78 protein-coding genes and 1 tRNA gene are annotated in these 81,506 nt (G+C 65.3%); 41 read left to right on the top strand and 38 right to left on the bottom strand.

The genetic code is table 11. The annotated features are described in order from the left end of the window. Nucleotides 1-59 precede the first annotated feature (59 nt). Nucleotides 60-710 carry a DUF3106 domain-containing protein gene (locus J7J50_RS06580; protein WP_215056102.1) on the top strand — a complete coding sequence of 217 codons (651 nt, stop codon included), beginning with the start codon at nucleotides 60-62 and terminating at the stop codon, nucleotides 708-710. A gap of 1,155 nt (nucleotides 711-1,865) precedes the next feature. Here the strand turns inward: J7J50_RS06580 and J7J50_RS06575 are convergent. After that, complete coding sequence (locus tag J7J50_RS06575; RefSeq protein WP_215056103.1) at nucleotides 1,866-2,192, bottom strand: DUF4286 family protein; 327 nt, start codon at nucleotides 2,190-2,192, stop codon at nucleotides 1,866-1,868. A gap of 5 nt (nucleotides 2,193-2,197) precedes the next feature. Continuing rightward, the gene (locus J7J50_RS06570; RefSeq protein ID WP_215056104.1) at nucleotides 2,198-3,703 is read right to left on the bottom strand and encodes a DUF3667 domain-containing protein; all 1,506 of its coding nucleotides are present in this window, start codon (nucleotides 3,701-3,703) and stop codon (nucleotides 2,198-2,200) included. Between the two features lie 124 nt (nucleotides 3,704-3,827). Here J7J50_RS06570 and J7J50_RS06565 point away from each other — a divergent pair, with 124 nt between their 5' ends. Then, on the top strand, nucleotides 3,828-5,249 hold the full coding sequence (locus J7J50_RS06565) for an MATE family efflux transporter (RefSeq protein WP_215056105.1): 1,422 nt from the start codon (nucleotides 3,828-3,830) through the stop codon (nucleotides 5,247-5,249). A gap of 185 nt (nucleotides 5,250-5,434) precedes the next feature. Further along, nucleotides 5,435-7,321, top strand: coding sequence for a signal peptide peptidase SppA (sppA, locus tag J7J50_RS06560; RefSeq protein WP_215056106.1), 1,887 nt, complete (start codon nucleotides 5,435-5,437; stop codon nucleotides 7,319-7,321). Between the two features lie 399 nt (nucleotides 7,322-7,720). On the opposite strand, the gene J7J50_RS06555 is transcribed toward sppA, so the two are convergent. Continuing rightward, nucleotides 7,721-7,948 carry a hypothetical protein gene (locus J7J50_RS06555; protein ID WP_215056107.1) on the bottom strand — a complete coding sequence of 76 codons (228 nt, stop codon included), beginning with the start codon at nucleotides 7,946-7,948 and terminating at the stop codon, nucleotides 7,721-7,723. Nucleotides 7,949-8,042: 94 nt separating this feature from the next. Between J7J50_RS06555 and J7J50_RS06550 the strand changes: the two genes are divergently transcribed. Further along, entirely contained in the window at nucleotides 8,043-8,819 is a 777-nt protein-coding gene (locus J7J50_RS06550) for an SDR family oxidoreductase (RefSeq protein ID WP_057944813.1), read from the top strand. Nucleotides 8,820-8,994: 175 nt separating this feature from the next. Here J7J50_RS06550 and J7J50_RS06545 read toward each other — a convergent pair whose 3' ends face one another. The 11 genes from J7J50_RS06545 to J7J50_RS06495 all read right to left on the bottom strand — a co-directional run bounded on the left by J7J50_RS06545 (nucleotide 8,995) and on the right by J7J50_RS06495 (nucleotide 21,564). Further along, complete coding sequence (locus J7J50_RS06545) at nucleotides 8,995-9,666, bottom strand: DUF4124 domain-containing protein (RefSeq protein ID WP_215056108.1); 672 nt, start codon at nucleotides 9,664-9,666, stop codon at nucleotides 8,995-8,997. Next, the gene (locus J7J50_RS06540; protein WP_215056109.1) at nucleotides 9,666-10,448 is read right to left on the bottom strand and encodes a DUF4124 domain-containing protein; all 783 of its coding nucleotides are present in this window, start codon (nucleotides 10,446-10,448) and stop codon (nucleotides 9,666-9,668) included. The genes J7J50_RS06545 and J7J50_RS06540 overlap by 1 nt, the downstream gene beginning before the upstream one ends. 73 nt (nucleotides 10,449-10,521) lie before the next feature. After that, nucleotides 10,522-10,956: an EamA family transporter gene (locus J7J50_RS06535; protein ID WP_215056110.1), complete on the bottom strand. Its 435-nt coding sequence runs from the start codon at nucleotides 10,954-10,956 to the stop codon at nucleotides 10,522-10,524. Between the two features lie 108 nt (nucleotides 10,957-11,064). Next, the gene (locus tag J7J50_RS06530; protein WP_215056111.1) at nucleotides 11,065-11,625 is read right to left on the bottom strand and encodes a Sua5/YciO/YrdC/YwlC family protein; all 561 of its coding nucleotides are present in this window, start codon (nucleotides 11,623-11,625) and stop codon (nucleotides 11,065-11,067) included. Between the two features lie 260 nt (nucleotides 11,626-11,885). Continuing rightward, nucleotides 11,886-12,881, bottom strand: a complete 996-nt coding sequence (locus J7J50_RS06525; RefSeq protein WP_215056112.1) for a lytic polysaccharide monooxygenase — start codon at nucleotides 12,879-12,881, stop codon at nucleotides 11,886-11,888. Nucleotides 12,882-13,375: 494 nt separating this feature from the next. Next, complete coding sequence (locus tag J7J50_RS06520; RefSeq protein ID WP_215056113.1) at nucleotides 13,376-15,892, bottom strand: DNA topoisomerase I; 2,517 nt, start codon at nucleotides 15,890-15,892, stop codon at nucleotides 13,376-13,378. Between the two features lie 286 nt (nucleotides 15,893-16,178). Then, nucleotides 16,179-17,327, bottom strand: a complete 1,149-nt coding sequence (locus J7J50_RS06515) for an RDD family protein (protein ID WP_215056114.1) — start codon at nucleotides 17,325-17,327, stop codon at nucleotides 16,179-16,181. Nucleotides 17,328-17,428: 101 nt separating this feature from the next. Continuing rightward, nucleotides 17,429-18,232, bottom strand: coding sequence for a pilin (locus J7J50_RS25100; RefSeq protein ID WP_215056115.1), 804 nt, complete (start codon nucleotides 18,230-18,232; stop codon nucleotides 17,429-17,431). A gap of 300 nt (nucleotides 18,233-18,532) precedes the next feature. Next, nucleotides 18,533-19,021 carry a DUF494 family protein gene (locus J7J50_RS06505; RefSeq protein WP_057944804.1) on the bottom strand — a complete coding sequence of 163 codons (489 nt, stop codon included), beginning with the start codon at nucleotides 19,019-19,021 and terminating at the stop codon, nucleotides 18,533-18,535. Between the two features lie 89 nt (nucleotides 19,022-19,110). Continuing rightward, the gene (gene dprA, locus J7J50_RS06500) at nucleotides 19,111-20,322 is read right to left on the bottom strand and encodes a DNA-processing protein DprA (RefSeq protein ID WP_215056116.1); all 1,212 of its coding nucleotides are present in this window, start codon (nucleotides 20,320-20,322) and stop codon (nucleotides 19,111-19,113) included. 87 nt (nucleotides 20,323-20,409) lie between these two features. Further along, nucleotides 20,410-21,564, bottom strand: coding sequence for a LysM peptidoglycan-binding domain-containing protein (locus J7J50_RS06495; protein WP_215056175.1), 1,155 nt, complete (start codon nucleotides 21,562-21,564; stop codon nucleotides 20,410-20,412). Nucleotides 21,565-21,724: 160 nt separating this feature from the next. Between J7J50_RS06495 and def the strand changes: the two genes are divergently transcribed. The 5 genes from def (at nucleotide 21,725) to J7J50_RS06470 (ending at nucleotide 28,459) form a co-directional block, all read left to right on the top strand. After that, on the top strand, nucleotides 21,725-22,237 hold the full coding sequence (def, locus tag J7J50_RS06490; protein ID WP_215056117.1) for a peptide deformylase: 513 nt from the start codon (nucleotides 21,725-21,727) through the stop codon (nucleotides 22,235-22,237). Between the two features lie 166 nt (nucleotides 22,238-22,403). After that, the gene (gene fmt, locus J7J50_RS06485) at nucleotides 22,404-23,327 is read left to right on the top strand and encodes a methionyl-tRNA formyltransferase (RefSeq protein WP_215056118.1); all 924 of its coding nucleotides are present in this window, start codon (nucleotides 22,404-22,406) and stop codon (nucleotides 23,325-23,327) included. Between the two features lie 568 nt (nucleotides 23,328-23,895). After that, nucleotides 23,896-25,218 (top strand): 16S rRNA (cytosine(967)-C(5))-methyltransferase RsmB, encoded by a 1,323-nt coding sequence (rsmB, locus tag J7J50_RS06480; protein WP_251044698.1) that lies wholly within the window; start codon nucleotides 23,896-23,898, stop codon nucleotides 25,216-25,218. A 163-nt stretch (nucleotides 25,219-25,381) separates the two neighbouring features. Beyond that, nucleotides 25,382-27,151, top strand: coding sequence for a glycosyltransferase family 39 protein (locus tag J7J50_RS06475; RefSeq protein WP_215056120.1), 1,770 nt, complete (start codon nucleotides 25,382-25,384; stop codon nucleotides 27,149-27,151). Nucleotides 27,152-27,154: 3 nt separating this feature from the next. Continuing rightward, nucleotides 27,155-28,459 (top strand): O-antigen ligase family protein, encoded by a 1,305-nt coding sequence (locus tag J7J50_RS06470; protein ID WP_215056121.1) that lies wholly within the window; start codon nucleotides 27,155-27,157, stop codon nucleotides 28,457-28,459. Nucleotides 28,460-28,468: 9 nt separating this feature from the next. Here the strand turns inward: J7J50_RS06470 and J7J50_RS06465 are convergent, their stop codons facing one another. Beyond that, nucleotides 28,469-29,287: a glycosyltransferase family 2 protein gene (locus tag J7J50_RS06465; RefSeq protein ID WP_215056122.1), complete on the bottom strand. Its 819-nt coding sequence runs from the start codon at nucleotides 29,285-29,287 to the stop codon at nucleotides 28,469-28,471. Nucleotides 29,288-29,512: 225 nt separating this feature from the next. On the opposite strand from J7J50_RS06465, the gene J7J50_RS06460 reads away from it, so the two are divergent. Then, nucleotides 29,513-30,583: a CDP-glycerol glycerophosphotransferase family protein gene (locus J7J50_RS06460; RefSeq protein ID WP_215056123.1), complete on the top strand. Its 1,071-nt coding sequence runs from the start codon at nucleotides 29,513-29,515 to the stop codon at nucleotides 30,581-30,583. Between the two features lie 19 nt (nucleotides 30,584-30,602). Here J7J50_RS06460 and J7J50_RS06455 read toward each other — a convergent pair whose 3' ends face one another. From J7J50_RS06455 to J7J50_RS06440, 4 genes are all read right to left on the bottom strand, one after another. Next, nucleotides 30,603-32,042, bottom strand: coding sequence for a PH domain-containing protein (locus tag J7J50_RS06455; RefSeq protein ID WP_251044700.1), 1,440 nt, complete (start codon nucleotides 32,040-32,042; stop codon nucleotides 30,603-30,605). Nucleotides 32,043-32,161: 119 nt separating this feature from the next. Further along, the gene (locus J7J50_RS06450; RefSeq protein ID WP_215056125.1) at nucleotides 32,162-32,860 is read right to left on the bottom strand and encodes a PH domain-containing protein; all 699 of its coding nucleotides are present in this window, start codon (nucleotides 32,858-32,860) and stop codon (nucleotides 32,162-32,164) included. Further along, on the bottom strand, nucleotides 32,857-34,380 hold the full coding sequence (locus J7J50_RS06445) for a hypothetical protein (RefSeq protein WP_215056126.1): 1,524 nt from the start codon (nucleotides 34,378-34,380) through the stop codon (nucleotides 32,857-32,859). Before J7J50_RS06445 ends, J7J50_RS06450 begins: the two co-directional genes overlap by 4 nt. 29 nt (nucleotides 34,381-34,409) lie before the next feature. Then, nucleotides 34,410-35,330: a lauroyl acyltransferase gene (locus J7J50_RS06440; protein WP_215056127.1), complete on the bottom strand. Its 921-nt coding sequence runs from the start codon at nucleotides 35,328-35,330 to the stop codon at nucleotides 34,410-34,412. A gap of 132 nt (nucleotides 35,331-35,462) precedes the next feature. On the opposite strand from J7J50_RS06440, the gene dtd reads away from it, so the two are divergent. The 5 genes from dtd (at nucleotide 35,463) to J7J50_RS06415 (ending at nucleotide 39,898) form a co-directional block, all read left to right on the top strand. Next, nucleotides 35,463-35,903 (top strand): D-aminoacyl-tRNA deacylase, encoded by a 441-nt coding sequence (dtd, locus tag J7J50_RS06435; RefSeq protein ID WP_215056128.1) that lies wholly within the window; start codon nucleotides 35,463-35,465, stop codon nucleotides 35,901-35,903. A gap of 94 nt (nucleotides 35,904-35,997) precedes the next feature. Further along, nucleotides 35,998-37,863, top strand: a complete 1,866-nt coding sequence (rpoD, locus tag J7J50_RS06430) for an RNA polymerase sigma factor RpoD (protein ID WP_215056129.1) — start codon at nucleotides 35,998-36,000, stop codon at nucleotides 37,861-37,863. 198 nt (nucleotides 37,864-38,061) lie between these two features. Next, complete coding sequence (locus J7J50_RS06425) at nucleotides 38,062-38,577, top strand: hypothetical protein (protein WP_215056130.1); 516 nt, start codon at nucleotides 38,062-38,064, stop codon at nucleotides 38,575-38,577. Nucleotides 38,578-38,697: 120 nt separating this feature from the next. Continuing rightward, nucleotides 38,698-39,171 carry a hypothetical protein gene (locus J7J50_RS06420; protein ID WP_215056131.1) on the top strand — a complete coding sequence of 158 codons (474 nt, stop codon included), beginning with the start codon at nucleotides 38,698-38,700 and terminating at the stop codon, nucleotides 39,169-39,171. Nucleotides 39,172-39,406: 235 nt separating this feature from the next. After that, nucleotides 39,407-39,898 (top strand): hypothetical protein, encoded by a 492-nt coding sequence (locus tag J7J50_RS06415; protein WP_215056132.1) that lies wholly within the window; start codon nucleotides 39,407-39,409, stop codon nucleotides 39,896-39,898. Between the two features lie 183 nt (nucleotides 39,899-40,081). Here the strand turns inward: J7J50_RS06415 and J7J50_RS06410 are convergent, their stop codons facing one another. The 5 genes from J7J50_RS06410 to J7J50_RS06390 form a co-directional block, all read right to left on the bottom strand. Continuing rightward, complete coding sequence (locus tag J7J50_RS06410) at nucleotides 40,082-40,447, bottom strand: nuclear transport factor 2 family protein (protein WP_215056133.1); 366 nt, start codon at nucleotides 40,445-40,447, stop codon at nucleotides 40,082-40,084. 166 nt (nucleotides 40,448-40,613) lie between these two features. Beyond that, complete coding sequence (locus tag J7J50_RS06405; RefSeq protein ID WP_215056176.1) at nucleotides 40,614-41,831, bottom strand: AGE family epimerase/isomerase; 1,218 nt, start codon at nucleotides 41,829-41,831, stop codon at nucleotides 40,614-40,616. Beyond that, nucleotides 41,825-42,847, bottom strand: coding sequence for a carbohydrate kinase (locus J7J50_RS06400; protein WP_215056134.1), 1,023 nt, complete (start codon nucleotides 42,845-42,847; stop codon nucleotides 41,825-41,827). The genes J7J50_RS06405 and J7J50_RS06400 overlap by 7 nt, the downstream gene beginning before the upstream one ends. Then, nucleotides 42,847-44,145: a sugar MFS transporter gene (locus tag J7J50_RS06395; RefSeq protein WP_215056135.1), complete on the bottom strand. Its 1,299-nt coding sequence runs from the start codon at nucleotides 44,143-44,145 to the stop codon at nucleotides 42,847-42,849. Before J7J50_RS06395 ends, J7J50_RS06400 begins: the two co-directional genes overlap by 1 nt. Further along, complete coding sequence (locus tag J7J50_RS06390) at nucleotides 44,142-45,194, bottom strand: LacI family DNA-binding transcriptional regulator (RefSeq protein ID WP_215056136.1); 1,053 nt, start codon at nucleotides 45,192-45,194, stop codon at nucleotides 44,142-44,144. The genes J7J50_RS06395 and J7J50_RS06390 overlap by 4 nt, the downstream gene beginning before the upstream one ends. Before the next feature lie 264 nt (nucleotides 45,195-45,458). On the opposite strand from J7J50_RS06390, the gene J7J50_RS06385 reads away from it, so the two are divergent. From J7J50_RS06385 to J7J50_RS06360, 6 genes are all read left to right on the top strand, one after another. After that, on the top strand, nucleotides 45,459-47,858 hold the full coding sequence (locus J7J50_RS06385; RefSeq protein WP_215056137.1) for a GH92 family glycosyl hydrolase: 2,400 nt from the start codon (nucleotides 45,459-45,461) through the stop codon (nucleotides 47,856-47,858). Nucleotides 47,859-48,078: 220 nt separating this feature from the next. Further along, a tRNA-Ile gene (locus J7J50_RS06380) sits at nucleotides 48,079-48,154 on the top strand. Nucleotides 48,155-48,995: 841 nt separating this feature from the next. Continuing rightward, a complete protein-coding gene (locus J7J50_RS06375; protein ID WP_215056138.1) occupies nucleotides 48,996-49,991 on the top strand; it encodes a hypothetical protein in 996 nt (331 codons plus the stop codon). Further along, nucleotides 49,984-51,111, top strand: a complete 1,128-nt coding sequence (locus J7J50_RS06370; protein ID WP_215056139.1) for a hypothetical protein — start codon at nucleotides 49,984-49,986, stop codon at nucleotides 51,109-51,111. The genes J7J50_RS06375 and J7J50_RS06370 overlap by 8 nt, the downstream gene beginning before the upstream one ends. Next, nucleotides 51,108-51,785 (top strand): hypothetical protein, encoded by a 678-nt coding sequence (locus J7J50_RS06365; protein WP_215056140.1) that lies wholly within the window; start codon nucleotides 51,108-51,110, stop codon nucleotides 51,783-51,785. Before J7J50_RS06370 ends, J7J50_RS06365 begins: the two co-directional genes overlap by 4 nt. A 319-nt stretch (nucleotides 51,786-52,104) precedes the next feature. Next, nucleotides 52,105-52,554, top strand: a complete 450-nt coding sequence (locus tag J7J50_RS06360) for a hypothetical protein (protein WP_215056141.1) — start codon at nucleotides 52,105-52,107, stop codon at nucleotides 52,552-52,554. Between the two features lie 187 nt (nucleotides 52,555-52,741). On the opposite strand, the gene J7J50_RS24710 is transcribed toward J7J50_RS06360, so the two are convergent. Continuing rightward, nucleotides 52,742-52,867 (bottom strand): H-NS histone family protein, encoded by a 126-nt coding sequence (locus J7J50_RS24710; protein ID WP_251044695.1) that lies wholly within the window; start codon nucleotides 52,865-52,867, stop codon nucleotides 52,742-52,744. Nucleotides 52,868-53,278: 411 nt separating this feature from the next. On the opposite strand from J7J50_RS24710, the gene J7J50_RS06350 reads away from it, so the two are divergent. The 7 genes from J7J50_RS06350 (at nucleotide 53,279) to J7J50_RS06315 (ending at nucleotide 61,443) form a co-directional block, all read left to right on the top strand. Beyond that, entirely contained in the window at nucleotides 53,279-54,025 is a 747-nt protein-coding gene (locus J7J50_RS06350) for a hypothetical protein (protein WP_215056142.1), read from the top strand. A gap of 539 nt (nucleotides 54,026-54,564) precedes the next feature. Further along, complete coding sequence (locus J7J50_RS06340) at nucleotides 54,565-55,167, top strand: hypothetical protein (protein ID WP_215056144.1); 603 nt, start codon at nucleotides 54,565-54,567, stop codon at nucleotides 55,165-55,167. A gap of 334 nt (nucleotides 55,168-55,501) precedes the next feature. Then, nucleotides 55,502-56,947: a urate hydroxylase PuuD gene (locus J7J50_RS06335; RefSeq protein WP_343222443.1), complete on the top strand. Its 1,446-nt coding sequence runs from the start codon at nucleotides 55,502-55,504 to the stop codon at nucleotides 56,945-56,947. Continuing rightward, nucleotides 56,937-57,896: an aromatic ring-hydroxylating dioxygenase subunit alpha gene (locus J7J50_RS06330; protein ID WP_215056146.1), complete on the top strand. Its 960-nt coding sequence runs from the start codon at nucleotides 56,937-56,939 to the stop codon at nucleotides 57,894-57,896. Before J7J50_RS06335 ends, J7J50_RS06330 begins: the two co-directional genes overlap by 11 nt. A 107-nt stretch (nucleotides 57,897-58,003) precedes the next feature. Further along, nucleotides 58,004-59,005: a urate hydroxylase PuuD gene (locus J7J50_RS06325; RefSeq protein ID WP_215056147.1), complete on the top strand. Its 1,002-nt coding sequence runs from the start codon at nucleotides 58,004-58,006 to the stop codon at nucleotides 59,003-59,005. A 59-nt stretch (nucleotides 59,006-59,064) separates the two neighbouring features. Continuing rightward, nucleotides 59,065-60,369 (top strand): MFS transporter, encoded by a 1,305-nt coding sequence (locus tag J7J50_RS06320; RefSeq protein ID WP_215056148.1) that lies wholly within the window; start codon nucleotides 59,065-59,067, stop codon nucleotides 60,367-60,369. Between the two features lie 93 nt (nucleotides 60,370-60,462). Continuing rightward, nucleotides 60,463-61,443 carry a Rieske 2Fe-2S domain-containing protein gene (locus tag J7J50_RS06315; RefSeq protein WP_215056149.1) on the top strand — a complete coding sequence of 327 codons (981 nt, stop codon included), beginning with the start codon at nucleotides 60,463-60,465 and terminating at the stop codon, nucleotides 61,441-61,443. A 210-nt stretch (nucleotides 61,444-61,653) separates the two neighbouring features. Here J7J50_RS06315 and J7J50_RS06310 read toward each other — a convergent pair whose 3' ends face one another. From J7J50_RS06310 to J7J50_RS06275, 8 genes are read right to left on the bottom strand one after another with little or no spacing between them, the layout of a single operon-like run. Beyond that, on the bottom strand, nucleotides 61,654-62,280 hold the full coding sequence (locus J7J50_RS06310; protein WP_215056150.1) for a helix-turn-helix transcriptional regulator: 627 nt from the start codon (nucleotides 62,278-62,280) through the stop codon (nucleotides 61,654-61,656). Nucleotides 62,281-62,319: 39 nt separating this feature from the next. Beyond that, complete coding sequence (locus J7J50_RS06305) at nucleotides 62,320-62,772, bottom strand: LacI family transcriptional regulator (protein WP_215056151.1); 453 nt, start codon at nucleotides 62,770-62,772, stop codon at nucleotides 62,320-62,322. Beyond that, on the bottom strand, nucleotides 62,769-64,097 hold the full coding sequence (locus J7J50_RS06300; RefSeq protein ID WP_215056152.1) for a recombinase family protein: 1,329 nt from the start codon (nucleotides 64,095-64,097) through the stop codon (nucleotides 62,769-62,771). The genes J7J50_RS06305 and J7J50_RS06300 overlap by 4 nt, the downstream gene beginning before the upstream one ends. Continuing rightward, the gene (locus J7J50_RS06295; RefSeq protein WP_215056153.1) at nucleotides 64,094-64,456 is read right to left on the bottom strand and encodes a recombinase family protein; all 363 of its coding nucleotides are present in this window, start codon (nucleotides 64,454-64,456) and stop codon (nucleotides 64,094-64,096) included. The genes J7J50_RS06300 and J7J50_RS06295 overlap by 4 nt, the downstream gene beginning before the upstream one ends. 2 nt (nucleotides 64,457-64,458) lie before the next feature. Beyond that, the gene (locus J7J50_RS06290) at nucleotides 64,459-64,866 is read right to left on the bottom strand and encodes a recombinase family protein (RefSeq protein ID WP_215056154.1); all 408 of its coding nucleotides are present in this window, start codon (nucleotides 64,864-64,866) and stop codon (nucleotides 64,459-64,461) included. Next, nucleotides 64,863-65,336, bottom strand: a complete 474-nt coding sequence (locus J7J50_RS06285) for a DUF2924 domain-containing protein (RefSeq protein WP_215056155.1) — start codon at nucleotides 65,334-65,336, stop codon at nucleotides 64,863-64,865. The genes J7J50_RS06290 and J7J50_RS06285 overlap by 4 nt, the downstream gene beginning before the upstream one ends. Next, entirely contained in the window at nucleotides 65,323-65,529 is a 207-nt protein-coding gene (locus J7J50_RS06280) for a hypothetical protein (RefSeq protein WP_215056156.1), read from the bottom strand. Before J7J50_RS06280 ends, J7J50_RS06285 begins: the two co-directional genes overlap by 14 nt. Then, complete coding sequence (locus tag J7J50_RS06275) at nucleotides 65,526-66,440, bottom strand: hypothetical protein (RefSeq protein ID WP_215056157.1); 915 nt, start codon at nucleotides 66,438-66,440, stop codon at nucleotides 65,526-65,528. Before J7J50_RS06275 ends, J7J50_RS06280 begins: the two co-directional genes overlap by 4 nt. An 821-nt stretch (nucleotides 66,441-67,261) precedes the next feature. On the opposite strand from J7J50_RS06275, the gene J7J50_RS06270 reads away from it, so the two are divergent. The 10 genes from J7J50_RS06270 to J7J50_RS06225 all read left to right on the top strand — a co-directional run bounded on the left by J7J50_RS06270 (nucleotide 67,262) and on the right by J7J50_RS06225 (nucleotide 74,433). Then, nucleotides 67,262-67,528, top strand: a complete 267-nt coding sequence (locus J7J50_RS06270) for a helix-turn-helix domain-containing protein (RefSeq protein ID WP_215056158.1) — start codon at nucleotides 67,262-67,264, stop codon at nucleotides 67,526-67,528. Next, the gene (locus J7J50_RS06265; RefSeq protein ID WP_215056159.1) at nucleotides 67,525-67,995 is read left to right on the top strand and encodes a DUF2489 domain-containing protein; all 471 of its coding nucleotides are present in this window, start codon (nucleotides 67,525-67,527) and stop codon (nucleotides 67,993-67,995) included. Before J7J50_RS06270 ends, J7J50_RS06265 begins: the two co-directional genes overlap by 4 nt. A 70-nt stretch (nucleotides 67,996-68,065) precedes the next feature. After that, a complete protein-coding gene (locus J7J50_RS06260; protein WP_251044696.1) occupies nucleotides 68,066-68,893 on the top strand; it encodes an ATP-binding protein in 828 nt (275 codons plus the stop codon). 15 nt (nucleotides 68,894-68,908) lie between these two features. Next, the gene (locus tag J7J50_RS06255; RefSeq protein WP_215056160.1) at nucleotides 68,909-69,520 is read left to right on the top strand and encodes a hypothetical protein; all 612 of its coding nucleotides are present in this window, start codon (nucleotides 68,909-68,911) and stop codon (nucleotides 69,518-69,520) included. A gap of 209 nt (nucleotides 69,521-69,729) precedes the next feature. Beyond that, nucleotides 69,730-70,161, top strand: coding sequence for a DUF6511 domain-containing protein (locus J7J50_RS06250; RefSeq protein ID WP_215056161.1), 432 nt, complete (start codon nucleotides 69,730-69,732; stop codon nucleotides 70,159-70,161). 27 nt (nucleotides 70,162-70,188) lie between these two features. Further along, on the top strand, nucleotides 70,189-70,962 hold the full coding sequence (locus J7J50_RS06245; RefSeq protein ID WP_251044697.1) for a hypothetical protein: 774 nt from the start codon (nucleotides 70,189-70,191) through the stop codon (nucleotides 70,960-70,962). 13 nt (nucleotides 70,963-70,975) lie between these two features. After that, entirely contained in the window at nucleotides 70,976-71,131 is a 156-nt protein-coding gene (locus J7J50_RS06240; RefSeq protein ID WP_215056162.1) for a hypothetical protein, read from the top strand. Beyond that, nucleotides 71,128-73,404, top strand: coding sequence for a phage/plasmid primase, P4 family (locus J7J50_RS06235; RefSeq protein ID WP_215056163.1), 2,277 nt, complete (start codon nucleotides 71,128-71,130; stop codon nucleotides 73,402-73,404). The genes J7J50_RS06240 and J7J50_RS06235 overlap by 4 nt, the downstream gene beginning before the upstream one ends. A gap of 139 nt (nucleotides 73,405-73,543) precedes the next feature. Beyond that, a complete protein-coding gene (locus J7J50_RS06230) occupies nucleotides 73,544-74,008 on the top strand; it encodes a hypothetical protein (RefSeq protein ID WP_215056164.1) in 465 nt (154 codons plus the stop codon). Continuing rightward, nucleotides 74,005-74,433 carry a DUF6362 family protein gene (locus J7J50_RS06225; RefSeq protein WP_215056165.1) on the top strand — a complete coding sequence of 143 codons (429 nt, stop codon included), beginning with the start codon at nucleotides 74,005-74,007 and terminating at the stop codon, nucleotides 74,431-74,433. The genes J7J50_RS06230 and J7J50_RS06225 overlap by 4 nt, the downstream gene beginning before the upstream one ends. 937 nt (nucleotides 74,434-75,370) lie before the next feature. On the opposite strand, the gene J7J50_RS06220 is transcribed toward J7J50_RS06225, so the two are convergent. Beyond that, nucleotides 75,371-75,679 carry a hypothetical protein gene (locus J7J50_RS06220; RefSeq protein WP_215056166.1) on the bottom strand — a complete coding sequence of 103 codons (309 nt, stop codon included), beginning with the start codon at nucleotides 75,677-75,679 and terminating at the stop codon, nucleotides 75,371-75,373. 341 nt (nucleotides 75,680-76,020) lie between these two features. On the opposite strand from J7J50_RS06220, the gene J7J50_RS06215 reads away from it, so the two are divergent. The 3 genes from J7J50_RS06215 to J7J50_RS06205 are packed head-to-tail and all read left to right on the top strand — an operon-like array spanning nucleotide 76,021 to nucleotide 78,430. Then, nucleotides 76,021-77,277 carry a site-specific DNA-methyltransferase gene (locus J7J50_RS06215; protein WP_215056167.1) on the top strand — a complete coding sequence of 419 codons (1,257 nt, stop codon included), beginning with the start codon at nucleotides 76,021-76,023 and terminating at the stop codon, nucleotides 77,275-77,277. Continuing rightward, the gene (locus J7J50_RS06210) at nucleotides 77,274-78,197 is read left to right on the top strand and encodes a DNA cytosine methyltransferase (protein WP_215056168.1); all 924 of its coding nucleotides are present in this window, start codon (nucleotides 77,274-77,276) and stop codon (nucleotides 78,195-78,197) included. The genes J7J50_RS06215 and J7J50_RS06210 overlap by 4 nt, the downstream gene beginning before the upstream one ends. 44 nt (nucleotides 78,198-78,241) lie before the next feature. After that, entirely contained in the window at nucleotides 78,242-78,430 is a 189-nt protein-coding gene (locus tag J7J50_RS06205; protein WP_215056169.1) for a hypothetical protein, read from the top strand. A gap of 267 nt (nucleotides 78,431-78,697) precedes the next feature. Here J7J50_RS06205 and J7J50_RS06200 read toward each other — a convergent pair whose 3' ends face one another. The 4 genes from J7J50_RS06200 to J7J50_RS06185 form a co-directional block, all read right to left on the bottom strand. Continuing rightward, on the bottom strand, nucleotides 78,698-79,579 hold the full coding sequence (locus J7J50_RS06200) for a hypothetical protein (protein WP_215056170.1): 882 nt from the start codon (nucleotides 79,577-79,579) through the stop codon (nucleotides 78,698-78,700). 233 nt (nucleotides 79,580-79,812) lie between these two features. Next, nucleotides 79,813-80,130 carry a hypothetical protein gene (locus J7J50_RS06195; protein WP_215056171.1) on the bottom strand — a complete coding sequence of 106 codons (318 nt, stop codon included), beginning with the start codon at nucleotides 80,128-80,130 and terminating at the stop codon, nucleotides 79,813-79,815. A gap of 216 nt (nucleotides 80,131-80,346) precedes the next feature. Further along, nucleotides 80,347-80,958: a DUF3489 domain-containing protein gene (locus J7J50_RS06190; RefSeq protein ID WP_215056172.1), complete on the bottom strand. Its 612-nt coding sequence runs from the start codon at nucleotides 80,956-80,958 to the stop codon at nucleotides 80,347-80,349. A gap of 67 nt (nucleotides 80,959-81,025) precedes the next feature. Then, nucleotides 81,026-81,256 (bottom strand): hypothetical protein, encoded by a 231-nt coding sequence (locus J7J50_RS06185; protein ID WP_215056173.1) that lies wholly within the window; start codon nucleotides 81,254-81,256, stop codon nucleotides 81,026-81,028. Nucleotides 81,257-81,506 lie beyond the last annotated feature (250 nt).

Raw genomic sequence — 81,506 nt, 5'->3', positions numbered from 1 at the left:
ACGGCGCCGGCCGGCGCCGTGCCGCAGGGCTCGGAAACCGATACTCAGGAGGGCGAGTGATGCCCCGCATCCATTCCGCCCGCTCGCTGCGAGCGCTCGCCGCCACGGCGGCGGTCGCCGTCGCCGCCCTGCTGCCGGCGCAGGCGCTGCCGCCGGAGTTGAGCGAAACCCTGGCCCGCCTGCCGCCCGCCGCGCAGGCGCGGTTGCAGGCGAACGGCCAGCGCTGGGATGCGTGGAACGAAGACCAGCGCCGCGAGTTCGGCCAGCGCGCCGCGCAATGGGGCGAGCTGAGCGCGCAGCAGCGCGGCGAGCGTCGCGAGCGGTATCTGGCCTGGCAGGCCCTGAGCGCCGACGAGCGCGCCCAGGTGCAGGCCGCGGCCGCGCGGTTCGCCGCGTTGCCGGCCGATCAGCAGCAGGCGTTGCGCGCGCAGTTCGAGGCGATCGATCGCAGCGAACGCCGCGGCTGGCTGCTCGGCCCCGCGCTCGGCGCCGATTACCCGGCGCTGCAGCCCTTGCTAGCGCAGCTGCCCGAAGCCCAGCACGCGGCGATGCTGGCGGCGTTGCGCGGGCTCACCCCGGCGCAGCGCAAGGATCTGGCCGTGCTGGCGCAGCGCACCCAGCCGCAGGATCGCGAGCGGCTGCGCGCCGGCCTGCTCGCCGCGCCACCCGCGCAACGCGCGGCATGGCTGAGCGATGCCTTGACGCGCTGATCGCGCGGCGGTGATCGCGGTGCGGTTGCACGCACCGGCGCTTTTGTGGGAGGGGCTTCAGCCCCGATGCTCTTGGCTCAATTCGCGATGCGCTTGCCAGTGGAGCGTTGCCCGGCACTGGCCGAAAAGCATCGGGGCTGAAGCCCCTCCTACAAAAGACCTCGCCAAATCGCGGTTAAGCCGCAGGATTACTCAGGCGCGAATGCGTTTCACGATTTACCGCGTCGCCTCAATCCGCCATCGCCCGTAGCACCTGGTGTGGCCGGGGTCGGCCGCCGGTTCGTCCACCGCGTGCGGGCGGGCGTCGATGCCTTGACGCGTTGATCGCGCGGCGGCGACCGCGCTGCGGTTGCACGCACCGGCGCTTTTGTAGGAGGGGCTTCAGCCCCGATGCTCTTGGCTCAATTCGCGATGCGCTTGCCAGTGGGGCGCTGCCCGGCACTGGCCGAAAAGCATCGGGGCTGAAGCCCCTCCTACAAAAGACCTCGCCAAATCGCGGTTAAGCCGCAGGATTACTCACAGGCGCGAACGCGTTTCACGGTTGACCGCGTCGCCTCAGTCCGCCATCGCCCGCAGCACCTGGCGCGGCGGGGTCGGCCGCCGGTTCGTCCACCGCGTGCAGGCGGGCGTCGATGCCTTGACGCGTTGATCGCGCGGCGGCGACCGCGCTGCGGTTGTACGCATCGGCGCTTTTGTAGGAGGGGCTTCAGCCCCGATGCTCTTGGCTCAATTCGCGATGCGCTTGCCAGTGGGGCGCTGCCGGCACTGGCCGAAAAGCATCGGGGCTGAAGCCCCTCCTACAAAAGACCTCGCCAAATCGCGGTTAAGCCGCAGGATTACTCACAGGCGCGAACGCGTTTCACGATTTATCGCGTCGCCTCAGTCCGCCATCGCCCGCAGCACTCGGCGCGGCCAGGGTCGGCCGCCGGTTCGTCCACCGCGTGCGGGCGGGCGTCGATGCCTTGACGCGTTGATCGCGCGGCGGCGATTGCGGTGCGGTTGTACGTACCGGCGCTTTTGTAGGAGGGGCTTCAGCCCCGATGCTCTTGGCTCAATTCGCGATGCGCTTGCCAGTGGGGCGCTGCCCGGCACTGGCCGAAAAGCATCGGGGCTGAAGCCCCTCCTACAAAAGACTTCGCCGATTACCGCGTCGCCTCAGCCCGCCATCGCCCGCAGCACCCGGCGCGAGGCGTTGAAGCGGCCGCCGAAACGCGCCATGCCGTCGGCGCGCAGGCGCGGGGCGTGGTCGCGCAGGTAGTCGTCGAGCGCGGCCTGATCGCGCAGGCGGTAGTGCACGCACCACGCGGCGCGGTCGGGGTCGGCCGCCGGTTCGTCCACCGCGTGCAGGCGGGCGTCGATGAAGCCCGGCAGCGCGCACAGCTCGCGCATGTGCGGACGCAACCAGGCCAGATAGTCGTCGGCGATGGCGGCGTCGAGGTCGAGATTGACCTCGTAGATCAGCCCGCCGCCCAGGGCGTCCACGCCGCTCACATCCGCACGATCGCGCTGATCGCCAGGAACACCGCGACCGTGCACATCAGCACGAAGTACAGCGAACCCACCACGGTGTAGCGAATCAGGGTCAGCGGCCAGCCGTTGCCGTATACGCGCTTTTGCATGATCAGCAGATAAAGCGGCATCCACGTCCATATCAGGCCGATGCCCAGGCCATTGATCCAGCCGAAGCTGCTCCAGTGCGGCGTGATCGCGCCGCCCAGCAGCATCAGCACGAACATCGCCAGCAGCAGCAGGCACAGGTAGACGTGGCTGTACAACGCGATCGCCAGATGCTCCAGATAACCGCGGCCCGAGCCCAGGTAGGCCAGCTTCAGCAGCAGCGCGAACAGCGGCACCATCAGGAACAGCGCGGTCGGGACGGCGCTGATCAGGGCGTGCACGTAGCGCCAGGGCTCCTTCGTCAGCCGCTTGATGTTGGCCTCGCCGCGGCCGACCTGCTTGTTGAGCCAGTCGTTGGCGAACTTCGGCCACCAGCTGACGATGAGCGGATTGCTGGTCGCGTTCCAGGGCTTGCCGTTGAACGACAGCGGATCGCCGATGTCGTCGCAATCGGCCTCGCCGTAGCGGTCGAAATCGGACTTGCGCGCGCTCGCGCCTTCGCTGGCCTGCGCGTGTTCGCGCTGCAACTGGGCGATGCGGCAACCGGCTTCGGCGTTGATGGTGCGGATCTTGTTGCCGCGCGCGATCGCCATGTCCGACTGCGGCTCCCGCTTCGCCGGATCGTTTTGCATCGTCTGGGCGATGCGGGTGTCGCGCGCGCTTTCCACTTCGGCCAGGGTCTTGGCCTGGAGGACGCTGTCGCTGTCCGAGGTGGCCGCCGCGCGCTGGCCCTGGGCTTTGAGCGCGGCGACCTGCGCGCCGTCGAGCTGCCTTTCCACGCGCAGCGTGTCGATGCGCTTGTCGGCCTGGCGATTGAGCGCCTGGATCGACTTGTCGATGGCGTTGCGCGCCTCGGCCGGCACCTGAGCGCTGGCGGCCTGCAGGCCCTTGAGGGCGCGCGTGCGTACTTCCTCGACCTCGGCGATGCTGTCGGATCGTTTGATCAGACTCTTGGAATTGCCCAGGCGGACCGTGCCGTCCTGCAGATTGGTGATGTTGATGAACTGGTTGGCTTCGTCGATATGGATCGCGAACTGGGCGACGAAGAAGGTCAGCACCGAAACGATCACGAACAACCGCAGCGGCGCGACATAGCGCACGCGATGGCCGGCGATGTAGTTCAGGGCGACCCGGCCCGGCGAGAGCAGATCGCGCAAGGTGCGGAAAATGCGGCCGTCCAGGTGCCAGAACGACTCGAACACTTCCTCCAGCGCGTGGCCGACGTGGCGGATCGGATTGACCACCGACTGGCCGCACTCGTAGCAGTAATGCCCGTGCAGCTGAGTCTTGCAGTTTTCGCAGTGGGTCAGGTCGTGCTGGCCGTGGGCGGCAGGGCCGTCGGCGTGGCTGGAGTCTGAAGAAGAAGTTGCGCTCATTGGCGGTCGAGTTAGAGGCTCCCCGGCCTTCACTTTCGAGCGGGTAAGATAGCCGTCCGCCGCGACCCGGCGCCAGCGCCCTAGACCGGATGCGCGGCCGCAGTCGTGCCGTTGGTCCCACACAATGTCCGCGTCATCCTCCTCCCTCTCCCGCGCCGGCCTGGCCGGCGAGATCCGCACGACCCTGGTCCTGGCCGCGCCGCTGGTCGCCGGCCACGTCTCCACCGGCCTGATCGGCTTCGTCGATAACACCCTGGCCGGCCACCACAGCACCACCACGCTGGCCTCGGTGACGATCGGCACCGCGTTGTGGTGGCTGCCGATGATGGTCCCGATCGGCACCTTGCTGTCGGTGCCGCCGTCGGTGTCGCAACTCGAAGGCGCCGGCCGGCGCGGCGAGATCGGCGCGCTGTTCCGTCAGGCGCTGTGGATGGCGGTGCTGCTGAGCGTGTTTTTGTTTGCGTTTCTGACTTTCATCCCGCATGCGCTGGCGGCGATGGGCATCGCCGCGGAGATCATTCCCGGCGCGCGCGACTTCCTCCACGGCATCCGTTGGGGCGTGCCGGCGCTGACGCTGTTCTTCTGCATGCGCTATCTCAGCGAAGGCCTGCACTGGACCTTGCCGACCATGCTGCTCAGCGCCGGCGGCCTGCTGGTGCTGCTGCCGCTGGGCTATGTGCTGACCTTCGGCAAGTTCGGCCTGCCGGAAATGGGCGCGGGCGGGCTCGGCATCGCCTCGGCGGTGATGCTGTGGGTGCAGGCGATCGGTTTCTTCCTGGTGCTGCGCAGCGCCCGGCGCTTCGCCGACCTGCGCTTGTTCGAGCGCTTCGACAAACCGCATTGGCCGACCATCCGCGGCCTGCTCGCGACCGGCCTGCCGATCGGCGTGACCGTGCTGATGGAAGGCAGTCTGTTCATCGTCACCGCGCTGCTGATCGGGCGCCTGGGCGAGGTGCCGGCGTCGGCGCATCAGATCGCGATCAACCTGTCCGCGCTGTGCTTCATGGTGCCGATGGGGCTGGCCGAGGCGACCACGGTGCGGGTCGGCCACGCGCTGGGCCGGCGCGACTACGCCGGCGTGCGCTACGCCGGGCTGGCCGGGTACGCGATCGTGATCGGCACCCAACTGGTGTCGGGCATCTTGCTGCTGACCGCGAACGATCTGCTGGTGAGCTTCTACACCGCCGACGCCGCGGTCGCGACCCTGGCCGCGTCCTTGCTGCTGTATTCGGCGATGTTCCAGTTCCCCGACGGCATTCAGGTGCTTTCCGCCGGCGCCCTGCGCGGGCTCAAGGACACCCGGGTGCCGATGGTCCTGGCGGCGCTGGCCTACTGGGGCGTGGGCATGCCGGTGGGCGCCTTCCTCGGCCTGGGCCTCAACTGGGGCCCGAAGGGCATGTGGATCGGCCTGATCGCCGGCCTGACCGTGGCCTCGGTGCTGCTGTGCGCGCGGTTCATCCGCTCCAGCCAGCCCGACCGGCTGGCCGCGCGGATGGCCAGCGAGTACCCGCACGAGGTCGATCCGCACGAAACCGGGTGCACCTGAGGGCGGGAATGGGAGTCGGGAGTCGGGAATCGGGAAAGGCAGAAGCGCGGAATCCCGGCTTTCGCCCTTGATCTTCCGATTCCCCATTCCCGATTCCCGATTCCCAGCCTTCACAGTTACGAATGGCGGGTGAAACCCCGCCCCGTGCCGGGTTAGTCTGAGCCGTACACATGGAGCCTGTGCCAATGAACGATACCTCCCCACGTCGCGGGCCTTTGGCCCGTTTCTTCATCGGCGTCTGGGACACGATGAACTTCACCCGCCGGTTGGTCTTCAACCTGCTGTTCTTCGGTTTCCTGCTGTTTTTCCTGGCCGCGCTGAGCCTCGGCGGGGGCGTCAAGCCGTTGCTGGAACGCACCACCCTGGTGATCGCCCCGGAAGGCGCGCTGGTGGAGCAGTACAGCAGCGACCCGGCCTCGCGCGCGCTCAGCCGCGCCTTCGGCGACAAGACCCCGGAAGTGCAGCTGCGCGACGTGATCCGCGCGCTGGACGCGGCCAAGGACGACAAGCGCATCGAGCGCGTCGTGCTGCGCCTGGACAAGCTGCAGGGCACCGGCATGGCCTCGCTGCGCGATGTCGCCGCCGCGGTGGCGCGGGTGCGGGCGAGCAAGAAGGAAGTCATCGCCTTCGCCGAGACCATGGACCAGAAGCAGTACCTGATCGCCGCGCAGGCCAACGAAGTGTTCCTCGACCCGATGGGCGGGATGATGCTCGAGGGCCTGGGCCGCTATCGCCAGTACTACCGCGAAGGCCTGCAGGACAAGCTCGGCGTGGACGTGCACCTGTTCCGCGTCGGCGAGTACAAGTCCGCCGCCGAGCCGTACATCCTCGATGCCGCTTCGGAAGACTCCAAGACCGCCGATCTGTTCTGGATGAACGACCTGTGGACGCGGTATCTCGACGACGTGGCCAAGGCGCGCAAGCTCAAGCCGGCCGACCTCATCGCCTCGATCGACGAACTGCCGCAGCGGCTGGACGCGGTCAAGGGCGACATGGGCAAGTACGCGCTGGGCCTGAAGCTGATCGACGGGCTCAAGACCCGCGAAGAAGTCGATGAGATGCTGACCAAGCGCGGCGTCGCCGACGAAGACGCCGAAGGCGGCTTCCGTCAGATCGCCATGGACGCCTACGTCGCCGGCCTGGACCGCACGCTCAATCCGGCCGACCAGCGTCCGCAGGTCGCCATCGTCGTGGCCGCGGGCGAAATCAGCGGTGGCGAGCAGCCGCCCGGCTCGATCGGCGGCGTGTCCACCGCGGCGTTGCTGCGCGATGCGCGCGACGACGAGAACGTGAAGGCGCTGGTGCTGCGGGTGGATTCGCCCGGCGGCGAGGTGTTCGCTTCCGAGCAGATCCGCCGCGAGATCGTCGCGCTCAAGGCCGCCGGCAAGCCGGTGGTGGTGTCGATGGGCGATCTGGCCGCTTCGGGCGGTTACTGGATCTCGATGAACGCCGACAAGATCTACGCCGATCCGTCGACCATCACCGGTTCGATCGGCATCTTCGGCATGATCCCGACCGTGCCGCGCGCGCTGGAGAAGATCGGCGTGCATACCGACGGCGTCGGCACCACGCGCTTCGCCGGTTCCTTCGACATTACCCGGCCGCTGGCGCCGGAAGTCGGCCAGGTGATCCAGACCATCATCAACAAGGGCTACGCCGACTTCACCGGTCGCGTCGCCGCCGCGCGCAAGAAGCCGGTGGAAGAGATCGACGCGATCGCCCGCGGCCGCGTGTGGAGCGGCGCGCAGGCGAAGGAACGCGGACTGGTCGATGACCTGGGCGGACTGCAGAACGCGATCGACGACGTCGCCGCGCGCGCCAAGCTCGGCAAGGCCGGCGATTACCGCGTGCGTTACGTGGAGAAGATGCCGTCGCCGTTCGAGCGCTTCTTCGCCGGCTTCGCTTCCAGCAATGCCGGCAGCGCGCTGCTGGGGCGTTCGGACCTCGCCCGCAGCCTGCTGGCCAAGGCGTTGCCGCAGACCGCGTCCGACCTGCGTTTCGTCGAAAGCGCGATCAAGCCCACCAGCGGCGTGCCGGTGAAGGCGCTGGCGTATTGCTTCTGCGAGCTGTGAGGTTTGCGTCCCTCTCCCGCGCAGCGGGGTGAGGGGGCGCGCTTGCGAACTGTTGGCTCGTGCGGCGCGGAACGCCCGAACGCGATGCGTTCGGGCGGGGCTGGGGCTGGGCAGAGCTAGGATGAGGGCGGTGTGCCCGGGCTTCGCGGCGAACTGAGCCGAAAGCATCGGGGCTGAAGCCCCTCCCACAAAAGATTCCGGAAATCAGTTGAGTTTCCAAGCGCGATTTGGGCTCCCTCTCCCGCTGTGCGGGAGAGGGTTGGGGTGAGGGCCGCGCGCCCGGCCGCAACGGCGAGCTGAGCCGAAAGCATCGGGGCTGAAGCCCCTCCTACAAAAGCTCTCAAGCGAATTCAGCCAGCGGCCCGCCTATCGCGGCCGCCCGGCGTTCGCACAGCCGACTCAACCGCCGGCGGCGTCGATCGCGTCGCGGGTGTGTTGCGCGCCCTCATCGACCGCGCCTTCCACCGCCTTGGCCTTCTGGATCGGCTGCTGGATCGCATCGCGCATCTGCGTGGCCTGCGGATCGACCGGGCGCTCTTTCTCCGGCGGCTGCGGCTTGGAGCACGCGCCCAGCGCGCAGCACAGCGCGGCGCAGGCCAGGGTGGATACGATCCGGCTGGGGTTCATCGCGGCATCCTCGGGACGGTCCGGCCGTTATGCTACGCCGGTCGCGCGCGTCGCGCGTCGAACCACGGCACGGTCACTGCACACGGAGAACCCCATGGACCCCAAGCGTTGGCGATTGGACGGGCAACTCGCGCTGGTCACCGGCGGCAGCGCCGGCATCGGCCGGGCGATCGCGCGCGAACTGCTGGGCTTCGGCGCCGACGTGCTGCTGGCCGCGCGCGACGCGACCGCGCTGGAATCGGCGCGGGCCGAATTGCTGGAGGACTTTCCCGAGCGCGAGGTGCAGGGCTTCGTCGCCGACGTCGCCGACGACGAACAGCGGCGCGAATTGCTGGACTGGGTCGAGGACTTCGGCGAAGGCCTGCACATCCTGGTCAACAACGCCGGCGGCAACCTCAGCAAGGCCACCACCGACTACACCGAGGACGAGTGGCGGCAGATCTTCGAGATCAACCTGTTCTCGGCCTTCGAACTGTCGCGCTACGCCTACGCGCTGCTGACCCGCCACGCCGCGTCGAGCATCGTCAACGTCGGCAGTGTCTCGGGCAACCTGCACGTGCGCACCGGCGCGCCCTACGGCATGAGCAAGGCGGCGATGCACCAGATGACCCGCAACCTCGCGGTGGAATGGGCCGAGGACGGCGTGCGCGTCAACGCGGTGGCGCCGTGGTACATCCGCACCCGCCGCACCTCCGACAAACTGGCCGACCCGGACTATCTCGACGAAGTGCTGCTGCGCACGCCGCTGGGCCGCATCGGCGAAGCCGAGGAAGTCGCCGCGGCCGTGGCGTTCCTGTGTCTGCCGGCGTCGGGCTACATCACCGGCGAATGCATCGCGGTGGACGGCGGGTTTTCGCGTTACGGGTTCTGAGCGGCGCAGACCGGCGACGCGTGATGCCGAAGCTGCGAATCGCAGTGTCGCAGTGCAATGTGCCAGGGACGATCAGCACGACCGCGGACGGATGTGTAAGGCAGACTCGCCGCTGTTTGCGCCACGAGTGCAGACACAGCCCGACGACTGCGCCAATGCGAACGCCGCGAGCGGCTTACTTGCCGCAGGTACTCTCAGTCACGATCCGCTGAATCCGCGCGACCTCCGCCGCCGATGCGTCGCGGCTGTCGCCGCGGCCGAAGCGCAGCGCCGACTGGGCTTCGCGCAGGCGCTGTTTCCAGTTCTCGCACAAGTGATCGTCGGCGATGCGCTGGCATTGGTCATCGACCATCTGGCAGGCCACGCCGGTGCCGCTGCCGACACTGCCAAGGCCGGTGGTCTGCAACTGCGCGCAGCGCTGCGGCGGCGTGCCGTCGTCGTTGAGGTAGCGGCTGCCGTCGTAGGTGCGGCATTCGAACAATACCGGCGGCGGCAGGCGGTCGGCGTCGGCGATGGCCGGGCCGGCCGGCGCTTTCGGCGCCGCCGGCCTGGCGGCGGGCTTGGTCGTGCCCACCGACGGCAACTGCGAGGACACCGGCGGATGCGGCGGCGGCGCGTTGGCCGGCGCGTAGGGCGCGACCGGCGAGGTGATGAAGGTCGGCGGCGCCGACGACACCGGCGCGTCTTCGATCACGCGCTTTTCCTGCTGGCTGCCCTTCGGGCACGGCGTGTTGTTCTGCACCGTCAACTGGCCCAGCGCGTCGGTGCAGCGATAGATGACGACCTTGCCTTGTGCGTGGGCGCCGGCGCTGGCCAGCAACAGCAGGGACATGAACCACACGCGCATCAGTAAGCTCCGCAATCGGCGTTCAATTGCGCGTCGATGACGCGCTGGTCCTGGGTGATCCGGGCGCGCTCGCTCTGCAGCGCGCTGTTGTAGCGGCGGTCGCCCTCGTAGCGCTGGTCGCGCAGGCGCGAGCACACTTCCTGCTGCGGCAGTTGCCGGCATTCGTCGCGCACCAGCTGGCTGCCGTAGTAGACGCCGTAGCCGTAATCGTAGCCGCCGGAATAATAGCCGCCCGAACGCGCGCTGCCGGCGTACTGGACGTTGCCGTGACGGCCGGACACGGCGATGCGCGCGCCCGGATCGCCCAGGCGCGGCTGCGGTGCGCCGATGCGGCTGCCGAGCGAGGTGCCGGTGCTGTAGACCGGCACGCCGTAGCCCAGATCGACGATCGGCATCATCCGCGGATTGCCGTCGCCGTTGCTGCTGGTGTAGCTGCTGCCGTCCGGGCGCACGCAGTCGTACAACGCTTGCGGGGTGCGCATCATCAGCACCTGCGGACGGGAACTGGCCGCGGGGCGGGGCGAGGGCGTGGCCGAGGCTTCGACGACGCGCGGCGGCGGATCGACCGGGCGGGTCATGGTCACCGTCTGCTGGCGCTGGCCGTTGCCGCAGGGCGTGTCGCGCAGGCTCAGCTGGCCGCGATCGTCGGTGCAGCGGTAAATCAACACGTCGGCCGCTCGCGCGTCGCCGGCGCTCGCGCCGCCGAGCAGCGCGCCGGCCAACAACAGTCCGGCCAGGGCGGCCGGTGCGAGTCGGGAGCGGCGGGCACGGGTGGAGTTCATGCGCGCATCTTGCGCCTCCTCCGCGTTAGGGGAAAGTCGAATCGGGTCATGGATTCGCGGATTTACCCGCCGCTCATCGTCGCCACACCAGGACCAGCACACCGCCGCCGACCATCAGCAGCCCGAGCCATTCGCGCGCGCTGGGGCGGTCGCCCAGGAACGCCACCGCGAACAGCGCCGCCAGCACCACGCTGAGCTTGTCCACCGGCACCACCTGCGACACGTCGCCGAGCTTGAGTGCGCGGTAGTAGCACAGCCACGAGGCGCCGGTGGCCAGTCCCGACAGCACCAGGAACAGCAGCGAACGCGCCGGCAGCGTGCGCGGATCGACCCACTGGCCGCTCATCGGCACCAGCAGCGCCAGCACCGCGACGATCACCAGGGTGCGGACCAGGGTCGCGTAGTCGGCGCTCACGCCCTGCACGCCGACTTTGGCCAGCACCGCGGTCAGGGCCGCGAACACCGCCGACAGCAGCGCCCAGACCGACCAGGCGGGCAATGAGTTCATGGCTGCGCTCCGAAGCGGACAGCCCGAGGATAGCGCCGGAGGCGTCGCAGCCAGGTCGGGGCGGCGGCGCGTTCGCAGCGGGGTCGGAGTCGGAGCGGATCGCCGCGCTCAGGCGCGCAGCACCTCGCCGGTCAGGGCCAGGCGGATCGGGGTCGGCGCGGCCAGGCCGCCGGTTTCGCCCGCGCACACGCCGTCGCTGAGCGCGAGCACGGCGCGATCGAGCTGATCGCGCTGGAACGCCGGCGGATGGCCGGCGAGGTTGGCGCTGGTGGAGACGATCGGGCGCCCGTGCGCCTGGCACAGCGCCCGCGCCTGCGGATGCGCGGTGACGCGCACGGCGACGCTGTCGTGATCGCCGCGAATCCAGTGGGGCACCGCGGCGGTCGCCGGAACCGCCCAGGTGTTCGGCCCGGGCCAGCTGGCGCGGACCGCTTCGGCGCGTTCGTCCGCCAGGGCCGGCCAGTCGATCAGGCCGTCGAACTGCTCCATGGATGCGGCGATCAGGATCACGCCCTTGTCCACCGGCCGTTGCTTGATCGCCAGCAGGCGCAGCACCGCGACGCGGTTGTCGGCATCGCAGCCGATGCCCCAGACCGCTTCGGTCGGATAGACGATCACTCCGCCGCGAGCGAGCGCGACGGCGGCCTGTTCGATGCTCAAGTCGGTCATGCGGAGATCAGCGCGGTGGCGACGGGGCAGTGTCGCATGTCGGCGGGGCTGGGTTGGGGCGTCCGGACTTCGCGGCGAGCTGAGCCGAAAGCATCGGGGCTGAAGCCCCTCCTACAAAAACGCCGAAAGTCAGTCGAGATTTCAAGCGTGATTCGGACTCCCTCTCCCGCGGCGCCCCCCGCCCGAACGCAGTGCGTTCGGGCGGGGGGCTAAGGCCGCGTCACCGGCCTCGCCGGCGAATCGTGCACGAACCGCCGATATCAATGATCGTGATGAGCATGCTCATCGGCGAACGGCTTGGCCGATTCCGGCAGCCGCACATCGAAGGCGTAGGAGCGGTTGCCGCTCAGATAGACGCGATTGTTCGCTCCGTCCTTCGCCTGCACCTGTCCGCCGCGCTGCTCGCCGATGCGGGCGAAGCGGGCGCGCGCGTTGACCTGTTCGGCGACCTTGCGCGGCCAATCCATCACCGAGGTTTCGCCCGCGCCGAGCACGGTTTCGATCTTCTCCGCATCGCTGCCGTCGGCGTTGAACACGCGCAACGTCACCGCGGTTCCGGCCGGATAGTCGTTGACGACGTTCAAGTTGCCCGACTCGCGCCACGGCGATTTCGCATCGGCGAGCGAGTTGGTGAAATTGACGTCCATGCAGGTGTAGAACGCCTCGGTGGAATCCGAGCGCTGCCAGGTGTTGTAGATCACGTGGCGGCCGGTGCGCGCGGGCAGGGTGCAGGTGATGTGGTAGTTGTTGCCGGCCGACAGCGGCACCGAGCCGGTCTTGCAGAACTGCTGCAGGTCGCCCCAACGCAGCGTGCTGTTCGGATTCCAGCCTTGCGGCGTCACGTAGAACGTCCAGTCCTTGGTCGCGTGCGGCGCGGTGGCGTAGAAGGTGAAGGTGTAGCTCGAACCCGAACGCACGTTGCTGGTCTGCCAGTCGCTGCGCACCACGTTCAGACCGCGGAAGGTCGAATTGTTGCCGCCGCACAACGTGCCGTCGGGCACCACGGCGCGATGGTTGCTGTTGGCGTTGGCCTGGTTGATGCCGTTCCAGTCGTAGAACAACTGCGGACCAGCGACCGCCCATGCGGCGCGGCAGGCCGGATCGGTCGGGTTTTCCTTATTGCCCAGGTAACACTTGTAGATGCGGCTCTGCGGATGGACGAAGGTGCCGTGCGCGAACGCGGACGACACGGGCCAGGCGGACGCGCACACGGCGACGGCGGCGCAGAGCAGGGAAAAACGTGAGACACGGTTCATGACGACTCCTGTCGATGGGATAGGTGAACAACACCCCCCAGCAGGTTTCGTAATGGCGACCGCTCGCGCGATTGAGATCGCGTCTCGACGGGCTGTGGCCCGCCGGGCCCGCCCTTGTTCGCGGCCGATCCTAGTGGCGGCCGCGCGCCGAATCTGTGCGAGCGGTCGCCTGCGGCGCACGGATCGCCGCGTTGTCGTCGATGGGATGGCGGAAACGGAAGCTGCGTCACGGGTTGGAGGCGTGGCTGCGACAGGGTGTCGCTGGCATTTGTTGCAGCGCGTCGGGCCTGAAGGCCCTCCCACAAGAGACCTCGTGGATGCGCCGGCGCGTGTCGGCGCAGAGTCAGAGAAGCGCCCGGCGTTTTTTGTGCGAGGGCCTTCAGGCCCGATCGCCGAAGCGACGATTCCCAAAATGAAACGGGCGCCAAAACGGCGCCCGTTCACTAGTCGCATCGCCCGTCCGCTGTGGCGGCCGATGCGCGATGTCGCGGCGATTACTTCGCCGCGACTTTCTTGACGACCTTCTTCACCGCTTTCTTGGCCGCGGCTTTCTTCGCGACCTTCTCCGCGGCTTTCTTGGCCGGTGCCTTCTTCGCCGCGGCTTTCTTCACCACCGCCTTCTTGGCCGGCGCCTCGCCATCGACGGTTTTCTTCGCGACCTTCTTCGCCGCCTTCTTGGCCGGTACTTTCTTCGCCGCGGCCTTCTTGCCGAAACGCCCGCGCATCGGCTTGCCGGTGTCTTCCATCAGCTTGACCACTTCTTCCAGGGTCAGCGAAGCGGGTTCGCGATCCTTCGGGATGCGGCCGTTGAGCTTGCCGTCGCTGATGTAGGGGCCGAAGCGGCCGTTGAGCACCTGGATGTCGCTGCCTTCGAATTCCTTGATGATCCGGTTGCGCGCGATCTCTTCCTTTTCCTCGATCAGGAATACCGCGCGCGCCAGATCGATGGTGTACGGATCGTCTTCTTTCTTCAGCGAAGCGTAGACGCTGCCGCGCTTGGCGAACGGGCCGAAACGGCCGACGCCGACGCTGACTTCCTCGTCCTTGTCCAGGCCCAGCTTGCGCGGCAGCTTGAACAGCTCCAGCGATTCCTCGAGCGAAATCGTGTGCATGCTCTGGCCGGGGCGCAGGGAGGCGAAGGTCGGCTTGTCCTCGTCCTCGGCGGTGCCGATCTGCGCGTACGGCCCGTAACGGCCCAGGCGCACGCTGACCGGCTTGCCGCTCTTGGGATCGGTGCCCAACTCGCGCGCGCCGGTGGCCTCGCTGCGATCGACCGATTCCTTTTTGTCTTCGACCAGTTGCTTGAACGGTCCCCAGAACCGCTCCATCAGCGGCACCCATTCCTCTTCGCCGCGCGACACCGCATCGAGCTCGTCTTCGAGCTTGGCGGTGAAGTCGTAGTCGACGTACTGGGTGAAATGCCCGGACAGGAACTTCGATACCGCGCGGCCGACATCGGTCGGGCGGAAGCGGCGGCTGTCGAGTTCGACGTATTTGCGGAACAGCAGCGTCTGGATGATCGAGGCGTAGGTCGAGGGACGGCCGATGCCGTATTCCTCGAGCGTCTTGACCAGCGAGGCTTCCGAGAAGCGCGGCGGCGGCTCGGTGAAGTGCTGGTCGGCGTGGATCTGATCGAGCGGAATGCGGTCGCCGACTTTCATCAGCGGCAGCTTGCGGCCTTCGTCTTCGTCCTCGGCGGCCTTGGCGTCCTTGCCTTCCTCGTACACGGCGAGGAAGCCCGGATCGATCACGGTCGTGCCCGAGGCGCGGAAGCTGTGCTCGGCGCCGGCGGCGAGATCGACGCTGACGGTGTTGAGCGTGGCCGGCACCATCTGCGAAGCGACGGCGCGCTTCCAGATCAGTTCGTACAAACGGCGGCCGTCGTCGTCGAGAAAGCGCGCGACCTGCGCCGGCGTGCGCAGCGCCGCGGTCGGGCGGATCGCTTCGTGCGCTTCCTGCGCGTTCTTCGACTTGGTCTGGTAGGTGTTGGGCTTGTCGGGCAGCGCCTTGGTGCCGAAGTCGCGCGCGATCACGTCGCGGATTTCGGCGACGGCTTCCTGCGACAGGCTCACCGAGTCGGTACGCATGTAACTGATCAGGCCGACGGTGCCTTCGTCGCCCAGCGCCATGCCCTCGTACAGCTTCTGCGCCACGCGCATGGTGCGCGAGGTGGTGAAGCCGAGTTTGCGCGAGGCTTCCTGCTGCAGGGTCGAGGTGGTGAACGGCGCGGCCGGACGGCGCTTGCGTTCCTTGCTGGTGACGTCGGTGACGTGCAGCGCGCCGTTGGCGGCGGCGACGATGCGCTTGCGCGCGTCTTCGGCCGTGGTGCCGTCGGTGATGGTGAACTGCTCGAACTTCTTGCCGTCGAACTTGTTGAGCTTGGCGGTGAAGGCCTGCTGCGGATGCGCGCACTCGGCTTCGATCGACCAGTACTCGCGGGCGACGAAGGCCTCGATCTCTTCCTCGCGCTCCACGATCATGCGCAGCGCCGGCGATTGCACGCGCCCGGCCGACAGGCCGCGCTGCACCTTGCGCCACAGCACCGGCGAGAGATTGAAGCCGACCAGATAATCCAGGGCGCGCCGCGCCTGCTGCGCATCGACCAGATCGCTGGCGATCGCGCGCGGCTGGCTCATCGCTTCCTTGATCGCGCGCGGCGTGATCTCGGTGAACACCACGCGCTGCAGCGGCTTGCCTTCCAGCAGGCCGCGCTCGCGCAGGATCTCGCCGATGTGCCAGCTGATCGCCTCGCCTTCGCGGTCCGGGTCGGTCGCGAGGAACAGGTTGTCGGCGCTCTTGGCGGCCTTGGCGATCGCGTCTACGTGTTTCTCGTTCTTCTCGATGACGGCGTAGTCCATCGCGAAGTGATTGTCTGGATCGACCGCGCCCTCTTTCGGCACCAGGTCGCGGACATGGCCGTAGGAGGCCAGGACGGTGAAGTCCTTGCCGAGGTACTTGTTGATCGTCTTGGCCTTGGCGGGCGACTCGACGATGAGGAGGTTCTTGGCCATTGCTACTCCGCAGGCCCGGGGCGGGGCGCTGCTCGACTGCTTGCTTGTGTTGAGGCGGCTTCGCCGGCCGGGGCCGTGCGAGGCGGGGATTTAAGAAGACGACGCCCGCAGCGTTCGGCCGCGGGCGTTCAGGTTTCCTTTTCTAGTGGAATCATGAGGCGGCCGCGGCTGTCAAGCCCGGCCTCCCCGGAAACCCCAATAAAGTGGCACCGAAACGCTTGAAGATCGCGTGATGGAGTGTGCCCTGTTCAGGTTTCAGCGCGCTGTGACGCCTTCGGCGAGCCGGTCAATGACCGGCCGCCGCGACTATCGCACCGAATACCGCCAGACCCACCACCAGCAACCACATCAAGCCTCCGAGGATCAGCACGACCCAGGCGACCGGGCCGAGAGTGCGCTGCTGCATCTGCGGACGCGCAGTGTAGGCCCAGCGGTCCACGACCTGGGTCTTGGCGACCATGTCGTGCAGGCCGCGCTTGCCGTCGGTGAAGGCGATCAGCAGGAAACCCACGCACAAACTGGCGTAGGACAGCAGGCTGGCGGCCCAGCGGCCGAGCGCGCGCATCCGGGTCAGGCGCCGGCCTTCGCGATCGACGACCTTGACCCCGACCGCCAGCTTGCCCAGCGTGGCCTGCATGGCCGAGGACTCGAAACCGACGTAATAAGCCACGCTGATCAGGCCGATGATCACGTAGACCGCCACCACCAGCATCCAGATCGCCGAGCCGGCGTTTTGGGCCCAGGCGGCGGCGTCGCCGCCGAACAGGCCGGAGGCGAATACGAGCACGAACAGCATCGTGCTGACGGCGTAATAAGTGATGCCGATCAGCAGCGAATCGATGACGTACGCCGCCAATCGCTTCCAGAAGCCGGCATGGACGACTTCCAGCCCCTGCACCACGGTGGTGTCCTCGGCCACGCCGGCGCGCGGCGCGGCGTAGGGCGAATGGACGTCGGCGCCGGCCGGGGCGGAAGCTTCGGAGGGGGGCGCGGCGGCGTCAGCGGAGGTGGCTTGCGCCGGCATCGCCGCGCTCGCCTGCGCGGGCGCCGCGGCGTGGCTTTGCGCGGAATCGGGGCGGGCGGCGCGCGGGTCCTGGCGCTCTTCGGCCTGGACGATAGCGGCAGCGATCGCCGCCGCGGTGCCCGCGCCGACCGCTTCGGCGGTGCCGGGCGCGGGTGCGGAGGCGGTCGCGGAAGCCGGCGGGCCGGCCGGGGCGAAGCCGGGATCGGCGATCAGTTCGACGGCCACTTCCCGCCATGGCCGCCATTGGCTCATGCCGTCGCGCCAGACCAGGATGTCCGCGCCCAGCTCGCCGCGGCGGTGGCGTTCGATCATCGCCTCGCCGTCCAGCGGTCCGTGCCGGTTGCGCTCGCTGTCGCTGTAGTACCACTGGGTCATCGCGAATCGGGCCTGCGTCGCTGCGGTGGCCGCCATGATGCCATCGCGCCGCGGCCAACCGGCGGCGGGCTGGCGCATCGTGAAACATCGCGCCGGCCCTGGCTTGCGCTCGGGCCGGCGTTATCGAGGCGACCGGATCAGCCGCGGCAGTTCGCCGGCAGCGTCGCCTGTTTCTCGATGTCCGAGCCGCAGGTCCAGCTCAGGTTGGCCGGATCGAACGACTGCCAGATCTTCTTGCCGTCGAGTTGCGGGGTGTTGAAGCCGCGCAGTTCGATCTGGATGCCGCACTGGCCGCTGTCCTGCATGCGGCCGAACTCGATCGAGGCGATCTGCGCGGTCGCATAGGCTTCGGCGGGGCGGAAGCCGGGCGAGGCGTTGTTCGGGCAGCCGTCGTGGGCGAGGTAGTGTTCGGCGACCTGGGTCTTGTATGGGCCGGCCGCGGCCAGCGCGGCCGAGACCTTGGCGCGGAAGGTGTAGTCCTGGTACGCCGGCAAGGCGATCGCGACCAGGACGCCGAGCACCGGAATGGCCAGCACCGCGAGCACGATCAGCACGATCATGCAGCCCGACAGGCCGCGCTTGGGCGGCGGCGCGGGCTGGCGGCGGGCGACATGAGCCGGGGCGTAGTCGGCCGGGCTGACGCTGCGCTGGGCGTGGTTCTGCGCCGGCGCGGACGCCGACGCGTCGTTGCCGTCGATGGCGTAGTGGGGCGGTTCGGGCAGCGGCGGCGGCACGACCGGAGGCGGCGGAGGCGACATCAGGTCGTCGTCCAGGCCCAGTTCGGCCGACAGCCGCTCCAGCGGCTGCCATTCGCGCAGGCCTTCGCGCCACAGCAGGGTGTCGCGGCCGATGCGGCCAGCGCGGAAGTGGCCGCGCAAGGTGTCGGCGTCGATCGGGCCGACGCGGCCCTGGGCCGGATCGTGGTAGTACCAGTTCGTCATGTGCTCCCCCTGCGGATCTCGCGATCGTCCTTGTGATGGCATGCGCCGGCGCGGGCAGCGTCGCGGGCGCGCGACTCGCCTGACGGCCAGCATCGCGCAGCACCCTTGGCATGCGCGAGACGCATGAAACTAGCACGGAGTTCGCAAAACGCTATTCGCCCGGCATGGGCGGTGTGTATTGCGCGACGGATGGGCGCGAGGAATATGCCCGTCGTGCAAGCAGAACGGCCGGGTGCAGGGCCGTGGAGTGATTCAAGGACGAAACCCGCCGCCGCGAACCGCTCGCGGCCGCGGCCGGTGTCAGTGCACCGGCTCGGGCTCGTCCTCGAACATCTGCGTTTCCATCCAGGCGTAGGCCGCCTCGGAGCCGGGCTGATTGAACAGCACCATCAGCACGACCCATTTGAGGTCGTCCAGGTCCAGCTCTTCCTGATCCAGCGCCATCGCCCGGTCGAGCACGAGTTCGCGCTGATCGGCGTCGAGGATGCCGTGTTGTTCCAGGAACAGCAGGAAGCCGCGGCATTCGACATCGAGCTTGTCGAGTTCCGGGCCGAAGTAGATCCGGGTCGGGCCGCCCACGCGCGGAGCACTGACGCTGGGCCGTTGCTGGGCCAGCGCATCCAGCCATTCGATGGCTTTGTTGATCTCGGCGGGACTGAAACCGGCCTGGCCCAGTTCATCGAACAGGGGGCCGCTGCGGAGCGAATCGCGGTCGCGGACAAGGTCCGCATCGTCGGTGAAGTAATGCTCGAACAGGTACAGCAGGACGTCCAGGATGCTCTCTTTCATTTCCCTCGGCCTGCGCCGCATGCGGCGCGGTGGGTCAGGAGTTGCTGATTGGCCGGGTGAATCGCCGGTGGGTGGACACCGATTCAGATTCAGCGGTTACGGAAGTAACGGCCGTGCTGCGCCGCGACGCGACCCTCAAGCTCCATGACCAGCAGCATGGAGGACAGTTCCGCAGTCGTCAATCCAGTACGTTCGACGAGTTGATCCATACCGGTAGGGTCGTGGCCCAGCGCGTTCCACAAGTACTGGTAGTCGCGGTCGGCGAAAACTGAAGGCTCGGCAGCTCCTGAGACGGGGCTGGAGCCATCGTGATCGCCGTGTGTGACCAGCGCGTGGCCGAGGTTAATGGGGGCGGCCAGACGGTGACGCAAGCCGTCGGCCAGCTCGGCCGCCATCGGTGCCAGCGCGGCGACGACTTCCGAGGCGCTCTCGACCAGGCCGGCGCCTTCGCGGATCAGCCGGTGGCAGCCGCGCGCCAGCGGGTTGTGGATCGAGCCGGGCACGGCGAACACCTCGCGCCCGCATTCGCTGGCCAGGCGCGCGGTGATCAGCGCGCCGGAGCGCTCGGCCGCTTCGATCACCAGGGTGCCCAGGCTCAGGCCGGCGAGGATGCGGTTGCGGCTGGGGAAGTGCTCCGGCCGGGCCTGGGTGCCGGGCGGGTACTCGCTGACCACGGCGCCGTCGGCGGCGATGCGCTGCAGCAGCTCGGTGTGGCGGCGCGGGTAGGCCACGTCCGGACCGGTGCCGAGGACGGCGACGGTCAGGCCGCCGGCGTCCAGGGCGGCGCGATGGGCGGCGGCATCGATCCCGGCGGCGAGGCCGCTGGCCACCGCCAGGCCCGAGCGCGCCAGCGCGCGGGCGAAGTCGGCGGCGTTGTCCTGGCCGCCCGGCGTCGGCGAGCGGCTGCCGACCACCGCCACCGCCGGATGCCACAGCAATCCCGGCTCGCCGGCCACGAACAGCGCCAGCGGCGGATTGGGCGCGCGCCGCAGTAGAGCTGGGTAGTCGGGACTGGTCCATTCGATCAGGTGGTGATTGGTATCGCCCAGCCACGCCAGCAGCCGTTCGCCGGTGTCGCCGGGCCAGCCGGCCGCGGCCCAGACCGCCGCGTCGGCGGGCGCGCACAGCCGCGCGATCTGCGGCGGCGACAGCTCCGCCGCAGTCCAGGCGCGGGCGCCAGCGGCGAGCGCGGCGGCGGCGCTGCCGTGGCGCTCCAGCAAGCCGCGCCGGGCCGCGCTGGAGCCGCCGGCGGCGAGCAGGAGCAGCGTGGCGATGGGATCGGGGTCGGCGGTCGGGTTCATGCCCCAGCCTAGTCCGCAAACGACGACGGCGCCCGAAGGCGCCGTCGCGTGGTGCTGTAGGAAAAGCCCGCGGGCTGTTCCCTGGACTCAGTACGGCGAGTCCGGATGCTTGAGCTCGTAGCCGACCTTGGTCGGACGCACGCCGTCCATGATCAGGGCGTAGCTGACCTTGTCGAAGGTGCGGAACACCATCGCGTGGCCGGAGAACTCGTCGGGCAGGCGCACGCGCGAGTTCTTGCCGTACAGGTCCTCGGAGCGGTCCGGGCCGATCTTGACCCGGTCCGGCACGCGGCTGCCGACGCGCCAGGTGGAGAACACCGTGCCGTTGTCGATGCCGTCGCGGGCGCCGACCGACAGCGCGATCACGTCGCGCGGACCGCCGTTGCGGACCAGATCGGCGACCGACAGGACCTGGGCGCGACCGTAGTCGAACTGAGCCTTGGGCGGATGCGGGAAGAACTGCAGATCGTAGGGCTGCATCTCCACCGGGATCAGGCGGTCGCCGACGCGGATTTCGCGGCCGGTGTCGTCGATCACGAGGGTGGACGCTTCCATGCCGCCCACGGCGCCGCGGCTCAGGGTGCCGGTGGAAACCTGCATCAGCTCATAGCCGAGCAGCTCGCGGCCCTTGTCCGGCACGACCACGTCGGTCCAGATGGATTCGAAATCGACCGTGCGCTTGCCGCGGAAGTCCAGGTCGGCGGCGCGCATGATGTCGCAGCAGGCCTTGCGGTCCAGGCGGGTGTAGCGCTGGGTCGGGCGGACCACGGCGTAGCGGGTGCCCGGGCTCTGCTCGGGCAGGCCCTTGATGTAGGCGACCTGGCCCTGAGTCACGCGCAGGCGGTCTTCTTCCAGGCCGACCACGTAGGGCAGCTGTTCGAACTGCTCGACCACGCGCAGGTTCTTCAGGAACGGCTCGATCTCGGCCAGCGGCACGCCGGTGATCGGGGCCTCCTGGCGCGGACCGGACTGGACCTGGGCCGCGGCGACGCGGTCGAGGTACGCCAGCGAGATCACGTCGCCGGGATAGATGAGATGCGGATTCTTGATCTGCGGGTTGGCCTGCCAGATTTCCGGCCACAGCCACGGTCGCTTGAGGAAGCGAGCCGAGATATCCCACAAGGTGTCGCCCCGCTTCACCACGTAAGTGTCGGGGTGGTCGCCACGGATTTCCGCCGCGAGGGCGTACGTGGCGACAGTCAGCAACGCGGCGGCGAAAACCGCGCGGATCGGTTTAAACATGGCGGCCATCTACCTGATTCCCCTTCCAGGTTTGCCCTCTGCGGGCACCCGGACTATAGCTCAGAAGGTGCGAACACTAGCAGGCCTTTGCAGCCTATAACGGGGGTACAATGCAACCAAAGCTTGCGTATGTGACCCACGCCCCCATTTTCGGTGCCCTATGGCCGTCTTATCCATTCTCGAATTCCCGGACCCGCGTTTGCGCACGAAAGCGGCGGCGGTCGATCCCGCGCGCGTGACCCAACCCGAGTTCCAGCGCCTGCTCGACGACATGTTCGAGACCATGTACGAATGCCCCGGCATCGGCCTGGCCGCGAGCCAGGTCGATGTCCACCAGCGCTTCATGGTCATCGATGTGTCGGAAGAAAAAAACCAGCCGATGGTGTTCATCAACCCGGAGATCCTCGCCCGCGACGGCGAGCAGGTCTACCAGGAAGGCTGCCTGTCGGTGCCCGGCATCTTCGCCGACGTGACCCGCGCCAACGCGATCACGGTCAAGGCCGTCGGCCGCGACGGCCAGCCCTTCGAGCTGAGCACCGACGGTCTGCTGGCGGTGTGCATCCAGCACGAGATGGATCACCTGGAAGGCAAGTTGTTCGTCGATTACCTCTCGCCGCTCAAGCGCGAGATGGTGCGCAAGAAGCTGGCCAAGCAGCGTCGGCAGTCGGCGTAAGGGCCGGGATTCGCGAATCGGGAATCGGGAATCGGCGTGGCGCCGTGCGGCGCGCGCTGGTTTCCGGGTCCCGTTTTTCGTTTCTGTAGTCTTGAACGCAAGGCGCTCGCGACCGACGCGGTGATCCGCGCCGATTCCCCATTCCCGATTCCCCATTCCCGAGCTTATGCGCCTAGTTTTCGCCGGTACCCCCGACTTCGCCGTTCCCGCCCTGCGGGCCGCCACGCTCAAGGGCGAGGTGGTCGCCGCCTACACCCAGCCCGACCGTCCGGCCGGGCGCGGGCGCGAGATGTCGATTTCGCCGGTCAAGCGCGAGGCGTTGCTGCGCGGCATTCCGGTGCTGCAGCCGGAGAACTTCAAGGCCGCGGTCTCGCGCGAAGCGCTGCGCGCGCTGCAGCCGGACTTGCTGATCGTGGTCGCCTACGGCCTGATCCTGCCGCAGTCGGTGCTGGATATTCCGACCTACAGCTGCTGGAACCTGCACGCCTCGCTGCTGCCGCGCTGGCGCGGCGCCGCGCCGATCCAGCGCGCGATCGAAGCCGGCGACCGCGAAACCGGGGTGTGCCTGATGCAGATGGAGAAAGGCCTGGACACCGGCCCGGTGCTGCTCGCCCACACCACCGAGATCGGCGACAACGAAACCGGCGGCCAGTTGCACGACCGCCTGGCCGAAATCGGCGCGCAGGTGCTCAACGACGGCCTGGGCCTGCTGCGCGCGGACCTGCGTCTGAACCCGTGGGTCCAGCCCGAAGAGGGCGTGACCTACGCGCACAAGCTCGACAAGGCCGAGGCGCGGCTGGACTGGAATCAGCCCGCCACCGCCTTGGCCAACAAGGTGCGCGCGTTCAATCCCTGGCCGATGGCCGATGCGCTGATCGCCGGCGAGCGCGTGCGCGTGCACGGCGCCATCGCCTTGCCGCTGGAGCACGGCGCCGAACCGGGCACGGTGCTGCTGGCCGGCCGCGAAGGCATCGACATCGCCTGCGGCCGCGGCGCGCTGCGCATCCGCGTGCTGCAGCGCGAAGGCGGCAAGGCGATCACCGCCGCCGATTACTTGAACGGCCGCCGCGATCTCGCGGCGGCGCGCTGACATGAGCGCCGGACGGCAACCGCCGAAAGGTCCGCCGCGCGACGGCGACGCACGGCCGGCACGCGGGCGCGTGCGCGCTCCGGGTTCGCTGGATGCGCCGCGCCCGGCCGCGGCGAAAGCCTCCGGCGAGCGCGCGGCGAAAACCACGGGGCCTGAGCGCCGCGCCGCGCAGCGACCGGCCGCGCAGCGATCCGAATCCGCGCGTAGCGATTCCAGCAAGCCGACCGAGGCCAAGCGCCGGGTGCCCGGCCCGCGCGGGGCGGCGCGCGGCGCATCCGATGGCGCGGATCGCGGCAAACGTTCGGCCGGCGCCAAGCCCGGGTCGGCACGACTGGCCTTCGCCAAGCTCGATTTCGAAAAACGCCGCGCCGACCGCCGCGCCGCCGAGAAACGCGGCGCCGCCGAAACCGCCGACACGGGCAGCGACGCAAGCCACGCGTCCACCGAGCGCGCCGCGCAACCCCACAGCGCGAGCCCGCGTCCGCCGCGATCGCGTCTGGCGTCTTCCGCCGCCGGCGCCCGCGATCCCTACGCGCGCAGCCGCGGCGCCGCGACGCGCCCGCCGCCGTTGTCCGACACCGCCCAGCCCGGCGCACAGTCGCGCGCCATCGCCGCGCGCGTGCTCAACGCGGTGCTGCATCGCGGGCGTTCGCTCAAGGCCGAGCTCGCCGTCGCCCTGCCGGCGCTGGCCGATCCGCGCGACCGCGCCCTGGTCGAGGCGATCTGCTTCGCCGTGCTGCGCCAGCCGCTGCGCTACGAGGCCGCGCTGACGGCGTGGATGCCGCGGCCGCTGAGTTCGCGCGACGGAGAACTGCGCGCGCTGCTCTACACCGGACTGGCCCAGCTCGATCCGCTGCAACTGGCCGCGCACGCCGCGCTGGATGCGACGGTCGAGGCCGCGCGCCTGCTCGGCCATCCGCATCAGGCCGCCCTGGTCAACGCGCTGCTGCGCCGCGCCCAGCGCGACGGCCTGCCGGTCACCGACCCGCGCCATTCGCATTGGCCCAGTTGGCTGCGCGGCATGCTGCGCAAGGACTGGCCGGACCACTACGACGCGATCCTCGCCCACAGCGGCACGCCGCCGCCGATGTGGCTGCGGGTCAATCGCGCCCGCGTCACCCGCGAGGACTATCTGGCCGGCTTGACCCAGGCCGGGATCGAAGCGAGCGCGCCCGTCGATCCGGCCGACGCGCTGCGCCTGGACACGCCGCTGCCGGTGGCGGCCCTGCCGGGCTTCGCCGACGGCGAGGTGTCGGTGCAGGACGTGTCCGCGCAGCGGGTCGCCGACGCGCTGGCGCCGGCGCCGGGCGCGCGCGTGCTCGACGCCTGCGCCGCGCCCGGCGGCAAGAGCGCGCATCTGCTCGAACGCGACCCCAGCCTGCGCCTGACCGCGCTCGACATCGACGCCGCCCGCCTGCACAAGGTGCGCGCGACCCTGCAGCGCGCCGGCTTCGACGGCGCCGATGGCGAGCGCATCGAACTGCGCGCCGCCGACGCCGCCGACCTGGACGCCTGGTGGGACGGCACGCCGTTCGACGCGGTGCTGCTCGACGCGCCGTGCTCGGCCACCGGCATCGTGCGCCGGCAGCCGGACGTGGTGCTGCACCGACGCGAGTCCGACATCGCCACGCTTAGCCTGCTGCAGGCGCGGCTGCTCGATGCGCTGTGGCGCACCGTGGCGCCCGGCGGCGTGCTGCTGTACGCGACATGTTCGATCCTGCGCCAGGAAAACGACGCCCAGGTGCGCGCGTTCGTGCAACGCACCGCCGATGCGCGGGTGGAGCCGCTGGACGCGGGCTACGGCCACGACTGCGAAGTCGGCCGCCAGCGCCTGCCCGGCGAGGACGGCGGCGACGGTTTCTTCTACGCGCGCCTGCGCCGGGCCGGTTAGTCCGCGCCGCTGCGCGTTCGCCCGGCGGGTGCCCGCCGGTGTTTTCGTCATGCCGGCCGGCCTGGAGTCGCGGCCGGCATTAGATGAGCCAAAGGTGAGCGGGCGCCCAGATGCCGGCTTTCCCCTCTCCACCCGGCCCAGGTCGCTGCGTATTATTTCGCGCATGTTCAAGAACGCCCTATCCCGCCACGCATGGCTGTTTTGGATCGTTGCCTGGCTGGTCCTCGGGGCCGGCCTGGGGCTGCGCGATCCGTGGCCGGCCGATGAGCCGCGGTTCGCCCTGGTCGCCAAGCAGATGGTCGAGACCGGGCAATGGCTGTTCCCGCACCGCGGGGTCGAGCTGTACTCGGACAAGCCGCCGTTGTTCATGTGGACCGAGGCGGTGGCCTATCTGTTCACTCGCAACTGGCGCGTGGCCTTCCTGCTGCCGTCGCTGTTCGCCGCGCTGGGCACGCTGTGGTGCGTGGTCGATCTGGGCCGGCGCCTGTGGACGCCGCGGATCGGCTACTACGCCGGCTGGGCGCTGCTGCTGACCCTGCACTTCGCCTATCAGTCGAAGAAGGCGCAGATCGATCCGTCGGTGGTGTTCTGGATCACCTTCGCCAATTACGGACTGCTGCGGCATCTGCTGACCGGGCGGGCGTGGCGCTGGTGGGCGCTGGGCTGGTTCGCCGCCGGCATCGGCGTGATCACCAAGGGCGTGGGCGCGATCGCGCTGTTGATGCTGGTGCCGGTGGCGCTGGCGGCGCTGCTGCGGCCGCTGCGCGCGCGCATGGCCGCCGACGGCCCGGGCGCGCGCGCGCTGGCCTGGGTGCGCATGCCGGTGCGCGCCGGGATCGGCAATCCGCGCTTCTGGCTGGGGCCGCTGGCGTTTTTGCTGGCGATCGCGCTGTGGCTGGCGCCGATGGTGCTGGTGGCGACGCACAGCGCCGATCCGAGCTATCAGGCGTATCTCAACGACATCCTGTTCCGCCAGACCGCCGGGCGCTACGCCAAGTCCTGGGATCATCCGCAGCCGGTCTGGTACCACATCGGGGTGATGTTCTCGATGTGGCTGCCGCTGATGCTGGCGCTGCCGTGGGCGCTGCGCGCCTGGGGCCGGCGCCTGGGCCGGCTGGACGCGCGCTACCTGCTGCCGCTGAGCTGGTGGGTGCTGGTGATCGTGTTCTTCTCGATCCCGCACGGTAAGCGCGACGTCTACATCCTGCCGGCGCTGCCGATGGCCTGCCTGATGTTCGCGCCGCTTCTGCCGGGCATCCTGCGCCGGGCCTGGCCGCGCCGCATCGCGCTGGGCTTCGCGCTGATGCTGACGGTGGCGATGCTCGGCGCCGGCCTGTCGATGTGGTTCGGCGATCCCAAGTTCGAAGGCCGCCTGCTCGACGGGCGCGGCTTCACCGACGGCGGGCGCGCGCTGGAAGCGGCGCTGATCGCGATCGGCGCCTGGGGCGCGGCGAGCCTGCTGTGGTTCGGCTACCGTCGGCCGATCCACGTGCTGGCCTCGACGCTGTGCGGGCTGTGGGTGATGTACGGCCTGCTGATCACGCCGGTGCTCAACGATTCCTCGTCGGCGCGCGGGGTGATGACGCTGACCGCGCAGCGCATCGGGCCCGATGCCGAGCTCGGCCTGGTCGCGTGGAAAGAGCAGAACCTGCTCATGAGTCAGTCCAGGACCACCAACTTCGGTTTCCGCATGGGGTGGGCCCGGCAGCTCGAACTCGGCCTGGCCTGGCAGAAGCAGGCGCCGCAGCGGCGCTGGCTGTTCGTGCAGGAGCCGGCGCTGCCGGCGTGCGTGGACCGCCTGCGCGCGGAGATGATCGGCATGTCCAATCGCCGGATGTGGTGGCTGGTGCCGTATGAAGCACGACAGACCTGTCCGGCCGCGCCGCCGCTCGTGCCGAACGACGACGATCATCAGTACGACGACGCGGACTGATCGGTGACCGAATCCCAAGCAGCGGTGCCCGCGTCCGGTCGTGCCCAGGGCGCCGCGGTCGCGTTCGGCGAACCCTCGCGGCGCCAGCGCTGGTCGCGGCGCACGCTGGAGATCGGCCTGTTCTGCCTGCCGGCGCTGCTGATCTCCACGCCGTGGGGGCTGGGGCCGTTCGCGGCCTTGGCGATCGTGGCGTTCGCGCTGTCGCCGGGGGTGATCGTGCAGGGCTGGCGCGAAGTCGGGCGCGAGCTGCGCTGGCTGATCGCGATGGCCGCGGTCGCCGCGGTGGTGGTGCTGTATTCGAAACTGCATTTCGACGTGCGCTGGCGCGAGGCCGACAACCGCCTGCGCCTGCTCACGCTGCCGTTCTTCGCGCTGATGATCTTCGCCTACCGGCCGTCGCGGCGCTGGCTGTGGGCCGGCGCGCTGGTCGGTCTGGCCGGCGCGTTCGGCGTGGCCCTGTTCCAGGTCGGCACCGGCGTGGATCGCGCGCTGGGCTGGACCGCCAACGCGATCGTGTTCGCCGACGCCTTGATCGCGCTGATCGTGGTGGCGGTGTTCACCCGTCCGTCCGGCGAGCTGCTGTGGACCACGTTGGCCTGCGCGCTGGGCGTCGGCGCGGTGGCGCTCAGCGGCAGCCGCGGTGTGTGGCCGGGGCTGGCGATCGTGCTGGTGGTGGGCCTGATCGTCAGCGGCGGGCGCGCGCGCAAGTTGTCGTGGACGGTGCTGGCGGTGCTGGCGCTGGGACTGACGATCAGCTGGTGGGTCGGCGGGCCGCTGGCGCAACAGATGCGCATGCAGGAACTGGTCTCGGACGTGGACCGGGTCAAGCGCGGCAACGATCACGAATCCTCGCTCGGCGCGCGCATGACCTTGCTGGAGTTGGCGCGCGATACCTTCATCGAGCATCCGCTGACCGGCGTGGGCATCGGCAGTTTCGAGAAAGTGGTGCTGGCCACGCCGCAATGCGCGCCGCCGGCGCCGCGGATCGGTTTCTGCAAACTCGGCCATGCCCACAGCGACGCCTTCGAATGGGCGGCGACCATGGGCCTGCCGGGCCTGATCGCGATCTTCGGCATTTATCTGATCCCGCTGACGCTGTTCGCCCGGCGCCTGCGCGCGCAGGCGGCCGGGCGGTCGCGCAGCACCGCGCTGGCGGGGCTGGTGCTGGTGCTGGTCTACATCGCCTGCGGCCTGACCCAGTCGATGTTCGCCCATCAACTGATCGCCTCGTTCTACGCGGTGATGGTGGGCGTGATGTACGGATTCGCCTTGCGCGAATCGCGCGAGAACGCGGCCGCGCGAACCTGACCGCCGCGCTTATCCCGCCGTCGTATCGTCGTCGCGTTTGGGTGTGGTCACCGGCTGCCCGTGCTGCAGCATCCACAGCATGATGGTCTTCTGCCGCACGTAGTTGGCGCGCACATAGGCATAGATCAGGCCGTGCCAGCCGTCGAGAAAGCCGCCGCGCAGCACATAGCCGCGCCAGAACCGCCAGGCCGGCGCCAGCACCAGCTTGGCCAGCGTCGCGCGCTTGCCGCGCGCGTGATCGTGCTCGGCCATCATGCGCGCGTAGCGCTCGGTCTTGGCCAGTTGCTGTTCCAGGGAGCGATACGGGTAGTGGATCAGGTCGCCGCCCAGGGTGACGACCGCGCCGTCGACGCTGGCGGCCTCGTGCACTTCGCGCTTGCCGCGCCAGCCGCCGCGGCGGCGGTCGAACAGGCGCAGCACGCGGTCGGGATAGGCGTTGCCGTGGCGCAGAAAGCGGCCGAAGTAATCCGACAGCCGGGCGAAACGATAGCCGGCCGCGTCGGCGAAGCCGCGATCGCGCGCGGCCAGGATCGACGCGCGCATCGCATCGCTGACGCGTTCGTCGGCGTCCAGGCACAGCACCCAGTCGTGCGCGGCCTGTTCGATCGCGTACTGCTTCTGGCTGCGAAAGCCGTCGAATCGCCGCTGCAGCACATGCGCGCCGGCGGCGTGGGCGATGGCGACGGTGGCGTCGGAGGAATTGGAATCCACCACCACGATTTCGTCGCAGAACGCCAGCGAACTCAGGCAGTCGCCGATCCGGTCGGCCTCGTTGAAGGCGATGATGCAGGCCGATACGCGCACGCGCGCGGGCTCGGTGGCATCCATGGCGGGGCGGGGCGTGTCGATGGCGGCGATCCGGCAGGGCGGGGGGCTTGGCAAGGATAGCGCCGGGTTTGGGGAGTGAGGGGGAGGAATGAGTGCAGAGGAGTGAGGAGTGAGTAAAGGCCGGAGCCTCGAGCTTTGCTTTTACTCACTCCTCACTCCTCTGCACTCGTTCCTACGCCCTTCTACCCGATAATCCCGCGCGCCCCCCACCCAACCGGCCTACCCATGTCCGACTACCTGCTTTTCGCGACCGAACGCTACGCGCTGCCGATCCTGCAGCCGCTGGCGCAGGCGCTGCACGCGGCCGGACACGTCGCCCACGCCTGGTTCGCCGACGGCGCCGCGGCCTCGCAACTGGCCGCGCCGGTGCGCATGCTCGAACCGGGCAAGGCCGGTCTGCGCGCCGCGGTCGCGTTGAAGCCGCGCGCGGTATTCAGCGCCGCCAACTGGGTGCCGCCGTTCGTGGCCGGGGCCAAGGTGCAGTTGTTCCATGGCTTCAACGTCGAAAAACGCGAGGACGCGCGCGGCCATTTCCGCGTGCGCGGCCTGTTCGATCTGTATTGCACGCAAGGCCCGGCCACCACCGCGCCGTTCCGCGCCCTGGCCGCGCAGGCCGGGCATTTCGCCGTGGTCGAAACCGGCTGGCCCAAGCTCGATCCCCTGTTCCGCGACGACGACGGAGGCTCGGCGCGCTGGCGCCGCCTGGCCGGGCGCCGGCCGGTGGTGTTGTTCGCTTCGACCTTCACCGAGCGGCTGAGCGCCGCGCCGCATCTGTTCGAGGCGATCCAGGCCCAGGTCGCCGAGGGCGAGCGCTACTGGCTGTTGACCCTGCATCCCAAGTGCGCGCCGGAGTGGTTCGATCGCTACCGCGCCTTGTCCGGGCCGAACGCGACCTTCGTGGAAACCGAGGACCTGATCGCGGCGCAGCGCGCGGCCGACGTGCTGGTGGCCGATACCACCTCGGTGGTGTCCGAGTTCGTGGTCCAGCGCAAACCGGTGGTCACCTTCCGCAATCGCGCGCCCAAGCCGCACATGCTCGATTTCGACGATCCGGCCCGGCTCGGCGAGCAGCTCGAACACGCCTTCATGCCGAGCCCGGAACTGCAGGCGGCGATCGACGCCTACGCCGACGCCATCCATCCGTATCGCGACGGGCGCTCGTCGGAGCGGGTGATCGCGGCGACCGAGGACTTGCTCGCCGGCAAGCTCGGCGCCTTGCGCGCCAAGCCGCTGTCGTCGTGGCTGCGCGCGCTGCAGATCCGGCGCGAGCTGGGCTATTGGGGATGGGGCGGCTGAGCGCGGCGCGAGACCGCGGTCACCAGCGCAGCGGCCGCTTCGCCAGCGATGCCGACAATCGTTCGTAGATCCGCCGCGCTTCGTCGTCCGGCAGAAAGCGGATGCGCAGCGCCGGGCCCATCGCGGTGGCGCCGGCGGTGTCCAGCCACAGGGTCGCGGTGCCGCAGCGCAGGTCGATCGGCGAGCGGGTGATCTGCAGGGCCTGCAGTTTGTCGAGTTCGGCGAAGCGCCAGTAGCGATGCCACCAGCCCTCGCGCACCGCGATCAGTTCGCCGTTGAGCGCGTAGCCGATCCGGCGCGCGCGCCGCTGCGCCTTGAACGCCGCCCACGGCAGCCACAGCAAGGCGAGCAGGCACCCGCCGCCGACCTGCCAGTACAGCGCGAACGTCGCCAACACAGTCCACGGCACATCGGGCAGGAACATCCGCCACCACACCGCCTTGGGCAGCGGCCGCCATTGCAGCGCGTCCCAGCCCGCGCGCGGCAGCAGGTGGGCGACCAGTGCGGCACAGGCGGCGGGTGTGGCGATCGGCGCCAGCTCCTTGAGCGCGCGCCCTTCTTCGTGCCCGTCCGCGCCGACCGTGTCCACCGCCAGCCGGCGGCGTTTGACCAGCCGGTGCAGCAGGCCTTCCTCCAGTGTCCAGGCCTGGATGCGCCGGCGCGGCACGGTGGTGCGCCAGCGTCCGAGCAGGCCGCGCTCGGCGGTGAGCCGGCGGCCTTGTTCGCTGAGTTCGAAACCGTAGTAACGCAGCAGCGCCAGGGTCACCGACAGCAGCTTCAGCGCGGCGGCGACGAAGGCGATCGCGCCCGCCGCCAGCAGCACGTAGCCGAGCGCGTCGAGTTGATAGCCGCCGAGCTGGCCGAGCAGCCAGTTGGCGCCGCGGCGCAGCACGCGTTCGGGAATGCGGCCGTTGAAATCCGGCAGCATCTGCATCGCCGCGGCCAGGCCGGCGCCGGCCAGCACCAGGCCGCCGTTGGAGACCAGTCCCAGCCGCAGCACTTCCAGCGGCGACAGCCGCAGCAGCGTGTCCACGCGTTCTTCCGCCGCGTCGGCGGGGCTGTCGCCGCGCCGGCGCACCAGCGTTTCCAGCGCCATCGCGTCGGCCAGCTTGAGCACGCGCATCTGCGCTTCGTGTTCCTTGCTGCCGGCCGATTCCAACCGCACCTCGGCCACGCCGAACAGCCGGTGCAGCACGGTCTGATGCACGGCGACGTTCTGGATGCGCACGAACGGAATCACCCGCAGGTTGCGGGTGAACAAGCCGCTGCGCACCACCAGCCCGCTGGCGCCGACGCCGTAGCGATAGGTCGCGTACCGCCACAACGCGGCCAGCACCAGCAGCGCCACGCCGACCAGCGACCACAGCTCGTTGCGGTCGCCGCGGCCGACGAACACCAGCACCAGCAAGGGCACGATGTATTGCTTGAGGTGCTGGATCAGCACGAACAGCCACGACATCGGATGCAGGCGGCGGTCGGCTACCGGTTCGGACGCGCGCCGGTTCGCGTGCGCGCCCGCGGCGGCGACCGGCGGGCGTTGCGGATCGGCGGACGGGCGATCGAGCTCGGACGCGCTCATCAGGCCTCGTCGTCCTCGTGATCGAGCTGGCGGCCCAGGCGTTCGCGCAGGCGTTGGGCGTCGTCGGCGTCGAGGTGATCGATCGCCACCGCGCTGTGGCGGGTGCCGGCGGTGTGCACCACCAGCGTCGCCAGCCCGCGCATGCGCTGCAGCGGGCCGTGCTTGAGGTCCAGGTGCTGCACGCGCGTCAGCGGCACCAGCGTCTCGCGCCGCCAGGCCACGCCGCGGCGCACCGCGAAGCCGTGTTCGTCCAGGCGCCACAAGGTGTTGCGATAGCGGCGGAAGCCGATCCACATGCCGATGCCGGCGCCGAACAGCGCGCCGGTCAGGCCGCTGGCCAGGGCGACGAACTTGCCGATCACCAGCACGCCCAGCACGGTGCCGGCGATGCCGGCCACCAGCGCCAGCGCCAGGCTGATGTCGATCGTGCACAGCGGGATCGCGCGCGCCGGCAGGCGTTGCCAGTCGCTGTTGGGTGACGCGGCGGCGGCCGGCGCGGCATCGCCCGGCTCGCGCTCAGGCGCGTGCTGATCGCCCGACGGCTGCGCGCCGGCGTTCGCATGCGGCGGCGGCCGCGCTTCGACGCCGGCGCTGTCCGCGGCTGCATCGGCGTCGTCGCGAGGCGATGCGGTGGCGTCCGCCGTGGCCGGCGCCGGTACTGCGTGGGTGTCGTCGCGTTGCGGCGGAACAGGTGTCATCGCTCGACCGTGAAAGAGGTTTCCTGGTCAGTGTAGTCGCGTCTTTGCTGATAAAGGCTCAGGCGCGCGTGGATGCGTTCGCGATCGCGCGCGTCGATGTCCGGCTCCAGCCGCTTGATCGCCAGTTGCTGGAAACGCACGGCCTGGGCGAAGTCGCCGTTGGCGGCGTAGACGGCGGCTACCGTGTCCAGGTTGCCGCTGCTGAGCTTGGCGCGCTGCTTGATCATCGGCCGGGCCAGCGCCAGGGCTTGTTTCGGATCGCGCTGACTCGGCTCGGCGCAGGTCGCCAGCACCCAGACCCGATCGTTGCGGGCGAACTCCAGCCCCGCCTCTTCGGCCTTGCGCCGCCAGTCGGCGGACTCGGTGCAGTTGCGCGCCAGTCCGGCCGCGCCGTCCTGCAGCAACTGCGCATAGATCGTCATCGACCACACGTCGCCGGCATCGGCGCCGCTGCGGATGTACGGCAGCGCGCGCCGCAGCGTCGCCGCCGGCACGCTCGAAAACGATTGGTCGGGGCCGGTGTCGAGCATGGTCTGGGCCAGGGCCACCGAGGCATCGACATGGCCGGCGTCGCTGGCGCGCTGCATCATCGCCAGGCCGCGTTCCTGGTCCGGCGCGATCTTGCGCTCGGCATCGCCGGCGTACAGCGCATGGCCGTAGATGAACTGCGCCAGCGGCTCGCCGTCCTCGGCCTTGTGCGCGAGCGCGGCCAGCACCGTCTCGCGGATGGCGGCGTAGTCCGGCCACTGGCCGTCCAAGCGGCCGCGCGCGGCGGCATCGTCGCGCAAGGGTTGTTTCAGCGTGTCCAGCGGCGCGGCGGCGTACTGCGCGCCGAACGAGGTGCCGAGCAGGAACTGCATCATCCCGGTCTCGCCGCCGGCTTGTTCCGACAGCAGGTTCATCAGCTCGGACAACTGCTCGGCGTTGCGTTCCGGGCGGACTTTCCAGCGCCCGTCCTCGCGCGCGAACTCCGGGCCGAAGGCGTAGCGCTTGTCGGTCTGCGGCTTGATTTCGCCGAGCGCGCGGTCGCGGTCGATCATCGCCACGTGGCTCAGCATCGGATAGACGCCGCCGCTGGGCGACAGCGTCATCGGCGCATCGCACAGGTGCAGGCCGATGCATTCGCGATAGGTGCGGCGGCCGTCCCAGGCCGCCAGCGCGTCGGCGTCGTGGCGCGCGCGCAGACCGTAGACGGTCAGGCGGTCGGCCGCGGGCAAACGCTGCAGTTGTTCGGGCGAGGCGTACAGCGCGGCATCGCGCAGGAAGGCGTAGTGGCGCACGGTGGATTCGGCGATCGCGTCGGCGGCGGCCGGGTCGTGGCGTTCCATCTGGCCGGCGTAGCGGGTCCAGACGCCGGCGATCGCATTGACCGCGGACTGCTCCTCGGCCGAAGCGGTGGCGCCGACCGGTTCGGCGGCGGCGGCCGGCGGCGAGGGCAGGCCCAGCAGGGCCGCGGACAGGCCGGCGGCGAGCAGAAAGGGGCGGATCAGTCGTGCGGAAGTGGGCCGGTGCGATCGCATGTGCATCCTTGTCGAAGCCGGCGGGCGCCCTATCCGCTCCGATAAGGATTGTCTTCGCCGTTGCCGGAAGGACGCAGCGTATAGCGTTTGTAGGTCCACTGGTATTGCGCCGGATCACGCCGCGCGATGCGCTCGACCGCGGCGTTGAGCACGTCGCAGGCGTGCTGCGGATCGGTATCGGCGATGCCTTCGGGCGCGGCCTCGATGCGCAGCGCGAAGCCGGGATTGTCCGTGTGGGTGTCGATGCGTTCGCAGTAGGCGAACAGCACCGTCGCGCCGGTGCGTTCGGCGAGGCGGCCGAGCAGGGTCATGGTCAGCGCCGGCACGGCGAAGAACGGCGCGAACTCGCCGTCGCCGGCCTTGGGCTGTTGGTCGGGCAGGATGCCGACCACGCCGCCGGCGCTCAGGCGCTTCCACAGCTGGCGCACCGCGGCGCCTTCGGCGCGCACCTGGGTCACGCGTTGCGCGTCGGTATCGGCGCGGACCAGGTTCAGGAAGGCTTCGCCCACCGCCGATTCCGGCGGCCGGTACAGGATCGCCAGCGGTGTGCGCCAGGCCAGCCACTGGTTCAGCAGTTCCCAGTTGCCGTAGTGCGGCGCGGCCACGATCAGGCCCTTGCCCGAGGCCAGGGCCGCGTCGAACAGCTCGGTGCCGTGCTGCTCGCGCAGCAGACGCAGATTTTCCGCATGCGGCCGGGTCCACAGGCGCAGGGTCTCCACCGCCTGCCGGGCGGTGGTGCGCATGATCGCGCGCTGCCACTGCTCGCGTTCGGCCGCCAGCAGCTCGGGATAGGCCAGCGCCAGATTGACCCGGACCACCCGGCTTTCGCGCGCGTCGCGGCGCTGCCACAGGGCGGCGATGGCGTCCCCCAGCCGCATCTGCCAGGACCAGGGCAGGCGGCCGATCAGACCGGCGAAAAAGTACAGCAGGCGGGCGGCGAATCGGGTCATGCCGCGAGTGTAGCCGCTGCGGTTTGCGCGCCCGCGCCGCCGCTTGAACCGGTTCGCTGACGGTAGAGCGCAGAAGCCGGCGCGATGCAGGCTTTACAATGACGTTCCCCGACACATCGCGATCGCCGCCGCATGCTCAGCCTCATCCAGCGCGTGACCCAGGCCCGCGTGGTGGTCGAAGGCGAAACCGTCGGCGCGATTGGCCCGGGCCTGTTGGCCCTGGTCGGGGTTGAACCGGGCGACGGTGAACCCCAGATCACGCGCATGGCCGAACGGCTGCTCGGATACCGTGTATTTGCCGATGAGGCCGGACGCATGAACCGGGCCCTGGCCGATACCGGCGGGGGGCTGTTGTTGGTCAGCCAGTTCACCCTGGCCGCCGACACCAGCAGCGGGATGCGTCCGGGCTTCAGCACGGCCGCCGCCCCGGGGCTGGCTGAACCGATATTCAACCGTTTAGTCGAAACCTGCCGGCAACGTCACCCCGCGGGGGTGGAAACCGGCCGGTTCGGCGCCCATATGGTCGTCAGCCTGGTCAACGACGGCCCGGTCACCTTTCTCCTCCGGTCCTGATCCGACCGCTGCCCCGCCGCGTAGTCCCGGTCGGGCCGCCCGGACCTGCTATACTGGAGCGTTCCCTACCCTCAATAGCGCGGTGGCGCAGCCCATGGCCAACGAACGTCAGCCCCCTCCGTCCGATATCAAGCTCCTGATCAGCAAGGGCCTGGAGCAGGGCTATTTGACCTATGCCGAGGTCAACGATCACCTGCCCGACGATCTCGTCGACGCGGAGCAGATCGAAGACATCATCGGCATGATCAACGGCATGGGCATCGAGGTGCACGAAGTTGCCCCCGATGCCGAAACGCTGCTGCTCGCCGACGGCAATACCGGTAACCGCGAAGTCGATGACACCGCCGCTGAAGAAGCGGCGGCGGCGTTGACCGCACTCGACGGCGAAGGCGGCCGAACCACCGACCCGGTGCGCATGTACATGCGCGAAATGGGCACGGTGGAGCTGCTGACCCGCGAAGGCGAAATCGCCATCGCCAAGCGCATCGAAGAAGGCCTCAACCAGGTCCAGGCTTCGCTCGCGCTGTTCCCGTCCACCATCCAGCTGATCCTGGAAGACTACGAAACCCACAAGGCCGGCAAGAAGCGCCTGGCCGAGATCGTGGTCGGCTTCAACGATCACCTCGACGAAGAACCCGAACCGCCGGCGCCGCCGGTGGTGGTGGCCGACGTCGATGCCGACGCGGACGACGACGAAGAAGTCGAAGCCGCCGGCGACGACGCCGAGACGGAAGAAACCACCTCGGGCCCGGACCCGGTCGAAGTGGCTTCGCGCATGGAAACCATCGCCGACCTGCACGGCAAGTTCCTCAAGGCCGGCGCCAAGAACGGTGCCGGGCACAAGACCGTCACCAAGCTGCGCGAAGAGATCGCCGCGGTGTTCGTCACCCTGAAGCTGCCGCTCGCCCTGACCGACAGCCTGGTGCGCAACCTGCGCGAAGTGGTCGGCTCGATCAAGGACCACGAGCGCAAGATCCTGGATCTGGCCACCCGCGTCGCCAAGATGCCGCGCAAGGACTTCATCCGCGCCTGGGAAGGCAACCAGACCAATCTGGAATGGGTGGACGAGCTCCTCAAGCGCAAGCAGAAGTGGTCCTCGGGCCTGCGCGACGTCAAGGATCAGATCATCGCCGAACAGCAGGCGACGATCGAAATCGAACAAGCCTCGCTGCTGACCTTGAACGACATCAAGGAAATCAGCCGCGCGATGGCCTACGGCGAAGCCAAGGCGCGCAAGGCCAAGAAGGAAATGGTCGAGGCCAACCTGCGTCTGGTGATCTCGATCGCGAAGAAGTACACCAACCGCGGCCTGCAGTTCCTCGACCTCATCCAGGAAGGCAACATCGGCCTGATGAAGGCGGTGGACAAGTTCGAATTCCGTCGCGGCTTCAAGTTCTCCACCTACGCCACCTGGTGGATCCGTCAGGCCATCACCCGTTCGATCGCCGATCAGGCCCGCACCATCCGTATCCCGGTGCACATGATCGAGACGATCAACAAGCTCAACCGCATCTCGCGCCAGATGCTCCAGCAGTACGGCCGCGAGGCCACGCCGGAAGAGCTTGCGAAAGAAATGGACATGCCCGAGGACAAGATCCGCAAGGTCATGAAGATCGCCAAGGAGCCCATCTCGATGGAAACTCCGATCGGCGACGACGAAGACTCGCACCTGGGCGACTTCATCGAGGACACCAACGTGGAGTCCCCGGTCGAAGCCACCACCAACATCAACCTCTCCGAGACGGTCCGCGACGTGCTCGCCGGCCTGACCCCGCGCGAGGCCAAGGTGTTGCGCATGCGTTTCGGCATCGACATGAATACCGACCACACCCTCGAGGAAGTCGGCAAGCAGTTCGACGTGACCCGCGAGCGTATCCGTCAGATCGAAGCCAAGGCGCTGCGCAAGCTGCGTCATCCGAGCCGCTCGGAACAACTGCGCAGCTTCCTCGATATCGATTGATCCCGCGCGGATAAGCAACAAGCAACAGGCCCCGGAAACGGGGCCTGTTTCGTTTTGGGCGCGCGCCGCCGGAGCGTCGCGTCCCGGCGCTGCCGCGCGTGGGCGGATGCGAGCCGGTCGCCGCCGCGCTAATCTGCTTGCGCGACGCTTGGCGCTCGACCGGCCGTTGCGGCCGGCGATTCTTCAGGAGAAACGCGAATGGACGCCGCTATTCCTCATCGATCCCCCGTCGCCGCCCTCGCCGAGCGGCTGTTCGGCGCGGGCCGGCCGTTGTTCGGCCTGATCGCCATCGGCACCGCTGGCCTGTTCGCGGGGCTGATGGCCAGCGGGCTGATGATCGCGTGCAACTACGCGGCCTTGGGGCGTCGCCGCGCGGCATGGTTGACCGGTGTCGCGTCCGTGCTGGTGATCGCGCCCGGCAGTTTCCTGATCCTGACCATGCTGCTTGTGCTGAACATGTCGTATTTCGGCGGCGATATCGCATGGGTCATGGCCGTTGCGTTGATCGCGCAGCCGTTGATCGCGCTGGCCTGGGCGGCGACGGCGCAAGGCCGTTCGATGAAGGCGCTTGCCTCGGCCGGATATCCCACGCGCCCGGGCTGGCACGCCGCGGCGATGGTGTTGGCGGCATGGCTGTTGTGGGCGCTGGGCTATGTCGTGCTTCGGTTTGGGCTCGATCAGCTGGTTTTTTCCCGCGCTCATAAATGGGCTTGACGTTGCGGAAGCTGGCGACAGCCATGCCCGGCCCGAAGACGCCCGCCGGGCCGACGCGTTAATCTGGACGCGGCTATCTGCCTCGCGCATCGGCGCGAGGTTCTTCTGGAGAAGACACGAATGGACTCAAACAACCCCTACGAAGCCCCCGCCGCCGCCGTGGTGGACGTGGCAGCCGATACCGGCCGTCCCTTGTTCCGCACCAGCGGAATCTATGTCGCGACCTTCCTGGGGTCGGTCCTCGCCGGCGGCTGGGTGCTGGCGATGAATCACGCCGCATTGGGCCAGTTCGATCTGGCGCGCAAGGCGCGCTGGTCCGGGCTGGCGGGCATGATCGTCGTGGTGGTGCTGTCGATGCTGCTGCCCGAGCAGGTGCCCGGCATCGTGTATCTGATTCCGCAAATGCTCGCGGTCGGTTACTGGATGAAGCACACCCAGGGCGATGCGATCGCCGCGCGGGTCTCGGCCGGATTGCCGATGCGTTCCAACTGGGCCGCCGCCGGTGTCGGTGCGCTGGCCGCGCTGGCGCTGTTGACGGTACTGGTGGGCTTGGTCGCCATCGCTATCTACGGATTCGGTTTCGAACTGAGCTGAGTCGGGTCGGTCGCGGAGCCGCGATCAATCGATCTGCTACGTCGAGTCGCACCGCTGCGTCGAAGGCGCGCAGGTGGAACAGGTTCTGCCTCGGGCCAGTTTCGTTTTGCCGGGACGGGTATGCTCGGTGGAGGCAAGCGGTTGCGCATTTCCCCGCGGCGCCCATCGCGTGGCAGTCACGCGTATACGCCGCGCATGCGCAACCCTCGCGTTCGATGGCTGACGGAGATGGCGAATGGATGCACCCAGTCCCTATCGGGCGCCGGACGGAAAAGACGGCGCGACCCCGCCCAGCCGACCCTTGTTCGGCCTGATCGCCATCGCCGTGGCCAGCATGATCGGCAGCGTATTGGCCGGCGTCTGGCTGATGTCGATGAACTACGTGGCGCTGGGACGGCGCGGCACGGCCTGGGTGTTGCGGCTGGTAGTCGTGCCGGTGCTGGCGTTCGCCGCGATCAGCGCGCTCGGCTACGTGTTCAACGCGCAGGGCGCGCAGCGGATCACCGTGGCGCTGAGCTATCTGGTGTTGCTGCCGGCGGCCGCGTACCTGTTCGCCGATTGGGCGCAAGGCGGCGCGATCCGTGCGCAGGCGGCCGCGGGCAGACCTGCGCGGCCGCTGTGGCACGCGGTGCTGGTCGCGCTGGCGTTCGTGCTGTTCGCGGTCATGTTTCCGTTGATCCTGATGCTGATGTTCACCGTGATCGGCTTGGTCGAATCATCGGCATGAGCCGGCCGCTTTTCGTGCAACCGTCGGTTGAGGCCATTGGCCGCGCCGATCACGTCGTCGGATAATGTCGCGTCCGTATCGAGATGGTGCATTGAGCTAGGCCGGCGTGACCTGGATGCGCTGATCGATGCAGGCCACGGGACCAACGAAGCGATCCCGCGGCCCGGCCTTGGGTCGATCGACTCAACCGTAGAAGAACTGCTCGTGCACGATCTTGCCGTCGCGCACCTGATACACCGCGACTTCGGCCATCGGCATGCGGCCCATGCTCTTGTAGGTCGCGTCGATGCTCATCGCGAGGCTGAACCAGTTGCCGCCGACGACCGGATCGCTGCACCAGCTGTCGTGCACTTCGACCACGTCGTCCTGGAACACGCGGCCCTTGGCCAGGATCGCGTCGCGGCCTTTGACATTACCCAGGGGGCCGTCCTGGCGACCGGGGATCTCGACGCTGGAGGCGTCTTCCGCGTAAAGCTCGCGGGTGATCTGTTCGTGCTTGCCTTCGCGACACAAGGCGACGTAACGATCGGCGATCTGCTGAATGTCCATGCCCACGCTCCGGTGAAAGGAGCGGGCAGGATAGGCCTGGGTACGTTAGCGCGCCGCGTACGGGCGTCAGCGGAGCGGCATGACGGGCATCATGCCGCGACCGGCGGCGGATGAATGCGGCGTCGCGCCGCCGGTCGGGAGCGCCGGCAACGGCGACGCGGGCGAATCAGTCCGCCCGCAACAGGCGCATCACCTCAAAGCACGCGCCCATGGTGTGGTAATCGGTCTTGCCGGCCGGGCTCTTCTCGTCGTCGTACTTGCGGTTCTGGCGGTCGAGGATGCGATACCACGCGCCGTAGCGATGATCGACCATGTGCTGCCACGCATACGCCCACAGCTTGTCGTACCACTGCCAGTACAGGTTGTCGCCGGTGCGCGCGCCCAGCAGCGCCGCGGTCGCCAGCGATTCGGCCTGGACCCAGAAGTATTTGTCGTCGTCGCAGACCGAGCCGTCCGGCGCGAAGCCGTAGACCAGCCCGCCGAATTCGTCGTCCCACGAACGCGCGATGGCGACGTCGAACAAATGCCGCGCCGTCGGCACCAGCCATGCCGGCGCGCCGCCGCGCGCGCTCAGGTGGCGATCGAGGATCAGCAGCAGCTTCGCCCATTCGGTCTGATGGCCGGGCTGGAAACCCCAGGGACGGAACAGGTGCTTGGGATCGTCGCGGTGATAATCCCAGTCGATGTTCCAGTCGCGATCGTAGTGTTCCCACACCAGGCCGTCGGCCTTCGCCGCCTGACGCTGGGTCATGTTCTGCGCCAGGGTCAGCGCGCGGTCCAGATAGCGCGCCTGTCCGGAAGCTTCGAACGCCGCCAGCATCGCCTCGCACATGTGCATGTTGGCGTTCTGGCCGCGGTAATCGGTGAAGTTCCAGTCGGCGTCGGCTTCGTCGCGGTACAGGCCGTGCTGCGGTTCCCAGAAGCGCGCTTCCAGCAACTCCCAGGTTTCGTCCATCCACGCCGCCGCTTCATCGATGCCGGCCTTGAGCGCGGTCGAATAAGCCAGCAGCACGAACGCGCCGCCGTAGCAGTGGTTCATGCGGTCTTCCGGCGCGCCGTCGCGGATCGTCCAGGCGTAACCGCCGGTCTGCGCGTTGCGGTGTTTTTCGCGCAGATAACGCAGGCCGTGGCGGGCGCGTTCGCGGTAGTCGTCGCGGCCGAATTCGATCGCCGCCATCGCGTAGTTGAAGACGAAGCGCGTGCTGCTGACGAGGTGTCGGTGCGAGGCCTCGTACACCGTGCCGTCGTCGCGGAAGTAATGGAAGAAGCCGCCTTCCGGATCGAGCGCGACCGGATCGTAGAACGCCATCGTGTCCTGGACGTGCGCGCGCAACACCTTCGCGTCGCGGAAATCGGGCAGCGGGTGCAGCGGAAGATTCATGATTGTTCCTGCATCAGTCGTTCGACATCGGCCGCGCTGGGCATCGCCGCGAACGCGCCGTGGCGGGTCGTGGCGAGCGCGCCGGCCGCGGCGGCATAGCGCAGCGCGTCGACGAAGTCGTCTTCGCGCTGCAGGAAATCGGCGAAATTGGCTGCGCTCACGCCCAGGCTGGCCAGACGCTGCAACAGGCCGCCGACGAAGGCGTCGCCGGCGCCGGTGGTGTCGCTGGGCGCGACCCGGAAGGTCGCCGCTTCGCCGCGGCGGGTGCGGGTGAACCAGCGGATCGGGGTGGCGCCGTCGGTGATCAGCACGCAGGTCGCGTAGCCGTGCCACAGCCGCTGCAGCGCGGCTTCTTCGCCGCCCAGGTGACGGGCGAGGAATTCGAACTCGCTGCCGCACAGCTTGATCAGGTCGGCTTCCAGCAACGCCGCCAGCAATCGCGGCGCGGGGTCCACGTCGGCCGGCCACAGAGACGGCCGCAGATTCATGTCCATGCTCACCAGCGCGCCGGCCATGCGTGCGCGGCGCATGCCCGCCAGCGTGGTCGCGGCGATCGCTTCCTCGGTCAGGCTGTTGGAACACACATGGAACACGCCGGCGCCGTTGAAGCTGTCGGCGCGGAAATCCGAATCGCGGAACAGCAGATCGGCGGCGGGCGGGCGATAGAAACTGAAACTGCGTTCGCCGTCGCCGTCGAGCGAAACGAAGGCCAGCGCGGTCTTGGCTTCGTGGGTGCGCAGGATATGTCGCGTGTCCACGCCGTAGCGGTCGAACTGCTCGGCGAGGAAATCGCCGAACATGTCCTGGCCCAGCATGCCCAGGAAGCGTGCGTTGCCGCCCAGGCGCGCGGCGGCGACGGCGACATTGGCCGGCGCGCCGCCGGCGTATTCGACGAAATGACGCGGCTCGCCCGCGGCGGTGGCCGGGCGCGCCAGAAAATCGATCAACGCCTCGCCGAAGCAGACGATGGCGGCGTGAGTGTGGGCGGCGGCGGGAGCGGCCGGCGGTGCAGCGGACATCAATGCGTCACTCCTGAAGCTTGCGTGCTGGTGTGCTGTCCTTGTCCGGCGCGGATGCGCGAACCGCTCAGGCCGTACCAGACGATGAAGACGTAACACACCAGCGGAATCACGAACGAGTGCTGCACGCCGATGACGTCCGACAGCGCGCCCTGCGCCAGCGGAATCACCGCGCCGCCGACGATGCCCATGATCAGCAGGCTGGAGGCCTTGCTGGTCATCGGGCCCAGGCGCTCGATGGCGATGGTGAAGATGGTCGGGAACATGATCGAGTTGAACAGGCCGATCGACAGCACCGCGTACATCGCGATCGAACCCTTCGTGGACATCGTCACCGCCAGCAGCGCGATCACCGCGACCGCGAACAGGGCCAGCAGCTTGCGCGCATCGGCGACGCGCAACAGCGCCGCGCCGATGAAGCGGCCGACCATCGCGCCGCCCCAGTAATACGCCAGGTACTTGCTGGCGATGGCGTGATCGAGGTTGCCGATTTCGGGCGCGGAGATGTAGTTGATCAGGAAGCTGCCGATCGAAACCTCGGCGCCGACGTAGACGAAGATCGCGATCACCCCGAAGAACAGATGCTTCTGGCTCAGCACCTCGGTGAAGCTGTGGTGCACCGGGTCGGCGCTCTCGGTGGCTTCGACCAGCGACGGGATGCGCATGGTGTAGACGAACACCGCGAGCAGCAGCAGGCAGCCGGCGATGATCATGTACGGCATCTGCACCGACGCGGCTTCGTGCGCGCGGTAGGCGATCTGTTCGGCGACCGGCTTGGCCGCCAGTTCGTCCAGGGTGAGCACGGCGCCGGACAGGATCAGCGGGCCGATCACGTACGGGAACACCGTGGTGCCCAGCGAATTCAGCGCCTGCGCCAGGTTCAGGCGGCTCGGCGCGCCGGCCGGGTCGCCGAGCAGGCTGATGTAGGGATTGGCCGAGACCTGCAGCAGGGTGATGCCGCTGGCGAGCACGAACAGCGCGCCCAGGAACAGCGGATACGAGGGAATGCGCGCGGCCGGAAAGAACATCGCCGCGCCGATGGCGGCGACGATCAGACCGATCACGATGCTGTTCTTGTAGCCGAACTTCGCCACCACCTTGCTGGCCGGCAGCGACATCAGGAAGTAGGCGCCGAAGAAGGTCGATTGGATCAGCATCGACTGCGCGTAGTTCATCTGGAACACGGCTTTGAGATGCGGGATCAGCACGTCGTTGAGACTGGTCAGCCCGCCCCAGGTGAAGAAGATGATGGTCACCACCGCGAGCGCGGCGGTGTAGGACATGTCGCGACGACTCATGCGGACTCTCCGGGCGGCGGAACAAGCACCTCGCTGCTGCTGCGTGCCTGCAGCCGGACGGGGGCAACGGTGTGGGCGTGCGGCAGCTCGGGTTCGCGCAGGCGCTTGAGGATCAACTCGGCGGCCTGGCGGCCGCGCGCGCGCGGATCGACCGCGATCGTGGTCAACGTCGGCGACGCGACGGAGGCTTCGGGAATGTCATCGAATCCGACCACGGCGAAATCGCCGCCAGCGCGGCGTCCGCGCGCGACCAAGCCGGCCATCAACCCAAGCGCGACCGCGTCGTTGTAGCAAACCGCCGCGGTCGGCGCCGGATCGCGCACGAACAGCGCGCCGGTCTGTTGCGCCGCTTCCAGGCGGGTGGGCGCGCATTCGACCAGCCACTGCGGCTCGGGCTCGACGCCGGCTTCGGCCAGCGCTTCGCGATAGCCCTGGCGGCGTTGCCGGCACGAGGACGAATCGCGATGGCCGCCGAAGAAGGCGATGCGGCGATGGCCGCGATCGAGCAGGTGCCGCGTCGCCAGACGCGCGCCGTGGGTGTTGTCCAGGGCGAGGAAGTCCCACGCGGTGCCGTCGAGTTCGCGGTTGAACACCAGCACCGGCGTGCGTTCGCCGATCTGCTGACGCACCCGCGCGCCGTCGCTGCCTTCGGCCGGCGACAGGATGATGCCGGCCGGATCGTGCTCCATCAGCGAGGTCAGCACCGCCTGCTGGCGTTCGACCGACTCGTTGGTGCTGCCGAGCAGAGTGACGAAGCCGGCCGTGGCCAGCCATTCGTCCACGCCGGCGGCGAATTCGGCGAAGAACGGGTTGGACAGGTCGTTGATCACCAGGGCCACGCCGGTGGACACCTTGCGGCGCAGATTGGCGGCGCCTCGGTGATAGACGTAGCCTTGGCGCTTGAGCTCGGCTTCGACCCGGGCGCGGGTGTCGGCGTGGACCAGCGGGCTGCCGCGCAGCACCAGCGAAACCGTCGCGCGCGACAGGCCGCAGGCCCGGGCGATATCGGCCAGGGTGACCCGGCCTCGGGGGGCGGGCGCGTCGTTCATCAATGACACCTCGCAAACAATGGACGGTCGGGACGCATGGCAGGGCGTGGTCGCGTGCTTTTGGATCGTTCTAAATGCCGTCATCCTGCGGCTTAGGCCCCGTCCCTGCATTCTGCAATGCAGCATGAACGCGGCCGGGGCCCGTGTTAGCTTGCCCGTATTTAGAACGATCTAAAAGTGTCGGCCCGCCCAAAACCCAGCGACGGCTGGCCGCTGCCCCTGTTCCCAGCCTTCCCCCGCTTTGTATCAGACGGAGTGCCCTGGATGACCCGGCCGACCCAGCCTTCTATCGCCCCCGACGGCCCGCGCGCGGCGCCCGGCCGACCCTGGTTGTGCCGGATCGGTGCCCTGGCGCTCGGCGCCTGCGTCTGGAGCGCCGTCGCCGCCCCCGCCGGCGACGCCGGCCGGCGCGCCTTCGAAGCGGTCGATCCTTTCATCGGCACCGGCGGCGAAGGCCACACCTTCCCCGGCGCGACCGTGCCCTTCGGCATGATCCAGCTCAGCCCCGACACCGAGATCAAGCCGCGCAAGGACGCCTACGGCTGGGCCGCGGGCTATCGCTACAGCGACAGCAGCATCGTTGGCTTCTCGCACACGCACTTCTCCGGCACCGGCCATTCCGACCTGGGCGACGTGCTGCTGATGCCGATCGCCGGTGAGGTCAAGCTCGAACGCGGCGATTCCAAGGTCGCGCGCAGCGGCTACCGTTCCAGCTTCCGCCACGACGACGAAGTGGCGCAGCCCGGCTATTACGCGGTCACCCTGGACGACTACAAGATCCGCGCCGAACTCACCGCCAGCGAGCGCGTCGGCGTGCATCGCTATCGCTACCCGCAAGGGCAGGCCGCGCATGTGCTGATCGACCTGCGCACGAGCATGTACGACTACCCCGGCAAAGTGCTGTGGTCGCGCCTGCGTCTGCGCGCCGACGGCACCGTCACCGGTTTCCGCGAAACCCGCGGCTGGGCGCCGGGCCGGCAGCTGTATTTCGCGATGCGTTTCTCGCGTCCGGTCAGCGGCCACAGCTTCAACGACACTGAAGCCGATGTCGTCTACAAAGGCTTTCCGCCGCCGGGCGAAAAAGACCCGACCCGGCGCGCGCAGATCGAAGGCCGGCAGATCGTCGGCAGCTTCGATTTCAAGCAGGCCGAAGGCCGGGATTTGATCGTCAAAGTGGCGATTTCGCCGGTCAGCGAAGACAGCGCCATCGCCAATCTGGATGCCGAAGTGCCCGGTTTCGATTTCGACGGCGTGCGCGCCCAGGCGCGCGAGACCTGGTCGCAGGCCTTGTCCGCGATCGACGCCGACGCGCCCGAACCGATGCGCAAGAGCTTCTACACCGCGCTGTATCACACGCTGATGGGCCCGAGTCTGTTCATGGACAGCGACGGCCGTTACCGCGGCCCGGACAACGCCGTGCACGAGGCGAAGGGCTTTCGCTATCACTCCACGTTCTCGCTGTGGGACACCTATCGCGCGCTGCATCCGCTGCTGACCCTGGTGCAGCCGGAGCAACGCAACAACGACTTCGTCAATTCGCTGCTGGCCTCTCGCCGCGACAGCCCCTACGGCATCCTGCCGGTGTGGGCCTTCCACGGCCAGGAAACCTGGTGCATGGTCGGCTACCACGCTGTGCCGGTCATCGCCGACGCCTACATGAAAGGCATCCGCGGCTACGACACGAAGGAAGCGCTCGACGCCATGGTCGCCAGCGCCAGCTACGGCCCGTACGACGGCATCGCCCAGTACATGGAACTGGGCTACGTGCCGATCGACGAAGAAGGCGAGGCCGCGTCGAAGACCTTGGAATACGCCTTCGACGACTGGACGATTTCGCGCGTGGCCGCCGACATGGGCCGCAAGGACATCGCGGCGACGTTCGAAAAGCGCGCCGGCAACTGGAAACACGCCTTCGACGCGAAGACCGGCTTCATGCGCGCGCGCAAGCGCGACGGCAGCTTCCGCGAACCCTTCGACCCCACCGTCAGCGGCTACGGCAGCGATTACACCGAAGGCAACGCCTGGCAATACTCGTGGTACGTGCCGCAGGACGTCGCCGGCCTGACCCGCTCGCTCGGCGGCGACGCCAAGTTGGTGGACAAGCTCGACCAAGTGTTCGACGCCAAGGTCGATCCGAAAATTTTCGAGCACATGGAAGACATCACCGGCCTGATCGGCTGGTACGCCCACGGCAACGAACCCAGCCATCACGTCGCCTATCTGTACGGCTACGCCGGCCAGCCCTGGCGCACCCAGGAACGGCTGAAGCAGATCATGGCGACCCAATACGCCCCGCGCCCCGACGGCCTGGCCGGCAACGACGACCTCGGCCAGATGTCGGCCTGGTACGTATTCACCGCCCTGGGCTTCTACCCGGTGGCCCCGGCCAGCAACGAATACGCCATCGGCCGCCCGTTCCTGCCGCGCGCGACGCTCAACCTGCCCAACGGCAAGCGCTTCAGCGTGATCGCCGAGGGTCTGGACGAAGCGCACACCTATATCGGATCGGCGACGCTCAACGGCCAGCCCTTGAATCGCAGCTTCCTGCGGCACGAGGAAATCGTCGCCGGTGGCGAGTTGCGCTTCACCATGCAGGCGCAGTCGAACAAGCAGTGGGCCAGCGATCCCAAGCTGCGGCCGTATTCGATGAGCGCGGGGCGGTGAGGGTGGGGTGGTAGGGAATCTCGATGAGCGCGGATCGTTGAGTTGAACGATGTAGAGCCGGGTGGTTGCGGTCTTGTCCGGCTGGTCTTTCATTCGGCACGGGCGCGCAAGTGCGTAGATTCGCCGCAGGCCAAGTTCGGGGGCTCGCCCCCGGACTTCGCGTATGCGCGGCTTGCGGCTTACGCCCGCCCCTCGCAACGATTAGAATCTGCGCTCGCGCGGGCCTATAGCTCAACGGTTAGAGCAGAGGACTCATAATCCTTTGGTTCCAGGTTCGAATCCTGGTGGGCCCACCACTGCCTCGCGAACAAACCCGCGCCTCTCCTCTCCACGCCTCACGAAAACGCCCTGTTTTCGGCCTTTTCGGCGACGGCCTTTGGTTTCGCCAAATTCGACGCGCGCGATTTCTGGCGAAAATTTCGCCGAAATTTCTCCGTTTTCTCCGCACCTTTGGACCGCGAACCAAAGGTGCCATTTTTCTGGGTCTTACGAATCAATGGGTTAGCTTTGGACTTATCACGCAAGTTTTTTCGCCATCAACCTGCCAGCCAGAACACTCAACTCGAAACCACGGCCCGAGAGTGTTGAGGCTGAGCGCCGCAGCAGTCGTTTAAAAACTCAATTATTGGTCGGAGGTTCGAATCCCTCTTGGCGAGCCCGCGGCTACGGTTTTCAAACTAGTCTCTTCACGCCTGGGAACAAGCCGGCACACAAACGCACATCCCGTCCATGAGGAGGTTGCCTGTCGCCGACGCAGCCTCTTCCTAAGATCATAACGATGCTTACCGGGCCTCGATCTTCGCTGTATTAACAATCGCTTCCCGTGAGCGGACCGCATGTCCGGCGACTGCAAATGGTTCTGAGCTCCATTGTCAATGCGACTACTACGCCATGTGGACCCGAATGTGCCCTGATCGTGTGGAGCGTGTGGAGCATAGCCAACAGGCGTAACGGCGAGCCACAGGGGGTGCGCGTGTCCGATACGCTCCCCGTTATCCGTTACGCATTGAATCGTGCGGCCGTCCCATTTTGCGAATAGCCGGCAGCGCTACGGTGGGCTCGAATGAGATAGATTGAGGGTGCGGCCGATGGAGGCTGGCCGCACGGGATGTCTATTTCTGATGGAACGGAGGGGGCGTGGCCGAGACCGTACATATCGCACAAATGGCTGAGAAGATCTCAGATGAACTGTTTGCGGAGTTCTTCTGGAAAAAAATTGGGCCGACAAACCAGAACTGGCCCTGCGAAGATCAAGACCACCATAACGTCAAGACGCATCCTTCGGATGTAGTCTTCTTCTACGACGAGCCGTATTCTCAAGCAAGAACGTACGTCAACTGTGATCTAAAGAGCTACGCCAAGGACTCGATATCAACATCGGCGGTTCGAAGCGCCCTTGAGAGCCTAGGAAAGCAGGTGGCATGTGCGGAAAAGAGCGACGAATGGCGGAAGCTGTATATCCACGATGACGTCACGCCACAAATATCTGGTCTGCTATTCGTCTACAACCATGACGGTGAGTACGACAAGAATTTCGACACGGTTATCGTTTCACTCAAAAACGAAGCCCTTGACCTGCCTCGCGGCTCTAAGATTGTCGTTCTAGGGCCGAAGGATATTTTCTGGCTAGATAACGTACGGTATGAAATTCGCCAGATGCGCGGATCGTCAGGCCCAGATCAACTTCCGGCTGCCGATAAGTGTCGTTACTTCTATCCGCAGCTTGTACTAAAGGCCAACGTCCAGCTAGAGAAAGCAAAATCAGCGACCCTGGAAATGCTTACGGCACCTTGGATTGTTTTGGAGTACGAAAGGCCGCAATCACAAGCGCGCGGAATCGTCGTATTTTATCGGCGAGACGGTTCCACGACGCAGGAGTTTATGTACCTGATCGACTACTTGAGGCACTACCAAGTGCTGGAGGAGAGTGCTCGCGTACACGTCAAAGTCCTGGACGTTGTGCCGACGGCTCAAGTCAATTTTCAGAAGGCAGTCCATCAGTATATTGCGGAAGTTGCCAACGGAGACATGGGTAGCAAGTTAGCGCAGTGCGTTGAGGCTATCAAGTTTTCCAGGATCACTCAGGTCCTGACGACCTTCTCCTCTATTGAGCTGGGGATGGGCTATGAATGACAAGCTGCAGCAGTACTGCGCGACAGATAAAGAAATTTATGATCTGTTGATGTCGGGAAAACAGAAGCTTACGGAATCTGTGCTCTTCGAGCTTGCGCGCGACCGCGGAATCTTCTATTCCCCAAAAGCTACGCGTTCAGATCTCGTGGAGGCCATTTCCTCCTTGCCGCACGACTACCTTGACGTGATTGGAATAATTGAGCGGAGGGATCATGCAAAGAGGGGGGAGAAGACGACGTCGGTAACGCTTCCTGTCGATCTAACGATGGACGAAATTAAAAGCGTTGCATTGGCCTATCAGGCCGAGGCAAAGACTAGCGAAAAAGTTCGCGCACAGCAGAAGGGTGCAGATGGGTATTCATTGAATATTGAGTACGACGAGTACGATTACTCTCGAACAAGGCTGATCCAACGGCAGCGAAAAGAAGCGGGGATCGAGTTCGTCAAGAAAGCTGGCGCCACCGTGATCCGAATGCCCGCAACTGATAAGGCTAGGCTGGTGGTAGATAGCTTGGTTCGTAAAGTTGAAGAGATAAGAAAGGCTGAAGTGCCCGCACAGCAGATCACTCTTCAAGGGCTTGACAGCCCAGACGATCGCACATCGTTCTTTACTTCCCTAATATCTGGGATAAAGGGTTACGATCTGGACACTGTCATCAATTTAAAGGTGGCGTCAGGAGGGGGTGATAGCGATGAAGGCGGCGATCTTGACGAAGACGAAGATGAAGACATTAAGCAGGAGATGTTGGCTGTAGTGCATAGCGTGTCAATGCAAGGTTCCAATCTGGTCGCGTCAACACAGTATCAGCAGCTCAAGCAGGGCGGCTTCTACATCACCTCCATTACGTGGCGGGCTAAGGAAAGCGCCAGCCCGTATGACATGATTCAGTTCGACGCTTCTTTTGAGAACGGCGTCGACGGCACGGGTTTTAAATATGGAGTCAAGCGATCAGCGCGATTGAAGAGCGGTGACTACGCAAAGCATTTCCGTCCAGTCGAGGAAGGCGATCGCGCTGAGCTTTTCGAACTGCTTGAGTCTGCGGCTCGGAGTGTGTTGGCAAAGTTGCACGCCAAGGCGGCAGGGGAATCCGGTGTCGATGCTCCGGGGGACGCAGCATGAATCGCTATCGCTGGTTCCGCGCGGAGTGGCCAATTTCAATGCGCCAACTTGCCAAGCGGTTAAAAGCCAAGCAGTTTGCCGATGACTCGACCGATGGCTTTGTGGTGGATCGCGTAAGAGATGATTTCGTCGAGGCGCGCTATATCGAGCGGTTCGAAGTCGAAGAAGTAGTTACAGATCCTTTCGGCAAGGAGTTGACTTTTCAGCGGCTCGAATTCAAGCAGAGCACGATTCGGGCTTCAGGAGGTAAGGTTGGACTAGAGCTGCGAGATGCTCCGCGCAGTACGCATGGATTGGTGAGTCGACTTTCGGAGGCGAACGATTTCTCTTTAGCGATCATCCCAATATCGGTCGATGTTGTGGCTTGGGCTACGTCCTTTCAGCAACTCGCGCGCGCGGAGGTTGTTGTGGATTCTTTGCAGATCGGAGACCTCGAACTAGGGTCGGGCGTGTCGGCAAAAATCGTGGTGAAAGGGGCGAAGGACGTCCGTAACTCCAGTAAGGTCTTAACGAGCGGGCGCCGGCACAAGGTTGAAAAAGTTCAGGTCCGATTCTCTGGGGCGTACGAAGGCAGGGCGATCTTGGCTCATCAAGGCGCAGTCGCGATTGGTGCAAGCCGATCCGACGCTGTTGCGGAGATTCTGCGTGAGTCGCTGGCCGATCTGTTGAAATGATTCACGAGACTCGCGTGGCATGTGCAGCTGGCTCGGCTAGCGGTCGCGCAGTTATATGTTGATGAGAGCCCGCGCGGCCTTTTTCATGTATCAAAGACTCTGCGTTAGCCCTGCTTGACGACTGCCTTTTCGCCTATTGAACCGCTCTTAGGCGCGGTCGGCCTTTCGAGGTCCGGTATTAGGCCGTACTTCTCTCCTGGGTTAGCCATCCCGGCATTCCTTCACGGGCCTGACCGAAGTGCGCTTGCTTGGGCTCTGGTTTGTTTGCGGCGCGGCGGCAGCCGCTGATGTAGGCTGCACCTTGCAGGGAGGATCACCTATGGCCATAGCAGAAATCACAACTGCCCTCGGGGCGATCAAGGCGACCACAGATGCAATCGGAGCGGTGCTGAAGGCCGACAAAGCACTCGGCGAGGCCGAACTCAAGTTCCGTTTGGCGGAGGCGGCGCAGCAACTCCTGGACGCGAAAGTGGCGGTGCTCGACGCGCAGTCGGTCATTGAAAAACGAGACCAGGAGATAAAGCGTCTTGAGGAAGCGCTACAGAACAAGGCTAAGGTGACTAAGGTCGACGAGGGGTATTACGAGATCGATGCAGCTGGCGGCCCGACCGGACCGGCCTACTGCATGCGCTGTTACGAGATTGACCACCGCCTGTTCCACCTCAGCTATCCCAAACGAACCGATGAACCCACGCGATGCGTCGTATGCAAGGCTCAGTACGCCTACCACCGAACGGGCCGAAAAGGGACGAGTCCGGCCAGCGTGTAGCGCGGTATCGAGAGCATGGGTGAGAATGCACTTCAAGACATGCCCGTGAAACGCTATAGCTGTTGAATAACGTAGCCGAAGCCGCTTCGCGGCTCGGCTAGTTGGACTGTGCGTCAGCGCTGCTTAACGACTGTTTTCTTGCCTATTGAGCGGTTCTTGCGCGCGATCGGTCTTGCCAAGCCGGGTATCAGGAAGTCGGTGGCGCTCCGGTGGTACTCGTCTTCTTGGCCAGCCATCGCGGCATCCGCCCCCGTCCTGACAATGTGTTGCGTAGGTTCTCTGGGTCGCGGTACTTGGCAGCAACCTTGCCCATCTTTCGGCGTGACGCACGCTTTTTGCCGGCCGCCTCAGGTAGCGTCTGACCGCCATAAATTCGTTGATCGTATAGTCGTATTTAGCGGCGAGTGCGATCACTTGCCGACGTACTAAGGCGACGGGGGCGACGCGATCAGAAGGGAATTCAGTTCCGGCAGGCTCAGTTTTTGACGTCAAATTTCATGCAGCCAAGGGTCTGGCTATACCATCAACCTGTCAAGAATCCATGTCGATAGCCGTCCTACACGAGCCCCGGATGGCTAGGGTGGTAAGTCCAACTATCCTGAAAGTTGACGTAGGAGCAGCCACATGGCTCGGATCCTTGTCGGAACAGCAAGCTGGGCCGATATGGCTGTGAGCTGTCTACGAGAAACCCTGGACGATTTACTCAGACTGCAGATAAATATCAATGCCACCGATCAGTTCAAGCGAAATAGCTGGCGCATTTTCCTCTCTCGATAAAGCGCTAAAGTCTCGTTGGCACCACTTCGTTGATCTGAGGAAAACAGTTGCCGCTTATAAACCAAAGAATGTTCAAGAGTACGAGCAAGAGTGCATTCAATCAGTTGCAGAGCTTCGAAAGAACGACCCAAGCATTTCCGATGAGTTGGCAGCAACGCGCTTATCGGTTTTATCACAGCGTTACTTGCCACCCGACGTCCAGCGATTTCTCGCACTCCGTGATCCTGTTATGTCTGAGTACGTAATAGTTGCCTTCTTGTCCCATGCACTGTGTGAATCTCAGATCAATGCTTTGCTTGCCGTTGGCTTGGCTAATAAAGACTTAAGCGACCTTTTTTATATTCATGAGCGGGCGGACTTCATGGAAAAGTGGCTTAACGGCCCCAAGTCTTTTGAGCCAGGCTACTGCTTACAGAAGGACGGCGCTCTATATGAAACGCTAAAGCGCCTAAACAGTCAGAGAAATGCGCTCGTGCATCACAAGATCAGCCTGTCTGTTAATGGTGCGCAAGTGCATCCAGGGACTAAAACGGCAAACACGACTATCAACAGCGACCTAGACTGGATCCACCGTTACTTCAGCCTCCCTTACGACCTTGCGCGCCACATTGAGAGATACATTTCAGCAAGCTTTATTACAGTTCTATTCTCTCATGAGCATATTACTCCCGTGCCCACGCATGTTACGAACTAACAATTCATTCAAGCCGAAGCCGCTTCGCGGCTCGGTGTCCGCCAGACGAGTCGTTGTGTTGTACGCAACATCATCCGCGGGCCACGCATGGTCTCGGACAGCAAGGTTTCTATGCCCTCGGTCACGTAAGAACCTGGATGCGCATAGTCTTGTGCCGCAGCTAGGCTTGGTGGCCGTTGGCCGTTGGCCGTAGGACGCGCCGAGCGCCGTTCTCCTGGTAAAACGTGGGGGAACCATCATGGCTGGCAAACCGCGCTTCGAGGTGTATCGGGAAGGCAGGAGGGTGGGCGGGCAGCGCTCATTGTCTAACGCTTTCTTGGCCGGATCTGCGACCGATGGGCAGTGGCGCTGGCGACTGGTCGGCGGAAACGGAGAGCCAATGGCCCACGGGGAGTCCTATCCCGACAAGGGCTCGATGCTGCGGACCATCGACATCATTGCAAACCTGGGTGGCGCTGAGATACGGGAAGTCGACGGCTAAAGAGCAACCAGCCTGTGTTCGATCCGCGTGGCCGGACAGTCTAAGGACAGGACGCTTTATGGGTATTCATGTCAGCTATCACCCATTTTCGCCAGCCGAAGTACACGCCTTGTACTTCGACAGCGTAGGGCGCAGTGCGTGCATCGAGCGCTTGGCCTTGCAACTCGGGTTGGATCCGGATGCCTCAGCCAGGTTGAAAACACTGCTGTCTCATGGCGGCCGCGATCGCCCCAATGGAATGAGTCTCAGCGAAGCTCACGCCTACAACCTGGACAAGGTTTCGAGCCTGTTGCGGGACTGCTGGTATACGAGCGACTGTCGCTTTTCCGCGTTATTGGAGTATCCAGATTTTTGCCAATACGTGATCGATTGGCGAAATCTCATGGCCGAGGACATCGTCCTCGAGCGTTGTCCTCATGAGAGGGGCACGTTCCGCGACGACGGCATCTTCTTCCTGAGTTGCAAAGCATTGAGGCAATTGCGTGCCGAGCATGCCGAACACGGAGTGGTGCGATCACAGTTGGCTCGTGTGTTCTCGCGCGGCTGGCTGCCGATCTTCTGGGCGGCGGCGGACCACGCTGTTACCCGCCAATGTGGGCTGATCGAAGCGGTCAACCTGGTGCGTCCTGACGTCATTACGCCATCGTCGTTAATGGTGTAGTTGCCGGCCAAGCCAAGCTTGGTGAACGTTACTCGGTCTATGGAATAACGGATCAGCTCCACGAGGCCGTGCGCGAGTGAGTAAGAGTGAGCATCCGACGTTGTGAGGATTTGCGCACAGAAGTGGGCCACGGCGTATCTGATAGCGTTGCCTTACAGGCCGCATCCGTAGCGCGGACTGGCAAGGGAACGAACGAAGGGAGAATGGACATCATCGGCGCAGCTGCTGCGAGCGGCTCGAACACGCACATTTTTTTCGAGGAGAAGAAACTATCGCACTGCGGCCCGGCGTGAAGGCCGTGTACCAAATTCACGAGTACACGCAGGCCACGTTAATGCCGCTTGATCAGGCGTCCCGAAGGGGGCTCTATGGCGCCACGGCTCAGTGGGTCCGTTTGCCAGCCACATGGTTGGTAACAAGCCGGCGGTTTAAACGATGTGCCGCCCTCACAAGGATTGGGACACGCGCAGCGAGTTTGTGGCGATCGCGTAATGCATCAGGAGACTTAGCAATGATAGGGACATTGCTGGACTTGGCATCCGATATGACCCGGTGGCTGCATGTCCTCGCTGCGTTCGCATGGCTGGGCGGCGGCATGTGGGTAAGACGCCTGACGCTGCGGGCGAAACCGCTCCTTGATCAGCGGGCCGAACTGGAGGTCTGGGACACGCACAGCCTGTCGTTCTGGCGGAGCTCGAAAGTCTCAGCACCTACCGCAGCGGAGCTGGACGGGCTAGTTTGGTCGTTCAATCAGATTCGCTGGCTGATCGGTACCGGCGTCGTGCTTTTCGGCCTGATCTACTACCGCCAACCTCTGGCGTATTTGGTCGACCCAAGTATCGCGAGGCTGTCTGCCCGCGATGCGATCGAAATTTCGGCCCTCGGCCTGATATGCGCGCCCCTCCTCAACGAGCTCGTCAACCGCATACCACTGCAGCACAAAACCTTGTACATGGCCGCGACCATCACTCACCTCCTCGGCTGGGTGTGGCTGTACGCGAATCTGTTCTCCCAGCACGGCGCCATGATCCAAATCGGCGCGATGCTGGGCGTAGTGATCGCGTCCAACGTCATCTGGTGGCTCTATCCGAGGATGCGCAAAGCCTACGACGCGGTGCTGAAAGGCGAGCAGCCAGACCCCATCGATCGGCTGCTCTGGGATCGAAGGGGTTTACACGCCCACATCACTTTCGCCGTGGTCTTCCTGATGCTTTCCAGCCACATGGGAAGTCTGGTCCGCGCTAACGGCTACCCGTTCCTGACCATTGCCTCCGTAGTGGCTTTGAGCGTGGGGGCTCGATGGGTTTTCAATGCCACCCACCGAAATGGTGGGGTCATGCCGACCCAACAGCGCTGGGTGTCCATGGCTGCTATCTTGGTACTCGGGCTGGGAATGACCTGGATGGCCTTGCCGGAGCTTCCAACCGAACAGGTCGCCGCTCACGCTGATGCATCTGCTGCGGCAGATGCATCAGCGCAGCCGGCCAAGCACTCAAGTCCGACTTCGATCGCGAACTCAGTAGCCAGCGGCAGTGTTTTATTGCGCGCCGACGAGATCGTTCAACGTCGCTGCGCGGTTTGCCATGCCGTGCAACCCAGCTTCCCTGGCATGGCCTCGCCTCCGCGTGGGATCGTCTTCACTTCCGAAACCCTGCCTTTATATGCGGGCCTGATCGCCACTGTCGTGCAGAGCGAGCGCATGCCGCCTGGCAACGCCACGGACATGCAGCCGGATGAACGCAAAGCAGTGACTCAATGGGCGACTGACCATGCACACTGAGCTGCTGCCGTATTGGTATCCGATAGCGCGTAGCGAGGACGTGCACGATCGCGCTGTCTGTGCGTCGCTGTTGGAGAACGATCTCGTGCTGTACCGGGCTCGCCAGCAGATAGTGGTGGCCGCCGATCGTTGCCCGCACCGTGGCACCCGCCTCAGCCTGGGGCAGCATCGGGAGGGCATGTTGATCTGCCCCTACCACGGCCTTGCCTTTGGGCAGGAGGGGCGCTGCACTCACATACCGGCGCATCCACACCTGACGCCATCCCGGCAGTTCCAGCTCTCAACTTATCCCGCGGTGGAGCGTTGCGGGCTGGTCTGGACCTGTCTTGGGGCCTCGCCTCCGCCGTTTCCGGAGCTGAGCCCCGATTGGGACGACCCCGCATTTCGCCAGGTGGCGCCGGACCCGGTGCCGATCGCCGCCAGTGCGGGCCGGCAAGTGGAGGGCTTCATCGACGTGGCGCATTTCGCGCACGTGCATTCCACGACCTTTGCCGATCCCACCAATGCGGCCGTGCCTGCATATTCGGTCCAGGTCGACGAAGGTCGGTTGCGTTTCGATTATTGCAGCACGGTCTCGAATTACGCGGTCGGCAGCGGAATGACTGCGAACGACTTCGTCTGGCGTCGTAGCTTCGACGTCCGCCTTCCCTATCTGGCTCACCTGACGGTGCACTTCCCCGACGGGCGCCTGAACATATTGAACGGCGCCAGCCCGGTGACGAGCGACCGCACCGTGTTGTTCTCTCCGGTGTGTTTCGACCTCGAGCTCGGCACGGACGAGGCGGTCAAGGATTTCAACGCGCGCATCTTCGCGGAAGACCGTCTGATGGTGGAGAACCAGCAGCCACGCCATCTTCCGCTGAAGTCCGGCGAAGCGTCCTTCGCGGCGGATCTCGCATCCGTTCACTACCGGCGCCTGTTGCGAGAAATGGGGCTGGCCACCGCATGAGCAGCCTTCCTAATCGCAGCGAAGCCCCACCGAACTCTCGACGCCGAACCAAGTGGGACGGCAACGGCGCACTGGATGGAACGCTGGCAGATCATCCGGAGTAGATCATGATGATGGATGCCTTGATCGATTTCATGACCGACATCGTGCGTTGGCTGCATGTGATCGCCGCGATCGCTTGGATGGGCTTCGTGCTGTGGCTGCGCAGACTGGCGATCAGAGCCCGCTCAGTGCTCGACTCGTCGGCCGATCTTGAGGTCTGGGACACCCATAGCCTCGGGTTCTGGCAAACCGAAAGGGTCACTCGACCGAAGGCCACCGATCTGGAAGGGCTAGTCTTGTCGTTCAATCTGATTCGTTGGCTGTTCGGTACCGGCCTGCTACTTTTCAGTCTGATCTATTACCGGCAGCCCCAGGTCTACCTGCTCGACCCCGCCGACGCGTCGCTGTCGTCCCGCGCGGCAATCGCCCTGTCGCTGGCCGGGCTGATAGGCGCTCCGCTGATTAATGAAGCGATCAACCGTATCCCGCTGCATCGCACGACCCTCTACTACTTTGCCTGCGCCTTGCATGTTCTGGCCTGGACGTCGTTCTACGCGGACCGGTACTCGCAGCACGGTGCGATGATCCAGATCGGCGCGATGCTCGGAACGACCGTATCGATCAACATACTCGGCAATCTCTATCCGGCGACGCGTGCGGCGATGGCTGCGGTGATGCGCGGCGAGCAGCCCGACCCGATGAGGAAGCAATACTGGGATCGACGCAACCAGCACTCGTTTCTCCTGCCTGCGGTCGTCTTCCTGATGCTTTCCAGTCACATGGGGAGCGCCATCAAGGCCAATGGCCATACATTCGCCACTATCGTCATCGTGCTGGCCGTCAGCGTGGCCTCGCGCCATGTAATCGAAATGGTCCACCGCAACCACGGCATTGTGCCAACGCGATTGCGCTGGGCCGGCGTCGCTGCCGCGTTCGCTCTGGTGCTGGCATTGGCGTGGTTGGTGGTCATCGAACACCAAGCCAATCTTCCAGCCACGGCAGAGGCAACCACTGCGGCCGCCGGCTCGCCGTCCGCAAGGATTATCTCGCGCACACCCGAGCCATGAGTCCCACCCGCATACCGCGACGCGTGTGGTCCATCGGTTTGGTCTCCGGCATGGGCGGGATGCTGGTGATGCTGGACGCGACCCTCGCCGGTCTCGCCCTGATCTCCGTGCAAGCCGACCTCAATGCGCCGCTTGAAGACGCGCAGTGGATTATTTCCAGCTATCTCATTGCCATCGCCGTTTCGCTGCCGACCTCGACGTGGTTCGGCGGCCGGTTCGGGCACGGGCGCGTCTGGGGCGCCGCGTTGGCGACTTTCATTGGGGCGTCGATCGGCTGCGCGTTCGCGACCAGTCTCGACACGCTGATTGCCGCTCGTATCGTCCAAGGGCTGGCTGCCGGCATCCTGCTTCCGACCGGGCACGCCATCCTGATAGGAGGCGTCGAGCGCGATCAGGTGGGCCGCGTCCTCGGAGTCGTCGGCACCCTGATCAGCTTGGCCGCGGCGATCGGGCCGGGCATCGGCGGCTGGTTGGTCGACGTCGCCTCATGGCGGTGGCTGTTCTGGATCAACGTGCCGCTGGGGGCGATCGCTGCGATGTGGGCCGCGAAGGTGATGCCCGGGGGCATCGCCCAGCATGGGCTCAGGCTTCCTCTAGGGCAGCTGGTCCTCATCGTGACCGGGCTGCCATTGGCCCTGTACGGCGCGGCGGAGATCACCTCCCGCCAGACTTCGGGGAACGGTTGGCTGGCCATCGGCGGCAGCGCCGTGCTCCTGGCTCTGTTCGTCGCGGTTGCACGTACGAGCAGGTCTTCGCTCCTGGCGCTTGAGCTGATGGGGAATCGCCAGTTCTGCGCGTCGTCGCTGCTGGGCATGGCAAACAGCGCTAACGTGTTCGGGGGGCTGCTGTTGTTTCCGCTGTACTTCCACGCACGACACGAGATGAGCCACTCGCAGATCGGCGTGATGCTGGTATTCATGGGATCAGGAACGGCCTGCGCACTGTATCTCGCCGGTAACTTGGTGGACCGCTTCGGCCCCCGGCCCGTCGTCCTGGCTGGAGCCGCCATGCTGGCAGTGTCTACGGCGCCCTTTGCCTTGATCGCCGTGCCGTCCGACATCGCCGCGGCGCTCATGTTCGTCCGCGGCATCGGGTCGGCCTGGACGACGAACCCGGCCACCACGGCTGCTTATGCCGCGGTGGATCGAAAGGACATCGGCGGCGCGGCCACGTTGGTCCACATCGTGCAGCGCGTCAGCGGCGCGCTGGGCGCGGTGGCGGTGGTCGCGACCATCGGATGGCTCGGCGGAAGCGGGGGCTACGGCGAAGTGCGTGCGATGGCGCTGATGGTGGTTTTGTCGTTACTACAGGCGTGGTGGGGGACTTATCTGCCCGGATATCGCGCGGTGCGCGAACCAAATTAACCCTTCCCAAAGTTTCGAAGCGTCGGCGGCGGCAGCACGGTGGCGTGACCAAGAGCGCGGCAATGCCATCGACGATCTGCAATCGGAGGACTTATGAGCTACTCAGAGAAACTCGCCGATCATTACTACCCGGTTGCGAGACTGCAGGACCTCGAGGCCGCCACGACTGAAGGCAAGCCCCTGGCTGCCGTGCTGCTCGGCAAGCCACTGGTGATCTACAAAATTCAGGGCGAAGTGGTGGTGGCGGACGACCGCTGCCCGCATCGGGGCGAAATGCTTTCCGCAGGAGCCGTGAGTGAAGCCGGGTTGCAGTGCCCTTATCACGGTCTGCAATTCGCCCATCTGGGGGCCTGTTCCAGAATTCCGGCTCACCCTCAGGTGCAGAACCTGAAGCGGTTCGATCTGTGCTCCTATCCGACCGTCGAATCTCACGGGCTGCTGTGGACCAGTCTCGGAGCAGGAGCTTTCTATGATCTGGGGCCAGGGCGCGAGAGCGAAATCCAGCGGCTGGTGGTGGCGCCGCCGGTAAACGTCAACGCATCCGCCGGGCGCCAAGTCGAAGGCTTCATGGATATCTCACACCTGCCATTCGTGCATCGGGCGACATTCAACGATTGCACCGCCGAGGTCATGCCGACGTACAGGGTCGAGCCGTTAGACGGGGGGTTCAGTTTTGAATACAGCAGCTCGCTGGGGAACTATCCAATCGGCCATTCGTCGCCGGAGGATTTCATCTGGCGCCGCGCCTATCGAATCCACACGCCGTTTATCGCCGTTCTGGACATCTACTTCCCGGATGGGCTGTTTACCATCTTCAACTGCGCCTCTCCCGTAGGCGAGGACCAGTGCGTCTGGTTTTACCCGATCCGATTCGATAACTCGTTGAGGCTCGGCTCGGATGCGGAGGTCAATGCCTTCTCGCAAAAGGTGCAAACCGATGACCTGACTGTCGTGGAAGGGCAACGGCCGAGGTATATCGATCTGACGAGCGACACCGAACAGTCCTTCGGTGCAGATCTGGCATCGGTGGCTTACAGGAAAATATTGCGAGAGCTAGGTTTGGTGAGGGCCTAGCTTCACGAACTCGGCGGACTCGCAACCGCAGTTTCGGACTGAATCGCCCAAGTTGCTTTAGACACCCTTCAGCAGTACTTTGCTGAAGCCGCTTCGCGGCTCGGCTTTACTCTAGGGCTGGGGGTGTCCCTACGCGACGTTAAGTTTGTTGGTGATCGAAAGCGAAAAAGTCCCGCCGGTAGGCGGGACTCTGTGCGTTGGGTGGGCGGCTTACGTGGTTTGGGCTTGCGCTGTCGCCGGCGTTTGAACGCTCCCTTTCGCGGGGCGGCCGCGCCTAGCTGGGGTGGCAGGATTCGCTGCCTTTTTTTGGGCTTTCTTCGCGTAATTCTTAGGCGAAGTTCGCTTCGTCGAAACCTTCTTTGTCAGCCTCTTAGAAGCGGTGGCTTTACGATTGGTCTTCGGGTTGTTCTTTGGCGCGTGCTGTTCAAGCAACTCCTGAACCTTTCGCTTGCTCAAGCCACGTACAATTGTCAACTTCTCTATAAACTCGGCACGGGGGCGATTGACGCCGGTCTCCCAGTTGACGAGTGCCTGAGGGCTTGCACCAAGCAACGGTGCAAATGCTTCGCGCGATAGGCCCAGACGAGTGCGCAACTTCAACAAGCCGCTGGCCGAGAACCGTGCGCGCGTCGCCGGCGCATCGTCAATGTGTTGAACTGAGACCGCTTTTTGGCTCTTTGAGGCGCCTTTCTGGAGCTTTGCAACGTCGGCGCGTAGCGCGGCAATGATCTTGCGTTGTTCGGTCAATTGCTTGCGCAGGGGCTCGACCTGAAGCTTGAGTTCTTTGCGCGTCAGGCGCGCTACCTCGGCCTTGAATATAGTTGCGATGTTTGGCATGTCTTATCCTTCTTATCGTGGCTGTTCGAGAGTAAGCGATTAGGGGTCTTGAACCAAACCGTTCGATGTTCTGCGCAATCGGAACTTGCGCAGTTGTTCATCCCACAGGTCCGGCGGAGCGATAGCGATGTCGGCCAGGGTGAAGTCGGGGAGGGTGTCGTCCAAAATCGACTCGATGATCTCGGGCGTTAGCATCGTCATGTTGATCATTCGCGACACGTAGCTCCGGTCTATGTTCCCGCTGTCGGCGATGTCCTTGGTCGAGGCGACTTCCCCATGGTCGAGCATGTCGCGCCATCGATACCCGCGCGCCAGAGCTGCTTGCAGCGCGGTGAGCTCCGATGAAAGCGCTGCACATTGCACCTTGGCGGGTCGGAGCCGCCGCTTGCCCGAGCGGCGTCGAAGCTGGATCGGAATCCGCACCACGCTATCGCCGTTGCTGATTTGCACGACGCTGGTATCTCCGTCCACACGAATCACCGGCGGACTCATGCGTCCTCCTTGGATAGCTCCTGGACGACCGGCACGTCGCCTAGCGCAAGTAGCCGAATCTCAATGGCGTCGGGCTTCACGACGACGCGCTCGATGAGTTGCCGCACCAACTGCGATTGCTCCTCGGGGAATAGTGAGTCCCAGATTCTGTCAATCTGACGGGTCGCGACGGTGACTCGCGCCTCGTCTAAGCTGGGGTCTTTGGCAATGGCGGCCGCGACCACTTCCTGCAACAAATCCTGCCGCTTGAAGATCGAGCGCAGTTGTTGCAGCACGATGTCCTCCAGTTCTGCAGCCGGCAGGCGTGGCAGCGGCGATTCCGACAGTCGGCCGCGTTCCATCGTCTCTCTGGTCTGGTAATAGCGGTACAGCCGACCATTGCTCTTGGTCGTGTGCCAAGGAATCAAGGCCCGGCCGTTCGGGGCGAAGACCAGCCCCTTCAGCAAGAACGGCACGGAGGCCCGAGTCATGTTGCCTCGTCCGACCGAGTTGTCCGAGAGAATCAGGTGGGCTTCGCGCCAAACGTCGACATCGATGATCGGTGGGTGGGTGTTCTCGAAGTCGATATCTCGGTGTTGCAACAGACCGAGATAGGTCCGGGTATGCAGAATCTTGTGTATCGCGCTCTTACCGAGCACCATCCCGCCAGTTTTTCGCCCCTGTTTGCTGACCCAAACCTTGTTGTTGTGCCCAAGCTTCCTCGCATCCTCCGCCACCTTCTGTATCGAGCGGGTTTCGATGAAGCGGCGGAACGCCCAGCGCACCCGCTTGGCTTCTTCCTCGTTGATCACCAGGCGGCGGTCTTCCACGTCGTAGCCCAGGGGCGGGATGCCGTGCATCCAGAACCCCTTGCGCTTGCTGGCAATGAACTTGTCCCGAATGCGCTCGGAGGTCAATTCGCGTTCGAACTGGGCGAACGTCAGGAGGATATTGAGCAGCATTCGCCCCATCGCATCGGTCGTGTTGAAGTGCTGGGTGACCGAGACGAAGGTGACGCTGTGGGTGTCGAACAGCTTGACCAGCTCGGCGAAGTCGAACAGCGAGCGACTGAGCCGGTCCAGCTTGTAAGCGACGATGATATCGACCTTGCCGTGCTTGATGTCGGCCAGCAACCGCTGCATGGCCGGTCGTTCAAGGGTGCCGCCGGAGAATCCGCCGTCATCATAGTAGTCGCCGACCTGAACCCAGCCTTCGCTGCGCCGGCTTTCGATGTAGGATTCGCCAGCGTCGCGCTGGGCATCAATGGACGTGTAGGCCTGGGATAATCCCTCGTCGGTTGAAACACGGGTGTAGACCGCGCAGCGCTGCCGTTTCGCCTGGGTCATGGCACCCTCACAAACTGCGCGGGTGCCTGCTCGCAGAGCAGGACGGCGACACCGCGGTTATCGAGGAAGCGTTTGAGTGTCCGATAGTCCTCGTCGCGGTCCGCCAGGCGCTCGCGTCCCATGACTGCGATGCAGTCGATTAGTCCGGCATCGACATCGAGTAGCATGGTCTGAAACTGCTCTCGGACCTGCGTGTTCGGGCAGCGGCCATCATCCGCGTACACCCGGATGACGGGCGGAAGGTCGCAACAGTCCCGTAGTGCTTCGGAGATCGTGACGCGCTGGACGGTGATCAGGTCAGGCGACATCCCGAGGGTCTGGCAGTACACCGCGACGCGAAGGTTGCTCTGCGTGGACATGGCTAGTTCCTCTGGGGGAGTTCGTCGTCAAAAAGGTTGGCGATGGATGCGGCAAGACGTACGTTGCCCAGATAGCCGCGCGGCAGAGGCGTCGCCGCGAGCAGCGCCACGCGCGCCTGCTCGAAATGCATCTGCAGGCTCAGCAGATGGGTGTGCACACGGGTCAGTCGGTCGTGCGCCGAGACCACGATGGTGTCCACGCGCCCGGCTTTGACGTCGGCCAGCAGCGACTGCAAGGAGGGGCGTTCCAGCGACACACCGGAATAGCCATCGTCGCAGTAGATCGTGCTGGACGTGACTCCCAACTGGGTTCGGAGAAAGCGATTGGTGAGCCGGATCTGCTGGGCCACGCCCTCGCTGCTGTGAGTGGAGGTCCGAATGTAGGTGGCGATGGTCAGGGGCGGGGTCATCGGGAGGAATCCTTAGAAGCGTTGGTCGGCTTGACGCCGAAGAAAAGCGGACCGGACCAGCGAGTTCCGGTGATTTCGCGGGCGATGGCCGAAAGACTGAGGTACAGCTTTCCGTTGTGTTCGAAGCGGTCTTTGCCGAGGACACGAACGGTGTGCAGTACGCCGTGGTAGTTCTTGGTGATCACCTGGCCCGGCTGCAGTCCCTTCTTGGTCTGCGGCTTCAACGTTCCCGTGGCGAGCAGGTGTCGAACGCGCGCCTCGTTGGTGACCACAACGACGGACTGGGCTTCGCGCGCCGCATCCTCCTGTATTCGATGGGCCAAGCGTCGCTCGACATACCGCCGATTGTTGACGCCGGGCGGGCTACCGAATCGCTCAGTCCACAAGCTCTTGAGATCTATCCATTTCATGTCGTATAGCGACTCGATCTGGGCGATGATGTGCGGCGATGTAGGATTAGTGGATGTCACGACGGTCTCTCCGTGGTGGTTTGAGGTCGGTGACATACACCCTCTCTTCGGACGCGTTATCAAGGTCCACAGGGCCCTTCGCCGCAGCTGTCGCCGCGCGCCGCATTCGAATCAGTCCTGTGGCGAGAATCTCGGCGACCGTTTGCAGACGCGCCATCGCGGCGCTGCGTTCATTGCGGGTATCGATGCTCATCGATTGCTCTGCTTTTGCCGATCTGGACCGGCGCGCGATAGGGGAAGGACCGACTTGCGGATCCACACGTCGTCTTTGGACGTATCGATGAAGCGGAACACAGACGATGGGAACACCTGCGCCAGACTGGTATAGGTGGCGTTGTAACCGGCACGTTGGAGCAGCGCGCGCCAACTCGCCGTCTTTGCGCCTGAAGCGTGGGCCAGCTTCAGCAGGCGCATGAACTCCGGTTGGCGCCGGCGAAGCGAGAGCGTTTCGCTTCCGATCGTCAGTCGGTTGTGTGGAGGCGACAGTTCGAACCACAGCGGTATTTGATCCGTCAGATGCGGCAGCAGGTTTCGGGTGTCTAAGCGAATACCTTCCATTTCCATATGTGCGACTTCATCCAGGGGTAAGAAAGTGAGGGTTGGCGCAGCCACCGGCATCGATCGGAACAGTGATGTCGAGATGACCAAGCGCCGACCGTTCTCGCAGTCGTCATTCAAGGCATCGATGATCGGAGACGGATCCAAGCTGAGTGACGAGCGAAGCAGGTAGACGCTCGGGCTTGAGCTCAATCGTCGAGTCAAGCGCCACAGGCGGCCCGCGATCAGTTCATTCGCCGGTTCCGTCGATCCGTCGATCTGGCGCGCCAGCGAATCGGCCAGCCACGCGGGCCGTGGGCTCACCGAGGTGAACTCAAGCCCGAATTCGACTTCACCCGCGCATCGCTTGCAGCGCACCAGATGCTCGCCCCACGTATAGACCTGTATGGATTCCCTCGCCTTGCACACGCGGCACTCTGCATACCGCGTGCGCTTCGGATCGGTCAGTGCGCCTGCCTGCACGAACGGCCACATGGCGTCGTGGTCGTAGGACAGCAGGGCGCCGACCGGTTCGAGCTCGAACCAGTGGATGACTCTATTGAGCACGTTGTTTCCTTCGGTTTTGCCGGGGCAAAAGCTGCCCGTCAGGCCCTAGCGGTCTGAATCGGGATGGAGCAGAGGCGAAGCGAACTAGCCGATCAGTCGATCGACTGGCGCGCTATCTGATGCGAAGTGAGGATCGATAGGCGTAGGCTTGCGCCCGCGCCGATTCGGTCTCGTACGCAACCGATGTTCGGCGCGCGGTAGCATCGGGGGAGAGTTTTGTCGTGGTTGCGCGAAGCCGCCACGACGATGTGGTGGAACAGTCCATTGCGCATCGGTGATGTCCTTCATTGTGCGGCCCATTTCGAGTGGGCTTTCTTTCTTCTTAACGAAGATAGCGCGGCGCCGAAGCCATGCGCAACATCACTGAACGCCATCCCCCACAAGTCACGAGCGCGAGTTCACGGTTCGTTTGGATTCAGCAGCGCGAGAGCTAGGAATCGGTCCCGATTCCTATGGTTGAGCTAGGAACCGCACTACGAGATACGTCGCTGACGCTCGCGTCCTCGCGATGTACGCGACTCCTTTCAGCATCGCACTGACGTGGTGGCGCATGTGCAATGTGCAGAAATCTGCACTCTGGTGATCAGGTGCCTGCGTCTCGACTCGGCGGTGGCGCGTACGGGAGCAAAAAAAAATCTCGTCGCGCGGCTTGTCGATTCCTAGCTAAAAAAATCCTTGTTTTTAGCTCGACATACGGTTTCAGCTAGGAACGTCTAGAAATCGGCGGACGATTCCTAGCTCGTTCCCCTCTTTCATTCCTAGCTCTGCTTCGCGCAGTCTCTCGCCCCGGCCGCACCACGCCGACGAAGAGGACTTTTCCCATGAGCGACAACTCTCTGACGACCGAACAGCTTGCCGTGCGCTGGGACGTCACCCCTGAAACCCTGGCGCGCTGGCGCGCCGACGCGATCGGTCCGCCGTTCTTCAAGGTCATGGGGCGGCGCGTGAAGTACCGCCTGGAGGACATCGAGCAATACGAGTCCGAGTCCATGCGCACCTCCACCGCTGACACTGCACGCATCCCCAGCAATGACCTGCGCCTGACGGCGCAGCGCGCGAGCGCGGCAGCACAAGGAGTACCGGCATGAACCTGCTCGCACGCTGTATCGATCGTCCGGCGAGCGAACTGGCTGGGTTCGCTCCGGACTTGCTGCTCGACTTGAAGGTCCAGGCTTCCGAGGCCGTCGCCGTAGCACGCGCCCAAGCCGACAAAATCGACCAGGCGCTCGACATCCGTTACGGCAAGCGCGCCGCCGAGCAGCGGTTCGCCGTCGGCAAGGACACCGGCACGGTCACGCTGACCGAGGGCGCGGTACGGATTTCCTGCGAGGTGCCGAAGAAGGTGGAGTGGGATCAGGCCGTGCTCGGAAGGATCGTGGAGCGTATCCGTGCCGCGGGCGAAAACCCGGCCGAGTTCGTGGAGATCAGTTATCGCGTCAGCGAGACCAAGTACACCGCGTGGCCGGTATCGATGCGCGCGTCCTTCGAGCCTGCCCGAACCCTCAAGCCGGGCAAACCGGTATTCCGTCTGTCGCTGACCGAAGGACAAGCGTGATGGTAATTGCAGCTGTAAGTTGGGGGCGCCGGATTCTGATGACCGCAGTCCATGACGGGGGCGCCGTCTGATGGCGCTTCCGATCATTACCGCCGAGCAACGGCTGGCCGAAACCCGGGGCGTCAAGGGCGTCCTCGTCGGCAGTTGGGGGTTGGGCAAGACTTCGCAGCTTTGGACGTTGGATCCGGCCACGACCTTGTTCGTGGACATCGAGGCCGGCGACCTGCCTGTGGCCACGTGGCCGGGCGACAGCATCCGTCCCCGCACCTGGGATGACTGCCGCGATATCGCGGTCCTGCTCGGCGGACCCAATCCCGCCCTGCGCGAAGGCCAACCCTTCAGTCAGTGGCACTTCGAGGCCGCGCGGCTGCGTTACGGCGATCCGGCCGTGTTCGCGAAATACCAGACCCTGTTCGTGGACTCGATCACCGTCGCCGGTCGCCTGTGCCTGCAGTGGTGCAAGGGCCAGCCGCAGGCCTTTTCCGAAAAGACGGGCAAGCCCGATACGCGCGGCGCCTACGGCTTGCTGGGCCAGGAGATGGTCGGCTGGCTGACCCACCTCCAGCACGTTCGCGGCAAGCACGTCTGGTTCGTCGGCATCCTCGAAGAGCGGGTCGATGACTTTAATCGGCGTGTCCATGCCCTGCAGATCGACGGTGCCAAGACCGGTCTGGAACTGCCGGGCATCGTGGACGAGGTGATCACGCTGGCCGAGGTCCCTGCGGCGGAAGGGGCCGCCTATCGCGCCTTCGTTTGCCACACCGCCAACCCTTGGGGTTACCCCGCCAAGGACCGATCCGGCCGGCTCGACATGGTCGAACCCCCGGACCTGGGCCAGCTCATGCGAAAGCTCGGCGCGCCGGAGGCGGCTGCGCCCACTCCCCCCGCGATCCATTGATAAGTAAGGTCAACCATGTCCTCCGCCTGGAACAACTTCAACGACGCCGAAAGCCCGGCGTTCTCCCTCATCCCGAAGGGCACCTTGGTCAAGGTGCGCATGACCCTCAAACCCGGCGGGTACAGCGACGCTGCCAACGGCTGGCTGCACGGCTGGGCCACCCGCGGCGATACCGGCGCGGTCTACCTCAACGCCGAGTTCGTCGTGCTGGAGGGCAAGTACGCGCGCCGCAAGCTGTGGACGCTGATCGGCCTGCATAGCCCGAAGGGACCGACCTGGGGCCAGATGGGGCGAAGCTTCATCAAGGGCGTCCTCAATTCCGCGAACGCACTGCATCCGGACGACATGAGCGCGGCCGCACAACAGGGCCGGTGCATCGAGAGTTTCGGCGATCTGGACGGTACCGAGTTCGTCGGCAAGATCGATTGGGAAAAGGACAGCTATGGCGAGGACAAGGCCGTGATCAAGATGCCGATCATGCCCGACCATCCGCAGTACAAGGAGGTGATGGGCGCGATCCAATCGCTACCAGCACAGGCCGCCGCGATGCCGGCGCACATGGCGCACGCTGCGAATCAGGCGGCAGCGCAGGCGCCTACCGCCGGCCGACCCACGTGGGCGCAGTGATGGGCATACGCCGCCATGCCACGAAATCCGCGCCTCCAGGACCGTTCCCCCAATGGCAACGGCATCTTCACCCCCTTGCGCGAGTTATCCAGCGCCGAGCTTGAAGCGCAGATCCAGCGCCTGCTTGCTCTGGCGCAGCACCACGACGATCACGCGCAAGCCCTGATCGAGTACCGCGACCATGTCTTTGATCGATCGCGGCATGGCCGATGACGCCGTGCTGGGGTTGCGGCCGACCCGCGCGCGGGTTTGGACATCTGGACCTGCGCCGCCGCATCGCTGACCCGCGGCGCACCCCGTATCGCTGGGCGTTCTGCTCGACCACGTGCCAGAACGCTTTTCACCAACTCTACGCGACCCGAGCCCGGACGAATCCGAGCGCGGTGGAGGAGCTTTTGCACGTGCCACACCCCCTTTCCCACGAAGCGCAGCGCGCGTGCCTGTCGGCGCTGGCGCAAGTCGCTGAGCGCGTCGGCTTCCACGTGCCGCTGGCGCAGTACAGCCAAGTGCAGGCCACCGAAGTGATTGAGGCCGTGACGATGGCCTACGAACTGTCGCTGCGCGAGCAGACGGATCCGCGAAGCAAGCCGCTGCCCGCATGGGATTCCGATCGACCCTTCGACGACCCGATTCCCTTCTAAAAAGGGCATGCCAGGAAAATTCTGGCATTGCCCGCCTATTCGAGCGAAGCCATGCTTGATTTCAACTCGCACGATCTATCCGAGCACCTTACGACGCTGGTCGATGCGGCGATGGAGCGGGAGGCGACACAACGGCCCGCCCGCGCCTATTTGGGCGCCTCCAGCTTGGGTGAGGAGTGCAGCCGCCGACTCCAGTTCCAGTTCTTCGACGCGGCCAAGGATTGCGGCCGTCACTTTCCCGGCCGCGTGCTGCGCGTATTCCAGCGCGGCCATCAGATGGAAGACTGGATGGCCGACTGGCTGCGCGTGGCCGGCTTCGATCTGCACACCCACGACGCAAGCGGTCAGCAGTTCGGATTCGAAACGGCTGGCGGCCGCGTCCGCGGCCATGCAGACGGAATCATCGTCGGCGGACCGGACGGGTTTCGGTATCCCATGCTCTGGGAGAACAAGGCGGTCGGCACCAAGTCCTTCCGCGAATTGCAGAAGAAGCGACTCGCCGCCAGCCGGCCGGTCTACGCCACGCAGATCGCGCTGTACCAGGCCTACCTGGGACTGCACGAGCATCCCGCATTGTTCACCGCGATCTGTGCCGACGATATGGCGATCTACGCCGAGCGCGTGGTCTTCGACCGCGGCTTGGCACAGCGCGCGTCAGATCGCGCCGTCGAGATCCTACGCGCCTGTGACGCTGCCGAACTCCTTCCCCGGATCAGCACGACACCCACCCACCAAACATGCCGAGCCTGCGCCTGGCAGGACCGCTGCTGGTCCTGGCCGGCTACCACCACGCTTCACTGACCGCGAGGCTCCAATGAATACCTCCCCCCGCGAAAGCGCCGTCGTCATGCCCAACTTCGTGCCAATCGCCCTGCTCACGTTGCCCGGCAGGCGCTTTCAAGCCGCGTTGCCTTGGTTCAATGCGTTCCGTGATTTGCCTGCGCCGCTGAAAGAAAGGCGTTTGGCATGATGGACTTCAACGACGCCGAGGCTCCGACGGAGTCTCGGCCAGCAGAGCGTTCGTCGCGGGATCCCATTAGGGTGCGGTTACTGCAACGCCTTGAGGGGGTTCTCCAAGAACTGTACCCGCATGGGCGCGTTCGCCGCGGCAAGTTCCACATCGGCGATGTGCGCGGCGAAAAGGGCGACAGCTTAGAGATCGAGTTGTCTGGGCCCAAGGCAGGCCTTTGGACGGACCACGCGACGGGCGAGGGCGGCGATGTCTTCGATCTAATCGCGGCGCAGGCGGGACTTGATGCACAGCGTGACTTCGCCGCAGTGCTGGCGCGGGCGGTCGACTTAGTCGGGCACGTGCCGGCGACGACGCCGAGTTCGGCGCCGAAGCGGCGCCGCGCCGAGCCGGTGTTGGACGAGCTTGGCCCGGCGACCGCGCGTTGGGACTACCACAGCGCCGAAGGCGAGCTGATCGCCTGCGTCTACCGCTACGACCCCCCGACCGGTAAGGAATACCGGCCCTGGGACGCCAAGCGGCGCAAGCACCTCGCGCCGGAACCGCGCCCGCTCTATAACCAGCCCGGTCTTGCCCAGGCGCTCGACATCGTGGTCGTGGAGGGCGAGAAGGCAGCCGATGCCTTGATCGCCCTGGACGTGGCCGCCACGACCGCCATGAACGGTGCGAAGGCGCCGATCGAGAAGACCGATTGGTCGCCGCTGCGCGGCAAGCACGTCCTGATCTGGCCGGACAAGGACAAGCCCGGGTGGGACTACGCCCTAACCGTCGCCCAAGCCGCGCTCGCAGCCGGCGCCATCTCCAGCGCGATCCTCTATCCGCCCGAGGACAAGGAGCAGGGCTGGGATGCGGCCGATGCCGTCGATGAGCACTTCGACGTGATTGGCTTCCTGCGCGCGGGCGAGCGCACGCCGATCACACGACCGGAGCGGACCGAGGCGATCGACTTCGGCGAACTGGGCTGGCACACCGACGACGGCCTGGCCACGGCATTCACCAAGCGATACCACGAAGATTGGCGCTACTGCGCGGCCTGGAGCCAGTGGATGGTCTGGAGCGGACAGCGCTGGAATCCCGACCGCACGTTGACCGTCAACCATCTCGTCCGTGGCGTCTGCCGGGTTGCGGCGACCTACGCCAACTCCGGCAGCCAGCAGTCACGGCTGGCGAGCGCGTCGACGGTGCACGCTGTAGAGCGCATGGCACGCAGCGATCGCTACCATGCCTCCGATGCGGAGGAGTGGGATACGCGGCCCTGGCTGTTGAACTCTCCTGCGGGGACGATCGATCTCAAGACAGGGGCGCTGCGCAGGCATTCGCGTTCAGATCGACTGACCCGTATGGCAACAGCCGGCATGGGCGGCGAGCATTCGCTCTGGCGCCGCTTCCTCGCGGACGTCACCGGCGGCGATGCCGACCTGCAGGCGTATCTGCAGCGCATGGTCGGCTACTGCCTGACTGGCGTCACCACTGAGCATGCGCTGTTTTTCCTCTATGGCACCGGCGCCAACGGCAAGTCGGTGTTCGTCAACACGCTGTCATCGCTCCTGGGCGACTACGCCACCAGCGCGCCGATGGATACGTTCATGGAGAGCCGCGGCGAGCGACATCCGACCGAGTTAGCCGGTCTGCGCGGTGCGCGCTTCGTGGCCGCGGTTGAGACGGAGGAGGGGCGGCGATGGAACGAGTCGAAGTTGAAGGCGATCACCGGCGGCGACAAAATCATGGCGAGGTTTATGCGGCAGGACTTCTTCGAATACACGCCGCAGTTCAAATTGGTTATCGCAGGCAACCATAAGCCGGCCATTCGTAATGTGGATGAGGCGATGAAACGGCGCCTGCATCTAATCCCCTTCACGGTCACCGTGCCGCCGGAACGGCGCGACGGTGATCTATCGCGGAAGCTCCTGGCCGAGCGTGAAGGCGTTCTAGCCTGGGCGGTCGAAGGATGCTTGGAGTGGCAGCGCGTCGGCCTTAAGCCCCCTCAATGCGTGCTCAGCGCCACCGATGAGTATTTCGAGTCCGAGGACGCATTGGGCCGTTGGATCGAAGAGCGATGCCAAGAGCACGCCCAATCGAAGACCTTGATCGCCGATTTGTTCGCGGACTGGAAGGACTGGTGCCTGGCCAATGGTGAATTCGCCGGATCGATCAAGCGCTTTTCGGAACTCTTGGACTCGCGCCGGTACGGACGACATCGAGGCGGTAAGGGCGCGCGTTACGTGATCGGCTTGAGTCTGCGACCTAAAAGCTTTGCTCGTTACGTCAGTTGAAAAATCAGTCACTTACGGCTGCGGGTGACGCCTGTGACATAGCTGCTAGTTACCCCACGCGTGTGCGCGCGCACACGCATACAAGGGATAACCGGCAACCGTGTCACTCGCGTCACCCGCTCAGACTCAAGGACGCACAATGAGCAGCACAACACTGGCACTGGACCTGGGCACGACGATGGGCTGGGCGCTGACACGCGGTGGTCAGATCTCAAGCGGTACGCAAGCGTTCAAGCCAAGTCGGTTTGAAGGCGGTGGCATGCGGTTCCTTCGTTTTGGCCGTTGGCTGGACGAGACCCTGGCCTTTGTTGGCCACGTCGAAGCCATCTACTTCGAGGAAGTGCGACGTCATCTCGGCGTGGACGCCGCGCACGCCTATGGCGGTTTCCTGGCGCAGCTCACCGCGTGGTGCGAGCGCCACGCCATCCCATACCAGGGCGTACCAGTCGGCACGATCAAGAAGTTCGCGACCGGCAAGGGCAATGCGAAGAAGGACGCCATGATCGCCGCGATGGAGCAGCGTGGACATGCGCCGGGGGACGACAACGAGGCAGACGCGCTTGCCTTGCTGCACTGGGCTCTGTCGCAAGGAACCGACGCATGACCATGGACTGGAATATCCAGCGGGTGTCCGACCGATTCCAAGAGGCTGCGGTCACTGCACGCCGGCTGCCGCCGGTCCGGGTGCAGGGCTATGCGTCGTTCTGGCCGGATATCAACCGGCAGTCGTGGGAAGGGTATGCCGATGAGCGCATCGTTCTGCGCTTCGCGGCGTCGCCCGGCGCGATCGACCGCTTCGGCGAGACGGTGCGCTGGCTGAAGTGGTTGGACGAGGATCAGCGCCGCCTGGTCTGGCTGCGGGCGCAGTACGTGCCGTGGCGCGAGATCAGCCACCGCACTGGGCTAATCCGCAAGACGGCTTGGCGACGCTACCAGCATGCGTTGGCGGTGGTGGTCGTGCATCTCAACGACCAACTGCCGCGCTTCGCTGTCGCCGAGCGACCTGCGGTGACGACAAATCTTCACTGAACGGATCCTGCGATATCCACCGTCATCCAGGATCATGATCGCGGCCGTTATGGGGTGTCCCAAAAACCCCGGATTTGCCCTAGCCTAGTCGGCATGCTGATGGTGGTGCGTCGGGGGGATGTGGCAGTCGGCATGGCTCAGCCCGAAGCGTTCAAGTGCTTCGTCAGCATCTTCGGGCTGACCTTCTTCGAACCATCAGAGCGCGGATCAGGAACGAACCAGTCCGAACACTTCCAGGACATCGTCCGACACCGTACCTGGCCCCATTGGCATGCAGATCGCGGTGCGTAGTCGGGAAAAGCACCGCGGACAGAGCGGCGAGTTGCGGTCATTTTCCGCGCAATTTTTCCCGCGCACGGAGTTTCGGCGCATCTGTCCAAACAATGAACTTGTAATCGAGACAGTACAGAAGAAAAGCCAGGGGCACACACAAAAGGAAATACAGATAGCTTTTTGCGTCACCGCTCATGCTCATGAAGTGCGGCAGGAATGGTTTTAAAAGAAGCGGCGTCAACATGAAAGAAATAAGGTAGTACAAGCAGAATATGAGATACCTATACAAATACCGTACGCCCGTTCTAGGACTTTGAACTGATTCCGTAGATGTTAAGAAGCCGGCCACGTATAGCCGTGCTGGGATGCCGCATATCCCGGCTATCAACGTGTGGGCAACGAGCATCATCTTGAATTCCATTTAATCCCTCTGTCGATGGATGTGTGGCGGCCGTGGTGACGATAGTAGTTCTATCTCGAATACCGAGTTGGAAGCGGGATGGCCACATACAGCCGGGTCAGTATGCTCGTTGCGGGGCGCCGACAACATATCGAGTGTTAAGACGCAACGCCGCCGCGACACAGCCCCAACGTGCGGCGCGCTTACGAGCCGCCGCCAGTGCTTCACCTTAGCCTAGTCGGCATTGCTGATCGCAGTGCGCCATCAGTCAGCCCGCATCTGAGATCCGGAAACAGCGCTGCGAGGTGCGTCATCGGACGTGATCGCATAAGCCACATCGTTCGTGTCGGCAAGACACAGACCGAAGCGGTTAAGTGAGGCGTTGTCTATGACGGGCGGGCTCGTGCCCACCCAGGAATAGGAAACGAACACCGTTTCTCCTTCCATGCGTTCCGTGCGGGGGTTAATGACTCCCGCTACGCCATCAATGACGCATTCGGCGAGTTCGCCCAACGGCAGATCATTGAAGCCCGTATGCCCAGAACGCTTAAGCACGATCAGCAGCCGAGTCATGGCTATCCTCCCTAGGGACACAGGACGGGCCGCACCAACACGACCACGCCGCTCGCTATGGATCAGCGTGTTTACGATGACCGCGGCATTCTGAATATTTCATAGACGCACGCAGGGCGCGCGACAGGCGGCGTGTGCGACTCGGAATCAAGTTGCAATGAGACCTCGGCCGGCCTAGCGCAAGCCTCACCGCGCGGCACACGTCGCGCCGTTCGGCCAGAAATCGCGGGTCCTTCCTGAGCAGAAACTGAAGCGGGGGGCACAGCCGCAAAACCCCGCTAGCGTCAATCCTTTTCTTCGGGTTTGCAGTCGCTGCAACCCGGTTCGCATTCGGACATCCTTTGAGCCTTCAGATCGAACAGCGCCCGATCGAGGCGCTCATTCCCTTTGCGCGGAACGCAAGAACGCACTCCGATGCGCAGGTCGCGCAGATCGCGGCCAGCATCGTGGAGTTCGGTTGGACCAATCCGGTCTTGGTCGACGGCGCGAGCGGCATCATCGCCGGCCACGGCCGACTGCTCGCCGCGCGCCAGTTGGGCCTCGGGAAGGTTCCAGTCATTGAACTGTCGCATCTGACCCCGGCGCAGAAGCGCGCCTACGTGATCGCCGACAATCGCCTCGCCGAAAACGCGGGCTGGGACGAAGAGCTGCTGCGATTGGAACTGGCCGAGCTGCGCGATGCCGACTTCGATCTGGACCTGCTCGGTTTCACCGACGACGAACTGGATGAGTTGCTCGACGGCGACCAGGCCGGATTGACCGACGATGACGAAGTGCCCGAGGTGCAGGAGCAACCTGTCTCGCGCCGCGGCGATGTGTGGGTCTGCGGTAGCCACAAGGTACTGTGCGGCGACGCCACGCAGGCCGACGATTACGCGGCGCTGCTCGGCGACGAGCTGGCGGACATGACCTTCACCGATCCGCCGTACAACGTCGATTACGCCAACAACCCGAAGGACAAGTTGCGCGGCAAGCATCGTCCGATCCTCAACGACAATCTCGGCGGCGATTTCGGCGTGTTCTTGGAAGCGTGCTGCACGCAGATGGTGGCGCTGACCAAGGGCGCGATCTACATCGCCATGTCCTCTTCGGAACTGGACCGGCTCCAGAGCGCGTTCCGAGCGGCCGGCGGGCGCTGGTCCACCTTCATTATTTGGGCCAAGAACAAATTCACGATGGGCCATGCCGATTATCAGCGGCAGTACGAGCCCATCCTTTACGGTTGGCGTGAAGGCACCGAGCGGTTCTGGTGCGGCGCGCGCGATCAGGGCGACGTCTGGTTCATCGATCGCAGCAGCAAGAACGATCTGCATCCGACCATGAAGCCGGTGGCGCTGGTCGAGCGGGCGATTCGCAACAGCAGCAAGAGCCGTGATCTGGTCCTCGATCCGTTCGGCGGATCGGGCACCACCCTGATCGCGGCCGAGAAGACCGGCCGCCGTGCGCGGCTGATCGAACTGGACCCGAAGTACGCCGACGTAATCGTGCGCCGCTGGCAGGACCACACCGGCCAGTTCGCGCTACGGCAGTCCGATGGAATGCCGTTCGATGACGCCGCAAGCAGTGCCGACCCCAATGCCGTCGCCGAGGTCGAATGATCCGGGCGGCGTACTACAACGAGAACGATCTCTACCTTTGCGACTGGCTGCGAAATCTGATCGCCGCCGGCTTGATCCCGCCCGGCGACGTTGATGACCGTGACATCCGACTTGTTTCCGCAGACGATCTGCACGGATACCGCCAATGCCACTTCTTCGCCGGGGTCGGTGGCTTCGCCTATGCCTGCCGGCTCGCCGGCTGGCCCGATGACGCGGAAATCTGGACGGGCGGTTTCCCCTGCCAGCCGTTCAGCGTCGCGGGACGACAGCGCGCGCAGGCGGATGACCGTCACCTCTGGCCGGAGCTGCATCGGCTCATTGCATCCGCGCGACCCGCTGCATTCCTGGGCGAGAACGTTGCTGGCATCGTCCCGCTGGCGCTCGACGGAGTTCTGTCTGACTTGGAAGGCGAAGGCTACGCCAGCCGGGCGGTTGTTGTTCCAGCTTGCGCCGTCAACGCCCCGCACGGGCGAGGCCGGGTCTGGATCGTTGGGCGTCGTTTGGCCGACGGCGACGGCGACGGCGAACGATCCGGAAAAGCGCGGCAACTTTGCGGCCGAGCGGCGCAATGGCCTGCCGGGGGTGGCGAAGGCGGTCTGGAGCACGCCGCGCGCGAGCGACGGGGAGAAGGGCGGGCCGGGCCAGCGCTTCGCCAGTGGAGCGACGTTACCGCTGCCGGCACAAGCGGTGTGGGCGACGCCGACGACGCGGGATCACAAGGACGCGTCGAGCATTGGCAGCGCACCGGTCAATGGGCTGCTTGGGCGACAGGTCGAACCCTCGCCGGCCGGCGGATACCTGAATCCGGAATTCGTCTTCTGGCTCATGGGATACCCGCCCGAATTCCTCGACTGCGCGCCGCCGGCAACGCCATCGTCCCGCAAGTCGCGGCCGAGATCCTTAGAGCATTGAGGTCGTAATCGCCACGGCGTAGCCTGGGCTACCCAATGGCCGATGGCGCGTCATGTGGAAGGCGAAAGGACGCTGCGAGCGGATGAGACTGATCCGGGATCTCGTGGATGGCGGCGATCTGGACGCGGTTGCCGAGGCGTGGCGCCAGGGACACATTCCGGAGTGGTTGGCGCGCGCCATTGCCGAGGAGATCAACCGGCAAACAGAATTGGGCTCGCAGCCGATAGACGAACCCCAGTAGGCTTGGCACCGCGCTGCGGGCGGCGCCGGGTTTAACCTTCGACCTACTAGGGGCTTTGATTCATTGGGGTGACAAAGCATCGAGCAAGAAGCGAGCGGAATTCCGAAGCGTTCCTTTTTAAGGGTGATCGATTCGGTCGAGGTTCCTATCGTGCAAGGGGACGGCTCAACGCCATCGTCGCGCCAACCGGAGACGGCATATCCTGAGAAATGCGCCTTGATTGGCCTGTCGAAGGGCCCGTTTAGACGAGCCCTTCGATTGGGCTAATTACAAATAGTGGCACGACAAAGTACCATCGACCCGCACACAAGCGACCTTGTTCTCAGTGCCTCGACTCCCGGTGATCGGGACGCCGTTAAACGCCATTTCATTGACCCAATCTTCCAGAGTCTGCGGAGTATTGAAGGTCCATTCGCCGGTGAAGATCAATCCGGCGGCATCGGTGTTAACCGTGGCATCGGGAATCGGGGCGCCATTGCTGTCTCGACTTGCGCCAAAGACGTACGTGGCTTGGGTTGTATCGCTTCCAGTAAGCGTGAATGTAGTCGTCGAGCCGCCGTGCCAATGTATGACGAAGGTATAGCCAGTTAGCTGCATCGTTCCCCCGGTCAAATTCAACAGTGCCGACAGCAAAACTTGTCCGATTTGCTGTCGATCATAGTTCCCCGGGCCGCCTACGAGCGAGTTGGCGATGCTAAGTCCAAGTTGGCTCCTTAGAGTGCCTGAGCGCGCGATGTCGTATGCGTCGTAGGTCTCAAACCCTGCGAGGGGATCGCTTGAGAAGCGCGAGCCGTGATCTATCCCCACCGCCAGGGGCAATGTAATTTGTCCATTCGCAGTCGGCGGAGCTGCCGCATCACTCAATACGTTCAAGAACATGTTGTAGGCGCCGGGGTCAACGTCCGTTTGGTCTGCGGTCTTCATCCTCAATTCGCCATCGTAGCGCACCTCCCACATCGTCAACTCTGCGTTCGGGATGTCGAATACGTACGCCAAACCAAGCGGGGTTGTTGTCAGGGCTTTGTTCTTCTTCTGCGCATTGGTGCAGCTGTCGCATCGATGGACCTGGCCGGCCATCGCAGAATTGATGGGGCCCATCGCGGCGAAGGCTAAGAAGGTTGAAAGCCAAGCTATGGTTCTGAAGCTCATTCTTAGTTCCTTGTGATAGATGCTCAAAGAAGAGGAAGCGGCTATCAAGTTTGTTCTATAAAATGCCGCCGCCCCTAGTGTCCGGTTGCCAAGTTCCGTTGAGGACGACACCTGTCAGAAATGACAGTAGATCCGTCTTCGAACTCATTGCATAGCGAGCTATGGCGATGATCGTTCCCGGGGAGTCCGAGTCGGCGGCGTCAGTTATCCCTGCCAAAATCACCTAACCATGGCTAGGCCACGGCGAGGCCCACGTAGCGCGCATAGTTGTAGCCCTCGGCCCTGACGTACAAAGCAGGGAGCCTCGGCGCCACGACCATGATGCAGTGGCCCGGTCGGCTATTGAGCGGAACGATCCAGTACTGGGGTTTGAAGAAATCGCGCTCGAAGGCGCGGTATTCGGTCTGGGTCATGGTCTTGCGCTCGATGACCCAGACCAGTTCGGGTTCAACTGGGTAACCGCTTAGCTCACGTCGCATCGCACGCGAGTTTTCGGGCTTACGGCTGAAGCGAACGTGCAATTGGTAGGGCGGGAGGATCGTGCTGGTCATGGGTCGTTCCTGCGTTGGGGAGCCCATGAACGCTTCCTTCGCAGGAGAAGCCAAGTGGATTGAGGGAGATGCTCGCCAGCATCTTTTTTCTATTTAGCTGTCGGACAAGAACGTTCGTTCTGCAAACGAGAGACAGCGCGCATGAGATGCGCGCCGCCGGAAGTTCGCTTGTTGAGAGCAGATCACGGCCAGGTCAATACTCGGCCGCGTGCTGGTTCACTCCTCTTCGTCGCGGGCGGCAGCCGACGCTTTCGCTTCTTTTGCTACTTCGGTCAGGATGCGGTAGACGCGCTCTTCTTTGCCTTCCTTGGTGTTGATCACGGTATGCCCCTTCTTCTTCAGCGTTCCGGCGAAGAATCCGCGAACCGAGTGCTGCTGCCAGTCGGTGGCCTTCATCACCTCTGCGATCGTTGCGCCTTGGGGGCGCAGCAGTAGGGCGACGACTTGGTCAATGCGGGTTTCTTTGCGCTGCTTCGGCGGCGCGGTGGGTTTTGCTGCGACTATGGCCACGTTGCCGTCGTCATCACCACTCCCCTCGGCCTCCGCTTCGCTGTCGGCGTCATCGGTATCCTGATTCGAGTCGTCGGCGCAGTCCCCGTCGCCTGCCGCTTGGCCGGTGCCCGGCCGCTGCGCGCCGACCGCTTCATAACCGGCGTCGGTGAGCGCGTACCCGGCGCCTTGCGCCTCTACCAGCCCGTGGGTCAGCAGACCGCGCGTCACTGCGGCGCGTGCGCCGCCCTTGAGGTTGTCGGGGAAGTTCTCGATGCGACCCTCGGTCGCAACGGCGAGGAGGAGGAGGGCGCGCTGGTTGTCGGTAAGCTGAGTCATGGTCGTTCCTTTGAATGAGATTGTGTTTTGGAGCGCGCGCCGCGCGGATGCGAGGCGCGCAAGTGGGTCAGTCGGCGAGCACTTCGTCGATAGCCTGCTGGACGTTGACCTCGCCGTTGGCGATGGCGAGCATCAGGTCGTCGTTGAAAGTGTTCAGGACGAGGTAGGCGCGGCGTTCGAGTTCGTGCTGGGCCGCCGCGTGCCAGTTGTGGATGCCGCGCAGTTGCATCAGCGCCGCGCGGTTATGCCGCTTCATTCCGCCGATGTAGTCCTTCAGGGCTTGGGTCTGGTCGTTCATGGATTGGCCTCCGTGGCCGTTGTGGTGTGGGGCCATGAACGCTTCCTTCCGCAGCGAAGCCAAGCGGTTATGCCGATGAAGGACGAGCGTTCTCAACGTTGGACAGCTGTCGGACAGGATTGAACTGCAGGCAAGAGAAAACGCTTAAAGATGGCTATGGACGCAAGCTGTCCAGCACCTGTCTGTGCATGGCTAGGCCGCCAGTTAGCGCTTGGATTCCAACGGGGATGAAATGGAATGGACGCTCCCC

The organism is Lysobacter sp. ISL-50 (assembly GCF_018612875.1).
Lineage (GTDB): Bacteria > Pseudomonadota > Gammaproteobacteria > Xanthomonadales > Xanthomonadaceae > Lysobacter.
This window is presented reverse-complemented; position numbering and strand designations above follow the sequence as displayed.

Bases quoted from the DNA above. Each gene is read 5' to 3' on its own strand.
- J7J50_RS06545 (WP_215056108.1), bottom strand. From the start codon at position 9,666: ATGCGCGTGTGGTTCATGTCCCTGCTGTTGCTGGCCAGCGCCGGCGCC.
- J7J50_RS06310 (WP_215056150.1), bottom strand. From the start codon at position 62,280: ATGCCAAACATCGCAACTATATTCAAGGCCGAGGTAGCGCGCCTGACG.
- J7J50_RS06425 (WP_215056130.1), top strand. From the start codon at position 38,062: ATGGACGCCGCTATTCCTCATCGATCCCCCGTCGCCGCCCTCGCCGAG.
- J7J50_RS06185 (WP_215056173.1), bottom strand. From the start codon at position 81,256: ATGAACGACCAGACCCAAGCCCTGAAGGACTACATCGGCGGAATGAAG.
- J7J50_RS06515 (WP_215056114.1), bottom strand. From the start codon at position 17,327: ATGGCGGCCACCGCAGCGACGCAGGCCCGATTCGCGATGACCCAGTGG.
- J7J50_RS06200 (WP_215056170.1), bottom strand. From the start codon at position 79,579: ATGAGCTTCAGAACCATAGCTTGGCTTTCAACCTTCTTAGCCTTCGCC.
- J7J50_RS06305 (WP_215056151.1), bottom strand. From the start codon at position 62,772: ATGAGTCCGCCGGTGATTCGTGTGGACGGAGATACCAGCGTCGTGCAA.
- J7J50_RS24710 (WP_251044695.1), bottom strand. From the start codon at position 52,867: ATGGGCAAGGTTGCTGCCAAGTACCGCGACCCAGAGAACCTACGCAAC.
- sppA (WP_215056106.1), top strand. From the start codon at position 5,435: ATGAACGATACCTCCCCACGTCGCGGGCCTTTGGCCCGTTTCTTCATC.
- J7J50_RS06450 (WP_215056125.1), bottom strand. From the start codon at position 32,860: ATGACACCTGTTCCGCCGCAACGCGACGACACCCACGCAGTACCGGCG.
- J7J50_RS06415 (WP_215056132.1), top strand. From the start codon at position 39,407: ATGGATGCACCCAGTCCCTATCGGGCGCCGGACGGAAAAGACGGCGCG.
- J7J50_RS06270 (WP_215056158.1), top strand. From the start codon at position 67,262: ATGAGCGACAACTCTCTGACGACCGAACAGCTTGCCGTGCGCTGGGAC.
- J7J50_RS06195 (WP_215056171.1), bottom strand. From the start codon at position 80,130: ATGACCAGCACGATCCTCCCGCCCTACCAATTGCACGTTCGCTTCAGC.
- dprA (WP_215056116.1), bottom strand. From the start codon at position 20,322: ATGAACCCGACCGCCGACCCCGATCCCATCGCCACGCTGCTCCTGCTC.
- J7J50_RS06290 (WP_215056154.1), bottom strand. From the start codon at position 64,866: ATGACCCCGCCCCTGACCATCGCCACCTACATTCGGACCTCCACTCAC.
- J7J50_RS06250 (WP_215056161.1), top strand. From the start codon at position 69,730: ATGACGCCGTGCTGGGGTTGCGGCCGACCCGCGCGCGGGTTTGGACAT.
- J7J50_RS06325 (WP_215056147.1), top strand. From the start codon at position 58,004: ATGATGATGGATGCCTTGATCGATTTCATGACCGACATCGTGCGTTGG.
- J7J50_RS06555 (WP_215056107.1), bottom strand. From the start codon at position 7,948: ATGAACCCCAGCCGGATCGTATCCACCCTGGCCTGCGCCGCGCTGTGC.
- J7J50_RS06225 (WP_215056165.1), top strand. From the start codon at position 74,005: ATGACCATGGACTGGAATATCCAGCGGGTGTCCGACCGATTCCAAGAG.
- J7J50_RS06400 (WP_215056134.1), bottom strand. From the start codon at position 42,847: ATGTCCGCTGCACCGCCGGCCGCTCCCGCCGCCGCCCACACTCACGCC.
- fmt (WP_215056118.1), top strand. From the start codon at position 22,404: ATGCGCCTAGTTTTCGCCGGTACCCCCGACTTCGCCGTTCCCGCCCTG.
- J7J50_RS06465 (WP_215056122.1), bottom strand. From the start codon at position 29,287: ATGGATGCCACCGAGCCCGCGCGCGTGCGCGTATCGGCCTGCATCATC.
- J7J50_RS06190 (WP_215056172.1), bottom strand. From the start codon at position 80,958: ATGACTCAGCTTACCGACAACCAGCGCGCCCTCCTCCTCCTCGCCGTT.
- J7J50_RS06530 (WP_215056111.1), bottom strand. From the start codon at position 11,625: ATGACCGACTTGAGCATCGAACAGGCCGCCGTCGCGCTCGCTCGCGGC.
- J7J50_RS06390 (WP_215056136.1), bottom strand. From the start codon at position 45,194: ATGAACGACGCGCCCGCCCCCCGAGGCCGGGTCACCCTGGCCGATATC.
- J7J50_RS06370 (WP_215056139.1), top strand. From the start codon at position 49,984: ATGAATGACAAGCTGCAGCAGTACTGCGCGACAGATAAAGAAATTTAT.
- J7J50_RS06315 (WP_215056149.1), top strand. From the start codon at position 60,463: ATGAGCTACTCAGAGAAACTCGCCGATCATTACTACCCGGTTGCGAGA.
- J7J50_RS06455 (WP_251044700.1), bottom strand. From the start codon at position 32,042: ATGTCGTGGCTGTTCGTGCTGATCCAGCACCTCAAGCAATACATCGTG.
- J7J50_RS06220 (WP_215056166.1), bottom strand. From the start codon at position 75,679: ATGACTCGGCTGCTGATCGTGCTTAAGCGTTCTGGGCATACGGGCTTC.
- dtd (WP_215056128.1), top strand. From the start codon at position 35,463: ATGCTCAGCCTCATCCAGCGCGTGACCCAGGCCCGCGTGGTGGTCGAA.
- J7J50_RS06210 (WP_215056168.1), top strand. From the start codon at position 77,274: ATGATCCGGGCGGCGTACTACAACGAGAACGATCTCTACCTTTGCGAC.
- J7J50_RS06265 (WP_215056159.1), top strand. From the start codon at position 67,525: ATGAACCTGCTCGCACGCTGTATCGATCGTCCGGCGAGCGAACTGGCT.
- J7J50_RS06445 (WP_215056126.1), bottom strand. From the start codon at position 34,380: ATGCGATCGCACCGGCCCACTTCCGCACGACTGATCCGCCCCTTTCTG.
- J7J50_RS06330 (WP_215056146.1), top strand. From the start codon at position 56,937: ATGCACACTGAGCTGCTGCCGTATTGGTATCCGATAGCGCGTAGCGAG.
- J7J50_RS06320 (WP_215056148.1), top strand. From the start codon at position 59,065: ATGCTGGTGATGCTGGACGCGACCCTCGCCGGTCTCGCCCTGATCTCC.
- J7J50_RS06205 (WP_215056169.1), top strand. From the start codon at position 78,242: ATGTGGAAGGCGAAAGGACGCTGCGAGCGGATGAGACTGATCCGGGAT.
- J7J50_RS06350 (WP_215056142.1), top strand. From the start codon at position 53,279: ATGCCACCGATCAGTTCAAGCGAAATAGCTGGCGCATTTTCCTCTCTC.
- J7J50_RS06280 (WP_215056156.1), bottom strand. From the start codon at position 65,529: ATGAGCATCGATACCCGCAATGAACGCAGCGCCGCGATGGCGCGTCTG.
- J7J50_RS06420 (WP_215056131.1), top strand. From the start codon at position 38,698: ATGGACTCAAACAACCCCTACGAAGCCCCCGCCGCCGCCGTGGTGGAC.
- J7J50_RS06240 (WP_215056162.1), top strand. From the start codon at position 70,976: ATGAATACCTCCCCCCGCGAAAGCGCCGTCGTCATGCCCAACTTCGTG.
- J7J50_RS06460 (WP_215056123.1), top strand. From the start codon at position 29,513: ATGTCCGACTACCTGCTTTTCGCGACCGAACGCTACGCGCTGCCGATC.
- J7J50_RS06230 (WP_215056164.1), top strand. From the start codon at position 73,544: ATGAGCAGCACAACACTGGCACTGGACCTGGGCACGACGATGGGCTGG.
- J7J50_RS06580 (WP_215056102.1), top strand. From the start codon at position 60: ATGCCCCGCATCCATTCCGCCCGCTCGCTGCGAGCGCTCGCCGCCACG.
- J7J50_RS06475 (WP_215056120.1), top strand. From the start codon at position 25,382: ATGTTCAAGAACGCCCTATCCCGCCACGCATGGCTGTTTTGGATCGTT.
- rpoD (WP_215056129.1), top strand. From the start codon at position 35,998: ATGGCCAACGAACGTCAGCCCCCTCCGTCCGATATCAAGCTCCTGATC.
- J7J50_RS06395 (WP_215056135.1), bottom strand. From the start codon at position 44,145: ATGAGTCGTCGCGACATGTCCTACACCGCCGCGCTCGCGGTGGTGACC.
- J7J50_RS06260 (WP_251044696.1), top strand. From the start codon at position 68,066: ATGGCGCTTCCGATCATTACCGCCGAGCAACGGCTGGCCGAAACCCGG.
- J7J50_RS06440 (WP_215056127.1), bottom strand. From the start codon at position 35,330: ATGACCCGATTCGCCGCCCGCCTGCTGTACTTTTTCGCCGGTCTGATC.
- J7J50_RS06565 (WP_215056105.1), top strand. From the start codon at position 3,828: ATGTCCGCGTCATCCTCCTCCCTCTCCCGCGCCGGCCTGGCCGGCGAG.
- J7J50_RS06365 (WP_215056140.1), top strand. From the start codon at position 51,108: ATGAATCGCTATCGCTGGTTCCGCGCGGAGTGGCCAATTTCAATGCGC.
- J7J50_RS06505 (WP_057944804.1), bottom strand. From the start codon at position 19,021: ATGAAAGAGAGCATCCTGGACGTCCTGCTGTACCTGTTCGAGCATTAC.
- J7J50_RS06235 (WP_215056163.1), top strand. From the start codon at position 71,128: ATGATGGACTTCAACGACGCCGAGGCTCCGACGGAGTCTCGGCCAGCA.
- J7J50_RS06255 (WP_215056160.1), top strand. From the start codon at position 68,909: ATGTCCTCCGCCTGGAACAACTTCAACGACGCCGAAAGCCCGGCGTTC.
- def (WP_215056117.1), top strand. From the start codon at position 21,725: ATGGCCGTCTTATCCATTCTCGAATTCCCGGACCCGCGTTTGCGCACG.
- J7J50_RS06550 (WP_057944813.1), top strand. From the start codon at position 8,043: ATGGACCCCAAGCGTTGGCGATTGGACGGGCAACTCGCGCTGGTCACC.
- J7J50_RS06340 (WP_215056144.1), top strand. From the start codon at position 54,565: ATGGGTATTCATGTCAGCTATCACCCATTTTCGCCAGCCGAAGTACAC.
- J7J50_RS06335 (WP_343222443.1), top strand. From the start codon at position 55,502: ATGCCGCTTGATCAGGCGTCCCGAAGGGGGCTCTATGGCGCCACGGCT.
- J7J50_RS06570 (WP_215056104.1), bottom strand. From the start codon at position 3,703: ATGAGCGCAACTTCTTCTTCAGACTCCAGCCACGCCGACGGCCCTGCC.
- J7J50_RS06525 (WP_215056112.1), bottom strand. From the start codon at position 12,881: ATGAACCGTGTCTCACGTTTTTCCCTGCTCTGCGCCGCCGTCGCCGTG.
- J7J50_RS06385 (WP_215056137.1), top strand. From the start codon at position 45,459: ATGACCCGGCCGACCCAGCCTTCTATCGCCCCCGACGGCCCGCGCGCG.
- J7J50_RS06410 (WP_215056133.1), bottom strand. From the start codon at position 40,447: ATGGACATTCAGCAGATCGCCGATCGTTACGTCGCCTTGTGTCGCGAA.
- J7J50_RS06520 (WP_215056113.1), bottom strand. From the start codon at position 15,892: ATGGCCAAGAACCTCCTCATCGTCGAGTCGCCCGCCAAGGCCAAGACG.
- J7J50_RS06495 (WP_215056175.1), bottom strand. From the start codon at position 21,564: ATGTTTAAACCGATCCGCGCGGTTTTCGCCGCCGCGTTGCTGACTGTC.
- J7J50_RS25100 (WP_215056115.1), bottom strand. From the start codon at position 18,232: ATGACGAACTGGTACTACCACGATCCGGCCCAGGGCCGCGTCGGCCCG.
- J7J50_RS06295 (WP_215056153.1), bottom strand. From the start codon at position 64,456: ATGTCCACGCAGAGCAACCTTCGCGTCGCGGTGTACTGCCAGACCCTC.
- J7J50_RS06540 (WP_215056109.1), bottom strand. From the start codon at position 10,448: ATGAACTCCACCCGTGCCCGCCGCTCCCGACTCGCACCGGCCGCCCTG.
- J7J50_RS06535 (WP_215056110.1), bottom strand. From the start codon at position 10,956: ATGAACTCATTGCCCGCCTGGTCGGTCTGGGCGCTGCTGTCGGCGGTG.
- J7J50_RS06360 (WP_215056141.1), top strand. From the start codon at position 52,105: ATGGCCATAGCAGAAATCACAACTGCCCTCGGGGCGATCAAGGCGACC.
- J7J50_RS06300 (WP_215056152.1), bottom strand. From the start codon at position 64,097: ATGACCCAGGCGAAACGGCAGCGCTGCGCGGTCTACACCCGTGTTTCA.